Genomic DNA, 115,343 nt, shown 5'->3' with positions numbered 1-115,343 from the left:
TCGTGTTTCCAAAGTTTTTCATCTTGATGGCGAGCAGTCAAATTCATACGACGGACAAACATCAACATGTAAGCCAAAGTTTGTTCGGCAATATTAATCGCATTAGCACCGGAACCATTAGTTAAAATAACACCTTTTTCATCTAATTCTGGTAGTGGCAAAGCGTCAACTCCGGCCCGTACCACTTGGATCCAATTTAGTGTATCACTTTTTAGAACAGCATCTTTTAAAGTATTGGACCAGTCATAAAGCACTTCAACACCTTCTAGATCTTGCGGTGTGACTTGCTTAGGAGAAACAACACTCAAGTCAACATTTGCGATTGACTCAAGCTTATCTCGTTGTTTTTTGGTTAAATTAACTAAACTAAGAACTTTCATCTTTCTACCTCATTTTATTTTTAGATTATATTATTACTATATAGCAAAAACTACTCATTTTTTACCCGATTGTCAAAAAATATTCGGAATGTATGATACAATATTAAACGTTGCTCAATATTTGATTTATTTTACTATTTATGTTAGTGAAAATTGTCCTGATTGTCGGGGCAATTTTTTCATGTAAATTTTCACTCATTAAAGACAAGTTATCTCGAATTTTATATAATTGACCCATTTTTGAGTGAATTGGAATATTCGTGTTTTGCTTAATAGTGATAAATCAAATAACGAGAAAATTTAATTACATTTAGGGGTAGTATTAATTATGCACTATACGTTACTAGTACGTTGCGTCGCTGAATTTATCGGAACAGCCATCATGGTTGCCCTTGGTAATGGTTCTGTTGCCAACGTTGAATTAAAAGGAACAAAGGGATTCCACGGTGGGTGGATCTTGATTGGATTTGGTTATGGTATCGGTGTTATGATTCCAGCCATGATGTTTGGCCCAATTTCAGGTGGTCAAATCAATCCAGCGATGACTTTGGCATTAGCTTTCAATGGTGAATTTCCATGGGCTGAAGTTGGTCCTTATATCATCGCTCAATTCTTAGGTGCAATCTTTGGTCAATTGATGATCGTTGCCGCCTACAAACCTTATTACAACAAGACGGAAAATGTTGAAAGTATTTTAGGAACTTTCTCAACTATTGATGCTGAAAACAGTCGTTTGAATGGTTTTATCAACGAATTTATTGGAACATTTATTTTAGTTTTTGGTGCCGTAGCTTTGACATCAGATCACATCGATCCACGTGCTGATTTTATCGGTCTAGGATTCTTAGTTATGTGTTTGGTTGTTTCATTTGGTGGTCCAACCGGCCCTGCTTTAAATCCAGCTCGTGATTTAGGTCCACGTCTATTGCATGCATTATTACCTTTGAAGCCAAAAGGCTCATCACAATGGAAGTACAGCTGGGTCCCAGTTGCCGCTCCAATTTTAGGTGCAATTTGTGCCGTTAAACTTTATGCCGCATTCTTTTAATAATAAAAAAAAGTTCGATTCTGGAAAATCTATCCAGATCGAACTTTTTTTATTTGGAACTATATGACAATCCCCGTTTAAACCTCTTCCAAAAACTAGAGTCATCGGTTTGTAACATCAGACCTTGATAAATTTTTCCAATATACCAAGCTAATAACACGGTACTTGCCAAAAGAATCACTAATGACAAAGCTAATTCTAAGCCACTGGCCGAATCATTGATCCAGCGTAATGGCATGAAGTATGAGGAGAAAAATGGTACATAAGATAAGATCTTAACAACGATTGAATCGATGTTATTTTGGAATGGGAAGGTCAAGAAGAAGGCCAACATGCTTAACATGATAACTGGTTGTGAAGCTTTGGGAGCATCTTCAACTTTGGAAACGAGTGCCCCACAAAAAGCGGCTAGAATGGTATAAATAACTACTCCCAATAATAAGTAAAGCAGATTGACGCTGAGAATGTTCTTTAAAACCGACGAGATCAACGTATGATATTGTTCCATAAACGACTTAGTTAAACTCGAGTCTTTCAAGAACATGAAGGCTCCCCAACCGCCGACTAAATAAATTAAGACTTGGGTCAAAATAACTAACATCACGCCAAAAATTTTGCCGAGAAAATATTTTGTGGCTGTCGTACTGGAAAAAATAATTTCCATGATCTTGGTCCCTTTTTCTGAAGCAATTTCTTGAGCCGTGATTGAAGTATATGTAATCAAAATCATGTAAACCATCAAGACGATGATCCAAAAGGAAATAGTTTTCGCCAAATTGGCATCTCCAGTTTGCTTTTGAATATCCTCCGTTAATTTTGGTTGGCGTGATAAATCTTGCAATTGTTGCTGAGTCAATTTAGCCTGAGCAAGGTTTAGTTGTTGTTGTGTCTGACTCAAAAAGCTGTTAAATTTGGCCTTTTGAGACGAACCGAGCGAACTCGTCCCATGATAAGTGGCAGAAACTTGTTGATCAGCTACTTTTAAAACGATATAACCGTCCAACTTATCCTTTTTCATTTTCTTTTGAGCGGTTTTTTCACTAATTACCGACTTTTTGACATCATCTTTATTAGCTTTGATAAAACTAGTTCGCAGTTGTTGATTGTCACTGATCACCGCAATGCCATTGTCACTAACACTTGAAGCTCCTAGATATCCGGAACCTACCATAATCGCAAACATGATAAAGGGTCCTAAAATCAAAGTCACAAAACTCCAAGACTTAACTTGACGCAAGAAAGTTTCAAAAGTTACGATCCATAATTTATTCATTGATTTTACCCGCTTTCTGACGGAAGATTTCATTCAAGGTTGGTGGCTGCTGACTGAATTCTTCAATGTACTGCCCATCCGTCACTTCAGCGAATACTTCCTTACCGGCATTTTCGTCATCTAAGAACAACTCAAAGCGTTTTTCTTCGAGTGGTTTAGCGGCGACAACATGAGGCAGTTGCGCTAGTTGCGTGATTTCTTTATCGGTCGTAACGAAAATTCTCGTTTTGCCAAAGGAAGCCCGAACATCACGAACGGTTCCATTTAAGACAACTTGACCGTCGCGTAACATGACTAACTTATCGCAGAGTTCTTCCACGTTTTCCATATCGTGGCTAGAAAAAATTATTGCGGCCCCATTTTTCTTAGTTTCGAGGATAGCTCGCTTCAGTAAATCAGCGTTAACTGGATCTAGTCCACTGAAGGGTTCGTCCAAAATAACCAGCTTTGGTTCATGGATCAAGGTACAGATTAACTGAACTTTTTGTTGATTACCTTTAGAAAGGTCCTTGATTTTATCTTTTTTACTACCTTTGACCGCAAATTTCTTGAGCCAAGTATCAATTTTGGGTTTGATTTCTTTAGCGGGTTTATTTTTCAAGCGTGCTAAATAAGTAATCTGTTGCTCAACGGTCAATTTGGGCATCAAACTACGTTCTTCGGGTAAATAACCAATTTCATCAAAAACACTTTCAGTGATTGGTTGATCGTTCCAAGTAATTTTCCCTTGATAGTGCAGAAAGTTCAAAATGCTGTGAAAAGTAGTCGATTTTCCGGCACCATTTTGACCGATCAAACCTAATATCTCTCCGTCAGAGACATCAAAGGAAACGTGATCGAGTGCTTTTAAATCGCCAAAATTTTTATTAATATCTTCAATTTTAAGCAAATTTCATCCCCCTAGTTAATTTGATTATACAGGATAGGAAATATTCTGGATATAGTCCAAATATAAATTTAGTTATGTTAAAGTATGTGGTGGCAAAAATTCTGAATCAAAATCTACTGAATAGGAGGGAAATATATTATGACTGATAAACAAAAGGGATTCTTTTATGCCATTATGGGACCTGTTTTATGGGGATTTTCTGGTAGCATTGCTCAATATCTATTTACCATCGAAAATATTCCTACGCAATGGATTGTTGGTATTCGTTTGATTTTTGCCGGTTTAATGCTAGTGATTTGGTGTTATTTCATTGATTCCAAAGCTTTATTTGCAATATTAAAAAAGCCACGTTATCTTTTTCAATTGTTTGCATTTGGATTATTGGGGATGCTGCCAGCCCAATACACTTACTTTATGGCAATTAAATACGGTAACGCACCAACTGCCACAGTTTTACAATTTTTAGGGCCATTATTCATTATTATCTACATCTCATTAAGAAAATTACAGATGCCACGCCGAATTGATCTGATCTCAATTGTTTTAGCACTTTTAGGAACTTTCTTATTGGTAACTCATGGACATCTCGGGCAATTGATGTTATCACCAGCCGCTATCTTTTGGGGTGTCTGTGCTGGTTTGAGTCAAGCTTCCTACACTCTGTTACCTCGAGAACTATTAAAGAAATTCGATGCTCGAATCGTAACTGGTTGGTCCATGTTGCTTGGTGGAATCGTCTTCGCACCATTTGCTAATTTAGGACATATCCCCAGTTTGAACTTGGTGGCTATCATTTCAATTATCTTTATCATTACAGGTGGAACGATGTTTTCTTACTTGTTCTACTTACAAAGTTTAAATTTCTTAACACCATCCACAACCGGTATGTTGAGTGCTTTTGAACCTTTGACTGCAACTATTTTAACGGTTGCTTTTCTAAATACCAAAATCAGTGGTGCTGAATTGATTGGTGCTTTGTTGATTTTAGGAATAACTTTCTTACAAGCTTTACCACCTAACTTGTTTAATTTGAAATTCCGTTATAAGAATAAGAATTAAAAAAATGACTACTTAGTATTAAATCAATAATTCTAAGTAGCCATTTTTTTATTTATAGCCGTTGGCCCGATTTTGGTTATAGACAATCTCGTTGATTGCATCTTCATTTTGTTGAAGTGTCTTTTCGATATCGCCACCACGATAGATTTTCTCCATCGCATTTTCTTCGAGTTTACGAATACTTTGCATTCCTTCTAGTAGAATTCCTGAATTGCCGTAATTAGGAACCGTGTTCTGTAACTGTTGACTAGGAATCTTGCCTTCTGGATGTTTTGCGTAAAATTGTTGCAGAATTTTGGTATCTTTCGAATCTTTATTCAAGGCCATATATCCTGTCGACTTTTGCCATTGAGCTTGAACTTCTGGCCGAACAGTATATTTGATGAATTCATAAGCACCTTGTTGAATCTCTTTTGATTTATCATTTGAGATCCAAAGAGCTGCTCCACCAATGGAAACCCCATTAGCTTTCTTACCGTCAGCATGTGGGAAGTAAGTAACTCCCAATTTATTTTTATTCTTCTTATTCAATTGACTCATACTTGCAGATGATTGGACATACATCCCAACTTTATTAGTCAAGAAACCAGAGGTCTGGTTAGTACTTGCCATTGAACCGGCTCCATAATCCATGAAATCACCATTTTTGATGTTTTCACGAATCCATTTGAAGAATTCAATTGCTTCCGGATTATTAATGCTTACTTTAGTAGGATTACCAGTATGTCCATCATTTTGATTAGTAAACATTCCACCATTGTTAGCAATGGCCTCTTCTAACAACCATCCATAGATTTGGACAGTCATTCCCTTAACCTGATGATTCGACTTTTCATAGAGTTCTTTAGCAATCTTGGTAATTTCACTATAGGTCGGAGAAACAGATGGTGGTGTGATACCATATTTTTCCAATAGTGTAGCGTTGTAGTAAAGAACAGGTTGAGAAGTATTAAAAGGCATGGCTTGTTGCTTACCACCCTGTGCATGGAAGGCTCGAGCAACTGGTGAAATTTTACTTAAATCATAGTTGTCGGCATCGACAAACTTTTGAATCGGAGTAGTGAATCCACTGTGTAAAACCTGTGCCGTGGAAACATTAGATGATTGGAATACTGCTGGAGAAGTATTTGTCCCATGAGTTTGAAAAATCTTTTGAATCGCTGTGTCATATGACCCCTGATATTTAGGTATTACTTGATACTTAGTCTGTGATTTGTTGAAATCATTGACTAACTTCAACAAAGTTTTTTCAGCTGGGCCACCCATTTCATGCCAGAAAACTACTGGAATCCGGTTGTTAGCACTAGTTTGAGCTGAAATATTATTTCCAAAGACCCCGAGAAAAATTACCCCAATGACCAAGATCAGTGAAAGAATCATTTTCTTATATTTAGTCATCTTGCCCTCTTAAATCAAATTAATGATAGCCATTAGCTCGGTTAGTTGTTGTCAAATTATCATCGATCTTCTTGTCAGCATCCTTTAAAGCTTTGATAATATCGCCACCGTTATAGATACTTTCCATCGCAAATTGTTCGATTTGACGAGTCTTTTGCATACCTTCCATCAAAATACCAGAATTAAAGTTGTTAGGAACGGCTTCTTGCAATTGTTGACTTGGTACTCGTGCCTCTGGATGCTTCTTATAAAGGTCTTTTAAAATCTTTGTTTGTTGAGAATCTTTGTTCAATGCTAAATAACCTGTATCCTTTTGCCATTGAGCTTGAACTTCTGGTTTTAATGAATACTTGATGAATTCAAAGGCACCTTGTTGAACATCCTTAGGTTTATCATTGGAAATCCAAAGTGCAGCACCACCGATAGCAACACCATTAGCTTTTTGTCCATCGGGATGTGGGAAGTAAGTAATTCCTAACTTGTTTTTGTTCTTCTTATTAAGTTGACTCATACTTGCTGATGACTGCATGTAGATACCCAACTTACCATTTAAGAAACTAGTAGTTTGGTTAGTTCCGGCCATGGCACCTGAACCATAACTAATAAAGTCACCGTTCTTTTGGTTTTCACGGATCCATTCGAAGAATTCTTTTGCTGCTTTGTTGTTAATTGTTGCTTTAGTAGGAATACCAGTGTGTCCATCGTTGTTGTTAGTCAAACTAACTCCAGCATTAGCCATTGCTTGTTCGAGTAACCAACCGTAAATTTGAACTGTCATACCTTTAACTTGATGGTTAGACTTTTCATAAATTTCTTTAGCAACACGAGTGATATCACTGTATGTTGGTGAAACTGGTGGTGGTGTAATGCCATACTTCTCTAATAAACTGGCGTTGTAATAAAGCACCGTTTGTGAAGTATTGAATGGCATAGCTTGTTGCTTACCTTTATCTGAGTAGAAAGATCTAGCAACTGGTGAGATTTTACTTACATCAAAATTATCAGCATCAATGAATTTTTGAACTGGTACGGTAAATTTACTGTGCATCATTTGGGCAGCAGAGATATCAAATGCTTGGAAAACTGCTGGTGATGTACTTGTACCATGTGTTTGAAGAATTTTTTGGATTGCAGCATCGTATGAACCTTGATACTTAGGAACAACTCGATACTTAGTTTGTGATTTATTAAAACCATCAACGACTTTCATCAACGACTTTTCAGCTGGTCCGCCCATTTCGTGCCAGAAAACGACTTCGGTACGATTATCTTTGGCAGCAGCTGTTTTAGTGGAAAAAGCTTTACCAGTAAAAACAACAACTAAAATTGCTAATAAAATAATCAAAGGCAGAGCAAATTTTTTATACTTCGACATTATTTAACCGCCCCTTCATTCAATCCAGATTTAAAGTAATGTTGACCGATGAACAAGACAAGAATTGTTGGGATAACAATAATCGCGGCACTAGCCTGGATCATTCCCCAGTTGTTGAATGTTTCTTCGGATTGCAATTGCTTCAAACCATTTTGAATCACACGTGATTCGTTACTGAAAGTAACTAAGATTGGCCATAGATATGAATTCCAAGCTCCTAAGAAACTGTAAGCTCCTAAAGTGATTAAACTGATACGGTTATAAGGTAAAATAACTTTCCAGAAAATTTGGAAATGATTCAAACCTTCAATATCAGCAGCTTCCTTTAATTCTTTTGGAGTTTGTAAGAAAGCTTGACGCAACATGAAAGTACCAAAAGCTGATGTCAAAGCTGGAACGACCATTGCTGAATAGTGATCCAACAAACCTAATGCTTTAACTGTTTGGAAGTTAGGAATAATAGCAGCTTCCCCAGGTAGCATCATTGTTATCATAAATAGTGCAAAGAAGAATTTCTTATATTTGAAATCTAGGAAAACAAACGCATAAGCACTCATTGAACAGAACAATAAGTGAGCCAACATGATCAAAGTAGAAACGACTACGGTATTGCCTAAATATCTTAAAATTGGCGTCTTAGTAAAAGCATCCAGATAGTTAGTTAGAGAAATGTTAGTGCTGAAATAATTACCTTTTAAAATATCAGCTGTAGGTAGAAAACTTGTCCAAATCCCAATAAAGAAGGGAATTAAAATAACAACAGCTAGTACAATCAAAAGAATATAGCTAAGGAGGTTCTTTAATATCTTGCGTTCATCAATATTAATCATTAGTAGTTAACCTTCTTTTCTAGGAATTTAAATTGTAAGTAAGTAAAGAAGGCAATGATAATTGTTAAAATGATTGCTTCTGCACTTGATTTAGCATAGTTTCCGCCAAAGAAAGCGTCGTTATAAATACGGTAAACTAGCATGTTAGTGGCGTTAGTTGGTCCACCTTTTGTAATAAGATCGATCAAACCAAAACTCTTGAACGAACCAATAATTGTAATCGTAGAAATGAAGAAAAGAGTTGGAGAAATCATTGGTAAAGTGATGTGGAAGAATTGGTAATGCTTAGAAACACCTTCAACGTCGGCTGCTTCGTAAAGTGTTGTTGGAACTGATTCGATAGCACCTAAGAAAACTAAGAAGACAAAACCTAAATGCATCCAAACTGTTGTGATGATGATTGCCCACATGGCCATAGTTGGATTTGATAACCAGTTGACAGTTGGCAAGTGAAGTAATTTTGTTAATAAAGTGAAGAATCCAGCAGATGGATTGAAAATAAATAGCCAAAAAATAGCGGCAACAGAAACTGAAACACCCATAGTAACTGAGTAAAGCGTTCTAAAAATAGCGATTCCTGGTAATTTTTGACTTGCCAAGTTAGCTAGTAACAAGCCCATAGCGATGGTGAAAAAAGTTACCCCAACGACATAAACTAGTGTCACCCACATACTTGAAACAAAATCTGGCGAAGTTACTAATTTTACATAATTTTCTAAACCAACAAAAAGTGTAGTATTTCCGAATGTATTCGTTAAAAACATACTGATATAAAGAGTTCTAAACATTGGATAAAAAGTGAATAATCCTAGTAAGAACAATGATGGACCGGCAAAAATTGAAGCATAATATTTATCGTTAGCAGTTAAACGAAATTTTGTTTTGTTCTTTGCTTCAACTTTCTTTTCAGGTACAACGTTAGTTGTCGAAGTTTTAAGCATTGACTAGTCCTCCCTTATTTTCAGTGATGTTGACGCCATCTTGACTGAACAATAAGACATTTCCTGTAGAAGTGATTTTAACTGTTTCAAACATATCAAACTCAGTATCACTAGGAACAATGGCAGATACCATTACACCGTTGTTAAATTTAGCGTGAACGATTTTTTCATCCCCAAGAAATTCCACATTTTGTACGGTGGCATTTGATTGTAGTTCTTCAGCCTTTTCAACAATCATTTCGTTAGGACGGATGCCAACTTTTAATTCATTTTCTGTAACTGCTTGATCCAAATCTAATTGATAATCATTGTTGACCTTGATTGAGTGAGCACCCACTTTTGAAGCATACATGATGTTGATAGGTGGAACCCCGAAGAAACTAGCAACGAATTCATTAGCTGGATTCTTGTAAATTTCTGTTGGTGTACCGATTTGTTGAACCTTAGAATCATGTAAAACCATGATGTGGTCAGCCATTGTCATCGCCTCAACTTGATCATGGGTAACGTAGATCAAAGTGATACCTAATTTTCTTTGCAGAGCATAAATTTCTTGACGCATCTTGATTCTTAGTTGGGCATCTAAGTTTGAAAGTGGTTCATCCATCAAACAAATCTTAGCGTCACTAGCAACTGCACGAGCTAAAGCCACACGTTGTCTTTGACCACCGGATAATTCACGAGGTTTTCTATCCTTTAAATCTTCCAAGTTAACCATCTTCAAAGCGTTGTTAACACGTTCTGCAACTTCTGCTTGATCATGTTTTCTAGCTTTCAAACCAAAAGCAACATTATCCCAAACACTCAAAAATGGGAAGAGAGCATAACTTTGGAAAACCATTGTTAAATTACGATCCTTAGGTGGCAAGTTATTAACGACTTTGCCGTCAATTGCGATTTCTCCACTAGTGATCTCTGTCAAACCAGCAATCATTCTCAAAAGTGTACTTTTACCGCAACCAGATGGTCCGACGATGACAAAGAATTCACCTGTTTCGATTTCAGCAGAAACGTTGCTTAAAACCGTCTTTCCTTGGTTGTTGTCATATTGCTTACAAACATTTGTTATTAATGTAGACATATTTATCCCTCCGTATAAGTCATGACTACATTATGAGAAATTGTTGTATATATATAATCTATTTAATGTAAATAATGCGTAAAAAAAAGAGACTGTTTTCAGCCTCTTTTTCAATAAAATTTACAAACTTCATCAAAAGTTTACATTTTATAAGTTGTTATATTCTTCGTCAGTAACCTTCTCAAGCCACTCGGAATTTCCTTTAGTGATGGCAATATGGCTAAACCAACTATCTTTAGTTGCTCCGTGCCAATGCTTTACGCCTTCCTTGATAACAACAACATCGCCTTGTTTCAACAATTGAGCGGGTTTGCCCCATTCTTGATACCAGCCTTCGCCACCAGTTACCAAAAGAATTTGGAAACCGTTGTGATGAATGTGCCAATCGTTGCGACAACCTGGTTCAAAAGTTACATTGCTGGCACCAAAATCAATGTTGTCTTCAGGCTTTACCAAGCTCTTCAAATAACTTTGTCCAATAAAATATTGGGCGTAGTCAACATTCTTATCACCGATGGGGAAAACTCCGCCGTTCTTTAATTCTTCATTCTTAGCCATAATTAATCTTCCTTCCAAATTTCTTTAGCACGATTGAATGCGCTCCAGGCCTTAGGCCAACCAGCATAAAATCCTAATTGGGTAATTTCTGCTACAATTTCTTGTTTAGTAATACCGTTTTTCTTACCAATTTTTAAGTGTGCTTCTAATTGTTCTGTATTTCCTGCTGAAATGATGCTTGCAATAGTGATCATTGAACGGTCATGAGCTGAGAGTTCATTTTCTTTGCTCCAAACTTCTCCAAACAATACATCATCATTTAATGCTGCAAATTGGGGAGCAAATTCTCCTAAAGCTTTACGTCCAGCTGTTTGTTTTTCTGCCATAATTAATTCCTCCTTGATTCAAGTTGATAATTATATTAAACAACTTAAAGTTAACTTTAAGTCAAGGGAAGAGTTTGTTTTTTTTAGTTAAGTATGTCGCCCTCCACAAAAAACTCAATTGGGGCTGGAACGATGTGGGCGCGACTTGAAGCTTTTTTCAAAACCGGAAAAAATCTTCAAGCTCGGCCTTATAGTAAGCGCTAAAGCGCTAACTATAATTTCACATCTGAGCCCAATTGAATTTTTTGCTCCGGGCTGAATAGTGATTCTATGTTTTATTTGCTTTCCATTCATTTAGGAATATCATTCCTATTCGTATATAGTGCCTGATATTTTTATAGTTGAATTGCTCCCCACTCAATATAAAAAAGAAGACATTACTAATTTGCTGCTTCAGCCTCATACATCTTTAGTAATGTCTTCTATTATTTTTTACAAAATGTTACTAACTAAAATTCAAATGATCATAACGTATCCAAACTATAAATCAGTTCACCACTTAATCCAAACAGATATAATATCCTACTCAGAATTCACCAAAATACTGCATAGATTTGAACTCCAGAGCTGTTGTGGAGGACGGCATCCGACCTCTATCTATCTTCCAAATAAGCATGATTCAAGTTCTGCAAATACTCTGAAAAGCTTTCGCTATCTTCAATATGTCCGCCCTCTTTGCCCTTGTACCAATCCAATTTATCATTAAGTATCGTCCAGCCATCTTGCAGGCGTTGATACTCAACTTCAAAATTGCGACGAACTTCTTCTAATAACTCGACTCGTTGATTGATTGTGGAATCTCCTTGAGCTCGGAGATGAACGTAACGTTTCAATTGCTCGATCGACATCCCACAGCTCTTGAGATGTAACAAAAAATTGACCCAGCGCACATCTTGATCTGTATAGTAGCGAATTCCACTGTCATTTCGATGTGGCTTAATTAAGCCTTCTTTTTCGTAATAACGCAATGTTGGACTGTTAAGTCCCACCATTTCAGCGAAATCACTGATTCGATATTTATTTTCTGCTATTTCATTTACTGGCATTATTTCACCTTCTGCTTAAAGTTGACTTTAACTATAACATTTTTTACAAATCAACTCCACCGTCAACTCTTAAAATTTGTCCAGTGATAAAATCATTCTCCATCAAGTAAATATAAGCTGAAGCTACTTCTTCAATTGTTGCCACTCGTTTCAAAGGTACATTTTCGGCAAATTTGTTCTCTTGTTTAGTTAACTCTTTAGAATTTAGCTTGCGCCATAACCCGGTTGGTGTCCATGTTGGTGAAACGGCGTTAACACGAAAATCAGGTGCCATCTCAACTGCTAAGCCTTCCACCATCGTGTTGATAGCTTGGTTACCAATAATTGCTCCGGATGCATCGTATGAGTGACCACCAGATCCGGAAGTTAACAGGATCGAACCATTTTTATTCAAATACTTATGAGCGATTTGAACTAACTGCAAATTAGCAAAGAACTTGGCATCAATTGCTTCACGAATTTCCTCGACTGAACTGTCCAAAAAGCCACCACTCATAGCACCACCGAGCATTGAAACTATGTGATCAAAGGAACCATATTTTTCAAAGAATCGTTTCAATTGATGAACATTTTGAGCATCTAATGAACTCCCTTGAATATTTTCTTCATAACGTAATTGATTTACTCGTTCTTGATCACGGCCGATGACGTAAACATCCGCATCTTTGTGTTGGGCCATGATAGCAACTTCTTTTCCAAATCCAGAAGTTCCACCAATGACCAAGACCTTATCATTTTCTAAAGACATAGTAATACCCTCAATCATTCATTAGATTTCAACGCACCAATCATATCGATGTGCTGTAATTTCTTGTGTGTAACTAGCATAACAATTGCTGTGAAAATTATCATCAATAAAGTTGCAACCACATAGCCTGTCAAATGAATCGTCAATGGGAAAATAACTTGTTCTGTCGCGGCTTGATTCAAAATATAGGCCGTCAACAAGTTACCGATTCCATATCCAATAATAATACCGACAATCGTTAAAATTATATTTTCTCGAACCACATACATCGTGACCTCATTGTTGTAAAAACCTAAGACCTTGATCGTCGAAAGTTCTCTGATACGTTCAGAAACATTGATATTTGTCAGGTTATAGAGCACGACAAACGACAAAATTCCTGATAGCAAAATTAGAATCAAGATAATTGGTCGCAACAGTGACGACATCTTGGATACCGTGTTGAAGACATCATGCGTAAAACTCGTCCCCATCACTTGCTTAGAATCGAGCAGTTTGTTAGCTAGTTTCTTTCTTTGAGAACTCGTTTGTTTGTGCAAGCCAAGTAGTAAAGTATTTGATTTGAAATCACCTATCTTGTCTCGATAAACTTGCGGACTCAGATAAAGAAAGTGCCCGATATAATTTTTTGTGATAGCACCAACAGTTAGCGTGACAGTTTTTCCTGAAGTTAAATCAACTTTAATTTTGTCCCCTGCTTGAACGTTTAGAAGTTTAGCAGTTTTCGTTGTCAATACAACTTCTTTAGCTTTTAAATCAGCGGTTAAATGGACATACTTCTTAAAATCATTAATTGATTTTGGTGTGTAAACATTCACGTCATTGACTTGTTTACTACCGGCCTTCAATTTAGCTGTGGCGGAATTAATCCGAGTATTATCCTTGTATGTTTTATCAGCATTTAAAATAGTATCAACTTTTTGATAATTGGCACCGTCGTCCATTTTAACAACAGCTTGATAACTGAAAATATCTTTATATTGATCATTCCCACTAGCTGTAATTGAGTTTTGAATCCCAAAGCCAGTTAAAATCAAGGCTGTACCACCGGCAATCCCGATAATAGTCATAAACATTCGTGACTTGAAGCGGAATAAGTTTCGGTAACTAACTTTACGATTGAAACTCAAATGATTCCAAAGTGGTTTGATTCTTTCCAAAAGAATCTTTTTAGCCGATTTAGGAGCTTTAGGCCGCATCAAAGCAGCTGGTCCTTCGGTCAATTCTTTCCGGACTACGATAATAGCCGCGCCGACTGTTGCCAACAGTGAAAAGATCAACGCAATCACAATCGTTTGCCATCTGGAAGTGATGACCCAATCTAAGGCAATGTATTGTTTGTACATCCCCAAAACGATTCTTGGCAACGTTTCAGTCCCAATAACCGCCCCTAAAATAACACCTAAAACTCCGGCTGAAAGTGCGTAATAGAAGTAATTCTTGGCAATTTCCCACTTCGTATAACCGAGTGCTTTGAAAGTTCCAATTTCACCACGAGCTTCTTCGACCATTCTCGTAATTGTGGTAAAGGTGATCAAAGCAGCAATCAAGAAGAAGAAAACTGGGAAAACATTAGCAATTGCAGCAATTCGATCAGAACTTTCACCATAAGCTGAAAATCCAGTTAAATCTTCTCTCGTCTGCCAAGTATAGGTCGTTTTAGCATTCTTTAAAATTTTCTTCTTGGCAGCATCTAATTGAGCTTGTTTTTGAGCTGCCATTGTTGGATTGACCGCTTTTAATTGGTCAAGTGCCGTTTGTTGCTGATTCAAGGTAGCTAAATAACTACTTGCTACTTCTTGAGTTCGCTTAGTGGCACGACCTTTGAATTCATTTTTGAGTAATTTAACTTTTTTATTAACAGCATTCTTATAAGATTTGCTGAAAGTATTTTTATCTTTTAAAGAATTGAAGTGAATATTCAACATCGAAGCTGTCGACATATTCATTTGTTTTTGAGGAATGTAGGCGAATAAACTGACCTGACCATCAGCAATATTCGTTACTCCACGTGATTGATTGTCAATGTATTGTGGTGAATCGACAAAACCAACGATTTTATAACTACGACTCTTCAAACCAGCACTCTTAGCGAATTTGAAAGTGTCACCAATTTTATAATCATAATTATTACGAGCATTTTTATCCAAAACAATTTCGTGATCATTTTTTGGCAAACGTCCATTACGAATAATCAACTGATTTTGTTTGGCAGCTTTATCGTAACCATACAAAGCGATAGCAACTTTTGATTTGCCACCCAGGACATATTTGAATTTCACCGTTTCTGCCTTTGCCCCAGCGACTTTTTGAGCTAATTTAATATCTTTGTTACTGAATCCCGTTGTCGAAACCACTTGTACATCCGACAGATTTTTATCGGCGACCGTCTTATTCAACGAATCGTTCAGACTAGGACCAGTAGCCTTGACCCCAACGAAAATCAGTACTCCGAGCATGATGATCAAAATAATAGCAATGAAGCGACCCTTAGCTTGATTGATACTACGCATCATATTTTTTGTTAAAGGTTTCATTACCACTCAATATCCTTTACTGGCATTGGTGATTCATTGTCTTCAATCGATTGAACCTTAGCATCATGAATCCGAATCACGCGGTCAGCCATCTTGGCCAAAGCCGAATTGTGGGTAATGACGATAACTGTTTTATCGTCTTTGTGACTGGCATCTTGAAGTAGGGTCAAAACTTGTTTACCAGTCTCATAGTCTAGGGCTCCAGTCGGTTCGTCACATAGCAACAACTTAGGATTCTTAGCCAGTGCCCGAGCAATCGCCACCCGTTGTTGTTCACCACCAGATAATTGCGAAGGAAAATTGTCGATTCGATTTTCCAAACCAACTGCCTTCAAAGTTTCAGTTGCGTCTTTAGCATCCTTAACAATCGCTGAAGCCAACTCAACATTTTCTTTAGTCGTTAAATTAGGAATCAAATTGTAAAATTGAAAAATAAAACCTACGTCATTGCGGCGATAAGTCGTCAATTCCTTCTCAGAGAACGTCGAAATATTGGTACCATCAATAATGACATCCCCCTCAGTCGGCGTGTCCATTCCACCTAAAATATTCAGAACCGTCGATTTTCCAGCCCCACTAGGACCCAGAATGACCGTCAATTTACCTTGTTCAACATCAAAGGTCAGCTTGTCATTAGCGACAATCGTCGTTTCGCCCATTTGATATTTTTTCGATTCATTCCTCACTTCGATATATGCCATTACACTCTCACCTTTCTTAATATTACTATTATAGTGGAAAGCGAATACATCTTGAAAGGTAAAAAACCGAAAAATATTATTTAGAATTTAATTTTTGGATATGTCTGGAAAAATGAAATTGCTTAACTTGCAACAGAGCAATCACGCTACAGATTAAGAAGAAAATGGCCGAAATCAGCAAGAACTCACCGACCCGATCTGGTGTCATGATGTTTTCAGCTGTCGCCATTCCGTGATGGAAAAAAGCCGGCAAATCATAAATCAAATGCATTAAAATTGCTAGTGTTAAATTATGAGTTTTGTAATAAAGAGCTGCATACAACATCCCTGAAGCCGCCGCAATAATCATTTGAGCTACCGTCAACCATTTATTCGAAGCGTTAAACATGTTGGTAATGTGAATCAAGCCAAAACCAACTGAACTGATCAATAAAATCAAAAACGGATTTTTAACAACTCTTTGAATTTGCGCCATCAACAAACCACGATAAACGTATTCTTCAGCCGTTGCGACTAAAATAATTGCAATCACTGTCAGAGCCATGTTCTTAACGACACCTAAATTAGAAAATTTGTTAAAAAATAGCATTAAAATCATTAACGGAATTAAGTTGAGTAATTGCTTAAACGGATGTTTTGTCCTGAACCAATCTACTTTTAGCTTCAGGACTTTTTGATTAAAAATTGTCGCGAAGATAATTACCAGAGTGTCCATAATAATTTGAGCATATTTGGTATCGAAACGAACTGCTTGATAGACTAGACTTTCTAACAGAATCATCAATGGAACGATTAGAATAATTACAAAAATTGATAGGATAGTTTTTTTCTTAGACATGTTTACTTCCCCCTTTTAGGATTAGATTACGATATTTTTTGGAGTTTAACTTTTTTCATCCTGAATGGGGGGATTTTTTGACTTTAAGCAAAAAAAGAAGCTGGTGTTGGTGGGCCAGCTTCTTTTTAATGGATTTGTTTTAATATTTTTTTGAAGGTTGTTTTTGGTTGTTCTGTTTGGGAATAACCTTAGTATTTAGTTTTATGGAGGTTCTTCTTTTTGTTTATAACCATGATTCTATGCAATATAGCTACGCTTCCCAAATCACCCGCAAGTTCGGCGGGTAATTCGTGAAGCTAGGCTATCTGCCCGAGTCCTAAGCGGGCCTGCTCCACGCTCTCACCATATTTCCACTCTCTTATCTTCATCCAACCACATTCCATCTCCTGGTTTAACGTCGAAGGCTTGGAAGAATTCATCTAAGTCTTGTGACATGACGTTTGCTCTCAATGGTTGTGGGGCGTGGACGTCGGTTCTTAGTAGTCTTTCATTGTACTGTGGTGTGGCTTTGAATCGCCATGATTTGGCCCAGGTTATGAAGTAGGCTTTCGGATCATAATCTTTATCCATCTTGGCTGCTTCGATGGCACAACGCATTCCGCCGACGTCGGCTATATTTTCTCCAACGACTAATTTTCCATTTACTTTGCCACCTGCAAATTCGATGCCGTTGAATTGGTCGATCATGTCTTGAGTTAATTTCTCAAATTTTGCGTAATCTTCTTTAGTCCACCAATTATTCAAATTACCGAACTCATCGAATTTCGCACCTGAATTATCAAAGGCATGGGAGATTTCGTGGGCGATGGTTGCACCGATGCCACCGAAGTTTTCACTGCTCGTTTGTTGCAAACTATAAAATGGTGCTTGCAAGATTCCGGCTGGAAAGGTGATGTCGTTTCTGGATGGGTCATAACAGGCGTTGACCATTTCTCCAGGCATCAACCAAACGCTGCGGTCAACTGGTTTCTGGAGCTTTTTCAGTTCAAATTGTCTGACCACTCGATTAAGTTGCGTGACATTTTCATAAAGAGATTTCGTCTCATCAATTTTCAGATGGTGGAATATGTCTTGAACTTTATCCGGATAGCCGACCTTAATGACGATCTTGTTCAGCTTGACAATAGCCTTTTCCTTTGTGGCTTGGCTCAACCAACTGTTGTCAGCTAGACGTTGCTTGTAAATATCGATCATACGCACGACCATCTGGTGAACGTCTTCTTTGGCCTTTTCACCAAAATATTTTTGACCATAATAAATTCCGATAACCTCGTCAAAATTGCTTTCAGCTAATTGATACGAAAATTTCACTCGACTAGGCAACTCTTTGGCACCGCTGAAGGCTAAATCATAATCACCCACTGCCAAACGGAAGTCCTCATCCAAATTGTGGCTATTAGCAACAAGATAACGGACAATCATCCAAGCTTTCATGTTTTCAAAAGTTTCATCATTAACCAAACCATCAAGACTCTTCAGGAATCTTGGTTGAACAATAATTACTTTTTCAGGAGTAGCTTCAACTTGATCGACCACCAAGCTCTTCAAATCAACATTCTTAGCTTTTCCAACAAATTCCGCAAAATCCATTGGATTATACATCTTCGTATATTCAGCCCACTCTTCAGATGTCTTAACCGCTGGAACTAAAGTCTTATCAAAAGCCAATGCTTGTTTAACAGTCTCTTGCGCTTTATCTTGTGAGTAGCCAATCATCTGCAAAAGTTTCTCACTAACTTGAGCATATTTTGCCAATAATTTCTTACCGGATTCATTGTCAGCGTCGTAATAAGAATTGTCCGGTAAAATCAAATCAACCCCATCGACATAAACTACATTGTGCTTGGTGTCTTTCATATCGGCATCGATCCAAATATTAATTGGTAAAGTAAAATCTTCTTTACCTAATTGTGCCAATTTAGCATTAAAATCAGTTAAATTTTGTAGATCCTCTAGTTTCTTTAGATCTTTCAAAATTGGTTTTTCATGAAAGATCTTTAAGAAATCAACATTCTTAGCGAGGCGGTACAATTTAATAGCTTGCAACAATTCCTGATTTGGAACTTGTTGGTCATCTTCAGCTAAGGTTTGAAAATCATTCATTAATTCTTTTTCAATTTTCAAATCCAAGTCCATTGAAGCTCCTGCACTGGATTTATCAGCTGGAACTTCAGCTTTTTCTTGCCATTTTCCGTTAACGGCTAAATATAAGTTATCTTTGTAATCAGCTGGTGCTCCAGAATCAAGGTCACCAACGCCACCTCTAATTTTTTGTATAAACAATACTTTCACCCCGCAAAATTAAGTTACTAAATACTATAGCACTAGTTCTAATAAAGTTAAAATGTTTTTAATGATAATAGTGCTGAGTTCTTTTGTTAGTCGAGAGTAGGATGCCGCCCTCCATAGCAAAGCCGATTTTGGCTGGAACGCTGTCGGCACTATTTTGAGCCTTTGCAAAGTACGCAAAGTCTCAAAACTAGGCCTTTCACTAAGCGCTAAAGCGCTAAGTGAAATTTGACGGCTGAGCCAAATCGGCTTTGCTATTCCGGTCTGAATTTCACTTCTTTTAATTATTTTCTTTCTATTCATTTAGGAAGACTCATTCTACTTATAGATAGTGCTTAATATTTTTACAGTTGAATTGCTTTCCCTAGTAAATTAGAAGTAGAAAAATAGATACCACTATTCACTGCACTAAACTGCAGATATAGTGATATCTTTTTTCTTTCTTATCAAATTATACTAATCAAAATTCACAGGAATAACTGCGGCATCAGAACTACATTAAAAAATTTAAACTTCTACTACCAAATATTTACTCGTTTATCTTCATCCAACCACATGCCATCTTTTTCTGTAACACCAAAAGCATCATAAAACTCGTCCATATTTTGAGCTTGAACATTGGCGCGTAAGATATTTGGTGCGTGAACGTCTAATGATAATAACATTTCGTCCAATTGCTTAGTTGACTTGATTCTCCAAACTCTAGCCCAGTTTAAGAAGAATTGTTTAGCACTGAAGTCGTCTTCTTCTTTGGCAGCTTCTAGAGCACAACGTAATCCACCGACATCGGCGATGTTTTCACTAACGATCAAAGTTCCGTTAACTTTTTTACCGATATATGGAATTCCTTCAAATTCATCAATCATTTTTTGAGTTAACTTCTTAAATGTTGCGTAATCGGCTTCGGTCCACCAATTATTGATATTACCAAATTCGTCGAATTGGGCTCCGTTGTTATCGAAAGCATGGGAAATTTCATGAGCGATAACGGCACCGATTCCACCAAAGTTTTGGGAACTGGTTTGTTCTAAGCTGTAAAATGGTGCTTGCAAAATTGCTGCTGGGAAGGTGATGTCATTTCTCAATGGATCATAACAAGCATTGACCATATTTCCGGGCATTAACCAAACTGTTCGATCAACTGGTTTAGTGATTTTGGCTAATTCATCGGCATATTTGATTTTTTCAATCTCTGCTAAATTGTCATAAAGTGAAACATTAGTATCAATCTTAAATTTCTTATAGATATCACGGGCTTTGTCTGGATAACCAATCTTAAGAACCATTTTCTTGAGCTTTACGACGGCTTTTTTCTTGGTATCCTCGCTCAACCAATCGTTGTGTGACAGGCGTTCTTCATAAACGGAAATCATCTTTTCAACCATTTGACGAACGTCGGCTTTAGCCTTTTGTCCAAAGTATTTTTGGCCATAATACAAGCCAACTACTTCACTGAAATAACTAGAAACTGTGTGATAAGCAAACTTGTCACGATCGAGTAATTCCTTGGTACCACGCAAAGCTAGTTGATACTCACCAGCAGTTTGACGGAATTCCTCATCTAAAGAATCAGCCTTAGCGAAGAGGAATCTGACTAGCATCCAATCTTTAACGTTTTCAAAAGTAGTTTCATTGACCAATTTATCAAAGTTTTCAAGATATCTTGGTTCAGCGTTAATTACCTTTTCCGGTGTCACACTAACTGTATCAACGACAAACTTCTTCAAATCAATTGATTGAGACTTGGTTGCAAATTCCTTAAAGTCCATTGGATTGTAAGTTTTAACGTCATCAGCCCATTCTTCAGGAGTCTTGACGATTGGCACCAAAGTCTTATCGAACGCCAAAGCATTTTTTACAATTGCTTGTGAGTCAGCCAAACTATAGCCCACCATTGCTAGTAAGTGATTGGCCACTTCCGCATATTTCTTCAATAGTGCTTTCCCAGATTCATTACCCTCTGCATAATAAGATTGATTAGGCAAAATCAAATCGGGTCCCTGCAAATAAACGACATTGTGCGCTGTATCTTTCATATCCATGTCAACACTGAGTGGCATTGGTGTGACAAACTGATTTTTTGTCAAGTCAGCCAAGCCATCACTCAACTCTTGTAGGTTTTTGATTTGAGCTAGCTTTCTGAGATCATTGATAATTGGTTTTTGGTGATACTTATGCAATTTTTCCGTATCATTAACTAATTCATAAAGTTTTACAGCTTGCTTTAATAAATCATTATCAATTTTACTTTCATCTTTGACGAATTCATGGAAATCATTGATCAAAGTTTCCTCGACACCTTTATCAAGTTCCGCAAAACCACCAGTTCTAGGACGGTCATCGGGAATCTTAGCAGTCTTTTGCCAGGCTCCATTTACAGCTAAGTATAAGTTTTCTTTAACATCTGTTTCTTCCGGAGCAAGAATACTTCCAGCTCCTCCAACAATTGTTTTGTTCAACAATTCATCCACCTCACCTAATCATTTTGGTAACCACTATACCACTAATTAGAAAACATTAAAATATTTCTAATATACAAAAGGGAGGAAGCTATGTCGCCCTCCACAAAAAACTCAATTGGGACGGCAAAAGAAATAGGATCTCACCAGATTGTTGCAATTCTAGTAAGATCCTTTTCTACTTTTAGCGAATTAAAATATTGAAACATCATAACTATTCAGACTATAAATCAGTCTTGAGTTTAAACTGAATAGAATCGTATTAATTTAAGAATTTACAGAAATAACTGCAAATATCTGAAATCCAGCTGCGTCTACAGCACTTTTTAAAAATAACCATAGTTTCTGGCTGCATAGCTAAAACGCGTTCCGCAGGGGCAACTCCCTCCGAGATAACAAAATTTCCCAAATCACCCGTAAAGTTCAACGGGCAATTCGTGAAATTACGTTATCCTCCGGGAGCTGACCGCCCCTGCTCCACGCTCTACTTTACCAAATATTTACTCGTTTATCTTTGTCTAACCACATGCCATCTTTTTCTGTAACACCAAAGGCATCATAGAATTCGTCCATATTTTGAGCTTGAACATTAGCACGTAATGGAGCTGGAGCGTGAACATCGATTGATAGGAACATTTCAGTCAATTGTTGTGTTGACTTGTTTCTCCAAACTCTGGCCCAGTTGATGAAGAAAGCTTTGACGTCGAAATCTGAATCCGACTTAGCTGCCTCTAAGGCACAACGTAAACCGCCGACATCAGCGACATTTTCACTAACTACTAGCTTTCCATTAACTTTATGACCGGCATATGGAATTCCTTCAAATTCATCGATCATCTTTTGAGTTAAGATCTTGAATTTACTGTAATCTTCTTTAGTCCACCAATTGTTCATATTTCCGTACTCATCAAATTGAGCACCGTTATTATCAAAGGCGTGGGAAATTTCATGAGCGATAACCGCACCAATTCCACCAAAGTTTTGAGAATTTGTTTGTTTCAAACTGTAGAATGGTGCTTGCAAGATAGCTGCTGGGAAGGTGATGTCATTTCTTGATGGGTCATAGCAAGCATTAACCATATGTCCTGGCATCAACCATTTCTTGCGATCAACTGGTTCGTGATATTGATCTAAGTTGTGTTGAGCAATTGTTTTTCTAATTCTTGAAACATTATCGTACAAGGAATCATTTTCATTGATTTCAAACTTGTCATAAAGTGGGTCGATCTTATCTGGATAGCCAACTTTAATAACAATTTTTTCAAGCTTAACAATGGCTTTCTTCTTAGTATCTTCGCTCAACCAAGTATTTTCTGAAAGTCGGTCTTCGTATACGGCAATCATTTTCTTAACCATGTTACGAACGTCTTCTTTAGCTTGTTCGCCAAAGTATTTTTGACCATAGTAAGTACCTACGACTTGACTGAAAATACCAGCTGCAAAGTTGTAAGCATACTTAGTTCTGTTCTTCAATTCTTTGGCACCACTGAGGGCAAGATTGTATTCACCAATAACTTGACGGAATTCTTCATCCAAAATTGAAGCATTACCAGTTAAGAATTTCACCATCATCCAAGCTTTGATATTCTCAAACGTGTCAGCGTTTACCAATTTGTTTAAATTATCCAAATATCTTGGTTCAGTGATAATAACTTTTTCCGGTGTATCATTGATTGAATCAACTACCAAACTCTTCAAATCCAAAACATCGGATTTCTTAACAAATTCATCGAAGTCCATTGGATTGTAAACTTTTGTATAGTCAGCCCATTCTTCAGAGCTCTTAACGATTGGCACAAGTGACTTGTCAAATTCCAACGCCTTTGAGACGATTTCCTTTGCTTCGTCCAACTTGTAACCGATCATTGAAAGCAAGCGACTGGCAACGTCAGCATACTTAGCGAGTAATTGCTTACCTGATTCATTATCTTCTGCATAGTAAGTTTTATCAGGCAAAATCAAACCGGCACCATTGATATAAACAACATTTTTAGCTGTATCTTTCATATCAGCATCAATGCCCAAATCAATTGGCAAACTAAAGCCGTCTTTAGACAAGGCAGCAAGGCTATCACTCAAGTCTTTCAAACTGTTTAAGTCTGTAATACGTTGCATATCTTTCAAAATTGGTTGTTGATGAAATTTACTCAAGTGTTCCACATTGTTAGCCAAACGATACAATTTAACTGCTTGTAAAAATCTCGGATCATCAACTTTTTCTTCCGCATTAGCGAATTCATGGAAATCCTTCATAAGTGTCTTTTCAACACCCTCATCCAAATCCGTGAAACCACCAGTTCTTGATTTGTCAGCTGGAATAACAGCTTTTTCTTGCCAGGCCCCATTGACTGCCAAATACAAATTATCTTTATAATCGGCGGGTTTAGCATTAATTAAATCCCCTGCACCACCGATAACTTTATTCATTAACAAATTCTTCACCGCCTATTAATTTTAAAGAATACTATAACACTAATTACTTTTTATTAGAATATTTTTCATTTTTGTCATTTGTACTTAATTTAAATTACGAAAAAAGACGCCAAAAAATTTTGGCATCTTCAATTTTTTCTATATTATCTAATAACACTGACGGAAACATTGGCATTATTAACAATTTTTGCAGCTTGTGACCCAATTGTATTGCGGTTTCTATTCTTCTTTTCGACACCAACAATAACCAAATCAGGTTGGAACTTAGGGATTACTTGTTCAGCAATTACTGTTCCGGGACCACCTTCTGTAACCATCAAGTGAACATTTTCAACGCCGTATTCTTTAGCTTTTTGTCCGTAGACTTCAAGCAGTTCTTTAATTTCTTCACGACGTTGTGTCAAAACATCTGGATCTAGAGATTGGAAAATATTCAAATCTCCTGTTTCAAGTACTGAAACAATACCCAACTCAGCTTTGTAATGTTTGGCCAAAGAACAAGCATAATTAAAGGCATTTTTTGATGATTCAAAATCATCAGAATCAACACAGATCAAAATCTTAGAATACTCAATTTTCTTAACTTTGTATTCCTTTAATTCGTCCATATAGGTAAACCCCCTCGGTTATTTAAAGTCGCGTCCTTTATTTTCTTGGAAGTATTTATCAAATCTCTTAACATAATTGTGGAACATATATGTTAAAAGCAACCAACGTCTAAAGGAGTTGTCTTTGCTGTAGAAAACAGTTGTACCAACACGGTCTTGCTTGATAAGTTCATCAGCGTACTTAGTTGCATCATTTTTAGCAGCGTACTTGTTAAAGACTTTAACCGGTACACCTAACCAAAGTTTGTGTTGCGCCTTATTCTTATTAGCGTAAACAGTTGGTTCGTTTTCTAAGCTACCTTCAATATAATCTTCAACCACATATTTGGCAAGATTATAGCCATTGAGTGTAACAAAGAAACTACTTCTACCTTGGCGCAAGTTGATTTCAAAGAACTTAAACGTGTTGTCACGCGAGTCAAATTTCATATCAAAGTTTGCATAACCAGTGAATTCGATATCTTCAAGGAATTTTTGAACTTGATCATAAACATCTTGGTTAAATTCAGGGATAATGGCAACGTAATTACCGATTGATTGTGGTGTTGGATCCTCCAAAATTGGGTGACCTAGACACATCATTTTAACGTGATGATCTTGGTCAACGTAAGCGTTCAAAACACGCATGTTGGAGTCATCCCCAGGAATAAAGTCCTGGAGAATCAAATCAGATTTATAACCATTATCATAAATCTTACCAACAATCGTCATATACTCTTCTTGAGAATGAATTATGAAAGCCTTTTTACGTCCTTCAAAATGAATATCCAACCATTCAACACTGTTAGCAGGTTTCAAGGCAACTGGAAATTCAAAAGGAACATCCAAGTCAGATTTTTCTTCATACATATCTTTAGTGATGATTTTTGTCAATGGATGTGGCAAACCATGCTCATCGGCAACGTGATAGAAACTCTCCTTGTTGTTCAATGATTTCAACAAATCATAATCAACATAAGGGCAGACGAATGTCTTTGATAACTCATCTTTATGCTTACTAATAAGTTCAGCATAACCGTCCCCACAACCAATTAAAATAACTGGTTCTTCATGGTTTTGATAAACTTTAGCAATTTCACGCATTTTTTCGATGAAAACAGGGTCTTCAGAAAATCCTGAATAAAGAGTTAAGTCTAATATTTTTGTATATCTAGTTGGTGCTAATTGAATTTCGGCATAGGCCTTTACAGTGCCACCATAAAGTTCATGGAAAGCTCGGGCCATTCCGTATACGTTCATATCACTACCCAAAAGAATGGGCGTGAATTTTTTTCCTGATTCAGTTTCGATAGGGATCAACCTCTTACTATATTAATTCTATATTTTAAAATTACACACATTTCACACAAAATTATACCATACTCAATCTAGCACAACGAGCGTGGCATTAATACTAAAATTTTGAGGTTTATTGTTTTCTTAAATTATTATTTTAATTTGTAGCTTTGCTTTTTTGATAGAAATTGTTCCTTAGTTTGGGTGGTGGGTAATTGCCGTCTTCCGCGACAGTCCTGGGAAACGCTGGAGAATGTGCGCACAACTTGAAGCCAATTCCAGGCCCGGGAATTGTCTCCAAGATTGGCCTTTTTGTAAATGCTAAAGCATTAACAAAAATTTCACGGCTGAGCATTTCCCAGGACTGTCGCTCCAGACTATAGAACAATTCTAATTTCTATTGAGGTAATATCTTGTGGGAGTTGCATATCACGTTCTATTCTGAATCCGGTTTAAATTATTGTTCTTCATAACTTAATTGAGAAATTCTATTCCAATTTCCCAAAAACTGTTTTCCAAAATAGTGTGACACTAACAAAAAATCTAATTCCATAAAAATAAGAACATAGGTTAATCAAATAGAACAGCTATTTCTAGAGGAATGGAAATCAAATATCTTATAGATCCGATATTCAGCGCCGGAGCAACAAAGCTGATGGGCTCAGCCCTGAAATTATTCTTAGCGCTTCAGCGCTTAGAATAAGGCCGAGCTTGAAGATTTTTCCGGGCTTGAAAAAGCTTCAAGTCGTGCCCAGGGCGTTCCAGCCCAATCAGCTTTGTTGCGGAGGGGCGGCATACTACACCCCACCAATCAAAAAAAGCCGATTCAATATATAAATCAGCTTTTTTCATCAAACTCAAAATAAAAAATTAAATTATAATTATCCTACTTTAACTTGTGGATCAACATCTGGCTTCTTGCCTCCGTCGATAAAGAAAACCTTGTACCAAACTAAGAAAGTATAAATTGTCCAAACTTTTCTACGATCGTCGTTTTCACCACGATAACAACCATCCAACATCTTCAAAATGGCATCCTGATCAAAGAATTGACCTGCAAAATCAGCGCTGAATAATTCGCGGAACTTTTCGTAAACTTCCTTAGTCTTGATCCAGTCTCTGATTGGAACTGGGAAGCCCAATTTTTCTCGCTTAGCCCATTCGTCTGGCAAAGCTCTTTCAGCAGCAACTCTTAGTGCATACTTACTATCCTTGCTGTTCAAAAGATACTTAGTTGGAATTCCAGCTGCCACTTTGGCTACCTTTTTATCCAAGAATGGTACACGTAATTCCATTGAATTTGCCATGCTCATACGATCAGCTTTTAATAAAATATCATTTGACATGAATTGGTGTAGGTCAAGGTATTGCATCTTCTTAACTTCATCGTTATAACCACTAACTTTGCTATAACTTCTCATAACGATATCTTTAACTGAACGTGATTTTTCAAACTCTGGTTTAACTAAATCAGCTGCTTCTTTTTCAGTGAAGATCTTGGCTTGACCAATGAAGAACTCTTCAGCTTTAGCAGTTGATTCATACAAGTGCAATCTTCCAGGGAAGTTTGGCATTTTCTTTAAACCATGGGCTAGCTTATACTTCACACCCTTTGGTAAATGTTTCAAATCTTCAGCAACTACTCGAATCACTTTTGAATGTGAATGGAAACCGTAATTTGCGTAGCCAGCGAACAATTCGTCGGCTCCTTCACCTGATAGTATAACGGTGACATCGCGGCTAGCTAACTTAGTCAAAAAGTAAAGTGGTATACATGAAGGATTAGAGTCTGGTTCATCCATATAGTACTGAATCAACGGAATGGATTTGACCGCTTCCTCTTTTGTAACGATACCACGTGTATTTTCTAGTCCTAACTTATCTGCCAACATCTTAGCGGCAGTTCCTTCTTCGTAAGTACTTGTATCAAAATCAATTGAATAAGTATGTTGAGGCTTCAAAATAGCCGTTACATAACTTGAATCGACACCACTTGAAAGTAGTGAGCCGACTGGTACATCACTGATCGAATGTTCATTGACTGATTCACGAATTGATTTGTCGATTCGTTTAACAGTTTCTTCAAACGACAAGTTATTAGCTTTAAATGACATATCCCAATACTTTTTAATACTCAACTTACCATTCTTAAAGGTGAAGTAATGACCTTCAGGAATGCGGAAAACATTTTTAAAGAAAGTTTCATGCAAAGCTGAATATTGGAAAGTCAAATATGGCTTCAAAGCAGCTTTGTTCAATTCTTTTTTGAAATTTGGTTCTTTCAAGAAGGATTTGATCTCTGAACCAAAGATAAAGGTTCCTTCACGGTTGTAATAATAAAGTGGCTTGATACCGAAGAAATCTCTTGCTCCAGTAATGTCACCAGTTTTTAAATCATAAATGACGAAAGCAAACATCCCACGAATTTTCTTCAAAAGATCTTCGATACCCCATTCTTCAAAACCATGTAACAGAACTTCAGTATCTGTATCCGTTGTAAAAATGTGACCGGCTTTCTTTAATTCTTTTCTAACATCTTTAAAGTTGTAAATTTCACCGTTAAAAATCACGGCTTTTGATCTGTCTTCGTTGTAAATAGGTTGCATACCACTACTAATATCGATAATGCTCAAACGACGAAAGCCCAGTGCTGCATCACCATCAACTAGTTCACCAGAACTATTTGGACCACGATGTTTGATTGTTTCCATCATCGCTTCAATTACAGGCTTCTTGTCTGCAATATTCTTATCTACGAATCCGACAATTCCACACATAAAAATTTCTCCCTTATATTTCAAAACTTACATATCTTGTAGCGGCTCCGTAACCGAAAATCTGTAAGCGCAATTTGTTCGGGTCGATATTAATGAAATAGCCTGCTAATTCTGAAATTTCATTATAACGTCTATCCCATTTTTTATTGTAATCAGTTGTTAAACCATGTTTCTTTCCCATTAAGGCCGAACAATTTAATATTATATGATTAATTTCAGAAACTTTGTAGTTTTTTTCATAATGCATATGTCCACAAATATAGGTTGTAACTTTTGAAATGCCTGTAGATGAGAAATCATAGCGTAAATTCACTCCAAAATCTCCCGTCAATTCATTTTTCAATTGTCCTGAGGTCTTATTGTTAAAGCTTACTAGCAGCTGCTGAATCAAGTCACCGTTGAAATTTAAAGCACTACGACCACTGGGGCTAACGATATTAGCATGTCCCATCATAACGACATGCTTATCGACAGTCCGTTCCAAGATTGTAATTAAATCTTCTAGTTGTTGTTCTCTAACTCCACGAACTTTCTTAAAATCGTATTTCTTCGAACCATTGCTTAGTATATAAGGAATATCGCTAGTATCAATAAAAATGACTCGGATGTCACCTTTGTCGAACCAACCGACTTTTGAAACCGGATTAAGGCGATGAATTTGTGGTTGATCAAAGTTATATTGTGTTACTAATGAATCATAATCGTCACGATGAAATGAGGCCGAGCCAAAGAAACGATGCTCATCGTACTTGTCATTTTCATCGTGGTTTCCTTCTAGAAGATAAAATGGTGGCTTACTGTTTTGATAATTTTCCACCGCAAATTGCAACAAACCGCGACTAATCTCAGGTTTGTCACTGCCATCGATCAAATCTCCTAGATGCACATTCAAATCCAAACCAACGGCATTACTGACAGCGTTAGCCTCAATGATGTGTCGTGCACCGTTGATTCCATAATAGGAGGCACTCGCAATCGCCTTAGCATGGGTATCTGTTAAAACGGATAAAGTCAACGTATCGTCAGTGACATTCGGCTTGACGTTTGTGTCATAGACACCTTGTATATAGTCGGTAACAAATGGTCTTGGCTTTAAGCGTTTTAAGAACAGATCCGTCTGTGCTGAAACGAATTCTGCTGGTTTAGGGTTCAACATCTTTCTTGCAATATTTTTGATTTTCAATTTTTTTATCTCCAATATCCAATAACTGGAAACGAATTATAGAATTATAGTAAAAAAACCATCTTAACGATGGTCTCTTGGCTCAATTATATCCCAAAGATTTAAAAAATAATCTTTAGACGCCTTACTTTAAAAGAATTTGGTAGGCTTTTCTAATACCATGATCTTCATCCATCGTTATGGTACCTTTTTCCACGAACCCATTACTAGTAATTACATGTTGCATTACTAAATTATCGGGATGTGTGTCGATTCTAACGTCTTGATAACCTAAGTAATGAGAAATAGTCAATAATTGTTGAATCAAAGCACTAGACAGGTGTTGGCCTTGGTGTCCCGGTTCAACAGCTATACGGTGAATAATGGAATAAGTTACGTCGGAATTACTAGACCACTCACCAGAAGTCATGTCTTGGTAATTTTTATCATAACCTTGTTGTAAAGCAGCAACTCCCACTACCTCACCATCTAGTATTAAAACATAACTTATGTCCTCTTGAATATCTCGTTTCAGGATTTCTTGATCAGGATAACCTGCTTGCCATTGATCAACACCGCGGTCCCTTAGGGTTTTCTTGGCTCCGTCGATGATGTCAATAATCTTTGGCAAATCGTCAACTGTTGCTTGACGCAAATAAATATTGCTCATAAAATTGCCTCCTTACTTCATCAAGACATTAAAACAAAAAATAATACCTCATTGCAATACTTTTTATCAACTTTTCCTATTTCTTTTGTAAATAAAGCTACTAATCAAAAACAAGACCAACGAATAAGCCAAAGTTTGACCGGCAACTGGTAACAAACTCACAATCGAATCAGTACTGTGAAGGTTGGTAATCAATTCTGACAATGGAGGAAAGAGAATTTGCACTGGCTTGAAAATAGAAATCACGCTACCCGATAAAGCTAAGTAAACAAAAACTAAAACTCCTATTTGACCAAAGCTTGAATGATTGTACCACTGAGTTTTAAATAAAGCCGCGATTGAGCCTCCTAAGATTCCTACCGCAATCAAAGTTAGTACTCCTACTAAGTCCAAAATAATATCAGAACTAAAAATTTGGCTGAAAGCAAAGATCAAAATTCCTGAAATTAAATTAGAGATTATTATCGTTAAAAACTGGCTAAAAAATTCTGCCCAGTAGCTATCTACTTTTTGTTTTAAATAATGATTATATTTTTTATCGTAATAATATAAATTCATCGTTGAAAATAATGATAAAAAGAATATCCCTATCAATAATAGGCCATATTTCTCATGAGAATCAATACTCAATAATTTATCAGCCGTTAATCCAAAGACAATAATGGAGAAAAGCAAGGTTAAGTATAAGAAATTTTGAAAAATGAACTGCAAATAGTTCTTCAATAAAATTTTAATGATCCTTCACCTCTTCAAATTGATAATTGAGGGCAATCATTTGACTGACGATTTTATCTTTAAGGTTAGCTGGCACTTGCATTTGCAAAAGGTTATTTTTATTACTCGTTACATACTTGAACAATTCTTTTGTGATTGCAATTGAATTAATGTGAATTCTAAATTGCAAGTTAACTGTCGTCACTTTTTCCGGTGACGTTAAACGTCCATCTTGTAATTGATACTGTGTCGTCAAAATTTTTTCGACGTTGGGATTAAATTGACTGGCCGTAATGATGATTCCTGACCCGTTGTCTTTTAAATCTTGAATCATATCGAGCATGTTAAGAATCGTTGTATCGGTTTGAAAAATGAATGGTTCATCGAGCAACAAGACATTAGGATGACCGACGACGGCCGCTAAAAAACCAATCTTTCTCTGTGTTCCAAGTGACAATTGATTAACATTACGGTCCAAATATGGACTCAAACGTAAATAAGTTATCATCGCGTCCATTTGGTCTTTACGAACGGCCAATTTTTTTGATAATTTACGAATCTGTTCTAAATATTTTCTAGTTGTCTGATAAATTTCTTGTGGATCTTGTTGTGGTAAGTAGCCGATTCTTACCCCTGGAGTGTATCTAATTTCTCCACTATCAATGTTTTCATCGTTTGCAATTGCTTCTAAAAGCTGTGTTTTGCCGCTGCCATTGTCACCACTGATGCCAATGATCTCTTTTTGAGCTAAAGAAAAAGCTACATGCTTAAATGCAAAGTAGCCCTCATTTTGCAATGATAAATCATTGACTGATATTAATTTCATTTTTGCCATTCCTCAACGGCTTTTGCTGCCAAACCAATTGAAAGAATTGCGTCTTTTGAAACTGAATTTCTCACATCAGCGACAATGGTGTTATCGTAAACGGCTCCAATTACAGTAAATGCAAAACTTATCAAATTGATATCGGTCTTTACTTTGTATTCTCCATCAGCATATGGGTCTTCATGGTTGTAAGTAAAGTTGATCTCGTGTCCCATCAATGAGCCATCAACGTGGTTAACTTGAACACGGTCATGTAATTGACTCAACTTGTGGTCGGGATGTTGCAAAGTTAGACGATGATCTGATTCGTTTTGATAATAGTCATCTTCAGTCATTTCAAAATAATCTTTGATCGGTTTTCTCAAAACTTCTAGTGAATCTAAGATATCGTAAACTTTTTGGGCGTCAAATTTTTCAGATTTATCTTCAATTTTTTTTCGATCTTCATAAAGCCCCTCGGCTAATTTGCTAATAGTTTCAGAATTCATAAACATTTATCCTCCGTCTTCAATACCATTATACTAATTTTTACTTGTAATTACAGGAATCTAAATGGTCATTGATCACGCCAACTGCCTGTAAAAACGAATAAATAATCGTCGGTCCCACAAATTTAAAGCCACGTTTTTTTAAATCACGACTGATTTGTTGCGACAATGTTGTTTGTGCTGGAACTTCACTCATATCACTATAATGATTAATTATCGGCTTATTATCAACAAATTTCCAAATATAATCAGAAAATTTTTCACCTTTTTGATGCATTTCCACGATTAACTTGGCATTATTGATCGAAGAATCAATTTTTAAATGATTACGAATGATTCCTGAATCTTTTAACAATTCAGCCCTTTTAGTTTGGTCAAAAGCCGCCACTTTGTCTACTGCAAAATTTTCATACGCTTGTCGATAATTTTTGCGACGCTTGATGATGGTTGCCCATGACAAGCCAGCCTGAGCACCTTCTAAAATCAGCATTTCAAAAAAATAATTTTCATCATGACTGACTTTACCCCATTCATTATCGTGATAAGATTGCATCTCTTTTGAACTATTAGCCCATTCACAACGCATATTTTCCACCTAACAAAAAAGCCGGCAGTCGCCAGCTTTTTAAAATTTTATTTTTTATCAACGATCTTCTTATTATCGATATCAGTTCTAACAATGATAACGTCTGTCCGAGCATTTCTAGTAACGTATTCGGAAACAGAACCAACTAACAATCTTGTTACGGCATTCATACCGGTAGATCCGATCATGATTAGATCGTTTTTATATTCTTCAACGAATTCTTGAGAAATAACGGTCTTTGGCTCACCGAAACGAACGTGAATATCAATATCTTCCTCTTTGAATCCACCCTTAACGGCACCATCTTTCAATTCATTGAGATACTTTTGAGCATCTTCAGAAAGTTGGTAGATGACATCTCCATTTAACATCCCACCATGTAAACCGATAAATTGCTTTGTATCTAGGACTGTTAATACATCGATGTGTCCGCCGTTCATTTGTGCAACTGTTACGGCCTTTTTAAAAGCCATTTCTGCTTCTTTTGATCCATCTACTGGAACCAAAATTTTCTTATAATCTTGTTCCATAACTCAATCCTCCAATGCACTTATTAACTACCTACTATTTTAAGATTAATGCATTCATAATAATTATTCAATATTTTACCAATTATTTGAAAGCCTTTAAAGTCCTCACTAACTGATTGGAAACAGATTCATAATTTTCAAACATTGTCATTTCATCATCGTATTCGGTCATCTGCGTCGAAAAGATTCCTGTGAAAAGCTGCTCATAGCTTTGAAAATCGTCGACAAAGCTATTACACAACGCAAATGTCGGTATCTTCGAAGCTTCCGCAATTCGACTCAAGTGGTACAGCACGTCATCATGCATCGACTCTTTCGAAATTTTATCCGTCGCAGTCACTAAAACATTGGCAGAACGAATCGTTTCATCCATACCAGTAACTTTGACGATCCACTCAAATGACGACCTAAAAATACGTGCATCAATCATTTCAAACGCCCCTGCCAGTGTCTTGATCGAATCCGAATGTGGCATCGGGTGTATATCTAAATTATACTTCTGATTTATTTTTTCAGTAATAAAAACTAAATTATCTTCCAAAAATCCACGTTGCGTCTCATTCAAATAATTAACGGTATCGACTAATTTTTTAGTCGTGGAGTAATTCAACAAAACGGTGATGTGCGTTCGACGTCCTAATAAGTGATAGACATCTTCTAAATCCACCTTATAAGCGCTAATCAGCGGATTTTCTCCTTCTGGAATCAGTTTACCGTTCTCATCATAAATCTTTGCTCCTAAGGCCTGTAGAGCTCCTAAACCCCCATCAGCCACAGCTGTCTTACCCAAACAGATAACAATATTCTTTAAACCATCACTGACTGCATCCATGATGAATTCACCCAAACCATAGCTGGTCGCATGGAACAATTCGTTGCGTGATTTCTCTTTTGCAAGGTCAACCCCAACTACTTGCTCAGAATCCATAATCGCGGTATCTTGATTATCGACTTTGGTAACTAAATATCGTCCTTGACGATTCTGCCAGAAAGCATCAAAAAAGGAGAGTTCTTCCCATTGTCCACCAATCGTATGGGCAATAAGTGCGGGCATCCCGTCTTTACTATCGGTCACAGGCATAGTAACGATCTGCGCTTGCGGCATGGCACGGGAGATTCCGCTATAAATAGCCTGACCAATTTTGGCCGAGCTAACATTATTACTATATTTTCCAGGTGCGATAATGAACTTCATAATAGGATGACTCTTCCTTTTTGATATAATAGTATAATGAAATAAAATTTATAGAGGTACGCTAATGAATAACGATAACAAACGCGTTTTGAACCTTGAAAAGGGTGTTAATTTCCGCGAATTAGGTGGATATAAGACAGTCGACGACAAAACTATCAAATATCACAAGGTTATTAGATCTGCCGGTTTGAGTGATCTGACTGCTAATGATCTCAATTTCTTAAACGATTACGGCTTGAAGTTCGACGTCGACTTCCGTTCTCAAGAAGAAATCGACAACAAACCTGACAAGCTACCAAAAAATGCTGAATACGTTCAAGCTTCTGTCTTTGAGGCCGACGAAACTGAAGCTTCGAAAGTTCAAAGTAAGAGCTTCATCCCCGAAATCGGTGGTGATCCAACTGACGGCTTCGAACATATGAAAGACGTTTACCGTGATATTATCACAGGCCAACAGGCAAAGAGTGCTTATCGAACATTTTTTGATAAATTATTAACAAATGACCAAGATGACAACGTCTTACTTTTCCATTGTAGTGCCGGAAAAGATCGGACTGGTATGGGTGCAGTCTACTTATTGAGTGCTTTAGGTGTGCCAATGGGCGTTATTAAACAAGATTACTTATTGACTAATCAAGCCAACAAACAATTTGTCGATAACTTGATCAAGACACTTCAATCAAAAGGCTATACAGATAAAAACATCCTCAGTTCAGTTCGTGACTTAATGACCGTTCACACTGACTATTTAGCTGCGGCTGAAAAAGAAATCGCCGAATTGTCTGGTAATATAGACAATTATATCAAAGATGAATTAAAGGTAACTCCTTCAGAGATAAGAGATTTACGAGCAATATATTTAGATTAATATATTAAATCAAATTTTAATAATATTAGTGTCACACTTTCTTCACATTTGGTGTCTATCATAATATTTGTAAGTTAAAGGAAAGAACTTTTAGCTTACTTCCCCTTTTTAAAATTATCTTCATATAGAAAACCGAAATAGAAAAATCTCATAATATATAAATCTCGTAATCCACCCTTCCTCCCTGATATGTGGATTACCCCTAAATAATCTAAAGTAACCAATCATTGATCCCCTTCAATGGTTGGTTATTTTTTTGGTTTTTGTTTTGGTTTGATTAATAGTGGTTGTTCCTTAGTTTGGATAGTGGTTAATTGCCGTCTTCCGCAACAGTCCTGGGAAACGCTGGAACGCTGTGGGCACGACTTGAAACTACCGCAAAGTTCACGGCATTTCCAAGCTCGGCCTTCTACGTAAGCGCTAAAGCGCTAAGTAGAATTTCACGGCTGAGCATTTCCCAGGACTGTCGCTCCAGACTATATAAAAATCCTAATTTCTATTGAGGTAATAGCTTATGGGATTCGCATATTGCATTCTATTCTGAATTTGCTTTGGATTTGATTCTTCATACTTTAATTGAGTGTTAAATCAGAAATAGAGATCCTATTCCAATCCTCCAATTTTCAGACCGGTCATCCAGAATAGCGTGACACCAATTAAAAATCCAATTCCATAAAAATAAGAACATAGGTTAAGTACAATAGAACATCTATTTCTAAGAGAATGGAAATCAAATAACCCATAGATTCGTTATTCAGCACCGGAGCAACAAAGCTGATGGGCTCAGCCCTGAAATTATTCTTAGCGCTTCAGCGCTTAGAATAAGGCCGAGCTTGAAGATTTTTCCGGGCTTGAAAAAGCTTCAAGTCGTGCCCAGGGCGTTCCAGCCCAATCAGCTTTGTTGCGGAGGAGCGGCATACTTCACCCCTACCATCAAATAGAACAAACCACCCTCCCCATAGGTACTTTTTAGTATCTACCCCACTTTAAAGTGCGTAATTGTTTATTTCTCCTAACACCATATAATGATACTCATCACTTAGGAGGATTAACTATTATGAATAAAAAAATTTCATCTACTTGGATTCTTTTGTCACTAGCCATCAGTGCTTTTGCAATTGGATCGACTGAATTTATTAGTGTTGGAATCATGCCTTTGCTTACTAAAACTTTTGGCATCAGTCTGGCACAAGGAGGCTTAACTGTTTCTATTTACGCTACCGGTATCATGTTTGGTGCACCAATCTTAGCTTTGGTAACTAATCGTTGGGATCGTAAGAAATTATTAATCGGCATCATGGTCAGTTTTATTATTGGTAACTTACTGGCTGCTTTGGCGCCTAACTTCACCATTCTTTTGGCTGGTCGTGTTATCGCAGCTTTATCCCACGGAATTTTTATGACGATTGCATCCCTAATTGCGGCAGATGTTGTTGCTCCTAACAAAAGAGCTTCAGCCATTGCAGTTATGTTCACTGGTTTAACAGTTGCTACCATTACTGGCGTGCCGATCGGTACTTTTATTGGTCAAACTTTTAACTGGCGAATGTCGTTTCTATTTTTAGTTGCTTTAGGTTTGATCGGCTTGATCACTAACATAATTTTAGTTCCCAACGAATTGCCATTACCTAAACCAACCAGTGCTAAAGGTATTTGGAAAATTCTCAAGCAGCCACAGTTGTTACTAATTCTGTTAGTAACTGCTTTAGGTTATGGAGCAACTTTCCCGGTTTACACATACTTATCCACAATTTTGAACAAAAATATGCATTGGTCCCAAAATGCCATCGTGATTATTTTGATTTTCTACGGTGTGGCAGTCGCAATTGGTAACACACTTGGTGGAAAATGGGCTAACAAATCACCTCTAACCGCCTTATTAAAGATGTTTATTGGCTTAGGATTGGCTTTAGTCGTAATTCGTTTAACTATTAATTTCCACTTTTTAGGATTGCTAGCAGTCCTATTATTGGGTTTATTCGCATTTATGAACGTACCTGGATTGCAACTATACATCGTCCAATTGGCTGAAAAATATACTCCGAACGAAGTGCCTTTAGCTTCGGCTTTGAACATTTCAGCTTTCAACGTTGGTATTACCTTAGGATCAACTATTGGTGGACAAGCAGTTGCTCACAGTCAACTCGTTAACACACCTTGGATTGGGATCGGAATGTTGGTGCTTGGCATCCTTTTGATTGCAATTTTAAAACGAATGGAAAAAAATTCTGAACCAGAATTAGATTTAGAAAATTGCTAAGGCACAGTAGTGATGGTAAGATTACAAAAACGAGAGGATAACCGACATGAAACAAGCAATTTACAATATAGGCGTTGAAAATACGATGAAAATCATTGGTGGCAAGTGGAAACCAATCATCTTGTGTCATTTGAAACACGGTGCAATGCGTACTGGTGAGTTGCGGCGTGCTATCCCTAACATCACTCAAAAAATGTTGACCCAACAGTTGCGTGAACTCGAAGACGACGACATCGTCAACCGTAAAGTCTACAATCAAATTCCGCCAAAAGTAGAATATTCATTAACTGCTTATGGCCAATCACTCAACAAAATTCTCGAGGAACTCTGTGTTTGGGGAGAAAACGATATCGACCGCCGCAAAGCTAATGGCGAAAATATTATTTTACTAAACCGCGAAGACGTTCCAAATGATTCCCTACCCTATGCAGATTAAATTTGAATCAATATAGAATAAACTAAATAAGGAGCTGTGCCGATGATATTTTCATTGGTACAACTCCTTTTTAGTTCTTCATAACAAAATCTTATCTTACTATCGTTACATCGCCAGTTGGAATAAACTCATTAGTTGCAACTCGATAATAAGTTTTACCCTTGATATAGGCTAAACGATCCGCTTGCCATTTAGTATTAGAAGCAAGCTTACGATCAGTTATCTTCTTACCTTGTGAACTAAAAATGCTTTGTTGCAGGTCACTAGTCATGATGACGAGTGATTGCTTTTCATAAGTGTAAACGTCATTTGCTTTGACCCACAGATTATTGCCAACTCGATAATAAATTTCACCGTTTTTCTTCATTTGCTTATCGCTCTTCCAATTAGTTCCAGCAAACAGAGGCCGACTAGTTGATCTGGTTGCGTTATCTTTAAAAAGCAAGGCACTTTTGGCATCTGGATAAGTCGCTAAAAGTTGATTGACGTATTGAATATTTTTTTGGGTCGTCTTAGCTTTAGAATAAGTAACTTTTTCTGGCAAAGTTACAACGTAGCGACCATTTTTGGACTGTAATTCGTCGATATTAACATCAAAAGATACCAAATGTTTGTTAGAATCATAACCATTTTTATCGGGTACTTTGATAGTTAAAGTGGCAATCCCATTGTGAATTGTTCCTTTGACGTTTTTGTCGATAATTGTTTCTTTGAGGTTGTTTGGTATTTCAATGTCAAAGATAGCAACATTTTTAGCGCTGATAACTTCGCCTTGATACTTTTCTTTGAGTAATTGCTTACTCGAAATAATTCGTAGGTCATCATTTTTTTCGTTGATCAACCACTTTTGATTGGCATTATTTCCATTCAAATCTTGACCTAAATCGGTGTGTTTCAATGAAAAATTTGGTCCCAAAGTTAAACGACTCAAATTGGTTCCTAACAGCAAGCCTGTTTTCTTGGCAGTATGATTGTCCCACTGACTAAAATCTAACTCTTTAATATCACTGGCATCACTGAACATTCCAACCATTTTTTGAACATTTGTCACATTCCAATCACTGATATCAAGGTTCTTCAACTTATCAACTTTCATGAACATCGCTGACATATCACGCACACTATTGACGTTCCAGTTAGAAAGCTCGAGTGATTGCAATTTAGAATCGACGTCAGTCGAACTGAACATATTTTTCATAGTGGTAACAGAACTAGTATTCCAATTATTGAGGTTCAAATCAGTCAAACCAGTGTCACTGAACATGTAACTCATATCGGTAACCTGACTGACATCCCAAGTTGACACATCGATGGATTTCAACATGCCCAACCCATCAAACATGTGACTCATATTAGTAACATGACTAGTATCTAACGAATCTGCATTCGCAATTTCCGTCAAACTGGAAACTCCTTGTAAATTATTGCCTAATCCAGTAAATAACCACGATGAATCATTCGGCAAAACAACTAATCCATCGAACGAAATTCCCTTTATATCTTGTTTTACACTATTGAAATTAACATTAGCATATTTATTCTCATCTAATTTTAAAGTATTCCCCAAGGCACCTTTGGCTAAGGTTCCAGACTTGATATGTAAAATATCCGTACTAGAAATATACCACTGACAGGTTCCATCGGTTCCTGAATACTTTTCGCTATTAGTAGGCGTTGTGGTCTCATCTGCTAAATTAGCGACAGTACTGGCCTTAACTACTTGTCCACCCAACAGACTGATTGAAGAAATCAAAATAGCTGTAGCCACGCTAATTTTTTGTCGTACATTCAAGTCAGATCAACCCCCTCTTTTTAGTTAGAATTAATTATAGCACCAACTTTTATTCGTCACATAAACAAATAAGGGCTCTTCTAGATCAATTGGATTTTCCAACTGATTTAGAAGAGCCCTTATTTTCTAAATACTTAAATTACATTGTGTATTTAAAAGTGTGTTTCTTAGAAATATTATTTTCTGAGTAAACAGCGATTATTACTGCAAATAGTGCAGCAAATGGAATGGAGTATCGGCTTTGTAAAACGAAGAGAATCATTAATAAGACAGCCATTACCGCCATTACTGCTACTTTCATGAATTTTACGTTTTTTGTTGTCATAACATCCACCCCTTAAGTGATTTTTATTTAGTTTCCTTTTTGTCCACTGATGAGAATAGCACGCTAAAAAGTGATTTACAAGCCGTCAAATCAGCACTTTCAGCCATTTTGAGAACTGGGAAAATTCCTCTAATAATCAATATTATTATCTTAGAAAAAATTAAATTGAAAACCTTACTGCGACAACAATTTCAGAAAAAATTTAAAGTTTTCTAAGTTTTAATGAAAATCAAATTAAGATAAAACTTATTCAATTATTTTTTATCTTATCTTGCTTCTATCCCTTGGTGTGACTGCATTTGTGGACAGTTGTTAATGATAAATGAACACTTTTTTCAAAGCAGATTGTAAGCACCTGCATTGACATGATATATATGACTTATGATAAGATTTATATATAGGCGAATATTATAGTTATCATAAGCTCTAATTAATTCGTTTACCGAGGGACAAACAATTAGTTAGAGCTATTTTATTGTAAAAAATTGAAAGGACTGATTTTCTGACCAAATTCCATCAACTAACAACTACTGATGTTTTAGATAAGCTATTAGTCGATTCCAATGTTGGCCTTACTAATGAACAAGTCCAAACTAATCGCAAACTCTACGGCACAAATAAACTAGACGAGGATAAATCTGATCCAGCTTGGAAGATTTTTCTCAAAGGTTTTAAAGAACCAATTGTAATTGTTCTAATTGGAGCAATTATTCTTTCATTATTGAGTTCTGGATATGCTTTCCAAATTCAAAACAATGCACAACACGGAAAAGAAGCGCTCTACGAAGCTATCGCTATTTTAATTTTAGTAATCATTAATGCGACGATTGTCTTCTTTCAAGAGATGAGTACTAAAAAGAGTCTCGATGCTCTAAAAGAAATGGATAATCGAACAACCGTTGTTTTACGTGACAATAAGTGGCAAGCCATCCCTACAACGGCCTTAGTTGTCGGTGATATTATCAAAGTTAAAATGGGAGATTTTGTAGAAGCCGACGTCCGCTGGATCAAGAGTAGTGAACTGTCAGTGATTGAATCTCACTTAACCGGCGAACCTGATGCTATTCAAAAAGCTACCCACGCACTAGATGCAGATACTGAACTGGCCGAAAGAACCAATATGGGTTATTCCGGTTCGAGTGTTGCCAATGGTTCAGGCGTCGGTGTAGTCGTCGGCATTGGTGAAAACACCGAATTGGGCAATATTGCTTCCATGCTGCGTAATACTGACAAAAAGACTTCTCCACTCCAAATTACGATCAAAAAATTGACCGCCACTCTAATGAAAGTTTCTGGTGGAATCGTCTTACTGACTTTCATTATCGGAATTATCAAGGCTGGGGAACTTAGTATTAACTCACTAAGTTCAGTACTCTCAACTTCCATCTCCCTAGCTGTGGCTTCAATTCCCGATGCAATGCCAATTGTTTTATCGATTGTCTTAACGATTGGTGCCACCAAAACGGCCATCAATAATGGTCTGATCAAGTCACTCAATAGTGTTGAAACACTGGGCAGTACTTCTTACATTTGTTCCGACAAAACTGGAACTCTGACTCAGAATCAGATGACCGTCACCAAGTTTTATGACGGTCACAGCGAATTCTCAGTGAGTGATGGGGATTTAGACGTAAACACTAACTTACCTTTCTTCTACGGAGCTGTACTTGTTAATGAGTCTAGCGTGACTAGAAACGGTGACGACTTCCAAACCTTTGGAAATCCGACCGATATTGCTCTAAACGTCCTAGGACAAAAAGCTGGCGTGACTAAGCAATCCCTCACTAAAGACAATCAAATCTTACGGACCTTACCTTTCTCCAGCGACCGAAAGATGATGAGTGTTGTCGTCAAAAATACTCAAGGATTTCGCCTATATACCAAAGGGGCGCCGGATGTCTTATTGAATCACAGTCAAAATCTGCTGATTGATGGACAATTGACAAAGGATTCTTCTAAATTTGAAAACATTATTGATGATTTTGCAGAACAAGCGTTACGAACGATTGCTGTAGCTTACCGCGATCTAACCAAACGTCAAGCTGAAACTGCCAGTTTAGAAGAATTAGAGCAGCAATTAACTATTACTGGTGTGGCTGGGATTATTGATCCTCCTCGTCCTGAAGTTAAACAGTCTGTAAAGACCTTAAACGACGCCAAAATTGAGGTTGTAATGATTACTGGTGACCACGCCAAAACGGCCCGTGCCATCGCTTATGACCTTGGTATCGTAAAATCTAAAGATGCTCGAGTCATCGAAGGCTCTGAAATTGAACAAATGAGTGACGATGAACTTTTCAATTCAGTAATTGGAACTAACATCTATGCTCGAGTTACTCCTGAACATAAACAACGTATTATTAAGCAGCTCCAACGTCACAAGCAAGTCGTAGCCATGACCGGTGATGGTGTCAATGACGCTCCGGCCTTGAAAGCCGCTGACATCGGAATTGCGATGGGTATCAATGGAACTGAAGTCACAAAAGATTCAGCTGACTTAATTCTTTTAGACGATAAGTTCACCACAATTGAAAAATCTGTTCGTAGTGGTCGAATGATTTATGCTAATATTAAAAACTTTATGCGTCACGAATTGACTACTAACGTAGCTGAAGTTATGTCTTTACTATTCGGTCTCTTCTTAACTCAATCAGTTGGACAAGTTCCAGCTGGCACCGCAACTTTGAGTGCTCTGATGGTCTTGTGGGTCAATATGATCAGTGACTCGATTCCGTCATTTGCATTAGGTTATGACGTTGCTGAATCAGATATTATGAAAGAAAAACCCCGTGACGTTAATGAATCAATTCTAAAAAATACTTGGTCTAGAGTCTTAGTTCGTGGAACAATCATGGGTGCGATGGTCTATCTTGGCTTTATCTGGGCTGCTCAAATGGGTGCAACAAGCAACCAAGCTCAGACAGTCGCATTCTTGACCTTAGTATTCGGTCAATTATGGCACGTCTTTGATGCAAGAAGTTCCAAATCAATTTTCAGACGTAATCCATTTGAAAATAAACATTTGATCGCTGCTGTCTTGTTTGCTGGTATCTCGTCGATCCTAGTAACCGCTATTCCATTCTTTAATGTTGTAATGGGAACAGCCCAGTTACCTGGAATTGTTTATTGGATCGTAATTTTTGTTCCAGCATTGCCGACATTTATTTTGTCAGGGATTAAAGAATTATTCAGAGCGTGGAATAGGCCCGCTTAGGAGTCAGCAGATAGCCTAGCTTCACGAATTGCCCGCGCACTTTGCGGGCGATTTGGGAAGCGTAGCTATATGTTGACTCCTGGCCTGTGGAACGCGTTTATGCTGCATCCACCACTATTCCACCATAAAAATATTTTCGCTTCCAAAAAAATAAAAATATCATTTTCTCCCAATTTGCATTGTTGATTACTTTATAATTAAGTGGTCTATACAAATTGGGAGGATTTTTTATGTTTGATTTTTTAATATTTCTAACTGACCTGGCGATACTGCTTATCTTCATAGGTTGGATTAATTTCTACACTTATCAAAATTTAACAATCTTTGAAAAGTATGAATTGGAAAACTGTAAAGCATTTCCTATTATTCATTTACTAATTGATATTTTTTCTTATTTTGGTGTGATGTTTTTCTTTATTTCCCTCGTTAGTGAATTTGCAACATATAAAAATATTTACGCTGGAGTTCCACCTATGGAATGGGTTATACTTTGTGGCCAATTTGTCTTTATGGTTTATCTGCTTACTATTTTTATCTCACAATTTACTTTTAATCCTCTAGCTGAATACGAAAAAGAGACTCAGGAATCCTTTTAGGGAATTTCTGAGTCTCTTTACTTTTGATTTTCTTTTGGGTGTGTCTATGTGGTTAATTTTGGATTAGCCACGGTTTTGGTATTCAAAGTGGATTTTATTTATCAATGACGACGGGGGCTGTTGAGAATAACCTTATTTCTTTTTAGAAATAACGGTTGTTCCTGCTTGAATAACCATTGTTCTTGGCAATATAGCTAAAACGCGTTCCGCAGGCCAGGACTTGGACATATAGCTACGCTTCCCAAATCATCCGCAAAGTGCGCGGATAATTCGTGAAGCTAGGCTATCTGCCAAGTCCTAAGCGGGCCTGCTCCACGCTCTAAACTACCATTTCCAATTATTAACCTCAGGCAAGTCATCACCGTATTCACGGATATACTTATTGTGTTTATCAACAATGGCTTCCATTTCATCGGCAAAGTCACTAGCTGCATCGCCTTGTACGGCAACGGCTGCTTCTTCTGCTAGATGGAATCTATCCATTTGGTTAACTACACGCATGTCAAATGGTGTTGTGATATCACCATTTTCACGATATCCATGTACGTATAAGTTGTGATTTGCACGGTCAAAGAAGATTTCCTTGATGATATCTTCGAAACCATGGAAGGCAAACAAGACTGGCTTGTCGACTGTGAAGATTTCGTTGAATTGTTCATCGGTTAAACCACGTGGGTCAACTTTTGGTGATCTCAACTTCAATAGGTCAACGACGTTGACGTATCTAATCTTGATGTCTGGTTTTTCTTTTCTAAGAATGCTGATGGCTGCTAGTGATTCTAGGTTAGGTTCTGTACCAGCTGAGGCAATAACGATGTCTGGATCTCCATTATCGTTTGATGCCCAGTCGATTACTTTAAGTCCCTTGTCAGCTAATTCTTCAGCTTCTTCGATTGAGTAGAATTGTAGTCTTGGTTGTTTTGATGTAACCAACAAATTGATCTTTTCTTGGTCATCCAAAACCTTAGGCATTACAGCAAGCAATGAGTTTGTGTCAGCTGGGAAGTATTCACGAATGTATTCTGGTTTCTTTTCAGCTAAGTGTGTAATGATACCGGGATCTTGGTGAGTATAACCATTGTGATCTTGTTGGAAAGCAGTTGAAGTAGCAATAACATTGAGTGATGGGTATTTATTTCTCCAGCTCAATTCATTTGCCTTTCTTAACCACTTGAAGTGTTGTGTCAACATTGAATCGACAACTCTCAAGAAGGCTTCGTAACTAGCGAAGATACCGTGACGACCGGTCAAAGTATAACCTTCATTAAAGCCTTCAGCTTGGTGTTCTGAAAGTTGTGAGTCGATGATACGGCCAACTGGTGCTTCATATTGGTCATTTGGTTCCTTAACAGGTTCCATCCATTGACGAGGAGAAGCATCAAATGCGCCATATAGACGGTTTGACATTGTTTCATCAGGTCCAAATAGTCTGAATGTCTTTTCGTTGTTCTTGATAACATCGCCTAAGTACTTACCTAGTTCGATCATATCTTGAGCAGTCTTTGTACCTGGTCTGTCAAACTTCAAGGCATAGTTCTTGTAGTCTGGAAGTTTCAATGGCTTAGGATCAACTCCACCGTTTACGATAGGGTTCATAGCCATTCTTGCTTGTCCCTTAGGAAGGATAGCAGCAATGTCACTGTCCAAATCACCATTTTCATCAAATAGTTCTTCTGGTTTGTATGATTTTAGCCATTCAACCAATTTGTCAGCATGTTGCATATCATTTTGGTCAACAGGAATTGGAATTTGGTGAGCTCTAAATGAACCTTCGATTGGTTCGCCATCCCAAGTCTTAGGACCAGTCCAACCCTTAGGTGCACGGAAGATGATTACAGGCCATTTTGGCATCTTAGCTTCTGAAGCTGGATGTTTTCTAGCTTCTTCTTGAATAGCTTTGATCTTTTCAATAGCTTCATCCATAATCTTAGCCATTTTAGGATGCATCTTTTGAGGATCGTCACCTTCAACAAACATTGGATCCCAACCCATACCTTCAAAGTACTTAGTCAAATCTTCATCACTCTTACGTGACAAGATTGTTGGGTTAGAAATCTTGAAACCATTTAGATTTAGAATTGGTAAAACAGCACCATCATTAACTGGGTTAATGAAAGTATTTGAGAACCATGAAGCAGCTAATGGACCTGTTTCAGATTCACCATCACCAATTACAACTGCAGCAATTTCGTCAGGATTATCGAGGATAGCACCAACACCGTGTGATAGAGAATAACCTAATTCTCCACCTTCGTGCATTGATCCAGGAGTTTCAGGAGCAGCATGAGATGCAACACCACCTGGGAATGAGAATTGCTTAAATAATTTTTGCATACCTTTTTCATCTTGGGTAATTTCTGGATAAATTTCAGTGTAACTACCATCAAGGTATGAGTTTGAAACCATAACTTGCCCACCATGACCTGGGCCTTCGATATAGAACATCTTCAAACCGTACTTGTTAATTACACGATTTAAATGGGCATAAATAAAGTTTTGACCAGCGATAGTTCCCCAGTGTCCAATTGGGTGAACCTTAACATCGGAAGGTTTTAATTCACGTTTTAATAAAGGATTATCTTTTAAATATAATTGTCCAACAGAAACATAGTTGGCTGCACGCCAATATCTATCAATCAAGTTTAAATATTCTTTTGATGAGTAATCAGTCATTACCAGCACACTCCTTACGTTTTTACAATGTAATCATAACCATAAAACAATAAAAAGTCAACCACTTTTATAATTGGTTCGACCCAATTTTTGTAAACACTTACTTATTACCTAAATCAACGAATGAATCATACTTAAAGTATTTATAATGTAACTTCATGGTAGAGAATTCAAACGGTGTTCCATCGTCTAAGAAGAAAATACCTTCCATCATTCCAACTGGCTCATTTGGAGATAATTTGAGCAATTCCTTACCTTCATCATCAGATGGTTGCGCTGAAATCGTCAGATAAGTTTTGTTTACTTCTTTTCCTAACTCAGACTCTACATAATTAAAGATAGATTCGGAAGCAATTTGCTCAGACAATTCTGGAGCCAATTTAATAGGAATGTAACCAGTTTCAATCATAAAGGGCACATCGTCCAAAAAGCGTAAACGTTTGAATGAATATACGAATTCACTCGACTTTAGAAACAGATTGTCTTGAAGATCCTTATCGGGATGGACCACGTCGAATTTTAATACCTTTACACCTGGCTTTTGCCCGTTCGCATTAAAACTGTCAGTAATACCTAAGTTCTTACCACTGTAACTAAATGATGAGCCTTGCTTTAAATAAAGTGGGTTAACAAATGTACCTGAACCACGTTTCTTAAAGATGATTCCCTGGTCGGCCATTAAGCCTAAGGCCCGCTTAATCGAACTACGACTGACACTATAACTTTCAGCCAGTGATCGTTCATCCGGCAAGCGCATGTCGGAATATTCACCCTCATCGATTGATTTTTTTAATGATGTAATAATTTTTTGATAAACTAAATCTGCCATAATTTTCCTCATTTCATAAATTGGAACGAACCAATTTTACACATGGTAACTATCTTTCGAAATTAGTATACCTTATAATAGAGAACATTTACATACCAGAAAAATATTGGTTCCTTATTTCAGGTATTTGCCATCTGTTATTAATGAGATATAACATTAATATATAGAAATGAGGTATCTAATATGGGAATAAAAATTGGTATCATTTTAGGAACAACTCGTCACAATTCTCTTGGCGAGAAAATTTTTAAATATTTACAAAACAACGTTCAGTCTAACGCTGATGTGGAATACAATTGGATCAACTTACGTGACTACTCTCTTCCTCTTTATGATCATGAAGAAACGCCGCTTCAAACACATATCCATGATTTAAATAATTCGGAAGCTAAATGGTTGAAAAAACTTGCCCAACAGGACGGTTTTCTAATTCTCACACCAGAATATGATCACGCTATCACTGGTGCTTTGAAGAATGCACTCGATTTGGTTGGTCCCGAAGTTAATCGTAAGCCGGTTCTAACGATTGCTTATTCACACTTTAGTGATGGTGGAATCTTGGCCGCTAACTCAATTGTGCCAATTTTACAAATGCTTAATATGATTGTTTTGCCAACACCAGTTTTGTTGTGGAACGCTGATGATAATTTTGACCAAGATGGTCGCCTACTCGATGTTCAAAACAGTGATCATTTTGCTAAACGTTTGCAAGAGGCAATTATTGAAATTAATTTTTACACTTCAGTTTTGAAAAATAATCCTTATCCTAATAAATAAAAAATTTGGAACACTATATACTCAAAATAAATAGCCCTGTGATAATTGAAATTCAATTACCATAGGGCTATTTGCTTAATTCAATGCTTCAAATTCTTGATCTAAACTGACTGGAAATTCTTTTGGTTCTTTTTGATTCTTAATTAAATCGTCAGTCAACTTAGTAGCATAAACCTTACGATTACCATAAGGGACAAAATACATGATCTTGTTAGTCAAATCCAAAACTGTTTGATATTGAGTATAACTAGCCTCGCCATTTTCCTTAATATTAACGCCACGAGGAATCGTTACACTGTCAAGCATATGCAAAATTGTATTAACAGCTTGCTTATTATCTTTAGGCTTCTCCGTTGCATTGCGAATGAAGGCAGTTCTAACGAATCGGTCAACGGCAGTGTAGCCACCAGGCAATCTGAAAGTACCATTTTGACCTAATGGAATAACTTCTTCATCACCAAATTTCTTGGCACCAAAGTTAGTCGTTTGAGCACCTAAATAGTTCGACAAATTAGTTTTATGCCAGTTGTAATCTGGAGTATTAGTCATCACACCGACTTTATCCTCTTGCAATTTCAAACCGTCACCTTCTGGCTCTAGCACGTAAGTAGCACCAGTTGCGTCACTAAAAATCCAGTGAAGTGGTTGATTTTGTTGCATAACGCCACGATCTGACTCGATCAAATGAACTTGTTTAAGATTTTCTTTCAAATCCTCAATTGACTTGTTGTTTCCTAATGCCCAAAGAATAAATTCTTCAGCAACTAGATTCATTTCACCATCGACAGGTTCTTTATCATAAGTTGCAGCATTAGCGAAGTACAATTCAGCAGCTGATAGACCGTATTCATTGAAACCATCAGCTACCATATAGTTATGACCATATTTAGCTCCAGTTCCCATAATGGCATATTTGGTTGTATAAGATTTCTTATCATATGAAGAAATCCATTCATATTGCTTGGGCAAGAAAGTTGGACGACCATTCAATTCAAAGGCAAAATCCATCGTTCTGGCTAAGAATTTTGATCCGTCTAGGGCTTCTAAACTAAGACTTGTACACATAAATTTTTCTCCCTTTCGTACTTCATATAAAAATTATTATTCTCTAAAATTTTAACATTATCAAGAATTTTATTTTAAGGATTTTAAATACAACGATTTAATTAGTAATATGATAAGCTAACTGTGTAAACAAATATTCCGGAGGTAGATTCCATGACAGTAGACATTAAAAAAGCCCAAGACGTCTATAAAGATGCGGGCGAAAGTGTTATTTTTACAACTTTGATGTTGAATCGTAAAGACTTGGATGAGGAAAAAGATGCTATCGCTGAATTTTCTGACATGTCTAATTCAATCATTAATAGTATGCGAATTCGCGACCCAGAAGCTCAGGCACACGTTGCTTGGGGATTCGGATCAGATGCTTGGGATTATTTATTCCCAAACGCTCCTAAACCTAAAGAATTAGAAAACTTTAAAGAGATCAAAGGACCTAAATACACAGCTGTTTCTACACCTGGTGATATTTTCATTCACGTCCGTGCTACTAAGATGGCTGTTTGTTACGAAATAATGGATCAATTTATGGGCATTTTACGTCCCATTACTAGCGTCGAAGACGAAACTCATGGTTTCAGATATATGGAAGGCCGTGCCATCATTGGCTTTATCGATGGAACTGAAAATCCTGCTGGCGTAGAATCAATGGATTACACTTTAATCGACGATGACCCTGAATTCAACAACGGTTCTTATGCCTTTGCTCAAAAATATATTCATAATATGGATGCTTGGAAGAGTTTAAAGACAGAAGATCAAGAAAAAGCTATTGGTCGTCACAAGTTCTCCGATCGTGAATTAGCCGACGACGAAAAGTTGCCTAACGCTCATAACGTTGCTTCTAAAGATGAAGAAGGCGGCGTTGAACATAAAATCGTCAGAATGAACGTTCCATTTTCTGATCCCGCTAAAGATATTACTGGTACATATTTCATTGGCTATTCAAAAGACTTCGCTATTACTAATCGAATGCTAACTAACATGTTTACCAAGAGTGATCGTTTACTCGATTTCAGTACCCCAATCACAGGTAATTTATTCTTCATCCCTTCTAAGACAACTCTAGAAAAAATTGCTGACGGAGACTATTAATGTTTCCTGTGAAACATTTTATGAAACAAAACAAAAAAGGAATCATTTCCAATTAACTTTGGACATGATTCCTTTTTTGGTCATCTTATTAATTTGTGTATTTCCACAAACGCTTCACAAATAGTAACGACAATAAAATCATCAATAATCCTGAGCAGACCAGTGAAACTCGGCCTAAGATGAATGCAGGATCAACGGTCATTTCAATAACACTTAAAATTATTGAAACTAACACTAAAAGAGATGTTCTCTTTAAGATCATGGGCGTTACCTCCCCTTCTTTGGTACGACTAGATTATATCAGTCTAGTGTCAACTTGGCACCATTATTTTGGGAAGATAACATGTATGCCTGCAAAAAATAAAACTAGCCCAATAATTAGGAGCAAGTAATACACTAATTCTTTCTTAGCTTTAAAGGAAAGTGCCATAACGGCAATCCCAACGATGAATAGTAAAATTGATAAAATTATTTGCATTTTTCTCACTCCTCTTAATTGACATTTAGTATACTTAGAATATGATATATTATGCTATTTATGTAAAATATTTTTTAAGAATTTAACTTTTCACAAATAATTCGTCATTTTTTGCATAATTATCTTTTTTAACGTTACTTTTATCTTTATACTAGATAAGGTACTTCTTTTTTGTAGGGGAAAACTTAAATGGCTGTATTAAAACGTGTATTTTCGGATAAGGTGCTTTGGATAGCTGGGGCAGCAGCAATCCTCACCTCAATCTTCATTAGTCCACCACAAATGATGGACATTAATTGGAAGACACTTGCTTCACTTTTATCTATGATGATTATAATCCAAATCTATGACTATTTGGACTTTCTAAAATATTATGCCGCGTATATGACGCATAAAGCGAAAACTACCCGACAAATGATTTTCATGTTAGCCTCGTTAGCATTCTTTGGAGCTATGTTCTTAACTAATGATGTAACAATTTTAACTTTAGTTCCACTTTTTTACCAACTATCCAAACACATTAAAGTAAATCCAATTTTCCCCGTCATTATAATTGCGATGGCGGCTAACCTTGGAAGTATGTTCACTCCGTTTGGTAACACCCACAACTTATTCCTACTAACACACTTTGACCTTGGTATTAAACAATTCTTTATTATGTCGACACCAATTACGATTGTCACATTCATAGCAGTTTTTCTTGTAACTCGATTTTTTCCAAGTGATCCAATCGAATTGACTGAGCTGCCTGCTGTTGAATTGAATATCCCAAGTTTAACACTAACTGTTATCGTCACTGTGATTATTTTCTTAGGAATTTTTTCTGTAATCCCAATGTGGGGATCGTTGATTGCTGCACTTCTGTTAGTAATCTTCATCAATCCGCATATTTTACAGTCAGTGGATTATTCAATCGTTTTGATCTTTATGTGTTTCTTCATTGCCGTTGGTAACATCAACCGTGAACCAGCAATCGTTAATAATCTACATCAGTTTTTACAAACGAGAACTAGCACATATTTAACTTCAATTATAACTAGTCAATTCATCAGTAACGTTCCAACAACAATCTTAGTTTCAAAATTCTCCAAGTATATCCATGCAATCTTCTTGGGTACTAACCTCGGAGGTTTGGGAACCGTCGTCGGATCACTTGCTAATTTATTGGCCTTCAAACAATATCGATTCTTCTTCAAAAAGAATCCAGGAAAATATTTAATGTATTTTACAATTATTAATTTTACAATGTTAATAATTTTAGGAACCATTGGATATTTCCTAATAGATTTCGGAATGTAAAAGTCATCTACATCAAGATGACTTTTTTATTTTACCCAATTTTAGGAACAATTAGTATCTTTATTGTAAAACGGATACAAAAAAATACGGATAAAATTCACTACCCGTGGTAGCTATCTTTATCCGCACTTAATTATTATGAATTTACAGTCTTTCTATCTCTTAGATTAAAGTTCTTCCACTTTCTCACTTGACGACTGTAATTGTTAAATGGTGAAACTGCATTGATTCTGATCCATTTTGCAACTGGCCACATTGCTTTCGTGGTTGCCCACTTGCGTTCGCCAGGTTTGAATAGTTCATCATGTGACATATTACCGACCCATGAAACTAACTCATCTACGGTACTACTCAATTCCTCTTTTTCATTTTCGATGCCGTTGGATCCATACTTGATATTAAAGTCATGGTAAAGCTGACGCATTTGATCCCATTTGTAACCTGGAGTTGGAGTGGTAATATTCTCCCCACTAGCCTCAGCTTTTTCCCATGACAAAATCATATTAATCCATCCGACTTGATATGAGAGCATTTCACGTGGAGTTTTATCCACTTGCTCAATTCTTTCATCGGCAACATCATCTGTTATACCCTCATATTCATCAATGAATTTATGATAACTCTCTTTGATTTGGTCTATCAATTCTGCTGAATTTTTATATACCTGCATACCTTCGCTACCTTTCATTGATTTATTTTCTCAAACGAAAACATCCCAATTTCTATTATAGGACAGAAAATGTCACTTTGGGGAAAAAATGCTCATGATATAGCATGTTTTTCGTGAGTAAGCGTTTTAATTGTGGTATATTTAAAAGTTATGCAGTTTTTTCTGGAATTTTGGGTAAAAAAATACCGAGTCTGTTATTAGATTCGGTGTTTTTTGATGCTATTTTGTGGGTGTCCTATTTTTTATAACTTTTGTTCTTGGCAATATAGCTAAAACGCGTTACAGCCAACAGGAGTCAACATATAGCTACGCTTCCCAAATCGCCCGCAAAGTGCGCGGGCAATTCGTGAAGCTAGGCTATCTGCTGACTCCTAACCATTGGCTTCCACGCTCTAAAGATTTGGATCCATCAAAAATGTCAACTTCGACATCTCTGCACCTTTCGTAACTAAATCAGCCATATGCTTTTTGGTTGCTTCATTAAAATGCTCAGCAATCAGATGGTTTTGCTTGGTTAAGTAATCTGTCACTGCAGTTTGATCGAGTTTCTTAACTTCTTCATCTACTTCAGCTATTTTCTTGCGTGACCAGGATCTCAATTCTTTTTGGAAATCCAAGTTTGGCTCAACAAATTCTTTATAGTGACTTTCGACTACCATATTTAAGGCTTCATACATCCAATATGCACTCTTCAAATCTAATTTTGCGGGCGCATAACTGTATGATTCGTCAATTGCGTTGGCATTAGTAAAGAATGGTACGTAAGGACTGAAACTTGGAATCCCTAAAGCTTTCCATTCGATGGTTTCACCATTTGGTCTGAGCTGCAAGATATGAGAATTCTCAGTTCGGGATAGCGAAATTGCTCGATAGCGCTTCTTATCCTCATCACTGCCACTGCCTAGTGGATCAAATTTCGTTTCGTTGTAATGCGAAGCAAGGATTCTTTGAATATCCTCGACAGCAATTTTCTTTTCGGGTTTTCTCAAGAATGGTAATTCGGAAGATTCAGGATCTTGCTCAGTACTTGGATTTAGAACTTTTTGACCGTACCAAACTCTTGGTGTGTTGTAATGACGGTCCTTTTTCGTATCCGTTCCAAAAATATGACGGAAATCCCAACGATTGAAATCAGGATTCAACTGATTATTTTCGACGAAATCCTCAATTCCCTTTGACCACATAAAATTATCAGAATCGGTGAAATCAATATCCTCAATACCAATCTGATTAGCAGCCACAACGTAACAGTCGTCAGGAATCTTGATCGCCACCCAGTGATGACCAGTTGCAATTTCCATATACCAAATTTCGTCAGCATCGACAAATTCCACGCCATTACTTTCAGCGGAGCCAAATTTTTCAATCAACTCACCGAGCCTTTCAACACCTCCACGAGCTGAATCGATGTAAGGCAAGACAAGTGTCGTCATGGAATCTTCTGCAACCCCTTCTGGCACCAATGGATCATAGGCTAAAACTGCTTCGTTAGCCATCACGCTTTCAGTAGCGCTCATCCCCACATTTTTCTCGTTAACACCATCTTCTTCATATAATCCTTCACTTGGATCAGCATCAGGTGAAGTTGTGTAACGATATGCTTTTTTAGGCAAATCAACGGTTAATTGATTATAAGGTGAAACATATTTTTTATCTTGATTATCGACGGCTTTTTGAACAAAGAACTTCTTAGGCCAAATAGCGACGAAATTATCTTCATTTCGGGCAATAAAATTAGAGCCATCTTGTGAAGCTTTTTTACCTACCATGATTGATGTGCAAGCTGAATGTGTCTGTCGTTTCATAATTTTCCCCCACTTATAAAAAGAGCCTTTGGAATTCCAAAGGTTCGATAATTACTTTAATTTTAGTATTTCGTACTTATTATTCCAAGGTATTAATTTTAAATTGAAACGTTCTGCAATATTAAATCCTTTTTGACTCGGAGAAGCTACTTCGGAGTTATAGATTAATATGAATTCTGAATTTTTCACATTATATTCCCATCATTTGAATTCATCATTAAAGACAATTTATCCCTTTTATGTCCCTTTCTATTCATGACAGTTTCAAACTTTATTATTAAAATCTTTTCACAATATACAAATTACGTAAAAACACTTCTAGTCACCAAAAATTTCTTTCTTCAATTTCAAAGCAGTTGGTGTCGTTGCTAAACCACCTTCAGCCGTTTCTTTAAAAATTGATGGCATTTGTTGTCCAACTCGATGCATTGCTTCTACTACTTCATCAGTTGGAATAACACTAGTAATACCAGCTAATGCCATATCAGCTGAGATCATTGCTTGTGAAGCTCCTAGGGCATTTCTCTTAACACAAGGAACTTCGACTAATCCGGCAACTGGATCACAAATCAAGCCCATCATATTTTGCAAAGTGATAGAAATCGCTTCAGCCGCTTGTTGAGCTGTTCCACCTTTAGCACAAACTAAAGCAGCGGCGGCCATTGCGGCAGCGGAACCTACTTCGGCTTGGCAACCTCCTTCAGCCCCAGCAATCGATGAGTTATTAGCAATCACTAAGCCAAAAGCTCCAGCGGTAAATAAAAAGTCAACTTGTTGGTCTCTAGTTAAATGCAATCTATCTCGAGTCGCTACTAATACTCCGGCCAAGACTCCAGCACTACCGGCAGTCGGCGTTGCACAGATCAAGCCCATTTTGGCATTGACTTCGTTGACCGCTATAGCGTTGCGAACGGCTTCAAGAATTGGTTCTCCACTTAAAAAATCACCGTTTTCAATGTAGGCATTCATCTTTTTGGCATCCCCACCAGTCAAACCAGTTACTGACTTTACTCCGGCAATACCTTCCTTAATAGAATCTTCCATGACTTGTAAATTGCGTTCCATAGTCGTGCGAATAAACTCTTTACTACGATCGGTATTTTTCATTTCCGTTTGAACCATTAAATCAGCTACGGAATCGTAATCAGCACTTTGTTTAACTAATTCTTTTATCGTATAAAACATCTTTGTACCTCTATTCAAAGTAAGTGGCGTTATCAACATGTGATAAGGCACGTAATTTTTGTAGGATTTCTGCTTTGTCGCGACGTTCATCAACTTCAATTATCATGATAGCTTTCTCACCTTTAGAAGCTCGAGTGACCGTCATAGTACCGATATTGATATTCAATTCCGAAAAAACGTCCGTCACTTTGGCGATCATTCCAGCAACATCTTGGTGAACTGTGATATAAGTTGGGGTGCCCAAACTCAGTGACATCTTGAATCCGTTGATTTCTGAAATTTGAATATTTCCGCCACCAATCGAAACACCTGTCACGCTCAGATCGTGATCACCTTTAACTAGGGTGATTTTAGCCGTATTAGGATGTTCTACTTTGTCGCTCTTAGGAACAAAGGCCACTTTAATTCCTTGCTCATAAGCCATTTTTAAGGAATCTGCGAGTCTTCTATCATCAGGTTCCATCCCTAATAATCCACCAACTAAGGCGACGTCAGTTCCGTGGCCTCGATAGGTTTTGGCAAATGATTCATAGAGATCGATGGTAATTTTTTCTGGTTTCTCGCCGAAAATATCATGGACCACTTTGCCGATTCTGGCTGCCCCGGCGGTATGTGAACTGCTAGGGCCAACCATGACGGGGCCGATGATGTCAAAGACACTTTTGAAACGTAATTCTTTCATAACTTTTTCCTCGAGATATTTTTTCTTTAAAAACAAAAGCAGCGGATACTTTTTGTATTCGCTGTTATTTTACTATGTTTTGGGGTTGGGTTCTATTTGTTTGGATTTTGGTTGTAATTCTATTTGAATAACCATGGTTCTATGCTATATAGCTAAAACGCGTTACGCAGGCCAGGACTCGGCATATAGCTACGCTTCCCAAATCGCCGGCAAAGTGCGGCGGGCAATTCGTGAAGCTAGGCTATCTGTCGAGTCCTAAGCGGGCCTGCTTCACGCTCTACAAATTTGGATCCATCAAGAATGTCAACTTCGACATCTCAGCACCTTTAGTAACTAAATCGGCTAAATGTTCTCTGGTTTTATCATTATAGTGTTTAACTATTTCCTTATTCATCTGTGTTAAATAATCTGTCAATGCTTCTCCTGACATGGTTTCGGCTTTCTTGTCTACTGCAGCAATTTTTGTTCTGGCCCATTGTGACAAGGCTTTTTGATAGTCTAAATTTGGTTCGACGAATTCTTTGTAATGGCTTTCTACTACCATGGCTAGGGTTGTATATAACCAGTAAGCGCTCTTCAAATCTAACTTTTCTGGTGTGTAACTGTATGATTCGTCGATGTCGTTAGCATTGGTGAAAAATGGTACTTGTGGGCAGAAGCTTGGTATACCAAAGCCGGTCCACTCTACACCTGCAGCTCCATTTTTACTGGAATCACGCATTTGTAAAATGTGGGAATTGGCGGTTCTGGAAAGTGAGATTGAACGATAAGTTTTCTTGTCGTGTTCACTGCCGCTACCTAGTGGATCATATTTTGTTTCGTTGTAGTGAGATTTTAAAATATACTGAATGTCTTCAACTGCGATTTTCTTTTCAGCTTTTCTGATGAATGGTAATTCAGCTGATTCAGGATCTTGTTCAATTGATGGATTTAAGTATTTTTGAGCAAACCAAACTCTTGGTGTGTTGTAATGGTGGTCCTTTTCAGTATCCGTTCCAAAAATATGACGGAAGTCCCAACGGTCGAAGTCAGGGTTCAAATTATTTTCGGCAACAAATTCTTGAATACCATCAGCCCACATATAATTTTCTGGGTCGTTGAAGTCGATATCTTGAATTGCCACCTGGTTGGCAGCTACGGCGTAACAGTCGTCAGGAATACGAACCGCTACCCATTGATGACCAGTAACAACTTCCATGTACCAAACTTCATCTTTGTCGTTGAATTGCAAGCCATTTCCTTCAGCTGAACCATATTTAGCGACTAGTTCACCCAAGTATTTAACTCCATCTCGTGCTGAATCAATATAAGGTAACACCAATGTAGCTAGTGAATCTTCAGCCAAACCATTCTCCACATATGGATCACAGGCTAAAACTTTTTCGTTAGCGTAAACACTTTCGGTTGCACTCATGCCAACATTCTTTTCATTGAAACCATCTTCTTCATTAGGACCAGTTGTTTGGTCGACACTAGGCGTTGAAGTGTAGCGATAGCCATTTTCTGGATATGGCATAGTCATTTGGTTGTACGCTGAAACATAAGTTGCGTGACGGTTATTAACACTTGGTTGCACGATCACTTTTTTCGGATAAATTGCGTTCATTCGATCTTCGTTTCTTGAGATATAAGTTGCACCATCCATGGAAGCTTTCTTACCCACCATGATTGATGTACAAGCTGATAATTCGATACGATCTGTCATTTTATTTCCCCCAATTGTATGTTTCTTACAATTATCATCATACTCGTTATAAAAAAAACACTCCACATAATTTGTGAAGTGTTTGTTAAGTAATTAGTATTTCTAACTATTAAGCTGTTTCAACTGTATCTGTCTTAGATTCCTTCATAAGAACTTTATCGTTGATCATTACGAATGGAATGTAAACTAGAACACCTAGAACAAAGGTAATCAATTGAATGACAACAGCACGCCAGTCACCAGCAGTTGCTAAGAAGGCTGAGAATCCGATTGGTGTTGTCCATGGAACTTGAATGACACAAGGACTCATCCAACCTAATGTTGTTGTTACGTAACTAATTACAAGACCCATAACTGGAACTAATACGAATGGGATAGCTAGTGAAATGTTATAAACGATTGGGTAACCGAAGATAACAGGTTCGTTAATGTTGAAAATACCAGGTGCGATTGACAATTTTGAAACGTTCTTTGTTACGGCGCTACGTCCAACTAAGAATGTAGCAACTAGTAAACAAAGTGTTGAACCGGAACCACCCATCAAACCATAAGTTTGAACTTGGGAAACATTGATAATATTAGGAATAGCTTTACCAGCATTATATGCGGCAATGTTTTGTGTAATATTGATGATCAAAAGTGGTTCTAGGATTGAACTGTAAATAACTGATTGGTGAATACCGAACAACCAGAGTAAGTTACCTAGTGAGTAAAGAATGATAACTCCCCAGATACCTGTACCAATGTGACGTAATGGTTCTTGGATGAATGTTGTGATCAAGTTGATCAAGTTCATTCCTGACAAGTTGTAAAGTAGTGCTGAAATAATAGCTGAACATGATAGAACAATGATGATAGGAATCAAAACATCAAATGATTTACCAACAGCTGGTGGAACGTTATCACCTAAGTGAACTTGCAATTTCTTAATTCTTGAAATTCTGACAAAGGCTTCAGTAGCAAGCAAACCAACGATAACACCGGCAAACATTGCTCCTGTACCTAAGTTTGAATATGGTAGAACAGCTGAAACATCAACTGCTTTTTTAGCACCATCTGGAATTAATTTAACTGTATTAGGCATCATAGTAACTAAGGCTGCCATTGATACCAAGGCAGCAGCGATTGGGTTATCAAATTTTCTATTCTTAGCTAAACAATAACCAATCATAGCTGCAATTAAAATACCTGAAATATTTAATGTCGCATTACTCAATAAGGTTCCCCAATATTGAACATGCAATAGAGTCTTACCTTTGAAGATCCAAGTAAAGACTGTGTTATTTAACAAGACCGCTAATCCGGCAAGGATATACAACGGCATGATTGTGGCAAACGCATCACGCAATGAACGTAGATGAATTTGCGCACCCATTTTGGCTGCAAACGTCGCAAATTTGTCAGCCGCTTTTGAATTCTGTAATGACATACTTTCGCCCCCGAAAAAAGTTTATAAAAAATTCAAATCCTAATCCAAATCTGACAAATCACCTCCATTAGTTGCGATAACGTGCTTCAACCACCAGTAACTCTTCTTAGGAACACGTTTCATGTCCTTAAGATCGTGGTTAGTACGGTTAACATAGACAGTTCCATAACGCTTGTCCATGTTACCGCTTGAACTAGGAATGTCGATCAAGCCCCAACCTAGATATCCAATTACTTCAACACCATCTTCAAACATAGCGTCTTTCATAGCTTGGATATGGTCACGATGGTACTTGATACGATAATCATCTTGAATCTCACTGCCATCGAAATCTTCACGAACACCGATACCATTTTCGATTGGGAACATTGGTACTCCATATTCGTTGTAAACTTTTGTCAAAATGTCTCTGAAACCGAGTGGATCGATTTGCCAACCAAATTCTGAAGTTTCCAAATATGGGTTCTTCTTAACACCTTTGTCTAAGTAGTAATTTGGAATTGTGCCTTCAGGAACTTTAGTTGAATCAATCGTATCGCTACGATAGTAACTAAAAGCAATAAAGTCAGATGTCACTTTGATCAAAGTTTCATCATCTTCTGGTTTGTAATCCATATCAATGTTGTGGTTCTTAATGAAGGTAAGAACCTCATTAGAATAACGACCATAGACGAAAACATCTAACAAATCGCGATTGAGAAACTCGTTGATTTGGCGAGCGTATAAAATATCTTTTGGATTTGGTGATGCCGGATAAACTTCACTATATGCAAGCATCCCACCAATTTCGCAATCAGTATTTTCATGAATGTAATTAGTTACTCCAGCGTGAGCTAACATTACGTGATGGCTAATTTGATACAACTCATCATCTGTTTTGTCACCTTTTAAGTAACCGGCAATTCTAAATGCCTCACTCATGTGATAGAGATTTTGTTCATTGAATGTAATCCAATATTTAACACGGTCTCCAAAGCGTTTGACCATTTCTTCACCATAACGAACAAAAGCATCGACGACGTGGCGTGATAGAAATCCGTTGTATTCCTCTGCTAAATGAAGAGGCATATCAAAATGGTATAAACAAATCATCGGTGTGATGTTTTTAGCCAAAAGTGCATCAATCAACTTATTGTAAAATTCGATACCTTCTTCATTGAATTCGCCGTCACCCTTTGGATTTACCCGGCTCCAAGAAATTTGAAAACGATAGAAATTCATCCCTTGTTTAGCCATCAAATCAAAGTCTTCGCCATAACGGTGATATTCATCGATTGCATCATGCCAATCAGAAGCATCCTTTGTAGCCGGTCTCACATCGTAGACGGATTTACCTTTGCCTCCAATATTCCAAGCGCCCTCAGTTTGCATACTGGAAGTTGAATTACCCCAAAAGAAATTCTCTGGTAATTTATCTGTCATACTATTCATCTACCTCACACATTTATTTTTGAATACGTTTACAGTATACATTATTTTTCGTCCTTGTAAACACTTTCAGAGAAAAAAGTATATACTTTTTAAAATATAAGGAAAAACGTTTTCAATCATGATAGAATGAATTCGAATGATTTATTAGGAGATATCAGTAAAATGGCATATAAATATAAGGAAGTTGCTGACGGCATCAGAGAAGATATTAAATCCGGGAAATATGAACCTGGTGAATTAATGCCTGATCAAAATCAAATCGCAAAGAAATTCAATACTACTAGAATTACCGTTCACAAAGCCTTACAACTATTGATTGTTGAAGGGATGGTTTATTCAAAAAGAGGTTCTGGAACCTATGTTAGAAAAGACTATCTTCCAGATGACTCTACCTCCGGTCGTGGACAAGTTTCTCCTATTGATAAGCCATTAGGTGCAACCATGACCAATCAAGGTAAAAAAGTAACGAGTAAAGTTTTAGAGTTATCAGCTCGTATACCTACACAAAAAGAAGCAGACGAATTGATCATCCCTGCTACTCAACCGGTTTATGTCATCCGTCGTGTTCGTTATGTTAATGGGGAAATCTTTGCTTATGAACACACTATTATGCCTACTTCCATTGCCACTTTGACTAAAAAAGTTTTAGAAGGTTCAATTTATGGACATCTATTAAAAGTAGCCAATCTAAGCATCGAAGGATCACATCGAACAGTTCGGGCCGATGCCGCAACAAAAGAAGATCTTGAAACTGGTATTGCCGAGAAAATTGGTGAACCCGTTATGGTAATTGACCAACTGAGTTATTTAGATGACGGTCAACCATTTGAAATTTCCCAATCCCGTTTTCCATACAAGACCAGCTCGATCACAGCAGATATTACATTATAGAGAGTGGAACAGGAGCTGCTCCTGTGTAACTCGTTTCAGTACAAAAAAGGGCGACCCGCCGTGGGGGTCGCCTTTTTTTAATAAGTGCTATCAGTATAGTAAGTCGTATCTAAACCGAAAGTATCATAATCCGTACTATCTTCATCATTAAAGAAGTCTTCATTCTTCGCATTCAATTTAGTCTCGGTATTATTCAAAGTTTGATTACTCAAACCTAAATTATCTCGTAAATTATTTGAAGCTCTTTGCATCGTATCGGTTGGTAAAATTTGATAAGAACTATCATTGATCCAAGCAGTTTTTCCTTGAAGTTGATTGAAGTCCATATTCTTTGAACTTGAATGATACTTCAAAACTATTTCATCGATTTCTTTGGCTGTTAAATCAGTATTGATGTCGTTCTTCAAAGTCTTGATCAAATCTGGAATTTTAACTAAATACTTCGGTGTTTCTAGTTTTTTAGCTACAGCTTTTAAAATTTGTTGCTGTCTAATTTGTCGACCGTAATCTCCACGTGGATCTTGATAACGCATCCGCGCATAAGTAAGAGCTTGCTTACCATTGAGATGATGAGTTCCTTTAGGAATCGTCACACCATCAAAAGAGACTTTTAAGTCACTTGTAACGGTCACCCCGCCGACAAAATCAACGGTCTTCTTTAAAGCGTCCATATTGATTGCCACATGATAATCGACAGGTACGCCTAATAGACTGCCGACAGTTTTCTTAGCCATGGGTGATAGCCCAATATTATAGGCCGCATTAATCTTTTGGACATTCTTTTCTTTGTCACCGACCATTTCAGCCAGAGAATCACGTGGAATTGAATATGCTACAGTTTGCTGCTTTTTAGGATTAAAGGTCAACAGCATCATCGTGTCAGAATTACCACGATCAACTCGACCATCAGCCCCTGTATCAGCCCCCAGTAACAAAACTGAAAATGGCTTGCCTTGTTTAATTTTTTTCGAAACACTATTTTTGTTTGTATTCAAAGAATTCAAGGCATCCTGCGTTCGATAAGCGAAGACTCCCCCGACTGCTAAAACAATCACGAGTAAGATTCCTAAAATTATTGAAAACACTTTTAATTTTTTCATAGTTTCTACCTTAAAATTTATTATCACTTATTATAAATACAAAAGCGATTCCATGACAAATTTTAAAATAAAGACATATCGTAATAACATCGCTTTCATTGGCATCAGCTTAATGTTAATCTCAAGTTGAGGAAATTTTTAAAGGATGTGATTTGATGGCAAAATTGGCAGATACACTTATTGTAATCGACATGCAAAAAGCACTTCGATACAGCTACAACTTCAATGATCTTATTAATCGAATCAATCGGCGTATCACACTTTACCGAGAAGAGAATTTACCAATCATTTTTATTCAACATCACGATAAGAATTTGGTTTTGAATAGTGATTTATGGCAATTGACCAAAAATTTGGACGCAAAAAAAGAAGACCTCAAGTTAAATAAAACTCACTATGACGCCTTCTATCACACTGACCTTCAAAAAAATTTACAAGAGAAAAATATCAAAACCATTGAAATTTGTGGTGCCCAAACTGAATACTGTTGTAACACTACAATTACCGTAGCTCACAATTTAGGGTATAAAATTCAACTGAAGCATGATGCCACAACTACCTTCGACAATAATTATATGACCGCTGAAGATACGATTTCATTTTTTGAAAATATTTGGGATGAAGATTTCGTGACATTTGTATAAAATGCAAATTCCGACCAACTGCCATAATTGGTCGGAATTTTGTTCTATGCGTATGCTACGTACCGGTGAATCAATTCGTAGCCGTTGAGACTGAGCTTACCCAAAACTTTGTTGATAACATCATCTGGGAAAACCGAATCTGATTTTCTGACTAAATAAAACTTTGATAAGTCATCGGAATCAATCCAACGACCTAATTTAGTCAACTCTGAATACTGCTTAGGGTCAAACTCAACAGAGCGATCAAAATCAACTGTAATGACCTCTCCTTCAAACCAACTAATATTCGTAACTGTTTTTGGTACTTCGTCCATTATCCATCATCCCTTTTGAATAAATTCTGAAATCGTTTACCATAAGACAATATAGCACGTTTTAAAGACAATTTGGGGCTAGTTTTCAAAATGTATGAATAAAGAGAGGAAAATTTTATGAAATTATTTATTGGCATAGATTCTGAATCCAAATCATAAATTATTTGCATCTTTTCCTGGTGTCAAACCGGTTTACGCGGCTGGCTTTTTAGGTGAGGTTGGCGAGATTGCACGATTTAATAACGATTCTCAATTATCTTCATATTCCAAAAAAAACAGAACCGCAACTTACTATCTAAAAGAAATAATCAATACACTCGCGCAAACAGATCCAGTCTTCAAAAACGACTTCGAACAAAAACTAACTGCCAAAGCAAATACCACTAAGAATCGAGCTTTGAGTCAGTTACACTCAAAAATGATTCGCATAATTTATTTATTAATAACTACCAACCGTTTATACGTTACCGAGTTTCATCCTAAAAAATAACTAAAAAGTCCAAAACAAAAAGCCGACTAATGATATTTTCACTAGTACGGCTTCTTTATTTTGATTAAATTATGAAATTTTAACATCACTCAAGAAATTATCGACACTTTGCGTCGTCTTATCCTTGTCATAAGTGTAATCACGAGAAATATCTAGGTTAATAACCTTACCATCGATCGTAGTAATCTTAATAGCTAATGGATTTTTCATCATCGACATTTGCGCTGAGAAAATATTGTAAGCATTAGAAACTGGCACCATTGATGGCAATTTCTTTATTTCATTCATGTCTCCCAATACTTTTACCGACTTAATCTCTTCTTTTGATATTGAATCCATTTTGACAAAATGTGGGAATAAAATCATCAAAGCACGCTTCCAAGAATTTGACATATCATAATATTCAACATTCTCACCATCGAATTGCCAATAATTGAAGACTTTTGGTGAATTGATGTAATAATAAATAAAAATTGCTGCAAAGAAACAAAGTCCAACGAATAGACCCATCCAGGCACCAAAAAACGCATAGAAGAAACTGCCAGGGATAAAGGCCACAATCAAACCAATTAATAATGGTCTCAAATTGATCTTCTTTCCAAACCGAATCATTCTAATCGCCTCTCTTTGGTGATTATTATAGCATCAAGAATCTTTTTGAAATAAGACAAAAGTTGGATTTTTAGAAAATTCGGGGAAAATTAAAGTATCAACATATAACGTATCCATTTCAAAATTTACAGGAATAACTGCAAAAATCCAAAATCTAGTCTGGAGTAACAGCTCTGGGAAATGCTCAGCTCTGAAATTCTTGTTAATGCTTTAGCATTTACAAGAAGACCGAGCTTGGAGACTTTTTTCGGTTTTGAAAAAGGCTTCAAGTCGTGTCCAGAGCGTTCCAGTCATTTCCCAGAGCTGTTGCGGAAGACGGCATTAACCACTAACCAAACTTCAGAAATAAGCACAATCTAATTAATTCTATTTAGTCTTTAGCATTAAATCCAATGATTCTTGCAATTCTGCTAATTGTTTTTCGCTGGTACAATTGGAATTTTTACGAATATTCTGAGCAATGACGAGTTTCATTGCTTTGTCGACACTTGATTTAACGGCAGACAATTGCATTAATACTTCGTTACAAGGCTTGCCTTCATCCATCATTCTTAAAACGGCGTCGAGTTGTCCACGTGAACGTTTAAGTCGACTGGTAATTTTTTTGCTGGCTACTTCTTCGGGTGTTTGTGTCATAACTTGCCTCCCAAGTTGAATTCTTTTTACTATTATACCTATGCGGGTACCGGGTCGCAAATTATTGCTTTATTAATTGTGTGATTGCTGAGAAAACAAAATAGTTGATTTAATTTACCCTAGGGGGTATATTATTTTTATAGAAATTGAGAAGGAGCTTGAATGATGGCTAATATTACAGAATTATCAGACAAGACATACAATGACGAAACAAATTCAGGACTCGTAATCACCGACTTTAACGCTGACTGGTGTCCTCCATGTAAAATGATGAACCCTATTTTGGAGAAGTTATCATCAAAAGACGAATTAGGTGACAAGATCAAGTTCACATCCATGAACGTTGACAAGAACCCCGAAACTCCAAATAACTTCGGAATCCAAGGAATCCCTACATTTATCGTTAAAAAAGACGGTAATGTTGTTGGTAGAATGGTTGGTTATCAACCAGAAGAGAAGTTCAGAATGGAACTCGAGAAATATATGTAGAGTGTGGAACAGGCCCGCTTAGGACTTGGCAGATAGCCTAGCTTCACGAATTGTCCGCGCACTTTGCGGATAATTTGGGAAGCGTAGCTATATGTCCAAGTCCTGGCCTGTGGAACGCGTTTTAGAAGTAGAGCATGGAACGCGTTTTGACTATATCGCATAGAACCATGGTTATTCCCAAATAGAATTACACTTTTAAAAAAACAAAACTACACCAAAAACAATAGGCCAAGGCAATCAAAACACGATTACCTTGGCCTATTTTAATGTTAATAATTATCTATTTTACTGCAAAGTATCCTGTAAAGTCCAAGTAACGGTACTTGAATACTTTCCACTTTCAGTCGCTGTATTTTTAGGAACTAATAGCTTCAAATCATTCTTAACATCTTCAGTAAAATCCTTAAACGCTGGATCACTGGCAGTTGGTGGAACTAATTCCCCTACTTTATTTTCATTATTTGAAATACTCTGACCATTCCAAAGCAAACTAGCGTTTAATTGATGGCCTTTATCATTAACAAAATCACTAGCCGAAGCCAAAAGTTGCAAATTACCATTATAATGAGCAGTTCCATCCCCATTACGACCATCAAAAATCGATAATTCACCAGTAACCGTCGGTGAACTCTCGAATCCTTTTTCATAATCTGATGGCTTGTGAGTTCCAAAATCAATCAAACTCGGAACGGTTAATTTTAGATCGTTACCGACAACGAAATACAAAATTGATGAAACTAAAACTTTCCCTCCAGCTTCAAATTTGTGAACTACATCGGCACTAAAGTACCGAGCTTCTAGGAACATTCCATACTTGCCAACTAGTATTTCAACCGGTCGGTAGAGGCTAGAACTATTTTACTAAGGCTTGTTCCATGCCATTATTCAATATGTTTTTACTTGCATTGATATCACGATCATGATGAATACCGCAATTAGGACAATCCCATTCTCTTATACTCAAACCATGTTTACCGTCATCGTAACCACAGTTAGAACAGATTTGACTAGTTTTAAAAGGATTAACAACTAAAAATTGTTTTCCATACCATTCACATTTGTATTCAAGCATTAGTCTTAATGCTCTCCATGATTGATTAGCAATAGCACGTGATAGTTTATGATTACCAAGAAGATTTTTGGTTTTCAAATCCTCAATAACAATCAAATCATTATTTCCAACTAATTCACGAGTTATTTTATGGAGATAGTCTTTTCTTTGATTAGCTATCTTCTCACTATACTTAGCTACCATAAGTTTAGCTTTCATGTAATTTGAGTATTGTTCTAAGGGCTTAGGGTCTACTAGACCGTACTTCTTCTTTCTTTGGATATCCTTTAAAGCTTGAGCACGTCTTCTAGCTAATCGTTTTTCCCAATAATGTTTATTTTTAGCAAGTTTCTTATCAAAACGGATAGTTTTATACTTATCTCCATCTGAACAGATAACTAAGTCTGAGACTCCCATATCAAGACCAACAACATTATTGGTTTTTGGCAATTTAACAGTTTCTTCATCAACTGTTAAAACGGCGTAATACCTGTTAGTAGATGATTTACGAATCGTTACATACTTGATAATACTAGGGATAGCCTTCTTGTTCTTATACTTCATTACTCCAAGTTTAGGCAATTTAATGTAAGAATTATCGATAATTTCAATATTATTATTAACAAATTTACATTGATAACTTTGTTTTGGGAACTTCTTACTTTTGAACCGTGGAAATTTACGCTTCTTACTAAAGAATCCCTTGTAGGCTTCAAATAAGTCTTTATTAGAAACTTGTAAGCTAGTGCTTTCAGCTTTCTTTAACCACCTGTGTTCTTTTTTGAAAGTTGTTAAAATATAATTCAAATCAAATGCTTTCAAAGATTTCAAATCAGGATTATTTTCATGACGTTTGATCATCATGTCTAACATATTATTCCAAACGAAACGATTAGCGCCAAAGTTATATTCAATCAGTTCCTTTTGGTAATCATTTGGATAGATGCGTAATTTAATACCCTTTAAGACCATATGAACCCCCTCCCATGATTTGGTATCGTAATTATATCACATTAGGGGAACATACGTTTGTAGAAACGCCTAAAATCGCATAAATCATTGATTCATCACGGCAATAAATTACCGTGTTTTCTCAATTAACGATTTTTATAAAAAGTACCCGAATCATTATTCGACATTTTTTGTTTCAAATTCACTAATATTTGGCCATTATTGCCGACGACTACATTTTCATTCCCCAATTGTTCCTTCAAACTAGTCAAATCAAGGTTTTTCGAATCCGGTGAATACAAAATCAGCTGATTTCCTTCGCCAGATAACTGAAAGTTAATCTTTGCTTGATAAGAATCATTGGAGACGGTGTAATCGGAAAAATTTGCCGTCGTTACTGTGGCAGCCCTAATTGAATTAATTCTAACTAAGCCCGTAATCATCGTTAGAATAAAAAATAGTTGCACTATCCTCTTTCCCATTTTTCCCCCCTGAAATCTTTTCTACCCCTATTATAGAATTATTCACATTTTAAACAAAAAAATATCGTAAGGAAAAGAAACCCCTACGATATTTTTTATATCATATTTGTTGTTTTTTAAAGCATTAAACCAACTGAATAGTGAATAGCCATGGTAATCAAACCGACAATGATATTTCTAATAATTGCGGTCTTTACTAGACCATCACCTAATTTAGCACTGAGAAAGCCAGTCAAACCGACTGATAAAGTAACTGCTAAAATTGTTCCTGGCCATTTGATAGCAGATGGTAATAAAGTCATGGCAACTAACGGGAAAATCCCACCGGCAGATGCAGATACTAATGATGAAAAAGCTGCATCCCAAGGACTCATATAATGTCCTAGTTGTAAATCATACTTGACTCTAACGACGGTTCCTAAAGCATCCTGGTCCATTAATTCCTTAGCAATCTTATAAGATGTTTCTTTCGTGACACCACGATCAACGTAATAGTCAGCTACGACATCCAATTCAGATTGAAAATCACTTTTGATCAGTTCACGTTCTTTTTCAATCGCAGCTCTTTCAGTATCTTTTTGAGAGCTAACTGAGGCATATTCACCTGAAGCCATTGAAAAAGCACATGCAAGTAAGTCAGACAAGCCGGCAATAAAAATAGTAAAAGTATTTGTTGTAGCAACGGCAACTGAGAACAAAACCCCAACGACAGTTAGAATTCCATCGTTAGATCCTAACACACCAGCCCGAAGGGTATTCGAACGTTCAGCCATCGTCTTTTTTTGTTTCTTTGGTTTAGACATTGTCATAGTTTTCATAATCTTTCCCTCCCACTAATGTGCGAATAATGATCCAATCAGATAAGTTACAAACATTGTCAATAATCCTGAGACAACATTTCTAATCACAGCTTTACCACGATTAGCACCGCCCAAAGTAGCAGCTGCATAACCAGTAATCGTCAAGGCGATAATGACCGCAATCACAGTCGCAATCATTTTGATACTTTGAGGGAACATAGTGATTGAAACTAATGGCAAAATTGATCCAGTTGGGAACGAAATCATTGAAGCCATGGCCGCCGCGATGGCACTTGTTTGTTCCTTAGGATTAAAACCATATCTTTCACGAACAGCAACATTTATTGGATCATCTTGTAACATTTCAGTAGTAGCTTGTGTTGCTAATTCTTTCGAAATACCGGTTGCATGATACTTATCACGAATGAAACTAAATTCATCGTCATAATGACCATCTAATTTAGCTGATTCTTTTTCAATTGCACGCTTTTCAGTATCACGTTGGGTACTTACAGAAACCCATTCACCCATAGCCATTGAAACCGTTCCGGCTAACATCCCAGCAATACCTGATAAAAATATCGCATGATTGTTACTCTGGGCACTGGCAACACCAATAACGATACCGGCGATAGAAATGATTCCATCATTGGCACCCATAACACTGGCACGCATAACATTGATTTTTTCCGCTAAACTTTGTTTTTTCTTTGCTTTAGGCATGGTACTCACTCCTTAATTGTATGTATCACATTGGAATGGTTCTTACTTATTAACGAATACATAGTAATCCTTATTTTCAGAAAAGTAAACCTTCAGCCCTCAATAAAACGGTTCCAACTTTTTAAATAGCTTTTATTGTAAATACTTGACCTTTAGTAATATAATTACATTGTAATGATTCCTAAGTAGAAAGGAAGAACACTCATGGCTAGTAATGCAGTAATGGAAGAAACATTGCAAATCTTAAAAGATCATAAACTACGAGTTACACCACAACGCCACATTATTTTGGCCTATCTAGTTAGCCATCATAACCACCCAACTGTGGAAATAATTCGTGACGCTCTAGGCAAAGAGCTTCCAAATATGGGAGCATCTACGATTTATAATACCCTTAATACTTTCGTTGACCATCATTTAGTCGTGGAGTTACAAAATGGTGACGGAAGTACCCACTACGATTATTTTGGAACACCCCACTATCACGCCATTTGTACGAACTGTGGTCGGATAGTAGACGTTACGTATCCTGGTTTTAGCGACACTGAAAAAAATCTCGAACAAAAAACGGCTGAAATTTCTGGCTACATGATTTCCGGTAATCACATGGAAGTTTATGGATTATGTCCAGAATGCCAAATTAAATTAGGAATAAAAAACAATGAGTAATTATAGTATTTATTTTCTATGTTCTGGAAACTCCTGTCGGAGTCAAATCGCTGAAGGGTATGCTAAAAAGTATTTACCTAACTGGAATATTCAAAGTGCCGGTATCAGAGCTGATGGCGTTAATCCTTACGCTGTAAAGATCATGGCTGAAGATGGCATTGACATTTCCAACCAGACTTCCAAAGTAATTAATGACGAGTTCATGCAAAATGCAACAGTTGTAGTTACTTTATGCGGTGAGGCTCGTGATAAGTGCATCATTCCTCAAAACAGTCGCTGGTTGCACTGGCCAATTCAAGATCCCGCTCTCAGCACTGGCAGTGAAGAAGAAATAATGGATGATTTTCGTGAGGCTCGTGATGAAATTAAAATGCATATTGAAGCATTAGCTAAATATGTTCAAAATAACCAATAACGATAATTTCCTATAAGAACTGCATTCTTGCAATGCAGTTTTTTTATATTTATAATCAAATAGTAAATTTTATCATTTACATTTTTGGATAGTTACTTTATGATTGAATAGTATTATTTATCATTAAGGGAGATTATTATGTTTTCAAAAAAAGCACGTTTCATTACAATTCTGCTACTCTTTGTCGTCTTTTTAACTGGTTGTTCCGCTCATACCAAAAAGTCCTCTAAGTTACAGATCGTTACGACTACTGATTTTTACGGTGAAGTTGCTAAAGCCGTCGTTGGCAATAAAGGGACTGTTTCTTCTATCATCGACAATCCTAACGTCGATCCACATGACTATGAACCAACTACCAATATTGCTAAAAAAGTCAGTACAGCTGATATCACCGTTGCCAACGGATTAGGTTATGATTCTTGGATGAATAAATTAAATCAAGATGATAACAGTACTTTCATTAAAATTGGTGAAAATGTCATGCACAAAAAAATGGGTGACAATCCTCACATTTGGTACGAACCTCAAACCATGCCTAAATATGCTAAGTATCTCGCTAAACAATTAGCTAAGAAACAACCTAAAAATAAGGCCTACTTTGAAAAGAATGCTCAAAAATATATTGATACTCTTAAACCGGTCCAAAAACAATTAAGCAAGTTAAAAGAAACTGCCAAGCGTGATAACAATTCCGTCTATGTCAGCGAACCCGTTTTCGACTATTCATTAAACGCTATCGGTTATAAAGTCGCTAACAAGAGTTTTGAAAAGGCGATTGAAAATGGTACCGACCCTACTCCACAAGTAATTCAGAAGATGAACAATGGTCTCAAGAACAAGAAGGTAGCCTTCTTCGTCCTCAATTCACAAACTGACAACAAAGTTATCAATAACCTCGTTCAAAAAGCTGAGAAAAACGACATCCCTGTTCTCAAAGTTACTGAAACATTGCCAAAAGGTAAGACTTACAAGCAATGGATGCTCTCTCAATACCAAGATTTAGAAAAAATTTTACAAGGTGAATAACATGATTCAAGCGCAACAATTAAGCAAATCATTTGGCGACCAACTAGTCTTCTCAAATTTAAATTTCGAGATTTCCGATGGCGAATTCGTCAGTCTGATCGGTCCCAACGGATCTGGCAAGACGACTTTAGTTAAGATCATGATGGGTTTGGAAAAGCCGACTTCAGGAAACTTGCAAATGTCCCATCACGCCATCGGATACGTTCCACAATTTCGAAATATTGACAACGACTATCCATTAAGCATCGAACAATTTATCCGTTTAAATAATAAATTCACTCTGAACTTTTCTAAGCGCCAAGAACAGAATCAAAAAATTCAAACTATCCTCCAAAAAACCGGTTTAACTGCTTTAAAAGACCGGCCATTAGGCTTAGCTTCTGGTGGTGAAAAGCAAAAAGCCTATCTAGCTCAAGCACTTTTGAATGATCCAAAAATTTTGATATTGGACGAATCAACTGCCAGTCTTGACGTGGAAGTAAAGTTACAGTTAATGGATCTAGTCGCTGATCTTAATCAAAGAGAACACTTAACAGTAATTTTCATCACTCATGATTATGATTTAACTAAGAAATATACCAAAAAAGCCCTACTCTTTGAGAATAAGACTTTAAAAGAAATCAACGTCACTGACGTTTCTAAAAATATGTTTAACATGGAGGCTTAAAATGCTTCAATTTGAATTCATGCGCCAGGCCTTCATCGCCAGTACTTTTATCGCAATCACCGCTGGTTTAGTCGGCGTTTTCGTAGTTTCAAGAAATATGTCATTTTTATCGCACACTTTATCAGAAATAGGCTTTGCCGGAGCTTCTTTCGGAATTTTCATTGGCATCTCCCCCTTAGCGGGAATGATTTTATTTACTATCGTCAGTTCCATTGCCGTAGGTAGTCTCAGCAATGAATCGTCTCGAAGAGAAGCTTCGATCAGTGCCATGTCATCATTATTTATTGGATTAGGAATTCTCTTTTTATCCCTTTCTTCTAAATCAAGTAGCTACGCTACCAATATTTTATTCGGAAGCATTGTTGGTATCAGTAGCAAGGAAGTTCAACAATTACTGATTTTGGCAATCTTTGTCATTGTTATCTTTATCATCTTTTACAAACCGCTAGCTTTTGATTCGTTTGACCATATTGGTGCCTTAGCCAGCGGACTAAAGACTCGTTTATTGTCAGTGATCTTCTTAGTAACTCTAGCACTCAGTGTCAGCATCGGCGCCCAAATCGTCGGTTCCTTGTTAGTCTTTGTTTTACTAACTTTACCGGCAGCCACTGCTAAGTATTTGGTTCATTCAGTTCCTAAGATGATTCTGGTTTCAGTTGGTTTAGCGTTAAGTGGCGTTTGGCTAGGTTTATACTTAGCTTTCATCACTAACTGGCCAGTAACATTTTTCATCGCAACTTACGAAGTGATTGCTTACTTTATTGGGTTGGGATACAAGAATTATAAATTGAATCACTAAATTTGGGATGGTGTTGTTCTATAGTTTGAGTGGTGGTTTGATGCCGTCTTCCGCAACAAAATAAAGAAGCAGTTCATAATGATATTTCTCATTAATACTGCTTCTTTATTTTTGTTATTCAATTCTGTTAGAAAACATCACTTTGAATAGAACTTACTATCCTTAACTAAAAGGAAAGCAAATATTCAATAGATCCGTTATTTTAGCCCGGAACAAAAAACTGCCAACTATAAGTCAGCAGTTTCTTTTTTCAACTTCTTAGCACAATTAGCACACAAACCATAAACCTCGATTGCATGTCCCTCAATTGTGTATCCTGGTAATTGATCTGAGAAGAACTCCATTGGACAAGCTTTTAGTTCTGTTACTCGGCCGCAATTCTTACAGACAAAATGATGGTGGTGACGGTGGGCAAAATCACATTGATACTTGACCAGCGTTTTATTTTTTTCCTGATACTCGACTAAACCGATATCAGCGAACTCTTTTAAATTCCGATAAATCGTGTTGTTGCTCATTCCTGGATACAATGAGCGCATATAATTGGCAATGTCACTGATTGCTACATAGTGAATCGTAAAGTTTTTTAGGTAACCAATCAGGTCTGTCCTTTGTTTAGTTACCTTATAATTATTTTTTTTGAGAATTTCAATTGCTTTTTCCATTTGAGTCATCCTTCTTTAGTACATTCAGTAGTGTAACACAATTAGTAATTATTACGCATTAGAAAGTTTTTAGTTAGAATTAAGGAAGATTTGCTACTATAATTGTATAAAACGCTTTTTTGGGAGATTTGTAGTATGAAAAACACAATTTTAATTGTTGAAGATGAACGTAGTCTTTCAAGTTATGTCGGTAAAGAGCTTCAGTTTGAGGATTTTGATGTCGTTATTGCTAATGACGGGGTTGAAGCTTTAGATATGTATGAAAAATACCAAAACGAGTTACTCCTGATCTTGCTCGACTGGATGTTGCCTAAACTCGATGGTATGGAAGTTTTAAGAAGAATTCGTAAGCATGATCAAGTTCCTGTTATTGTTATGACTGCTCGTGACTATGTTGGTGATAAAGTTGCCGGTCTTGATAATGGAGCTGACGATTACATTACTAAACCTTTTGAAATTGAGGAATTATTGGCTAGAGTTCGAGTTATTCAAAGAAGAATGGAACATATGACTGAGCCAGAACAAACGTACAAAATTGCTGATTTAACTTTGAATACTAAATCTCACCAAGTCTTTCGAAAGGATGAAAATATCCAGTTAACTCGACGTGAATACGATCTCTTGTTGTTTTTTTTACAACATGTCGGGCAAGTCTTTACACGTGATGAGTTATTAGACAACGTTTGGGGAGAAGATTTTCTCGGGCAACAAAACGTCGTCGATGTTTATGTCGGCTACTTACGTAGTAAAATTGACGGCAAAGAAAATAAACCGCTGATTCAAACTATTCGAGGGGTCGGTTACTCACTTGAGGATGTGACGGAATAATGGCTAAAAAACCACTTTCGTATCAAGAATTAATTAACCAAGGTATTAAAAAATTAGTTATTATCATTACTTTATCAATCAGTGCTTTGATCTTGATTATCGTTGGTATTCAACAAACGCTCATGACAACTCGTGAAGCTGAAGGTCAGATGATGAGTTTGAATCGAGCTAATATCGACGATATCCCTAGTTTCATTCACTGGAGTAGTCAAAATAATCGTCATTCCAAGCAAGATACTGTCATTCGGGTAAAATCGAGTAGTTCTTCTATTACAGCTACTTCCGGTCGTGGTGGACAAGTCATCATGACTTCCAGTGCCTCGAAAAAATTTATTGCTCAAAAAAAATTCAGCCTCTTCGATCACGTAGTTTACGTTAATGGCTATGGATTTTTCTTGTTTTATTCACAGAAAGACGAAGATACGACTTATCAAATCTGGGTCAGTATGAACCGTCTGATCAATAGTTTAATTTTGTTATTAATAATCATCAGCATTGTCGTCTTCGTGACACTAGGCTTTGGTACCTGGTGGGCTCAACGTTTGGCCGAGAAAATGAGTGCGCCAACGATTCAATTAGTTAAGGAAACGCGCAATACGATCAAAGATTCCGAGGTCGACCAGCCTACCTTGAAGGTTCCCGACAGCCCACAAGAAATCAACGAATTAGGAATTGCCTTCAATGACTTGTTGACGACTCAAAATGAACGTCTGCAGCGTGAAAAAGATTTCGTTTCCAATGCTTCACATGAATTGCGGACCCCAATTGCAGCCGTTCGAGGCAATATCAATTTAATTAAGCGTCACGGTAAGAAGCATCCTGAGGTCATCCCTGAATCGCTAGATTTCATCGATGAAGAATCATTACGGATGCAGAACTTGATTGAGAATCTGTTGCATTTATCTCGAGCCGATCGGGCCAAATTAGTTTTAGCGGATGTGAACTTATCAGCCATCACGCAATCTATTGGTGAGCATTATCAGAGTTCTTTGCCTCACCAAGTCAATTTAGAAATTGAGCCAGATATCCATGTTTTAGGCGATAGTGATACTTTGAAGCAGATTTTAGTGGCTCTTTTGGACAACGCTAATAAATATTCTGATGATAAATCGCCAATTACCCTTAGTTTACAGCGAGTGAATGATAAAATTCATTTGTGCGTTAAGGACTTGGGATTTGGCATTGCTGATGATCAGAAGAAATTGGTCTTTCAAAGATTTTATCGGGTCGACACTTCTCATTCTAGTGAGATCCAAGGTAGCGGTTTAGGATTGTCGATTGTTTCGCAATTGGTCAAATTGAATAATGCTGAGATTGCGATTTTGGATAATCAGCCGCATGGTTGTGTGTTTAGGGTTTGTTTTGATGGGATTGATTGATACGTTTAATAATAAATAATGGAGCTGTACTAATGATGTTTTCGTTGGTGCGGCTTCTTTTTTTGTAGGGTGATTTGAGAAAGTATCTTCTTTTTTCTCGATATCTTATAGTTAGGATTTTTTTGTTACTTATTTCCGTTCTTTCTTTTATAACGGTTTTTGGGTTGGTGCTCCCTTTTTCTATGTCCTAAACTTGCAGCATAAACGCGTGGAGCAGGCCAGGACTCAACATATAGCTACGCTTCCCAAATCATCCGCAAAGTACGCGGATAATTCGTGAAGCTAGGCTATCTGCCCGATTCCTAAGCGGGCCTGCTCCACGCTCTTTCTAAGAAAATCTTATCTAAACCTTACCAAACCTCAGTAGTTCCATTCCCTTCTTGCTTGTAAACTAGATTTATTCAATCAAACAAGTGAAAGGTCTTGGTGATATGTCAGAACTTACAGATAGATTAAAACAACAACTACTTAACGGCGCAAATCGTTCTCTTATGCAGGATGCTAAACAGCATTGGTACACCGGCAGTGAACTTAACTTAGAAGAAACTGTTTGGAAAAATTACTGGGAAAACAAGGGTATTGGTCACAATGATGTGGTTTTAGTGGCTCTTACTAACTCGGTTACTTATTCCTTAGTTACTCAAAGTCTTTGGGAAATCGGAGCTATCGTTCACCCGATCAATCCTGCTACTACGGAAATTCAAATTAGTGAATTGGAAGATCAATATCATTATGCCGCAATTGTTTTAAACGCTGAGGTTCAAGAGTTGACTGTGCTTGGTGATACTTTTACCAATCAACCGAGACTGACAACTTTGCACGAACCTGAAGTTCAAATCTTCATTCGTAACAAACATATTGCCCATCTTCCTGAAAAACCAATCGATTCACAACTGGCCGTTATCATGCATACTTCTGGAACAACTGGTAAACCAAAACGGGTCGGTTTAACTCATAAGCAACTGTTGGCTGGAGCTTTCCACGTAGTTGAGAGTCAGAATTTAACTAGTGACGATTCCACCTTCATCCTGATGCCAATGTTCCACATCAACGCCATGGTCATCTCCAACTTGGCTACTCGCGTTTCTCATGGACAATTGCTCTTCAGGCCAAAATTTAGTGCTCACCTCTTTTGGAAAGAAGTCAGTAGTGAAATGGTAAGTTGGGTGTCACTCACCCCAGCTATTATCGCAATTTTATTACAACGTGATGAACAACCAGCAACCGACAATAATTTACGTTTCCTACGAACAGCATCCGCTCCACTTTTGCCTAGCACCCATGAAGAATTTAACCGCCGCTTCAGCGTACCCTTAATCGAAAGTTACGGTATGACCGAAGCTGCTAGTCAAATTGCTCAAAATCCGCTTGATAAACCAATTCAAAATACTGTCGGCAAACCAGTTGGAACTGAAATGAAAATTCTTGATAGTGAACATCACGAAGTTGCTTTAAATACCATTGGTGAGATTGCTATCAAAGGTGATAGCGTAATTACTCACTATCTTGATCCTCAACCAGAGGCTTTCTATGACGGTTATCTTCTAACTGGTGACCTCGGTTCAATCGACGAAAATGGTTATCTAACAATTTCTGGTCGTAGTAAGGAAATGATCATCCGTGGTGGTGAGAATGTCAATCCACTAGCCGTCGAATATTGCTTGAACGTTTTAAAATTTGTCCGTGAAATGGCCGTTGTCGGGATTCCCGATAAAATTTATGGTGAAACTGTCACCGCTGTGATCGTCCCTAACGAAATCAGCCGTGATCATCGACACCAACTTGCATTGTTGAATGAACTAGCAAATGAGCAATTATTACCTGTTGAACGTCCAACTAAATACATTTTTAGCGATCAATTACCTAAGAATGCGACTGGAAAAATTCAACGTACACTTCTAGCTCAAGAAGTGACTCAACAATTAAAGGAGGCCTAGCCGATGCAAAATTCTGTAACTTTACCTGAGAAAAAGGCGTTACGTCTGCCTGTAACGAAGCTTTTGCCGTTCTTAATACCGATTATCCTAGTGTTGTTTTGGCAAGTTGCTAGCTCTCTTGGTTGGTTATCCAGTTCCGTTTTGCCATCACCTTTAGCAGTTCTGCAAGACGGAATTAAGTTGACCCAGTCAGGCGAATTACCTAAAAATCTCAGTATTAGTCTTTACCGGGCAACTTTAGGACTTTTGATCGGTGGTGGAATCGGTTTTATCCTCGGTTTCATCAACGGAATGTCCAAAACTTGTCGACTATTATTCGATTCATCGATTCAAATGTTCCGTAATATCCCTCATTTAGCCCTTATTCCCTTAATTATTTTATGGTTAGGTATCAATGAGTCTGCCAAGATTTCTTTGGTAGCTATCGGAACAATGTTCCCCGTTTATATCAACACTTTCCACGGTATCAGTTCCGTCGACCCTGACTTGATTGAAATGGGTGAATCCTATGAATTATCTAAACGCCAAATGTTTTTCAAAATAATTTTTCCAGCCGCACTTCCTCAAATCCTCGTCGGTATTCGTTACGCTTTAGGTGTGATGTGGACTACTTTGATCGTTGCTGAAACAATCTCTGCTAGTTCTGGTATCGGTTATATGGCTAATAACGCCGAAGATTTCATGGATATGGAAACTGTGATTTTATGTATCGTTGTCTATGCTGTGCTCGGTAAAATTTCTGATCTCGTCGCCAAGAGTTTTGAAAGTCTCTTACTCGAATGGCAAACAACTGGAAGGAGTAATGCTTAATGTCAGAAGAAATGATCCAAATTAAAAATGTCAATAAAATGTATCAAGATTTAACTGCTCTACAAAACGTCTCACTCGATATTAACAAGGGTGAATTCATCGCCTTAGTCGGAATGAGTGGTGGCGGTAAAAGTACCCTACTACGATTAATCGCTGGTCTCGAAAAACCAACCACTGGTTCAATTAAAGTCAATGGTGACAATTCGAAATCAATTATGCGAATGATGTTCCAAGAAGATAGATTACTTCCCTGGATGAACGTTTTAGACAATTTATCCTTTGGTTCCAAAGATAAAAATACTAAAGCGCATGCTCAAGAACTCTTGGAATTAGTTGAATTAGGCGATTATGCCGACCACTTCCCTAATCAATTATCCGGTGGTCAAAAACAAAGAGTCGCCTTAGCTCGAGCCTTGATGACCAATCCGGAAGTTTTACTTCTGGATGAACCACTAGGTGCCTTGGATGCTTTAACAAGAAGAAAGATGCAAGATTTAATCCTTTCAGTCTGTGAAAAGCAAAATCTAACAACTATTTTAGTAACCCATGATGTAGAAGAAGCCGCTAGAATGGCTGATCGTATCGTCGTTATGAAACATTCAACTAACTATTATGAAGAAACTTGTCCTAAGAATCGTAACGCTGGTCAAATCGGAATCGTAGCCGACCGTGTTCTCGGTGAGATCTTAGGAGAAAAAGAAACTCAAATGCAAACAGCTTAAATTTACTTAAAAAAAGCCGCACTAATGAAAACAATTAGTACGGCTTTTTAAGTTTCTCTTGATTTAACTAAATCGTATTTAGACTCGTGATAATTAGCGTGTCTTTTGTTTCCGAGAGTGCTAATATTAGAAAAAATGACTGGAGAAAAATCATGAATACAACAAATAAGTATTTGCAATTTGATGATCCCACTATTCTAACGTTTGAATTCAACGTCAATGAACAATTTGATTTTGACAGCGACTTTGACGACGTTGACATCAGCACCTTAGTCGAAATGCCCGACGAGTTAGAAATCAATTGGCAAGAGCCAGTTCCAGTCTATTTGAGCGTTTTTATTAATCCTGATGACTCTGATGCACCTTATAAAATCAACATGAAAATCCTAGCTTTCTTCAAAGTTGACCGCGCTGTCCCAGAAAGCGAAGCCTATCAGATCCTACAAACAGAAGCTGCTAGCATCCTACTATCCTATCTACGCCCGATGGCTTCCATGATGGTAACAGCCAGTGGTTTCCCACCAATGACGATACCGATGTTAGACTTTTCGGATGATGACGATGATTAGAGGGTGAAACAGGGACGGTCAGCTCCCGTAGGATAACGTAATTTCACGAATTGTCTGCCACACTTGCGGGCGATTTGGGAAATTTTGTTATCTCGGAGGGGGTTGCCCCTGTGCAACCCGTTTACGATCAAACTAAGGAAGTTTGGTTATTAAAATAAGAACACAACCATAAAAAGAGCTACTAACCCCATCTGGCAAGTAGCTCTTTTTAAATACCCAAACCAGCTTCACGCATCCCTTCAACAATATCTGGCACTTCATGCAAAACATAAGGGACAACCACCGAAGACACTAAAATTACCCCAGTCAAAGTCAGCCAGTCTTCCACTTCGAGATTGATTGACGGGAAATATTCAATTTCTTAGCCAAGTCTTCCTGTGACATATCATGTAATTTACGTTGTTATAGTTTCATCGTTATAAGGATACTTCACAGGCAACAAAAAAAGGACGAAGTACTCGTCCTTTATAAAATCTACTTATAATCACCAGAATCATTAATGGTTACTTTATTTTCAATCAATCCTTCTTCATAGAAGAGATCAGCAATTTTTTGTTCTTCTTTAGCATATTTTTCGTTCATCGCATAAATGCCAAAGCTACGACGGTTGACCAACTTCTTAACGACACTCTTTGAAACTTTCAGAGATTTACTCATCATCGTTATGAGCTCGCTATGATTGTTGTTAGCCCATTCCATATCTTCTTGTAAGTACTTAATTAGATACTTCGACACTTCAGTATTTTCTTTAGCAAAACTTTGCGTTGAAAGGATATAATCGCGATTATTCGTAATTCCTGAACCATCAACTAACAATTTAGCATTTTGATTAATTTCAGCTTGAGCGGTATATGGATCCCAAGTTGCCCAGGCATCAACCTTTCCTTTAGAGAAAGCTACACTAGCACTGGATTGGTCCATATTGACCCAAGTTACATCATCAGCGCTTAAACCAGCCTTCTTCAAAGCTGCTAAGAGCATGTATTGTGAACTAGTTCCTTTAGTATAAGCAATCTTCTTACCTTTCAAATCTTTAATTGAAGAAATACTTGAAGATTTACTTACCAAAATTCCTGAACCTTTGGCCTTTGAAGCTCCAGCAGCAACATAAGTTAGTTTAGTACCTGTTGACAAGGCAGATACAGGAGGTGTATCACCCGTTCTAGCATAATCGACACTACCGGCTTTCAATGCTTGCATTAAGGAATTCCCATCTTGGAATTCTTTAAAGACTACATTATAACCTTTAGCCTTCATCTTCTTAACAAATTCACCACGTTGCTTAGCAATATCAAACGGATCACCCTTTTGATACCCAATCGTGACCGTTTCTAAACTTGATGATGAACTACCCGCATCAGTTTGCTTAAATCCGTATAGCGCTACAACGGCCCAGAAAAATAGGACCACACTGATTAAGAGCTTTTTGAATCTTCTTTTCCGTTTATTCATGCGAAATTCTCCACTAAGTTTGACATAACTTGCTCACGTAATTTTAAGCGAATTACCTTTCCAGTTGCGTTACGTGGATAATCTTTAACGAAGACGATCCGAGTTGGCTGTTCGTAACCAGCTAAAGTGGCCTTGGCGTGAGCAATGATTTTTTGACGTTCTAATTCTTTTGGTTGTTGACCACGAGTGATTACTACTGCTGTCACTGCTTCTCCATATAATTTATCAGGAGTTCCGATAACCGAAACCTCTTTGACAAAATTCAATTGGCTGATAGCATTTTCAACTTGTGCCGGTGCAACTTTTTCACCACCGTGATTGATAATATCCTTTTTACGACCTTTAACGAATAAATAACCGTCTTCATCGATATATCCAAGATCACCAGTCAAAAACCAACCGTCTTTAAAAGATTCAGGATGTGGATCTAAGTAATCGCTGATAACGTGATCACCAGAAACGACGATCTCACCTAACTGATTAGGCTTTTTGACGATTTGTCCATCATTCATAATGGCAACATTGGTCTTAAAAGCTTTTCCAGCCGAACCAACTTTTTGAGCCCCAAAAGGATTGATCGTACATTGACTAGCGGTTTCCGTCATCCCGTACCCTTCAAGGATTTGGGTATGAAATTTAGTTTGAAATTCAGTTAATTTATCAAGCGGTAAAGCAAATGATGAGCATCTGACAAAGCGTAATTGGATATCCGTATCATAAGCTTGTAAAGCTTTTTGATTAATTAGTAAGATATTGACGATAGTCGGTACCACAGAAACCCAAGTAACGCCGTTTTCTCGAATTTGATTCCAGAATTTAGAAGCACTGAATTTTTCAGCAACAACAATCTTGCCACCTGACATACGAGTTGCTAACAAAACAATTGCTTGAGCATTGATATGAAACATTGGCATAACGACCAAAGTAGTATCTTTTGAAGTCAGCTTGTGACTTTCAATATCATGTTCAACTGCATTCTTCAAGATCCTATGTGTTAATCCAACTCGTTTTGGTTTACCCGTTGTCCCAGAAGTATTCATAATCAAAGCCAAATCATCTTCTGCTGGCGTAGCGGCGTTATGTCCCATCAAATTTCGATCACGAATAATATGGAGAATTGAATAAGTTTCTAAATGTAGCGCCGTTACGATTGCCATGTAGTCATCCAAAACAGCATTGACTAAATCTTCTCCAACAATTGAAGCCGCATAGTCGTGTTCAGAAAGTTCTTGTTGCAATTCCTTTTCCGGCGTTGTAGCGGCGATTGGATGCATAACCGCACCTACTTCCCAAAGTGCTTGCGTTAAAACTGGGTAAACTGCAGAATTTTTTAAACAAACCAACACGACATCACCCAAACCGACGTGAAGATCGATTAAAGTATCCTTCAAAACCCTGACATCATCGCTTATTTGACTACCGGTGAACCACTGATTGAGTGCTTCATCCTTAATGATTTTTTCATTTAAATTATTCTTTAACTGTTTGTTTAATTGTTGAGTTATTTCTGACATATTTTTTTGCTCCTTTTGTTAGGTGCCATTGCGGACGTCCAATCAAAACTCCAAATGGAGGAACTTTGTAGCAGAACCATGAGATAAGGAAGGCTCCACCGAGGACAAAGGCATATCCAAGTGGCAACATTAGTAGCATCACGTATGATGGCACGTTGATGATGCTCAAAATTCCATACAAGATTGCAATCGGAATCGTTTGAACCAAGTAAATCCCAAAGGATACTTTAGCCAAGTTATGAATCATTTGATCTAACCAAGCCGGTAAGTTCTTTTGTCTAGCATGTGCATATTGTCGACCGATCCAGAAAACAAAAGTAATCATGAACGTATCATAGATAAAAATGAATGGTTGATGAATTGATTGAGTAGCACTGATACTTAATTTCAAAATATATTGATTTCCAAAGAATACCAATACCGTTCCGATAGCTAAAACTAGTGTTGACCAGCCAATTACTCGATGATTTTTCTCAATAAACTTGTCGACTTGATCATAATGAATGGCGACAAAAGCTCCAGCAATAAAATAAAATTGATAAACTAAAACATTCATTCCATAAGCTCTAAAGAGATACCACCAACCACTACGATCGACACCTGGTAACCAATATTTGATACCAATAACTAGTAATAGTTGAATCAAAGCACTCGCTACCAAAATAGCAACGTGGTGATTTGGCAATTTCTTAAACATATAAACTATTAGTGGGAAAAGTAGATACAACTGGAACGTTACCAGAATGTAGTACATGTAATATTTATTCCCATGAATTATGGCATCATATAAATTTTGAAAATAATTAGGCCAACTGATGGCGACACCAGCCGTAATGGTTGAGAACCATAATAGAATCGCATTCCAGCCTATATAAGGAATTCCAACGCTAATGTAACGTTTCTTCCAAAAACCTAACCAATGATTGTCACGATTGTAGTAATTTAAAACTAAAACGAGTCCCGTCATAAACATGAAACCCATTCTTGTGAAGTGAAGCATCAAGTGAGTCGCTTCGATAAATAGTTGACTACCAGTACCATCGCCAACATTATTTTTAAAAGCAGTCGTTGTATGATTCAACAACACGCCACCAATAAAGAGAACTCGCATTAAATCCACTTCATATAAATATTTTTTCTTTTTCTTAGTTGTAGTTGCCAAGAGTTCACCTCTATTGCACTTTTTTCTTCCTGCTTAAAAGCATAGTTAAGTTATAGCATCGCAACAGCACTGGGGTCTTGATGATTGGTTAAGGTTAAAATAAGAAATTCTTAGATACAAAAAAATTCAAGGAATTATTACATCCCTTGAATTTTTTAATTACTCATTAAAATTTATTGTTTATTAATATAATCACGTGCGTTCATAACAGCATGACGTCCTGAATTAACACTGTGCGCACATGCTGATCCACCTAGTGTAATCGTATAAACATTCCTATATTGCATTGTTGAATCTGCTCCAACTGCATATAAACCTTTGATGGCATCAAAATCATCATCAATAACTTCGAACTTATTATTTTCGCCAATTCCGCCTAGTCCGACTAAATTAGAATTATCCAGTCTACCAATATAATAAGGTCCTTCATTAATTGGCACTAAGTTCATCTTTTCCTTATTAAATTCTTTATCAAGTCCATTTTGACAATATTCATTATACTTCTTAACTGTTTCGATTAAGGTTTCCTCTGGAATATCGACATCTTTTGCTAAATCAGCAATGTTATCAGCCTTAAACAAAGAATTACCACGATTACTTTTCACCGCATTTTCCAAGATCTCATCGGGGTCTGGATTCTTCAATAAAGCAATCTCAGCACATTTATCCCAAATCTTCTTGTTAAAGATCACATATGTTGCTTCAGTAGCTTTGATTGGCATGTGTTGATAAAGCATGTTGTAACTAGAAATGTTTTCGTTAGCAATTCTTCGACCATCCTGATTGACCCAAATAACTGGACCACCACCAGCAATCATCGTCTCAGGAGCCATCTTCGTCAAACGATTTGTTGGTAAAGCTTGAATGTAATTATCCATAAATTCTGATGATTCATCCAGCATATCCTGAGCTTTAACTGACATTGCCATTTGATAGCCATCACCAGTATTTGAAGGCATCGATAAGAATTTCAAATTATCCGTCTTCCAACCTTGTTTAGCAATTAATTTAGCATTGTGACCAACACCGCCAGTGGCAAAAATAGTTGCTTTTGCATTGATTTTTAACATGCCGTTTCTACTCTTAGCATAGATTCCTTTAACTACACCATTATCAGAAATAACACTGTAAGCTGGTGTGTCTAACAAGAATTTAACGCCGTACTCATCAGCTTTTTTCTTCATATATGGCACATATCCTGAGGAAGCCACGCCATCTTTGAACCAATGGAAAGTTGGGAATTGGCAAATACCAGAATAATCATCAACCTTCGTCAATTGAACACCATTTTTAACCAGCCAATCGATATTTTCAGAAGAATTATTAACTAAATCGACCCAAAATGACCCGTCGACTCGGTACTGTGCTAATTCCATTTCCTTAGCAATTATTTTTTCCGGTTCGCTAGTTATTCCGGCAGCCTTTTGCATTTTAGTATTAATACCAAAAATCCCTTCAACACCGCCACCATTTCCGGCAATGAAGCTATTTTTCTCAACCACTAAAGTTTTAAGTCCCAATTCTCCAGCTTCAACTGCGGCTGCCAATCCAGAAATACCTGAACCAACAATCACCAAGTCAGTTTGAATTTCTTTAGCAATTTTCTTAGGAACTTCCCGCCAGTTAGAATAATCTTCGACGTTAGTCCGCTCAGTAGCATCATATTTTTTAGCTCCGTTAGTTTGAATCTCATTTTCACTAATTTCACCACCGGCAGCCTTGACAGCCTCTTTAACTGCATCAATTATTCCTCTTGAAGAATGACTAGCACCAGAAACCGCATCGATTCCCAAACTCTGAGTACGACTGATTTCATGAGACAAAATATCAATTACCGACTTATTTAAATTCGTGTCACCTAATTTATCTTTGCTTTGAATGTGATTAATTTTCCCATTAACGACCTCAACGATTAGAGGAAGTTTCTCACCTTGATAAACATCCGCCACAACTTCATATCTGCCATCTTTTAAAGCCATATTTATCCTCCTTTATTTTACAAATTCACTGACGCTTTCACCGGCAATTCTTCCCGAATTCCAAGCAAAGGCGTTGCTCAAGCCCTCAATAGTTGGATAAGACGAATCGAACATCCCAGAAGCATCATTACCAACCACATAAATACCAGGAATTACTTTTCTTTCAGCGGTTAAAGCTTCAAATTTTTCATTAACTAAGCCACCACCAACGGTACCCAATGTAGTTGAATTAGCTTTCACAGCATAAAATGGAGCCTTTTTCGGGGCAAATTTCATAAATTTATCTGCTTTATAAAAATCAACATCTTTGCCTTGATTCGACAACTTGCCGTAACGTTCGATGCTCTCTTTTAATGAATCTGAATCAACATCTATATCTTTAGCTAAAGCTTGTAAATTATCTTCGATCCAAACTGGTCCACCATTAAATTTATCCAATTCCGTTTGTAGTTCAGGCATTGGTCCAATCTTATGAGTCATTGGTTTATGAGCTAATAAAGCACCAGTTCTCTCAAACGAACCCGTCCAATCAAGTTGTTGTTTCTTTAAATAATCAACTAATTTTTGATCGAAAACAAAGTAATAATGCCCGCCAACGGTATAAGTTACGTCCCCCCAAAGTGCAAAGTCATAAACAATATCCTCATTAGTGAAGCGTTTCCCCTCTTGATCGATCCACAATAAAGGCACGGTTGCCAAAGTCATCAAAGAACCGTTATTCCAAGGATTCTTTTCACCTGTCACAACTGATGCTGCATGATTTTCCAAAATCCGCTTATAATTATTAACCCCACCAGCATCTTTTAACATTCTCAAACCATCACCCGTGGCTTTTCTTTCACCCATGGAATATAAATCGTTAGGATCAATGGCCAAACTCTTGGCTAATTCTTCTTTATTTCCAGCAAATCCTCCGTCGGCTAAAATAACTGCTTTAGTTTTAATCACACTAGATTTACCTTGTTGATTTATTTGTATACCTGTCACACGACCATCTTTTTGAATAATTTTCTCACCCGTAGTTTCAGTTAATAAAGTACCACCAGCTTTTTTAAAATTATCCATTACTCTTTGAAAACCGTTGAACTTATCGATAAATTGATGATAAGTCCGGGGATGCTCTTGATGAACTTCTTGGGTGTTAGTTACTAGTTCAGTTTCCAGACCATTTTCTTTCATCCAATCAATCGTGGAGGCTGATTTTTCAAGAATTGCTTTCGTCAATCGAGCATTTGAAGAGTGGTGTGTGTAATTTATCACTTCTTCATAAGCATCTTTTAAGGAATACTTTACTCCCGCATCTTTTTGAAGTTTGCTTTCAACAGCAAATAATCCTTGAGCACCAAACATCCCGGCACCACCAAATTTATCACCCTTTTCAAGCATTACTACTTTGGCTCCATTTTGTGCTGCTGTCAATCCAGCACTGATTCCTGAAGCCCCAGCACCAACAATTGCTACATCAAATTCTTCCATAAAATATCCTCCTCAACTCGACTTTGTTAATAATTTCATTATATATCAGTGCTTGGTAAGCGGTTTCCACGTATGTTAACATGTTGTTAAGTTAAGACTTAACACCGAGGTATAAAAAATGTATAACCATAATTTAGATACTTTTATAATTGCTGCCCAAACTGGTAGTTTCTCCAATGCAGCTCAACATCTATACATCTCTCGATCGGCCGTTGTTCAACAAATCAATTTGCTTGAGAAAAAACTAAATTTGAGACTATTTATTAGAACTACTCATGGGATTTCTTTAACCGACGCTGGACAAGAATTTCTGATTCAGGCGCAAAAAATACGTAACCTGTGCCATCAAGTCGAGTCACATATGAAAAAATATCAGCCCATGATTACCGTTGGTACTAGCTACTTAAGTCTTTCTAATATTTTTGACAAATATTGGTCCAATTTTAAAACGGAAAATCCAGAATCCAAGGTTATCTTTAAAGAAATAAATGATTATAAAAATGTTCCCGAAGACATCGACATAATCGACAGTGTTTTTGCAGAGGAGCCACTCTTAAATCAAGGATTCGATTTCATTCCTTGTGGAAACACTCCACTTGTTTTAGCTGTCCCTCCAACTGACAGCTTGGCTAAAAAAAATATTCTTCACGACAAGGATTTAGAAAATAAGAATATTCTATTAATCAATCCTAAAGTATCTACGATTTCTAATAAAGTTGAAAACTATCTTCATAAGCATGTTAAAAACATTAATATTTTCACTTATCCAATCTATAACAAATCAGCCATTAGCAATGCTTTATTGAATCACTACTTAATTGTTGTTCCCAAAACTCTTGCCAATATATGTTCTCCTTACATCATCAAAAAGATAGCTTGGAACTTCACTGCTCAAGTTGGCTTCTTTTATCGCAAAAATCCTAACGAACTGTGTAAGAATTTCATTGATAATATTTCTAAACAAAAAAACTCATAAGTTTCAGATTCAAAATCTGAACTTATGAGTTTTTATTTTAAAAGGATTTATTTAGCTTCAGCAGCTTCCTCTTCTTTTTCTTGCTTGTACAAGATCATATCTTGTTTGTGCACGAATGGATAATAAACGAAGAATGATAATGCAATGATAATTGCTTGCCAAATCATGACTTTCCAACCACCAACTAAGAATCCAGAAACAATAGGTGGAGTCGTCCATGGTACTTGAACACCATTTAGATATGGCAATATTCCAATTTTAATTAAGAAATACGTTGATAACATTGAAAATGTTGGCATGAACATGAATGGTAATACCATAATTGGGTTCAAAACAACTGGCATACCAAACAAAATAGGTTCATTAATATTGAATATTGCAGGGATAAATGCTAACTTACCAATTCCCTTCAATTGAGCTGATCTAGCAAAGAACATGATGTAAACTGCCAAACCAAAGGTCATACCGGCACCAGTAACAGTACCAAATTGGTCCATTAATGATTGAGTAAAAATGTGACCACCTAAGGCTTGAGTTACAACCCCATGAGCTTTGAAAATCGTAGCATTTTGCAATGCGTTAGCTTGTAGTAAGGGACTCATGATACCACCAATAATTGTAGAACCATGAACACCAAAGAACCATAAGAATGGAACTAAGATACCCACTAAGAACACACCACCAGCAGAGTCTGTAATACCTTGTAATGGTGTTTGAATCGTTGTATAGATCCATTGAGTAACTGTTTGATGAGCTACTAAATCAAAGAAAATGTAAATAAGTAGAAATCCACAGACGATTACGAAAGCTGGAATCAAAGCAACGAACGATTCAGCAACTGCAGGTGGAACAGATTCTGGTAATTTGATTGTGATGTGATGTCTCAAGAACCACGAGTAAACCCATCCAGTAATCAATCCAACTAGAATAGCCGCAATCATACCTTGACCACCAAGCCAAGTACGATCGATGAATCCGCCAAGCATAGTTGGTGCTTGACTAGCTGAAACAACAGTTTTAGTACCATTCATAACCGCTGTTGTAGGACGCATGATTAGAAAGAAACTGACCAAAGCAGTCATCCCAGCTGGCAATGGCTCAAATCCGGCATCTTTAGCCCAATTGTAAGCAATACCTACAACTGCAAAGATTGCCATAACCCCGAATGAAGCATTGTAAGCTTGATTCCAATATGGAGTTAAACCAGTCTTGTCCATCCAATTAGCAACTTCTGGAACAGGAAACGATGCTAACAATAAGAAAACAGAACCAATCATAATGAATGGCAAGGAAACTAACATACCATTTTTAATGGCCGTTATCCCCCTGGTATTGACGAATTTCATCATACCTGGCATGATTTTTTCATTAAACCACGTTTTCATATTTTCACCCCTCAATGTTTGACATTGAAAAAATTTAAATAATATTTCATGAAAAATATAAATAATTTTGGAACACTATTTTGCAATCACTCTTCACAATCTACGAAATTTGCAGATTATGACGAAATGACCAAACCATAGGCACCGCCACCTTTCAAGAGGTACACGTCTTATAACGCTTACATTACCATATTTCTACTGAAAGCTATTCTATTTATAATTTTTTTGGGTGTTACATGTTTCTTATAATAAATCAAATTTTAAGCATGAATCAATTGATAAACCGCACCAATCATTCCAGCGTCATTCTTGAGTTTTGCTGCTTTAACTTCTGGTAAATCAATATCCTTAATACTGTTATGGACAGCTTGTATTTCCTTAATTGTCTTATTCAAATTATCCATAAATTCAGTATTATTACTGATTCCGCCACCAATGATCACAACGGCTGGATCAAAGGCAACTTCTAAGTTGATAATTCCTTTAGCCAAACTACGGTAATAACTCTTCAAAACGCTTTGAGCTAAGACTTCGCCATCATCTGCACGTTGGAAAATTTTTCTTGCGTCATCAACTTTGTCTTCACTAAATTGATTATAACGCCTAATTAAGCCAATAACCGTTGCACCACGGAAATTCAAAGTTCCCATTTCAACATCAACGTCGTCATCTTCAACAATCATCCAGCCAAATTCTCCTGAACGAGCATGGGCTCCACGATAGATTTGGTCGTTAATGATCATGGCTCCACCGACACCAGTACCTAAAACTAATCCAATATAATCATGGATTCCTTGCGCTGAGCCAATCCATTTTTCGGCAATGGCGGCCGCGTTAGCGTCATTTTCAATTTTTGCCGGAAGATTCGTTTTTTCTTCAAGTAGTTGGGCTAAGTTGATTTCTGTGAAGCATTTAACTGCCCCAGAAGTAGTCAAGAAACCGTCCGCTTGCACTACTCCAGGCATAGAAACGCCAATACCTTCAACTGGTTCAATTGCTTGAATCTTTTTTACTGCGGCTACTAGATCACTCAATAATTTGTCTTTATCGTCGACATTGGTTACAAAGTGATCCTTATTTGTGACCACACCATTCTCGTCCACTAAACCGTATTTAACTGAGGTTCCACCTATATCTAAACCAACATATTTTTTCATCATTTGATCTCCGCACCATTAGTTTTGATAACGTTTTGGAACCAATAGAATGAATCTTTCTTATAACGATCCAGTGAACCAGTCCCATCATCGTTCTTATCTACATAAATCATACCGTAACGTTTAGACATTTGACCAGTGCTGGCCGCAACTAAATCAATACAGCCCCAAGGTGTATACCCCATCAAATCGATGCCATCTTCTAAGACAGCCTTTTTCATTTCACGAATGTGATCCGTCAAGTACTCGATGCGATAATCGTCGTGAACCTTTTTATCATCAGTCAATTTATCTACTGCACCTAGACCATTTTCGACAATAAACAGTGGCAAATGATAACGGTCATTGAACCAATTCATGGCATAACGTAAGCCGGTTGGATCAACTTGCCAACCCCATTCACTAGCCTTGACATAAGGATTTGCAACTCGGTCATGACTCTCATTATATTCAAGCTTTCCGGTATCTTGAACGGCAAAGGACATGTAATAACTGAAACCAATGTAGTCAACCGTCCCCTTCTTTAGAGTAGCCAAATCTTCATCGGTCATATCCAAGTTAAAGTTACGCTCCTTGAAATGATTCAACAACCATTGTGGATAAACGCCATTAGCATGGACATCCCCGAACCAAAAACGTGTCTGCATTGCCCTTTGTGCAAATAAAATATCAGCTGGTTTAGAAGTTAATGGATAAATTGGTGTCATCGCAATCATGCAACCAATTTGAAAATCAGGATTGATTTTATGCCCAATTTCAACAACTTTAGCACTAGCGACCAACTCATAGTGAGCGGCTTGATACATCAATTTTTCATTATCTTCATCGGTTCTCGGAATGATTCCCGAATCAGTAAAGAGCGCGTGCGTTGATTCAAATTCAGTTTGATTATTAATTTCGTTGAACGTCATCCAGTATTTAACCTTATTTTGATAACGCTTGAAGACAACGGTCGCAAATTTCACAAAATAATCAATCACCTTGCGACTACGCCAACCGCCATACTTCTTTACTAGATGATAAGGCATCTCGAAGTGGGACAAAGTGATGACTGGTTCGATATTATATTTGTGCAACTCATCAAACATGTCGTCATAAAATTGCAAACCATCCTCGTTTGGTTGTTCGTCGTCCCCATTTGGGAAAATGCGACTCCAGGCAATTGAGGTTCTAAAACACTTAAAGCCCATTTCTGCAAATAATTTAATATCTTCTGGATAACGGTGATAAAAATCAATCGCATTGTGATTAGGATAAAACTCATTAGGATCAATTCCGTCAGTTATTTTTCTAGCGACACCATTGGCTCCTATTGTCATTACATCGGCAGTACTAAGACCTTTTCCACCTTGGTCAAAGCCACCTTCTAATTGATGAGCAGCGACTGCGCCACCCCATAAAAATCCGTCCGGAAATGTTTTTCCTTCTAAAGTCATACAAAAATCCTCCTCAAATGCGTTACGTGTTCGTTATAACGATGTTATGCTTCCACAGCACCATCGACTTCCTCAGTATCTTTATCTTTTTCTGTAGTTTCTTTTTCAGAGTCTTCTCCATCAGCAACAGCCATCTTGTTAGCGGCTAAGACAAATGGGAAGTACATAGCAACAGAAATACCTAAACATACGAATCCAATTACTAATCCAAGTAAGTTACCACCGGTACCTAAGAACGGCATCAGTGGTCCCGGAGTGGTCCAAGTCATACCAAACGCTGGCGTCGGTATCCAATTGAAGACAACCGTAACCGCATATCCAACTAAAATATTAACAACTGGTGTTAGAACAAATGGAATAGCCATAATTGGATTCAAAACAATAGGCAAACCAAACATTAATGGTTCGTTGATATTGAACAATCCAGGAACAAAAGCTAGTTTGGCAATAGCACGATAGTCTTTACGCTTTGAAACTAAGAAAATAGCGATGATAAGTCCTAGTGTCATACCAGAACCACCCATATTAGCGAAAACATCGTTTAGGACACTCCATGTAGCACGGTTTGGAACACCCCAAGCTGTACCATGAGCATTGATGAATGTTTGATTGGTTAAATCTGCTTCTGTAAAGATGATTGATCTCAAAGCGTTCAAAGTATTTGGTCCGTGAATACCAACTAACCAAAGTAGGTTTTGAACAATAGCGATGATAATGACACCGTAAAGATTTACACCAATATGTGTTAGTGGTGTTTGAATCGACTTGTAAATAACATCGTTAATACCACCTGGTGCAACCAAACCGATAAAGTAGTTAACGATTGAAGCAATCATAATAACAAAGACGATTGGAATCAAACCATTAAAAGAACGAGCAACGGCTGGTGGAACCATATCGGGCATCTTAATTTGTAATTTCTTGATTTTAGTAAGTCTTGGTAAGAATTCTCCAACTAAACCACCACAGATCATGGCAACGAATAAACCTTGAGCACCGAGGTAAGTTGTTGGTAGATAAGTTACACCGTCTTTAACGATTGATGGTGTGTACATGATCATGAAAACTGCGATACCAGTCATACCAACTAGCATATCGTCGGCTTTGAAATACTTAGCCAAGTTTCTAGCAACTAGATATGCAACAAATATTGAAAGAATATTCATTGTCCCGTTAGTTACTGATGTAAGAAGTTTTTGAGCTTCCTCTAAGTGTGGGAAAAATTTCGGTAAGAATAAGATTTGTGCAATAAATCCTTGCTTTGAAAAGACAAGGTTGTTGATCAAAATGACAATTGAAGCTGCCATTGTGATTGGAAATGTATACATGAAAGCATCACGAATCGCTGCAATATGACGTTGTTCATTTAACTTAGTTGCGAACGGTACGATGTGTTTTTCCATGAATGCATTGAAACTATTCATCATAATGTGAATCCTCCTTATTTGATTACAATTACTAGTATAAAAAAGCGCTTACAAAATTTGAATACTTTGTAAGCGCTTTGAATTTATGTACCTATGATTTGCTTATTTTTCCACAGTTGGAACACTGTGTTCCTTAAATTAATTCATTTGTCGTTCTACATCCTGATTATGCAATTCCATTAAGAGTCCATCGACAATGTATACACAAGGGACCTGACTGGTTAAGTCATAATATTTATGAATCCTAGTTTCTGGAACACTATAGGTCAAAGCATATCGTCCTATGCGAGCAATCGGACTTTCAATATTTCCCGTGATACTAGCCATGATCGTATCAGCACTGTTGACAAAATTATTCAACGTTTCAACAATTTCGTTTGTCTTGCCGGAAACCGATAGAGTAATCAAAACATTGTTAGAAGTATTTCGTAATTGCTGAATCAAAGGATAGAATGGATCTTTGACTGCAAAAGAATTAAATCCTAATGAAGCAGCTTGTCTTGAAGCATATTCCGCAATCGCACCCGAGCCACCCATTCCAAAGAAGATGATGTTGTCAGCATCTAACATCAAGTGAGCCACTAACTTAATTGTCTTCTCAATATCATTGGGGAAAGCATCCCGAGTAATAATCTTCAAAACATCTGACTTAGAGCGCATCAGATCCTGACTCTCGTTTTTAAAAGAAACTTTAAATTCAGGAAAACTACTGTAACCAATTTTATGAATGAAACGCATGACCGATGAATTTGAAACGTGGGCTCCTTTAGCAACATCCCGCACTCTCATAAAAGGAACTTGTTCATCATGATCGACGATGAAACGATAAATTGCCATATCGACTTCTGACAACTTATCAATATCTTTAAATCCAAAAAAGGCCATTCTATCACCTCTACTTCATCAATTTGTTCAAAGCAAAACGATATGTATTTGGCATTGCCCGTGCGACGAAGACCATCCCATGATCGATAATTGAATGATAATAACGACGCTTTGGCTTAACATCTGTCGCTGCTTTAAAGAATACTTTTGCCAAATCTTCGGCACTTGCTTCACTAAAAGTGATTTTATCGAACAATTCTTCAGTCTTAGTTAAGACATTCGTATAAGGTGAATCACTCACTAGATTTTTTTCAGCATTGTCAAAAGCAATCTTGCTCCATTCTGACTTAGTTAACCCAGGTTGAACGATTACCGAGCGTACACCGAATGGTTTAACCTCAGAATCTAACACATCACTCCACATATTCAAACTAGCTTTAGTCGTGTAATACCAGCCACCCAAGGGACTATAAATATTAGCTCCAACTGAAGAAATATTCACGATTCTGCCAAAGCCTTGCTGACGCATCTTAGGTAAAACAAATTTTGTGATTTGAGCTGCTCCAAATACATTCACATCGAACTGTTTCTTCGCATTTTCAATCGGAACTTCCTCAATTGGCCCAAACTCACCATAACCAGCATTATTGATCAGAACATCAATCTGACCTTGTTCAGCAATTGCTCGATCAACGAGTTTACGAACAGAAATTTGGTCAGTCACATCTAATGCTTGAGTGTGAATGCCTAATTCCTTTAAATCAGTCAATTTTCCTACTCGACGAGCTCCACCATAAACCTCAAAACCTTGTTGTTTGAAATATAACGCCGCTGCACGCCCCATTCCTGAAGAGATACCAGTAATCAAAACTACTTTTGTCATAAAATTTCCTCCTACCCTGATATATTCTATTATAGATACAATTATGATAACGGTATTTAACCAATTAGACAGCAAAAAACACAATTTTCATCATATAAACAAAAATTGTGTCTCTAAATTAATCATTAACTTCAACTTGAACCTCAATTGGTAGCTCCAGTTTAGAATTAGCAGCGATTCGATAAATTTTTCCATGGTTAATAAATTCAATCCCGTTACCCATGACTTCGATCTTCAAACTTTCATGATCGACATAAACCTTAACTAAGCTCTTATGCCAATTGATCTGATATTGCAAACTGTCCCAAACATCCGGCAAATTTGGTTCAATTCTTAACTTGCCATCAACAATTCTGACACCACCGAAACCTTCGACAACCATCTTCCAAATTCCACCGATAGCAGCCATATGCAGACCTTGTGTTGTTTTACCGATATTAGTTCCTAAATCAACTTCACAACCTTGTTCAAAATATTGATAGGCTTTAGCTTGAAGATGCAAATCACTCGCTAGAATTGCGTGAGTCGACAATGATAGTGACGAATCATGAGTTGTTTTTGGTTCATAATAGTCCCAATTACTTTGTTCAGTATCTTGACTAAAGTATCCTTCAAAAAGATTGATCAATAACAAAACATCCGCCTGTTTAGTCACTTGGAGATCATCAACTTGTTTCAAATTATATTTCTTAAATATTTTGGCGTGACCACCATCCGACAAGTATGGCGCAATATCAATTTTTTTCTTGGTCAAATACGTGTCATCTTGAGGAATGACACCTTGTTCATTAGGTTGTGGTAAATAAATTAGGTCAACTTTTGTTAACCAATCTTGATACACACCGTCCAAATCCAATTTAAAATTCAATTCGTCATATGTTTCAGGATCGGAATTTCGCAATAACTTAACGATCTCAATAGCTTTTTGGATACACCAATGAGCCGTGTAATTAGTAAAGGCATTGTTATTAGCGTGTTCTTTGTATTCGTCAGGGCCAATTACGTTGTCGATTTCAAAGCGTTTTTGATTTAAATTCCATTCCAAACGACTTGCCCAGAATTTAGCCGCGTCCAAAATCATTTCGTAACCCATTTCCTTGGCAAAACGCTGATCTCCACTGGCATACAAGTATTCCATCACCGCTATAACGATGTCACTGGTAATATGTTGCTCCAAAAAGCCTGATAAAACTTTCATCGGCTCACCGGTAACGATATCGGCTGAGCCCCACGGTGGAGTCGTTTCACCATCAGTCGGCCAGGCCGCTTCCCAAGGAAATTGAGCACCAAGATAGCCGTTAGACTTAGCCTTTTTTCTAGCACCACCTAAGCCTAAATACCGGTACCGCAAAAGATTTCGAGCAATTTCTGGCATGGTAAAAATAAAATATGGCAACATGAATATTTCAGTATCCCAAAATGTATGTCCTTTGTAACCTTCACCAGTTAGACCTTTGGATGCAATATTCATTCGTGAATCTGGTGGGGTATTGGCTGCCAATTGGTATCTAGCAAAATTTATCACAACTTGAGGCGTGATATCTGCCGCTGCAATCTTTACCAGACTTCTTTGCCAAACATTAAGGTCCCAAGCTCTGGCTGATTTATTCAGTAACTCAGAGTAAGTTTCCAAACTGTGTTGTTTGATATCGCTTATCGAAGTATCGCAAATGTCGTCTTCTTCTACATCGCTATCAATACCAGTGAAAACATTGGCATACTTAACGAAGGTCAACTTCTGTCCTTGCAATAATTCGACTTGGTAATCACCAGCAATTTTTCGACGTTCCATTTGAATGTGAGGCTTTGAATTCAACAGTACTTCATCGACATAAATCTTGTGTAAAACGTTGAAAATTAGTTCAATATTAGAACATTGTGTCCGTTCACGCAACTGAATAATCTTGCCATCATAGAGTCGCCTATCGCCTTCAACGAGGTGTTGTGTCCCACTATTGGAAACCTGTCCATCAATTCCTGAGGTAATTTTAACTTCAACATCATTGTCAGATTCAACTTCAACTTTAGAGACAAATAAGTGAACATCACTCATCGAAACGAAACGGGAAAACTTAAAGTGAATTTGTTTTTGGTCGATCATCCAATCAAATTGTCGAATTAATTCACCATTCTTTAAATTCAAATACTTGTGATAATTTTTAATGACTCCGTTACTCAAAGAAAAAATCTTCTGATCGATTTCAAATTTTATATTTAAAAGATCTGGTAGATTCGGTAACTCAGTCACTTCATCATCGAAAGAGTCAAAAGTCCCTGCCACGAACATGTCTCTTTTTTCTTGGAGATTCTTTTCTTCAGCACAAGCTCTAATACCAAGATAACCATTACCTTGATACATGATAGTCTCGCTTTTATCAATTTTTAGTGGATCAAATTTTCTCGTACCAAGATACCAACTATTCTTAGGGTCCGTCTCAATACAAAATTTCATTTTCACATCATCCGTTCATCAAAGATATTTCCTCAATGCCAGTAATTCCACTTTCAAAAATGTCCTCCCTCTCATTATTAAACAAAGTTTCATCGATGTGAAATAATTCACTTTTTACTACTATTATATTAGCGTCCTAATTGAGTAGAGATAAAGCAAAAGATAGCAATATACAAAATGCCTACTTATGGACGAAGTTATCCACAAGTAGGCATCATTAGGTTGATATTTATAACATTATTATTCATTATTTATTTTTTTATATAAGAAGCTAGTCTAAGACAAATAACATTAATGGAGTTTTTTTATTATTCAAGCTCAGTTTGTAAATTTCTGATAATTAATCTTTGCAATTCTTCTAATTTAATTCCATAAAGATCTGATAATACAAAGAGTAATTCTCCATCAATAATTTTATTTTTATCTGTTTCAATTGCACTCAAAACAGAGGTCGAAGTAGAGCAATTGTAGACAGAGCGTGTTTGATCGACTACTTGCTGCAAAGTTAGTTTTTTTAATAATCTCTTTGTTCTTAAGTACTTTCCTATCGTTATCATATGTCAAATACAACCTATTCCTTTCATATATGATATTTTAAACTAAAATATGAATTTTTCAAAAAAGATATTGAAAAAAAATTGGTTCTAGTTTACGATATTGTTGTCCTTAATTAAGGAAATAGCTTAAAAAAAGGAATTTATTATGTATAACAATCAATATTTGAAAGCATATTTTACATTAAAAAATATCAAGCAAAATGATATTGCTAAACTACTTGATAAGTCTACTTCTACAATTCGTCGAAAAAATGATGATCTAGGTTTCACTCAAAAAGAAATTCTACTTATTCATAATAAATACAATATTCCTATCGAAGCATTTTTCTACGATAAGGATGCCGACGATAAAAGTGACACCACATTCTTAGAAAAAGACTAAACATATTAGATAATAAACATATTAATAATGCAGCGCAATACTATTAAAAAGGAGCAGTCCTCTTGGTCTGCTCCTTTTTATTGTCCAATCGTCTTTTGTAATTGATTTAAAGCACCATCATTGGACAACTTCTGGTACTGTTGATAAGCTTGATACCAATTTCCATCACTAATAGCATTTCTCAAGCCATCGTATTCTGAATTAGAAAAAATTTCTTGGGCAGCTTTTTTTGATTGCGTTTCAGTCAAAGACGAAGAATCAGCAATTAAATTAGCTGTCTTATCTTCACTCTTGGACGCAGCGATAATCTCCGACATCTTCTTTTTACCTAAAAACGAAGCTGCACGATCAATTTTTTTGTCGGTTTTAGAATCTCCCGTCTTTTTCGATTTAACTTTTTTAACTAATTCTGATTTAACGACCTTGTCGCTCGGTGTATCATTTCCAGTTGCACTCCGCAAGAAGTTATTCAATGGGAAAAAGAAAATGATTCCTAATACTATTAAAGCAACGACTACTAGTGAAATAGTTAAAATTAGACGTTTCTTATTTTTACGATTCCGCATTTTTCTCACACTTCTTCTACTATTCATCCTAACATCACTTTCAATTATTTTTCTTAATTTGGCTTGTGTTTACATAGTTTGCCACGTCCACAGACTCCTTTCAACCTTTTCTAAGAATTGAATTTTCATGAAATTTATATAAAGATTTTTAAAAAGAGTTTCAAAAATTAATTTTTGAGAAACTCTTTTTTGCTTTCTAAAAAAATCAATTCAATCCCTTGTCGTTATAACGATAATAAATTAATTTTCTGTCTATACCATGTTATTTATGTAATTACTTTTATACCAATCATTAGACTCAGGACACAAAAATATACGTTTCGTCATTTCTAAGTTAACTTTTTTTTAATCTTTCTAATTTGATTGTATAGTCTTGTCATAAATATAAAACTCCTTTAATAAAGCGTTTATGAATATTTTGTGAAGATTTTTAATATTTTTTTAATAATAAGGGTTGTAAATTAGAAACTAATTAACTATAATCGAACTCAATTATTAAAAAAGTTCTTTGCAGCACTGGTACATAACCGCCGATGCGTCTTAGGGTTTAAATAAGAGAATTATTAGAATCAGGAGGGGATCATTTGGAAACTACATCAGATTTTCTAAATATAAAAGACGTTAATACCGCTTTTAAGATTAACGGCAAATACTACGATGCAATTTCTCATATTAATCTCAAAGTTCATCACGACGAGATTCTTGCCATTGTTGGTGAGTCTGGATGTGGAAAAAGTACTTTGGCCACAACCATTATGGGATTGCATGATCCATCAGAGACAAAAATCTCCGGTGAAATCGATTTTGAAGGTACCAACTTACTCAAACTTGATGAAGCTGGTTACAACAAGTTTCGTGGAGCCAAGATTGGCATGATTTTCCAAGATCCACTATCTGCTTTGAATCCATTGAAACGGATTGAAGATCAAATTAGCGAAGTAATGACTTACCATACTAATTTCACTGCTGAGCAAAAGCATAAGCGAGTTTTGGAATTGCTTGATGAAGTTGGAATCGTTAATCCTAAGAGAACTGCTCGTCAGTTCCCTCATCAACTATCAGGTGGTATGAGACAACGTGTTATCATCGCCATCGCCATCGCTTGCAAGCCTGACTTGATCATCGCTGACGAACCAACAACAGCGCTTGATGTTACAATTCAAGCTCAAATCCTAGATGTTCTAAGAAAAATTCAACAAGAAAATCATGCCGGAATCATTTTGATCACCCACGATTTAGGAGTTGTGGCTGAAACAGCCGACCGAGTAGCAGTTATGTATGCTGGTCAAATCGTTGAAGAAGGAACTGCTGATCAAATCTTCAACAAACCAGAACATCCCTACACTCGTTCATTGTTAAAATCAATGCCACAACGTGATAACGAAAATGATGACTTATATGTCATTCAAGGAAATGTTCCATCACTACAAAAGATGCCTACAACCGGCGATCGCTTCGCACCAAGAATTCCTTGGATCGATGCTTCAGCTCATGAAGCTAATCCTTCGATGCACGAAGTCGAACCAGGACATGAAGTTCGTTGTACTTGTTACAAGAGCTTCGCATTTCCAGAACAAACGGGGAGCGTGAAAGCATGAGTTTAATTGAAATTAAAAATTTAAAAGTTCACTACCCTATCCGTTCAGGTTTCTGGAATCGTGTTACCGACTCTGTGAAAGCCGTTGACGGAATCAGTTTCAACATTGAAGCTGGTGAAACTTACGGATTAGTTGGTGAATCTGGATCAGGTAAATCAACAACTGGTAAATCAGTCGTCGGTTTAGAAAAAGTTACAAGTGGTTCCATCATGTATCAAGGTAAGGACATCACTAAAAAGAGAAATCGCAAAGAACTCGATTATAACCACGATGTTCAGATGATTTTCCAAGATTCACTTTCCAGTTTAAATCCTAGAAAAAGAATCGAAGATATTATCGCTGAACCATTAAGAAACTTTGAAAATTTATCCAAAGATGAAGAAAAACTTAGAGTTTTACAACTACTAGATATCGTTGGTTTGGATCCTGATTCACTTTACAAGTATCCTCACCAATTCTCTGGTGGTCAAAGACAACGTATTGGTGTAGCACGTGCTGTTGCAACCAATCCTAAGTTGATTATCGCCGACGAACCAGTATCTGCCTTGGACCTTTCCGTTCAAGCTCAGGTTTTGAACTTTATGAAGAAAATTCAACGCGAATTTGGAATCTCATACTTGTTCATCTCTCATGATTTAGGTGTTGTCAGACATATGTGTAACAATATTGCCATTATGAACCGTGGCCGCTTAGTTGAAATTGGAACTCGTGATGATATTTATAATCATCCTATCCACATTTATACAAAACGTTTACTAGCCGCTATTCCTGAAACAAACGTTAACGATCGTCTTCAACATCGTAAAGATCGTCTAGCCGTTGAAGAAATCTATCGTGAACAACAGGATAAGTATTATGACAAAGATGGCAAAGCTTTTCCTTTAGTACCAGTCAGTCCAACTCATTCAGTTGCTCTACCTCAAGATGTCGCTAACGAAATCATTAAACAGGAAGGAGAGGTGAAAGCATAATGTGGAAAACAGTTCTTCGTCGTGTTCTAATCATGATTCCTGAAGTTATTATTTTAAGTCTTTTAGTTTTCTTACTTGCTAAGGCCATGCCTGGTGATCCATTCACCGGTTCCATTAACCCCAAAGCCGATCCCGCACAACTCCATCACTTGATGGAAATGAACGGTTTGTATGATCCTTGGTATCAACAATATTGGAATTGGGTAGTTCACTTGTTCCAAGGAAATCTTGGTAACAGTTATCAATATCAAGAACCAGTCACACGACTTATTGGTAGCCGTGCCATCAATACAGTTTGGTTAGCTTTACTTACAACAATCCTAACTTATTGTTTCGCTTTACCAATGGGTATGTTCGCCGCAAAACACGAAGGAAAATTACCTGATACAATCATCAGATTCTACACATACATCACTTACAGTATTCCTTTCTTCGTTGTTTTAGTTATCGGTATCTGGATTTTCGGTTACGTTTTAGGTTGGTTCCCAACTACAGGTTCAGTTTCCGCAACTGCCGCTGCTGGTCTTCCAACTTACGGTTCTCACTTGTATCACATCATTTTACCTAGTGTCTTGGGTGCATTGTTTGGAACTGTCAACGTTGTTCAATATCTTCGTTCTGAAGTTATTGACGCCAAACGTTCTGATTACGTCAGAACTGCTCGTTCAAAGGGTGTTCCCGAAAAAGAAATTTACAGACATCATATTTTTAGAAATTCATTATTACCAATTGCCGCTTTTGCCGGCTATTCAATCACCGGTTTGTTAAATGGTTCTATCTTTACTGAAACAGTCTTCTCTTACCCAGGTATGGGATTACTATTTATCAACTCTATTAACTATCGTGATTACACTGTTATTACTGCTTTAGTTTTAATTTACGGAATTTTGAACCTTCTAGGTACCTTACTTTCAGATATCATCCTAAGTATTGTTGATCCTAGAATCAGAATTGAATAAGGGGGCCGTCAATTTATGGAAGAGAATTTAGATAAACATTCAAATATTTCAGCGGCCGACTTAGACCGCTTAACTAAAGAAGCTAATGAAGAAGCAACTCCTTCTTCAGCTAAAATCATCTGGAACGAATTTAGAGCTGATAAACCAGCTTTAATTGCTTTAATTATTGTCGTAGCTTTTATCGCTTTTGTAATGATTGCTTCACTATTCATCAATACACCAAAAATGATGGAAACAAACATTATGAATTACAACATCAGTCCTGGAACCAATGGCTATCTCTTGGGTGCTGATGCAGGTGGTAGATCAATTGCTCAACAACTAATTGTTGGTTCACGTAATTCAATCGGTATCGCCATCGGCTTGACAATTATTTCTTCAACTTTTGGTATTTGTTGGGGATTAATTTCAGGTTACTTCAGTGGCTACATCGACTGGGGTATGCAACGTGTGTATGACTTTATGATGATGCTTCCTATGACCATGATGATCATCGTTTTAGTTACTGTTATCAAAAGTTATAACGCTGTTTCTTTAACATTAATCTTTTCAATTTTCTATTGGGAAGGTACTTCACGTTTGATTCGTTCACGTACCCTTTCAGAATCAGAAAAAGATTATGTTGCCGCTTCTAAAACTTCCGGTACTGGTAGTTTTAAGATTATTTTCAAAGAAATCATGCCTAACATTTCATCATTGATTATCGTTGATACAACTTTATCATTTGCTGAAAACATTGGTGTTGAAACAGGTCTTTCCTACTTGGGATTTGGTCTTCCAATCCAAACACCTTCACTTGGTACTTTGATTGCTAATGCTAATGATCCTAACAACATCACTGAATACTGGTGGACTTGGTTGCCTGCAGCTGCTTTGATTATCATTCTTTGTTTATCTATCAGTTATATCGGACAAGTTCTACGTCGTTCTGCTGATGCTTCACAACGTCAAGGTGCTGCTGATTAGTATATTTATTGAAATTGTTTTATTGAAACGAGCTGCACAGGGATAACCTCTTCCGGTTTACAAAATATTGAATCTCGCCCACTTCGTGGTCAAGCTCCAATATTCCGTAAATCCTCAGAGGCTGACCATCCCTGCTCCGCTCTCTAACGAAAACGAGCTACAGACAACAATCTCTTCCGGTTTACAAAATAATGCATCTCGTCCACTACGTGGCCAAGCTACATTATTCCGTAAATCCTCGGAGATTCCCCGTTGTCCTCCGCTCTCTAACTTTAAGGGGATGGTGCCTACCAAATATTAAGCATAGTCTTTTTGTCACCACAATCACCGACTCAACCAATCGGAAAAAATATAGGGTTACTCATTTAAGGGGGAAACATAATGGTTAAAACTAAGAATAAAGTTGTTCTTTCAGCTGTTACACTTTTGGCAGCTGTCACTCTAGCTGGTTGTTCCAGCAATAGTAGTAATAATTCTTCATCTGGCACTACTGCACAAATTAAATTAAAGCCTTCATTCAAGAATTCTGCTAAAACAGATAAGAATGCTACTAAAAACGGTACTTTGAAATTAGCTGAAGTTGCTGACTCTCCATTCCAAGGTATCTCTGATCCAATTCTTGCATCTAACGCTGCTGATTCCCACGTATTCTCACCTGGTGGTGGAAATAACTTGTTCAACGTTGACAAGAATTACAAGATCATCGATGGCGGTCTTGCTAATCAAAAACTAGATCGTAAAGCAAAGACTGCTACTATTACAATTCGTAGCAACGCTAAGTGGTCAAATGGGGACCCTGTAACTGCTAAAGACGTTGAATACGCCTATGAAGTTTTAGGTAACAAGGAATCTACATCAAGTCAATACTCATCTGACTTTGAAAACATCAAAGGTATGGCCGCATACCACAAGGGTACTTCTGATACTATCTCCGGTATCGAAATGCCTGATGGTGAAAAAGGCAAGACTGTTGTTATCCACTTCGATCACATGTCACCAAGTATGAAGTTCTCTGGTAACTCATACATTTGGGGAACTGTTGAACCTTACGAATACATCAAAGATGTTCCAATTGCAAAACTAGCTGCTTCAGAACAAATCCGTAAGAATCCTATCTTCACTGGTCCTTATAAGCTAGATAAAATTGTTACTGGTGAATCTACTAGTTGGGTTCCAAACAAGTACTACTGGGGTAAGAAAGCCCAAATCGGACACATTACTATCAATGTTGTTTCATCAAATAATATTGTTAAAGCTCTTCAATCTAAGAAGTATGACTCCGTAGTTCCTACAGCTTCTGGTGAAGTTGGTGGTACTTCATACAAGAAATTGAAGAACCTTAAAGGTTATACAAAAGTTGGTCAACCTGCTCTATCATACAGTTACTTCGCCTTTAACTTAGGTCATTACGATACTAAGACTGGCAAGAACGTTGCTGATCCTAATAAGAAGATGGCCAATAAGAGTTTGCGTCAAGCTATGATGTACGCTCTAAATATTGATGACATTGCTAAGAAATTTGGTAATGGTGTTGCATGGCGTGGTAATACATTGATTCCACCTGTATTTGAAAAGTACTATGACAAGTCAGCTAAAGGTTACCCACTAAACATGAAGAAAGCTAAGAAACTTCTTCAAGACGCTGGATATAAGAAGCGTAATGGTAGCAAATGGCGTTCAGATCCAAAGGGTAAGAAACTTGTTATCTACTTCGGTGGTATGAGTGGTAATTCTATTACAGAAGCTACATACCAAGATTACCTACAACAATGGCATAAACTTGGCTTGAACGTTAAGATGTACACTGGTAAACCAGTTGAAATGAACAGCTTCTACGATACACTACAAAAGCCATCACAAAATAAGATGGATCTCTGGTTAGGTGCATGGTCACTTTCATCAGAACCATCACAATCACAACTTTACGGTGATACAGCTCCATTCAACATGGGTCACTTCGTAACTAAGAAGAATACTGAATTGATCAACAAGATGAATGATTCATCTGCTTGGAACGATGAGACACGTACTAAGACATTCAAAGAATGGCAAGCATATATGAACGAACAAGCTGCTGTCGTACCAGAAGAATTCAACTACGTATGGCAACCAGTTAATAATCGTGTTAAAGGCTTCGACTTCAGTCCTGCCAATAACGAACTTTACAGTGATCTAACATTGACTTCTTCTAAATTGAAGTAGTCAATGCAACTCAGTTGATTAGCTATTCTCCCACATTACACACATAATCAGTTAGTCAATTGAAGAATCCCGACAAAAAGACCATCAAGGAAAATTCCTTGGTGGTCTTTTATTTGTGTCTATTCATCAACTTTTTGCAGAAACTCTTGTAGTTGTTCATTGCTATCACGATACCGAAAATTGTCGGTTACTTCACTTGTAGCAAAGACCTTCTTAACTGAAGAAAGCGACTCACTAGCGGTTGACCCTCCGGTAGTCGTAAATGGAATAATTTTCTTACCAGAAAAATCATATTTTTTAGCTAGTGAATGGAAAATCATTGGCAATTGACCACTCCAAGTTGGATAACCGAGAAAAATAGTTTCGTACTGATCAAAATCATCAATATTTGTCGAAATTTCGGGTAAAATCCCCTTTTCCAGCTCGTTCATCCCAACCTTCGAATAATTACTATATCCAGCTGGATAAGGCGTCTTAGGCTCAATTCTGACGATGTCAGCACCAGTAATTTTTTGAACCGCTAGAGCTGCTCTCTTGGTGTTATTAGATAGAGAAAAGTAAATAATTAATTTTGACATTTGATCACCTCAAAGACATCTTAATACCTCAAGCTGACTTTAGGGCAAGAAAAAATGTGACATTTCTGCCACACCAAATTATTTACGACAAATTGCCAAATTTTTCTTAGAATCAAGATTCTTATCGATCACCAATTTAGTGACACAGTCCACTACACTATTAATCGAAACAGCATCACTAGTCAAATCTCCATTAACTAAATCGTAATTGAGGTCGCGACCTTGATCAAACTCAGCCGGACGAATGATCGTATAGTTAAAATTAGAATTTTCAATCATATTAACTGCAGTCTGATAAGGTTGCAACAAAGCATTTTGGGTCAAATTACCAGAAGCTCCATCAGTAACCGGAATCTCGTTGTAAAGACCCATTGATGTGACGAAGATCAAGCGATTCATATTTCTCTTCTTCATCGCATCAATAATTCTTTGAACTGATAAACCTAAATTACTATCCGCTGTAACTAAGACAACTTCATTACCATCAAGCGCTTCATCCAATGGCTTGTCATCCAAGACATCCCCGTGAACTAGACGTCCTCTCTTATCATCAATTGATAGCATATTAGTATTACGAGCCATCAAAGTTAAATAATCATCAGTATTTTGTAAAAGACTCTCTGTTACTCTTTGACCAACCAAACTAGTTGCACCAATTATTAAAACATTTGTCATATCCATTACCTCCGATTTTTATTCCACTTCTATTCTAAATCTTTTTGTCAAAACTGGAAATTCTGCCGTTTGTAAAGTTTCAAATGAACACAATTTAAAATCGCTTACATTCTTGATTTTTCAGTAATTATGTTATGCTTAATATACACTTATATTTATGAGGAGATATGAAAGAAAATGGAAATTGATCAAGACCCTGCGTATCAGCAGATGATAAATGGAGAACTTTACCTAGAATCTAACCTTTTGGCCAGGTTGCGTGACGACATTAGAACTAAATTAATGACTTATAACTTAATTACAGACAATGACGAACGTAATGAAAAAATCAAACACCTGTTGAAAAAAGTTGGAAACAGATTTTTCGTAGAGCCAACCTTCTACTTCAGTTACGGTGAAAATATCACGATTGGTGATCACTTTTATGCCAATCACGACGTAACACTTTGCGACGAGGGTCAAATCACCATAGGAAATAATGTCAAATTTGGCCCTAAAGTTGGTCTATACACACCAAAACATCCAATGGACCCATCAGTTCGCCGAACAGAAGCTGAAAGAACTGCTCCTATTACGATTGGAAACGACGTTTGGATCGGTGGTAGTGCCAGTATCCTACCAGGCGTCACACTAGGTAATAACGTTATCGTCGGAGCTGGGTCAGTCGTTACCCATTCATTTCCTGACAATGTAATCGTTGTTGGAAATCCCGCTAGAATTTTAAGAGAAAACAAACTAACAAAATAACTGAAAAATAGGAGAGCGGGACATAACATGGTCAGCTTTCGAGCATTAAGGCAAATAGCACCGGGTAATCGTTCTTTGATTACCCGGTGCTATTTGTTTTAAGAAGAAATTGCTATGTTATGTTCCGCGTTTATGCTGCAAGTTTAGGAGTAAAAAATAGTTATGTCCCAAACTCCTATTTGATTTAATAAACAATTGCCCTCATTTGAGGAACGACCGCTTCTTCTGAATAAATAACTCGGCAATTGATTTTCTTAAGAATCGATTCAGTCATTAACTTATTGTGTTCAACTGAATACGATAACCCATCATTACAAGAAATTAACTCCCGCACATCACGATTAGCTAAGGCAAAATTGATTGTATCTAAATCGTGAATCAACCGTTCTTGATTGTCAGCACGATGTAAGTCATGTTTGATTTTTTCAGTCATGGCTAAACTTTCAAAATTCTTATATTCACTAATTTTTTCCATTAATTCTTGATGACTAAGATTCAACAACGATGCATGAATCACTCCATCCACATATTTTCGATACCCCATACTTAAGTAAACGTCTAACACTTCTGGTAAGCCAGTCAAAATAAAACTGTATCCCTTTTTAGAATGCAAAGCACTCAAGGCTCTGTCCAAATATTGATAATAGATCATTTGATCCTTCTGCTGTTCTTCTGGTTTAGAACGATGCCCATGGAAATTAGGATTCTTGCCGCCGTATGAGCCCGAGTTAACATTTGATTCCGCATCAAAGTCTGGATAATAGTCAGCAAAGTGAGCATGAATCCCCTCTAATTCAACTTCTTTGAGACTATCAATATCAAAAACGTTAATTCGATCACGACTAATGTTCAGTAAATAATCCGGTTTAGTCAAATTTTCCTCTGGCAACAATAAGTCTTGCACTAAAAACGTCGTTCCCACATGAGCTTTTTGCATAACTTTATGTTGCAACTCACAAACTTCTATCTGTTCATTATTAGTAAAAATTAAGAGTGAATTCTTTGCTGTACTGAATAATTGGCGATCCAACAACAAACTATTCAGATTCTTGGCTGCCATATCCCACAAACGTCTCGGGTAGTTTAATTCTAAATCCTTCAAAACGTCCTTCAATAAGTTTTTATAATTCAAAATGTTTTCTTCAATCTGTGGAGTTTCCGGTTCGATTGGCAAAATAATACTGATCTTAGGTTCAACTTTCGAAGATAGTAATTTAAATAATCTGTCATCTTTAATACGCATAATTCCACCTCATTATCTTAAAACTTATCGTTTTTATTAGTATATTTTTATATTAGCATGATATATGTTTTATTGTCTAATTTAATATAGAATGAATTTATAAAATAAATGAGGCGATATCATGAAAGGTCTATTGTTAGTTAATCTAGGTTCACCTAAATCACCCAAGACTGAAGATGTAAAAAAATATCTCTTAGAATTTTTAAGTGATCAAAATGTTATTGAAATGCCCAAGGCAATCTGGCAACCACTTTTAAGAGGCGTGATTCTACCAATGCGTTCATGGCGTTCTGCTACTTTTTACCAAGATTCTTGGACTAAAGACGGTTCTCCTTTAATCGTTAATACACAAAAGATAACTGATAGAGTTCAAAAATTACTTCCTGACTGGAATGTCAAAATGGCAATGACGTATGGTCAACCAGACATTGTTCAAACTTTGAAACAGATGCAACGTGACGGCTGCCAAAAAGTGACCTTGATACCATTATTTCCGCAATACACCCAAAGTAGTTCTAAATCAATCATCGACCAAGCTAAAAAATCCGATGTTCCATTAGAAATAATCGACCGCTTTTATAATGAAACAACCTATCAAGAGATTCTTGCTCACCAAATTCAAATTGCTTGGAATCAAGGAAAATATGATGAACTATTTTTTAGCTACCACAGTATTCCCACTGCCATGGTAAAACACGGAGATCCTTATCAACGTGAATGCGAAGAAACAACTACTAAAGTATCTAATCTGCTAAGTATCCCCAAAGAAAATATTAAAACTGTTTATCAATCAAAATTTGGGCCTATGCCTTGGCTAAAACCATATCTAAAAAATGCTCTCATGCAAGCCGTGGAATTAGGACAACGAAATATTTTAATAGCTACACCTTCATTCGTGGCCGACTGCCTAGAAACTATTGAGGAAGATTACGTTCAAAATTATCAAACCTTTAAAGCTAGTGGTGGTGACACCTTCGAATTAGTCTCACCAATGAATGACGATCCTAAATTCTGCCAATTTTTAGCCGATTTAGCTGTTAGAACTGAGGCCAACCATGCCCAATAAAAAAAGTTTAGATGAAATAAATGAAAGTGTCACTGTACCAAGTGTTTATGAAACATCCTTTCTCCAAAAATTCTTGGCTTACAGTGGCCCTGGTGCATTAGTAGCCATTGGTTATATGGATCCTGGTAACTGGCTAACTTCTCTTTCTAGTGGTAGTCAGTTTCGATACCAATTACTATCCGTTCTACTCATATCGATTCTAATCGCGATGTTTATGCAGTTTTTATCAATAAAGCTAGGAGTGGTTGCCAGACTGGATTTAGCTCAGGCCATTGCTCAAAAAGTTCCCCAACCAATTCGTTATATTCTTTGGATTCTTAACGAGATTGCCATGATGGCAACTGATTTAACCGGGGTAGTTGGAACAGCCATTGCCTTAAAATTACTCTTTGGATTACCACTTCTTTTCGGAATTTTGTTAACAATTTTTGATGTTTTGATTGTGTTATTATTTTTAAGATTTGGAATTAGAAGAATTGAGTTCATAGTTTTGGCAGCTATTCTAACCGTTGGAATCATTTTTGGAATTGAAGTTTTTCGAACCTCTCCCAAATTTTCAGCTATTACTACTGGTCTTATCCCAACGACTAGCCTATTTACCAATCACACTAAGTTAATCCTCGGATTAGGTATAATCGGTGCTACAATTATGCCTCATAACATTTATTTACATTCTTCGCTGGCTCAAAGCCGTAGATATGATCACAACAATCCTAAACAAGTCAATGAAGCCTTACGTTTTGCTAACTGGGATTCCAATGTCCATTTAGTGGCCGCCTTTATTATCAATGCACTACTATTAATTCTTGGTGGTACTCTATTTTTTCATAAAGCTAATTTGGGTGACCTCCAAGACGTCTTCAATGGACTCAAGAATACTGCTATTGTGGGCAATTTAGCTAGTCCTTTAATGAGTACTCTTTTTGCTTTTGCCTTATTGATAACTGGCTTAATTTCTTCAATCACAAGTACCCTTTCTGGACAAATAGTTATGGAAGGATATTTAAATATTCGTCTGCCTCTTTGGAAAAGGCGACTCTTAACTCGCCTAGTAACTCTGATTCCTATTTTGATAATCGGATTTATAGTTGGCTTCAATGACCATGACTTTGAAAATTTGATCATCTATGCTCAAGTTATTCTCAGTGTTGCTTTACCGTTTACTTTATTCCCATTAATATTTTTAACAAGCAATAAAAAACTCATGGGAAAACACGTTAATACTAAATTAACTACAGCGCTTGGATTGATATTAGCAATATTAATTACTTTTTTGAATTTACAACTCCTTACTATATAAAAAACAGGCCAAGATAATCAAAAGTAGGTTCTTTCTTAAGTTTGGTTGGTATAAGATGCCGTCTTCCGCACAAGCCCTGTGATGAGCTGGAACGCTGCCGACGCTATTTTGAGCTTTTGCACAGTTCACAAAATCTCAAAACTAGGTCTTCTTGTAAGTGCTGAAGCACTAACAAGAATTTGGCGGCTGAGTCATCACAGGGCTTGTGCTCCAGACTAAATAGAAGGTTTTATTATTTATTCTATATAACTCTAAAACTAAATAAAGAAGCTGAATTAGTGCTACATGCATTAATTCAGCTTCTTTTATTTTTACAACCAAACTTGAAAAAGAACCTAAAGTACGATTATCTTGGCCTGTTTGTCTTAATATTCAATTATCCTTGAGTAGAATTATGTGAATGTGATGGAGCTGTATCAGGCATTGCATTCAATGTTTTCATATCTTCCTCACTAATTTCAAAATCTAATTTAGCATTATCTTCAATGTGTGCCTTGTGAACAGCTTTTGGCAATGGCAAAACACCATTTTGAACTACAAATTGAATTGCCAATTGAGCCACACTGACATCATACTTTTCAGCAATCTTTAGAACATCTTGATTATGAATCAAACCGCCTGTAGCAAGTGGTGAGTATGCCTCAACTAAAATATTGTTCTTCTGAGCAAATGTTGTGATCTTAGGTTCCGTGAAACCAATATAATATTGAATCTGATCAACCATTGGTTTGATTGTTGCTGTCTTTAATACATTTTCCAAATCATGAACATTAAAATTCGAAACACCAATAGCCTTTACACGGCCAGACTTATAAATTTCTTCCATGGCACGCCAAACATCTTGGTTCTCTTTGTCATAATTTGAACCTACTTCACTCCATGGCCATGGAGCATGGATCAAATAAAGATCAAGATAATCCAATCCTAAATTATTCATGGTCGTATCAAAATCTTTAAGAGCACCGTCATAACTCTTAGTTTGAGCTGGTAATTTAGATGTCACAAAGATATCCTCACGTTTGACACCTGATTCTTTAATAGCTTCACCAACTTCTTTTTCATTGGCATATGCTAAAGCAGTATCAATATGTCTATAGCCAATCTCAATAGCATCGTGAACCGCTTGTTTTGCATCCTTGGCAGCAATTTGCCATGTACCAAAAGCTACCTTAGGAATCTTAACACCGTTACTAATTTCAAATGTATCCGTTAACTTAGTCATAAAAAAACTCCTTCCATATTAACAAGTTTATATTACTACCTAAAGTTAACTTTATGGCAAATATTTACTCCAATTTTTTCCAAGGAATAATTGGTTTCATATCATTTTCTTTTCTATTCAAAGTTTTTTGTAGCCAAGTGATATCCAACCACCGATTAAATTTAAATCCTGTCTTTGGAAAAACACCAACTACCTTATAGCCAAGCTTTTCGTGAAATTTAATACTGTTGAGATTCTCTTCCGTCACACAAGCCATCAAATTAACGACTCCTTGTTTAGTTAAGATCTCTTCTAACTTTTTATACAGCATTGTTCCTAGTCCATGACCCTCAAAATTGTGATCCAAGTAAATACTAGCCTCAACTGTCCACGCAAATGCTGCTCGGGGTCCGTATAAATGTGCATAGGCATATCCTAGAATTTTGTCATCGTCATCCACAGCAACAATATAAGGAAAGTTTTGTGAAATATCGTGAATTCTTTGACGAAAATTATCTAGTGTTGGAATATCCTTTTCAAAAGTTATCGTGGTATTTGTAATATAAGGTGTATAAATATTCAACAATGCACTAGCATCATTTTCCGTGGCTGGTCTAATCTTTACCATATTCTTACCTTCTCTTTTCATTGAATCAGTTAATAATTAATTATTATAAACTTTTTAAAGAATCGATTAACAATTATTGAATAAAAAAGCACGACATCCATTAGGATGAAGTGCTTTCTACCTTTTTTAGACACAAAAAAAAGAACCTACCAAGTAGATCCCTTAGGTTGCGTAGCGACTATCTATCCTCGCGGGTAGTTTCCCACCAACTACTTTCGACGTGAAGAAGCTTAACTTCTGTGTTCGGCATGGGAACAGGT

107 protein-coding genes, 1 rRNA gene and 1 pseudogene (1 of these 109 running past the window's edge) are annotated in these 115,343 nt (G+C 37.0%); 35 read left to right on the top strand and 74 right to left on the bottom strand.

Going from position 1 to position 115,343, the window contains the following annotated elements; translation table 11 throughout:
• Positions 1–380, bottom strand: partial view of a D-2-hydroxyacid dehydrogenase gene (locus U8521_RS04660; protein ID WP_334352002.1) — the start only. It extends 565 nt beyond the left edge of the window; the window shows 380 of its 945 coding nt (coding positions 1–380); the start codon lies at positions 378–380; its stop codon lies beyond the left edge, outside the window.
• A 328-nt stretch (positions 381–708) separates the two neighbouring features.
• Here U8521_RS04660 and U8521_RS04655 point away from each other — a divergent pair, with 328 nt between their 5' ends.
• Complete coding sequence (locus U8521_RS04655) at positions 709–1,428, top strand: MIP/aquaporin family protein (protein ID WP_334332059.1); 720 nt, start codon at positions 709–711, stop codon at positions 1,426–1,428.
• A gap of 49 nt (positions 1,429–1,477) precedes the next feature.
• Here U8521_RS04655 and U8521_RS04650 read toward each other — a convergent pair whose 3' ends face one another.
• Positions 1,478–2,701 carry an ABC transporter permease gene (locus tag U8521_RS04650; protein ID WP_334352001.1) on the bottom strand — a complete coding sequence of 408 codons (1,224 nt, stop codon included), beginning with the start codon at positions 2,699–2,701 and terminating at the stop codon, positions 1,478–1,480.
• Positions 2,694–3,590, bottom strand: coding sequence for an ABC transporter ATP-binding protein (locus U8521_RS04645; RefSeq protein ID WP_334332057.1), 897 nt, complete (start codon positions 3,588–3,590; stop codon positions 2,694–2,696). The genes U8521_RS04650 and U8521_RS04645 overlap by 8 nt, the downstream gene beginning before the upstream one ends.
• Positions 3,591–3,728: 138 nt before the next feature.
• Here U8521_RS04645 and U8521_RS04640 point away from each other — a divergent pair, with 138 nt between their 5' ends.
• Complete coding sequence (locus U8521_RS04640) at positions 3,729–4,649, top strand: DMT family transporter (protein WP_334352000.1); 921 nt, start codon at positions 3,729–3,731, stop codon at positions 4,647–4,649.
• A 48-nt stretch (positions 4,650–4,697) separates the two neighbouring features.
• Here the strand turns inward: U8521_RS04640 and U8521_RS04635 are convergent, their stop codons facing one another.
• The 26 genes from U8521_RS04635 to U8521_RS04510 form a co-directional block, all read right to left on the bottom strand.
• On the bottom strand, positions 4,698–6,047 hold the full coding sequence (locus tag U8521_RS04635) for an ABC transporter substrate-binding protein (RefSeq protein ID WP_334351999.1): 1,350 nt from the start codon (positions 6,045–6,047) through the stop codon (positions 4,698–4,700).
• A 19-nt stretch (positions 6,048–6,066) separates the two neighbouring features.
• On the bottom strand, positions 6,067–7,422 hold the full coding sequence (locus U8521_RS04630; RefSeq protein ID WP_334332054.1) for an ABC transporter substrate-binding protein: 1,356 nt from the start codon (positions 7,420–7,422) through the stop codon (positions 6,067–6,069).
• A complete protein-coding gene (locus tag U8521_RS04625; RefSeq protein ID WP_334332053.1) occupies positions 7,422–8,252 on the bottom strand; it encodes a carbohydrate ABC transporter permease in 831 nt (276 codons plus the stop codon). Before U8521_RS04625 ends, U8521_RS04630 begins: the two co-directional genes overlap by 1 nt.
• Positions 8,252–9,193 (bottom strand): carbohydrate ABC transporter permease, encoded by a 942-nt coding sequence (locus U8521_RS04620; protein ID WP_135374395.1) that lies wholly within the window; start codon positions 9,191–9,193, stop codon positions 8,252–8,254. The genes U8521_RS04625 and U8521_RS04620 overlap by 1 nt, the downstream gene beginning before the upstream one ends.
• Positions 9,186–10,274, bottom strand: coding sequence for an ABC transporter ATP-binding protein (locus U8521_RS04615; RefSeq protein ID WP_334332052.1), 1,089 nt, complete (start codon positions 10,272–10,274; stop codon positions 9,186–9,188). Before U8521_RS04615 ends, U8521_RS04620 begins: the two co-directional genes overlap by 8 nt.
• A 147-nt stretch (positions 10,275–10,421) precedes the next feature.
• The gene (locus tag U8521_RS04610; protein ID WP_334332051.1) at positions 10,422–10,832 is read right to left on the bottom strand and encodes a cupin domain-containing protein; all 411 of its coding nucleotides are present in this window, start codon (positions 10,830–10,832) and stop codon (positions 10,422–10,424) included.
• 2 nt (positions 10,833–10,834) lie between these two features.
• Positions 10,835–11,158 carry a carboxymuconolactone decarboxylase family protein gene (locus tag U8521_RS04605; RefSeq protein ID WP_135374389.1) on the bottom strand — a complete coding sequence of 108 codons (324 nt, stop codon included), beginning with the start codon at positions 11,156–11,158 and terminating at the stop codon, positions 10,835–10,837.
• Between the two features lie 593 nt (positions 11,159–11,751).
• Positions 11,752–12,204: a MerR family transcriptional regulator gene (locus U8521_RS04600; RefSeq protein WP_334332050.1), complete on the bottom strand. Its 453-nt coding sequence runs from the start codon at positions 12,202–12,204 to the stop codon at positions 11,752–11,754.
• 43 nt (positions 12,205–12,247) lie between these two features.
• Positions 12,248–12,958, bottom strand: a complete 711-nt coding sequence (locus U8521_RS04595; protein WP_334332390.1) for an SDR family oxidoreductase — start codon at positions 12,956–12,958, stop codon at positions 12,248–12,250.
• An 8-nt stretch (positions 12,959–12,966) separates the two neighbouring features.
• Positions 12,967–15,489, bottom strand: coding sequence for an ABC transporter permease (locus tag U8521_RS04590; protein ID WP_334351998.1), 2,523 nt, complete (start codon positions 15,487–15,489; stop codon positions 12,967–12,969).
• Positions 15,489–16,190, bottom strand: a complete 702-nt coding sequence (locus U8521_RS04585) for an ABC transporter ATP-binding protein (RefSeq protein ID WP_334332048.1) — start codon at positions 16,188–16,190, stop codon at positions 15,489–15,491. The genes U8521_RS04590 and U8521_RS04585 overlap by 1 nt, the downstream gene beginning before the upstream one ends.
• Before the next feature lie 76 nt (positions 16,191–16,266).
• Positions 16,267–17,028: a CPBP family intramembrane glutamic endopeptidase gene (locus U8521_RS04580; protein WP_334351997.1), complete on the bottom strand. Its 762-nt coding sequence runs from the start codon at positions 17,026–17,028 to the stop codon at positions 16,267–16,269.
• A gap of 339 nt (positions 17,029–17,367) precedes the next feature.
• Positions 17,368–19,320: a M13 family metallopeptidase gene (locus U8521_RS04575; RefSeq protein ID WP_334351996.1), complete on the bottom strand. Its 1,953-nt coding sequence runs from the start codon at positions 19,318–19,320 to the stop codon at positions 17,368–17,370.
• A 515-nt stretch (positions 19,321–19,835) separates the two neighbouring features.
• On the bottom strand, positions 19,836–21,776 hold the full coding sequence (locus U8521_RS04570; RefSeq protein WP_334351995.1) for a M13 family metallopeptidase: 1,941 nt from the start codon (positions 21,774–21,776) through the stop codon (positions 19,836–19,838).
• 489 nt (positions 21,777–22,265) lie between these two features.
• Entirely contained in the window at positions 22,266–24,203 is a 1,938-nt protein-coding gene (locus tag U8521_RS04565) for a M13 family metallopeptidase (protein ID WP_334351994.1), read from the bottom strand.
• A 149-nt stretch (positions 24,204–24,352) separates the two neighbouring features.
• Complete coding sequence (locus U8521_RS04560) at positions 24,353–24,817, bottom strand: universal stress protein (protein ID WP_334332043.1); 465 nt, start codon at positions 24,815–24,817, stop codon at positions 24,353–24,355.
• Positions 24,818–24,835: 18 nt separating this feature from the next.
• Complete coding sequence (locus tag U8521_RS04555; protein ID WP_334332042.1) at positions 24,836–26,056, bottom strand: carboxylate--amine ligase; 1,221 nt, start codon at positions 26,054–26,056, stop codon at positions 24,836–24,838.
• A gap of 917 nt (positions 26,057–26,973) precedes the next feature.
• On the bottom strand, positions 26,974–28,869 hold the full coding sequence (gene asnB, locus U8521_RS04550; protein WP_334332041.1) for an asparagine synthase (glutamine-hydrolyzing): 1,896 nt from the start codon (positions 28,867–28,869) through the stop codon (positions 26,974–26,976).
• A 13-nt stretch (positions 28,870–28,882) separates the two neighbouring features.
• On the bottom strand, positions 28,883–30,052 hold the full coding sequence (locus U8521_RS04545) for a metallophosphoesterase family protein (protein WP_334332040.1): 1,170 nt from the start codon (positions 30,050–30,052) through the stop codon (positions 28,883–28,885).
• A 124-nt stretch (positions 30,053–30,176) separates the two neighbouring features.
• Positions 30,177–30,701 (bottom strand): GNAT family N-acetyltransferase, encoded by a 525-nt coding sequence (locus U8521_RS04540; RefSeq protein WP_334351993.1) that lies wholly within the window; start codon positions 30,699–30,701, stop codon positions 30,177–30,179.
• Positions 30,702–30,767: 66 nt separating this feature from the next.
• On the bottom strand, positions 30,768–31,412 hold the full coding sequence (locus U8521_RS04535) for a hypothetical protein (RefSeq protein WP_334332038.1): 645 nt from the start codon (positions 31,410–31,412) through the stop codon (positions 30,768–30,770).
• 19 nt (positions 31,413–31,431) lie between these two features.
• Positions 31,432–32,241, bottom strand: a complete 810-nt coding sequence (locus U8521_RS04530; protein WP_334332037.1) for an ATP-binding cassette domain-containing protein — start codon at positions 32,239–32,241, stop codon at positions 31,432–31,434.
• Positions 32,238–32,729, bottom strand: a complete 492-nt coding sequence (locus tag U8521_RS04525) for a hypothetical protein (RefSeq protein ID WP_334332036.1) — start codon at positions 32,727–32,729, stop codon at positions 32,238–32,240. The genes U8521_RS04530 and U8521_RS04525 overlap by 4 nt, the downstream gene beginning before the upstream one ends.
• Positions 32,730–32,769: 40 nt before the next feature.
• The gene (locus tag U8521_RS04520; RefSeq protein WP_334351992.1) at positions 32,770–33,315 is read right to left on the bottom strand and encodes a DNA-3-methyladenine glycosylase I; all 546 of its coding nucleotides are present in this window, start codon (positions 33,313–33,315) and stop codon (positions 32,770–32,772) included.
• A gap of 47 nt (positions 33,316–33,362) precedes the next feature.
• Entirely contained in the window at positions 33,363–33,845 is a 483-nt protein-coding gene (locus tag U8521_RS04515; protein ID WP_334332034.1) for a universal stress protein, read from the bottom strand.
• Between the two features lie 82 nt (positions 33,846–33,927).
• On the bottom strand, positions 33,928–35,040 hold the full coding sequence (locus tag U8521_RS04510; RefSeq protein WP_334351991.1) for a glycerate kinase: 1,113 nt from the start codon (positions 35,038–35,040) through the stop codon (positions 33,928–33,930).
• Positions 35,041–35,104: 64 nt separating this feature from the next.
• On the opposite strand from U8521_RS04510, the gene U8521_RS04505 reads away from it, so the two are divergent.
• The 3 genes from U8521_RS04505 to U8521_RS04495 all read left to right on the top strand — a co-directional run bounded on the left by U8521_RS04505 (position 35,105) and on the right by U8521_RS04495 (position 38,604).
• Complete coding sequence (locus U8521_RS04505) at positions 35,105–35,908, top strand: tyrosine-protein phosphatase (RefSeq protein WP_334351990.1); 804 nt, start codon at positions 35,105–35,107, stop codon at positions 35,906–35,908.
• Between the two features lie 1,057 nt (positions 35,909–36,965).
• Positions 36,966–38,168, top strand: a complete 1,203-nt coding sequence (locus tag U8521_RS04500) for an MFS transporter (RefSeq protein ID WP_334351989.1) — start codon at positions 36,966–36,968, stop codon at positions 38,166–38,168.
• Between the two features lie 46 nt (positions 38,169–38,214).
• Positions 38,215–38,604 carry a winged helix-turn-helix transcriptional regulator gene (locus U8521_RS04495; RefSeq protein WP_334332030.1) on the top strand — a complete coding sequence of 130 codons (390 nt, stop codon included), beginning with the start codon at positions 38,215–38,217 and terminating at the stop codon, positions 38,602–38,604.
• A 91-nt stretch (positions 38,605–38,695) separates the two neighbouring features.
• On the opposite strand, the gene U8521_RS04490 is transcribed toward U8521_RS04495, so the two are convergent.
• Both U8521_RS04490 and U8521_RS04485 read right to left on the bottom strand, forming a co-directional pair.
• Positions 38,696–40,396, bottom strand: a complete 1,701-nt coding sequence (locus U8521_RS04490; protein ID WP_334351988.1) for a BspA family leucine-rich repeat surface protein — start codon at positions 40,394–40,396, stop codon at positions 38,696–38,698.
• A gap of 139 nt (positions 40,397–40,535) precedes the next feature.
• On the bottom strand, positions 40,536–40,721 hold the full coding sequence (locus U8521_RS04485) for a hypothetical protein (protein WP_334332028.1): 186 nt from the start codon (positions 40,719–40,721) through the stop codon (positions 40,536–40,538).
• 502 nt (positions 40,722–41,223) lie between these two features.
• Here U8521_RS04485 and U8521_RS04480 point away from each other — a divergent pair.
• Positions 41,224–43,935, top strand: coding sequence for a cation-translocating P-type ATPase (locus tag U8521_RS04480; protein WP_334352069.1), 2,712 nt, complete (start codon positions 41,224–41,226; stop codon positions 43,933–43,935).
• A gap of 230 nt (positions 43,936–44,165) precedes the next feature.
• Positions 44,166–44,531: a hypothetical protein gene (locus tag U8521_RS04475; protein WP_334332027.1), complete on the top strand. Its 366-nt coding sequence runs from the start codon at positions 44,166–44,168 to the stop codon at positions 44,529–44,531.
• Between the two features lie 324 nt (positions 44,532–44,855).
• On the opposite strand, the gene U8521_RS04470 is transcribed toward U8521_RS04475, so the two are convergent.
• Positions 44,856–47,204 carry a phosphoketolase family protein gene (locus tag U8521_RS04470; RefSeq protein WP_334351987.1) on the bottom strand — a complete coding sequence of 783 codons (2,349 nt, stop codon included), beginning with the start codon at positions 47,202–47,204 and terminating at the stop codon, positions 44,856–44,858.
• Between the two features lie 100 nt (positions 47,205–47,304).
• Positions 47,305–48,033, bottom strand: coding sequence for a GntR family transcriptional regulator (locus U8521_RS04465; RefSeq protein WP_334332025.1), 729 nt, complete (start codon positions 48,031–48,033; stop codon positions 47,305–47,307).
• 183 nt (positions 48,034–48,216) lie between these two features.
• Here U8521_RS04465 and U8521_RS04460 point away from each other — a divergent pair, with 183 nt between their 5' ends.
• A complete protein-coding gene (locus tag U8521_RS04460; RefSeq protein ID WP_334351986.1) occupies positions 48,217–48,810 on the top strand; it encodes an NADPH-dependent FMN reductase in 594 nt (197 codons plus the stop codon).
• Positions 48,811–48,885: 75 nt separating this feature from the next.
• Here U8521_RS04460 and U8521_RS04455 read toward each other — a convergent pair whose 3' ends face one another.
• Entirely contained in the window at positions 48,886–49,875 is a 990-nt protein-coding gene (locus U8521_RS04455) for a choloylglycine hydrolase family protein (RefSeq protein WP_334351985.1), read from the bottom strand.
• A gap of 153 nt (positions 49,876–50,028) precedes the next feature.
• Here U8521_RS04455 and U8521_RS04450 point away from each other — a divergent pair, with 153 nt between their 5' ends.
• Entirely contained in the window at positions 50,029–50,967 is a 939-nt protein-coding gene (locus U8521_RS04450; protein WP_334332022.1) for a Dyp-type peroxidase, read from the top strand.
• Positions 50,968–51,055: 88 nt separating this feature from the next.
• Here the strand turns inward: U8521_RS04450 and U8521_RS04445 are convergent, their stop codons facing one another.
• Both U8521_RS04445 and U8521_RS04440 read right to left on the bottom strand, forming a co-directional pair.
• Entirely contained in the window at positions 51,056–51,229 is a 174-nt protein-coding gene (locus U8521_RS04445) for a hypothetical protein (protein ID WP_334332021.1), read from the bottom strand.
• Between the two features lie 63 nt (positions 51,230–51,292).
• Positions 51,293–51,454 carry a DUF6095 family protein gene (locus U8521_RS04440; RefSeq protein WP_334332020.1) on the bottom strand — a complete coding sequence of 54 codons (162 nt, stop codon included), beginning with the start codon at positions 51,452–51,454 and terminating at the stop codon, positions 51,293–51,295.
• A gap of 180 nt (positions 51,455–51,634) precedes the next feature.
• On the opposite strand from U8521_RS04440, the gene U8521_RS04435 reads away from it, so the two are divergent.
• Entirely contained in the window at positions 51,635–52,744 is a 1,110-nt protein-coding gene (locus U8521_RS04435) for an SLC13 family permease (protein ID WP_334332019.1), read from the top strand.
• 136 nt (positions 52,745–52,880) lie between these two features.
• On the opposite strand, the gene U8521_RS04430 is transcribed toward U8521_RS04435, so the two are convergent.
• The 7 genes from U8521_RS04430 to U8521_RS04400 all read right to left on the bottom strand — a co-directional run bounded on the left by U8521_RS04430 (position 52,881) and on the right by U8521_RS04400 (position 61,642).
• A complete protein-coding gene (locus U8521_RS04430; RefSeq protein WP_334351984.1) occupies positions 52,881–53,414 on the bottom strand; it encodes a ClbS/DfsB family four-helix bundle protein in 534 nt (177 codons plus the stop codon).
• A gap of 392 nt (positions 53,415–53,806) precedes the next feature.
• Positions 53,807–55,219 carry a C69 family dipeptidase gene (locus U8521_RS04425; RefSeq protein ID WP_334351983.1) on the bottom strand — a complete coding sequence of 471 codons (1,413 nt, stop codon included), beginning with the start codon at positions 55,217–55,219 and terminating at the stop codon, positions 53,807–53,809.
• 318 nt (positions 55,220–55,537) lie between these two features.
• On the bottom strand, positions 55,538–56,404 hold the full coding sequence (gene sdaAA, locus U8521_RS04420; protein WP_334332016.1) for an L-serine ammonia-lyase, iron-sulfur-dependent, subunit alpha: 867 nt from the start codon (positions 56,402–56,404) through the stop codon (positions 55,538–55,540).
• Positions 56,405–56,414: 10 nt separating this feature from the next.
• On the bottom strand, positions 56,415–57,086 hold the full coding sequence (gene sdaAB, locus U8521_RS04415) for an L-serine ammonia-lyase, iron-sulfur-dependent subunit beta (RefSeq protein WP_135371906.1): 672 nt from the start codon (positions 57,084–57,086) through the stop codon (positions 56,415–56,417).
• A gap of 277 nt (positions 57,087–57,363) precedes the next feature.
• Positions 57,364–58,791, bottom strand: coding sequence for a C69 family dipeptidase (locus U8521_RS04410; protein WP_334351982.1), 1,428 nt, complete (start codon positions 58,789–58,791; stop codon positions 57,364–57,366).
• A gap of 109 nt (positions 58,792–58,900) precedes the next feature.
• A complete protein-coding gene (locus tag U8521_RS04405; protein WP_334332014.1) occupies positions 58,901–60,220 on the bottom strand; it encodes a PTS sugar transporter subunit IIC in 1,320 nt (439 codons plus the stop codon).
• A 39-nt stretch (positions 60,221–60,259) separates the two neighbouring features.
• Complete coding sequence (locus U8521_RS04400) at positions 60,260–61,642, bottom strand: glycoside hydrolase family 1 protein (protein ID WP_334351981.1); 1,383 nt, start codon at positions 61,640–61,642, stop codon at positions 60,260–60,262.
• 171 nt (positions 61,643–61,813) lie between these two features.
• On the opposite strand from U8521_RS04400, the gene U8521_RS04395 reads away from it, so the two are divergent.
• Positions 61,814–62,542 (top strand): GntR family transcriptional regulator, encoded by a 729-nt coding sequence (locus tag U8521_RS04395; RefSeq protein ID WP_334332012.1) that lies wholly within the window; start codon positions 61,814–61,816, stop codon positions 62,540–62,542.
• Positions 62,543–62,619: 77 nt separating this feature from the next.
• Here U8521_RS04395 and U8521_RS04390 read toward each other — a convergent pair whose 3' ends face one another.
• Complete coding sequence (locus U8521_RS04390) at positions 62,620–63,642, bottom strand: LCP family protein (RefSeq protein ID WP_334332011.1); 1,023 nt, start codon at positions 63,640–63,642, stop codon at positions 62,620–62,622.
• 155 nt (positions 63,643–63,797) lie between these two features.
• Here U8521_RS04390 and U8521_RS04385 point away from each other — a divergent pair, with 155 nt between their 5' ends.
• Entirely contained in the window at positions 63,798–64,286 is a 489-nt protein-coding gene (locus tag U8521_RS04385; RefSeq protein WP_334332010.1) for a cysteine hydrolase family protein, read from the top strand.
• A gap of 44 nt (positions 64,287–64,330) precedes the next feature.
• On the opposite strand, the gene U8521_RS04380 is transcribed toward U8521_RS04385, so the two are convergent.
• The gene (locus tag U8521_RS04380) at positions 64,331–64,600 is read right to left on the bottom strand and encodes a hypothetical protein (protein WP_334332009.1); all 270 of its coding nucleotides are present in this window, start codon (positions 64,598–64,600) and stop codon (positions 64,331–64,333) included.
• 139 nt (positions 64,601–64,739) lie between these two features.
• On the opposite strand from U8521_RS04380, the gene U8521_RS12750 reads away from it, so the two are divergent.
• Entirely contained in the window at positions 64,740–65,090 is a 351-nt protein-coding gene (locus tag U8521_RS12750; RefSeq protein ID WP_442886121.1) for a transposase, read from the top strand.
• A gap of 69 nt (positions 65,091–65,159) precedes the next feature.
• On the opposite strand, the gene U8521_RS04375 is transcribed toward U8521_RS12750, so the two are convergent.
• Positions 65,160–65,702 (bottom strand): TVP38/TMEM64 family protein, encoded by a 543-nt coding sequence (locus U8521_RS04375; protein ID WP_334351980.1) that lies wholly within the window; start codon positions 65,700–65,702, stop codon positions 65,160–65,162.
• Positions 65,703–66,068: 366 nt separating this feature from the next.
• A complete protein-coding gene (locus U8521_RS04370) occupies positions 66,069–66,338 on the bottom strand; it encodes a metal-sensing transcriptional repressor (RefSeq protein ID WP_334332007.1) in 270 nt (89 codons plus the stop codon).
• A gap of 162 nt (positions 66,339–66,500) precedes the next feature.
• On the opposite strand from U8521_RS04370, the gene U8521_RS04365 reads away from it, so the two are divergent.
• Positions 66,501–66,827, top strand: coding sequence for a thioredoxin family protein (locus tag U8521_RS04365; protein ID WP_334332006.1), 327 nt, complete (start codon positions 66,501–66,503; stop codon positions 66,825–66,827).
• Positions 66,828–67,112: 285 nt separating this feature from the next.
• Here U8521_RS04365 and U8521_RS04360 read toward each other — a convergent pair whose 3' ends face one another.
• The 5 genes from U8521_RS04360 to U8521_RS04340 form a co-directional block, all read right to left on the bottom strand.
• Positions 67,113–67,634, bottom strand: a complete 522-nt coding sequence (locus U8521_RS04360) for a WxL domain-containing protein (RefSeq protein WP_334332005.1) — start codon at positions 67,632–67,634, stop codon at positions 67,113–67,115.
• 46 nt (positions 67,635–67,680) lie between these two features.
• Positions 67,681–68,850: an RNA-guided endonuclease TnpB family protein gene (locus U8521_RS04355; RefSeq protein ID WP_334351979.1), complete on the bottom strand. Its 1,170-nt coding sequence runs from the start codon at positions 68,848–68,850 to the stop codon at positions 67,681–67,683.
• Between the two features lie 125 nt (positions 68,851–68,975).
• Positions 68,976–69,311: a hypothetical protein gene (locus U8521_RS04350; protein WP_334351978.1), complete on the bottom strand. Its 336-nt coding sequence runs from the start codon at positions 69,309–69,311 to the stop codon at positions 68,976–68,978.
• Between the two features lie 116 nt (positions 69,312–69,427).
• Positions 69,428–70,129: a VIT1/CCC1 transporter family protein gene (locus U8521_RS04345; RefSeq protein WP_334333650.1), complete on the bottom strand. Its 702-nt coding sequence runs from the start codon at positions 70,127–70,129 to the stop codon at positions 69,428–69,430.
• A gap of 15 nt (positions 70,130–70,144) precedes the next feature.
• Positions 70,145–70,834 (bottom strand): VIT1/CCC1 transporter family protein, encoded by a 690-nt coding sequence (locus tag U8521_RS04340; RefSeq protein WP_334333651.1) that lies wholly within the window; start codon positions 70,832–70,834, stop codon positions 70,145–70,147.
• Positions 70,835–71,038: 204 nt separating this feature from the next.
• Here U8521_RS04340 and U8521_RS04335 point away from each other — a divergent pair, with 204 nt between their 5' ends.
• The 5 genes from U8521_RS04335 (at position 71,039) to U8521_RS04315 (ending at position 74,410) form a co-directional block, all read left to right on the top strand.
• Positions 71,039–71,503 carry a Fur family transcriptional regulator gene (locus U8521_RS04335; protein WP_135371932.1) on the top strand — a complete coding sequence of 155 codons (465 nt, stop codon included), beginning with the start codon at positions 71,039–71,041 and terminating at the stop codon, positions 71,501–71,503.
• Positions 71,496–71,918, top strand: coding sequence for an arsenate reductase (thioredoxin) (gene arsC, locus U8521_RS04330; protein ID WP_334333652.1), 423 nt, complete (start codon positions 71,496–71,498; stop codon positions 71,916–71,918). The genes U8521_RS04335 and arsC overlap by 8 nt, the downstream gene beginning before the upstream one ends.
• Before the next feature lie 138 nt (positions 71,919–72,056).
• Complete coding sequence (locus U8521_RS04325; protein ID WP_334351977.1) at positions 72,057–72,944, top strand: metal ABC transporter solute-binding protein; 888 nt, start codon at positions 72,057–72,059, stop codon at positions 72,942–72,944.
• Between the two features lies 1 nt (position 72,945).
• A complete protein-coding gene (locus tag U8521_RS04320; protein ID WP_334351976.1) occupies positions 72,946–73,611 on the top strand; it encodes an ATP-binding cassette domain-containing protein in 666 nt (221 codons plus the stop codon).
• Between the two features lies 1 nt (position 73,612).
• Entirely contained in the window at positions 73,613–74,410 is a 798-nt protein-coding gene (locus U8521_RS04315) for a metal ABC transporter permease (protein ID WP_334351975.1), read from the top strand.
• 227 nt (positions 74,411–74,637) lie between these two features.
• Here the strand turns inward: U8521_RS04315 and U8521_RS04310 are convergent, their stop codons facing one another.
• Positions 74,638–75,075, bottom strand: coding sequence for a Fur family transcriptional regulator (locus tag U8521_RS04310; protein ID WP_135371942.1), 438 nt, complete (start codon positions 75,073–75,075; stop codon positions 74,638–74,640).
• Between the two features lie 135 nt (positions 75,076–75,210).
• On the opposite strand from U8521_RS04310, the gene U8521_RS04305 reads away from it, so the two are divergent.
• From U8521_RS04305 to U8521_RS04280, 6 genes are all read left to right on the top strand, one after another.
• Positions 75,211–75,903, top strand: a complete 693-nt coding sequence (locus U8521_RS04305) for a response regulator transcription factor (protein ID WP_334351974.1) — start codon at positions 75,211–75,213, stop codon at positions 75,901–75,903.
• Positions 75,903–77,282: an ATP-binding protein gene (locus U8521_RS04300; protein WP_334351973.1), complete on the top strand. Its 1,380-nt coding sequence runs from the start codon at positions 75,903–75,905 to the stop codon at positions 77,280–77,282. The genes U8521_RS04305 and U8521_RS04300 overlap by 1 nt, the downstream gene beginning before the upstream one ends.
• Before the next feature lie 431 nt (positions 77,283–77,713).
• Entirely contained in the window at positions 77,714–79,219 is a 1,506-nt protein-coding gene (locus U8521_RS04295) for an AMP-binding protein (RefSeq protein WP_334351972.1), read from the top strand.
• A gap of 3 nt (positions 79,220–79,222) precedes the next feature.
• A complete protein-coding gene (locus U8521_RS04290) occupies positions 79,223–80,029 on the top strand; it encodes an ABC transporter permease subunit (RefSeq protein ID WP_334351971.1) in 807 nt (268 codons plus the stop codon).
• Complete coding sequence (locus tag U8521_RS04285) at positions 80,029–80,751, top strand: ABC transporter ATP-binding protein (RefSeq protein WP_334333660.1); 723 nt, start codon at positions 80,029–80,031, stop codon at positions 80,749–80,751. The genes U8521_RS04290 and U8521_RS04285 overlap by 1 nt, the downstream gene beginning before the upstream one ends.
• Positions 80,752–80,903: 152 nt before the next feature.
• Complete coding sequence (locus tag U8521_RS04280) at positions 80,904–81,320, top strand: protein-export chaperone SecB (RefSeq protein ID WP_334333661.1); 417 nt, start codon at positions 80,904–80,906, stop codon at positions 81,318–81,320.
• 312 nt (positions 81,321–81,632) lie between these two features.
• On the opposite strand, the pseudogene U8521_RS04275 reads toward U8521_RS04280, so the two are convergent.
• From U8521_RS04275 to U8521_RS04250, 6 genes and pseudogenes are all read right to left on the bottom strand, one after another.
• A pseudogene (locus U8521_RS04275) lies at positions 81,633–81,707 on the bottom strand (helix-turn-helix domain-containing protein); the annotation flags it as partial.
• 87 nt (positions 81,708–81,794) lie between these two features.
• The gene (locus U8521_RS04270) at positions 81,795–82,772 is read right to left on the bottom strand and encodes an aliphatic sulfonate ABC transporter substrate-binding protein (RefSeq protein WP_334351970.1); all 978 of its coding nucleotides are present in this window, start codon (positions 82,770–82,772) and stop codon (positions 81,795–81,797) included.
• Positions 82,769–84,286, bottom strand: a complete 1,518-nt coding sequence (locus tag U8521_RS04265; RefSeq protein WP_334351969.1) for an AMP-binding protein — start codon at positions 84,284–84,286, stop codon at positions 82,769–82,771. The genes U8521_RS04270 and U8521_RS04265 overlap by 4 nt, the downstream gene beginning before the upstream one ends.
• Complete coding sequence (locus U8521_RS04260; protein WP_334351968.1) at positions 84,243–85,448, bottom strand: acyltransferase; 1,206 nt, start codon at positions 85,446–85,448, stop codon at positions 84,243–84,245. The genes U8521_RS04265 and U8521_RS04260 overlap by 44 nt, the downstream gene beginning before the upstream one ends.
• Positions 85,449–85,621: 173 nt before the next feature.
• Positions 85,622–87,427 (bottom strand): FAD-dependent oxidoreductase, encoded by a 1,806-nt coding sequence (locus tag U8521_RS04255; RefSeq protein ID WP_334351967.1) that lies wholly within the window; start codon positions 87,425–87,427, stop codon positions 85,622–85,624.
• Between the two features lie 12 nt (positions 87,428–87,439).
• Complete coding sequence (locus U8521_RS04250) at positions 87,440–88,903, bottom strand: FAD-dependent oxidoreductase (protein ID WP_334351966.1); 1,464 nt, start codon at positions 88,901–88,903, stop codon at positions 87,440–87,442.
• 118 nt (positions 88,904–89,021) lie between these two features.
• Here U8521_RS04250 and U8521_RS04245 point away from each other — a divergent pair, with 118 nt between their 5' ends.
• Positions 89,022–89,879: a LysR family transcriptional regulator gene (locus tag U8521_RS04245; protein WP_334351965.1), complete on the top strand. Its 858-nt coding sequence runs from the start codon at positions 89,022–89,024 to the stop codon at positions 89,877–89,879.
• 47 nt (positions 89,880–89,926) lie between these two features.
• On the opposite strand, the gene U8521_RS04240 is transcribed toward U8521_RS04245, so the two are convergent.
• From U8521_RS04240 to U8521_RS04205, 8 genes are all read right to left on the bottom strand, one after another.
• Entirely contained in the window at positions 89,927–91,264 is a 1,338-nt protein-coding gene (locus tag U8521_RS04240; protein WP_334333669.1) for a PTS sugar transporter subunit IIC, read from the bottom strand.
• Between the two features lie 260 nt (positions 91,265–91,524).
• Positions 91,525–92,424 carry an ROK family protein gene (locus U8521_RS04235; protein WP_334351964.1) on the bottom strand — a complete coding sequence of 300 codons (900 nt, stop codon included), beginning with the start codon at positions 92,422–92,424 and terminating at the stop codon, positions 91,525–91,527.
• Positions 92,421–93,857 (bottom strand): 6-phospho-beta-glucosidase, encoded by a 1,437-nt coding sequence (locus tag U8521_RS04230; protein WP_334351963.1) that lies wholly within the window; start codon positions 93,855–93,857, stop codon positions 92,421–92,423. The genes U8521_RS04235 and U8521_RS04230 overlap by 4 nt, the downstream gene beginning before the upstream one ends.
• Before the next feature lie 44 nt (positions 93,858–93,901).
• A complete protein-coding gene (locus tag U8521_RS04225) occupies positions 93,902–95,281 on the bottom strand; it encodes a PTS sugar transporter subunit IIC (protein WP_334352068.1) in 1,380 nt (459 codons plus the stop codon).
• Positions 95,282–95,422: 141 nt separating this feature from the next.
• The gene (locus tag U8521_RS04220) at positions 95,423–96,169 is read right to left on the bottom strand and encodes a MurR/RpiR family transcriptional regulator (RefSeq protein ID WP_334351962.1); all 747 of its coding nucleotides are present in this window, start codon (positions 96,167–96,169) and stop codon (positions 95,423–95,425) included.
• A 10-nt stretch (positions 96,170–96,179) separates the two neighbouring features.
• On the bottom strand, positions 96,180–96,992 hold the full coding sequence (locus U8521_RS04215; protein ID WP_334351961.1) for an SDR family NAD(P)-dependent oxidoreductase: 813 nt from the start codon (positions 96,990–96,992) through the stop codon (positions 96,180–96,182).
• A 118-nt stretch (positions 96,993–97,110) separates the two neighbouring features.
• Positions 97,111–99,444, bottom strand: coding sequence for a glycoside hydrolase family 65 protein (locus U8521_RS04210; RefSeq protein ID WP_334351960.1), 2,334 nt, complete (start codon positions 99,442–99,444; stop codon positions 97,111–97,113).
• Between the two features lie 308 nt (positions 99,445–99,752).
• Positions 99,753–100,001, bottom strand: a complete 249-nt coding sequence (locus U8521_RS04205) for a helix-turn-helix domain-containing protein (protein ID WP_334333675.1) — start codon at positions 99,999–100,001, stop codon at positions 99,753–99,755.
• Positions 100,002–100,146: 145 nt separating this feature from the next.
• Here U8521_RS04205 and U8521_RS04200 point away from each other — a divergent pair, with 145 nt between their 5' ends.
• Positions 100,147–100,383, top strand: coding sequence for a helix-turn-helix domain-containing protein (locus U8521_RS04200; protein WP_334333676.1), 237 nt, complete (start codon positions 100,147–100,149; stop codon positions 100,381–100,383).
• Positions 100,384–100,460: 77 nt separating this feature from the next.
• On the opposite strand, the gene U8521_RS04195 is transcribed toward U8521_RS04200, so the two are convergent.
• Positions 100,461–100,949, bottom strand: a complete 489-nt coding sequence (locus tag U8521_RS04195) for a hypothetical protein (protein WP_334333677.1) — start codon at positions 100,947–100,949, stop codon at positions 100,461–100,463.
• A 584-nt stretch (positions 100,950–101,533) separates the two neighbouring features.
• Here U8521_RS04195 and U8521_RS04190 point away from each other — a divergent pair.
• The 5 genes from U8521_RS04190 (at position 101,534) to U8521_RS04170 (ending at position 107,645) form a co-directional block, all read left to right on the top strand.
• On the top strand, positions 101,534–102,547 hold the full coding sequence (locus U8521_RS04190) for an ABC transporter ATP-binding protein (protein WP_334351959.1): 1,014 nt from the start codon (positions 101,534–101,536) through the stop codon (positions 102,545–102,547).
• A complete protein-coding gene (locus U8521_RS04185; RefSeq protein WP_334333679.1) occupies positions 102,544–103,518 on the top strand; it encodes an ABC transporter ATP-binding protein in 975 nt (324 codons plus the stop codon). The genes U8521_RS04190 and U8521_RS04185 overlap by 4 nt, the downstream gene beginning before the upstream one ends.
• Complete coding sequence (locus U8521_RS04180) at positions 103,518–104,477, top strand: ABC transporter permease (RefSeq protein ID WP_334351958.1); 960 nt, start codon at positions 103,518–103,520, stop codon at positions 104,475–104,477. Before U8521_RS04185 ends, U8521_RS04180 begins: the two co-directional genes overlap by 1 nt.
• Positions 104,478–104,492: 15 nt before the next feature.
• Positions 104,493–105,443: an ABC transporter permease gene (locus U8521_RS04175; protein ID WP_334351957.1), complete on the top strand. Its 951-nt coding sequence runs from the start codon at positions 104,493–104,495 to the stop codon at positions 105,441–105,443.
• 381 nt (positions 105,444–105,824) lie between these two features.
• A complete protein-coding gene (locus U8521_RS04170) occupies positions 105,825–107,645 on the top strand; it encodes an oligopeptide ABC transporter substrate-binding protein (RefSeq protein ID WP_334351956.1) in 1,821 nt (606 codons plus the stop codon).
• Positions 107,646–107,764: 119 nt separating this feature from the next.
• Here U8521_RS04170 and U8521_RS04165 read toward each other — a convergent pair whose 3' ends face one another.
• Positions 107,765–108,223, bottom strand: a complete 459-nt coding sequence (locus U8521_RS04165) for a flavodoxin (RefSeq protein ID WP_334351955.1) — start codon at positions 108,221–108,223, stop codon at positions 107,765–107,767.
• 78 nt (positions 108,224–108,301) lie between these two features.
• Positions 108,302–108,898: an NAD(P)H-binding protein gene (locus U8521_RS04160; RefSeq protein WP_334333684.1), complete on the bottom strand. Its 597-nt coding sequence runs from the start codon at positions 108,896–108,898 to the stop codon at positions 108,302–108,304.
• Between the two features lie 177 nt (positions 108,899–109,075).
• Here U8521_RS04160 and U8521_RS04155 point away from each other — a divergent pair, with 177 nt between their 5' ends.
• A complete protein-coding gene (locus U8521_RS04155; protein ID WP_334351954.1) occupies positions 109,076–109,645 on the top strand; it encodes a sugar O-acetyltransferase in 570 nt (189 codons plus the stop codon).
• A 184-nt stretch (positions 109,646–109,829) separates the two neighbouring features.
• Here the strand turns inward: U8521_RS04155 and U8521_RS04150 are convergent, their stop codons facing one another.
• On the bottom strand, positions 109,830–110,888 hold the full coding sequence (locus U8521_RS04150; protein ID WP_334351953.1) for a baeRF8 domain-containing protein: 1,059 nt from the start codon (positions 110,886–110,888) through the stop codon (positions 109,830–109,832).
• A 118-nt stretch (positions 110,889–111,006) separates the two neighbouring features.
• Between U8521_RS04150 and hemH the strand changes: the two genes are divergently transcribed.
• Both hemH and U8521_RS04140 read left to right on the top strand, forming a co-directional pair.
• Positions 111,007–111,954: a ferrochelatase gene (gene hemH, locus U8521_RS04145; protein WP_334352067.1), complete on the top strand. Its 948-nt coding sequence runs from the start codon at positions 111,007–111,009 to the stop codon at positions 111,952–111,954.
• Positions 111,944–113,254, top strand: coding sequence for an Nramp family divalent metal transporter (locus U8521_RS04140; protein WP_334351952.1), 1,311 nt, complete (start codon positions 111,944–111,946; stop codon positions 113,252–113,254). The genes hemH and U8521_RS04140 overlap by 11 nt, the downstream gene beginning before the upstream one ends.
• Before the next feature lie 376 nt (positions 113,255–113,630).
• On the opposite strand, the gene U8521_RS04135 is transcribed toward U8521_RS04140, so the two are convergent.
• The 3 genes from U8521_RS04135 to rrf all read right to left on the bottom strand — a co-directional run.
• The gene (locus U8521_RS04135) at positions 113,631–114,476 is read right to left on the bottom strand and encodes an aldo/keto reductase (protein ID WP_334351951.1); all 846 of its coding nucleotides are present in this window, start codon (positions 114,474–114,476) and stop codon (positions 113,631–113,633) included.
• Positions 114,477–114,540: 64 nt separating this feature from the next.
• Complete coding sequence (locus U8521_RS04130; protein WP_334351950.1) at positions 114,541–115,083, bottom strand: GNAT family N-acetyltransferase; 543 nt, start codon at positions 115,081–115,083, stop codon at positions 114,541–114,543.
• Positions 115,084–115,252: 169 nt separating this feature from the next.
• Positions 115,253–115,343, bottom strand: a 5S ribosomal RNA gene (gene rrf / locus U8521_RS04125); the annotation flags it as partial.

Origin of the sequence: Companilactobacillus miaonis, assembly GCF_036913615.1 — a bacterium.
In the GTDB taxonomy this organism is placed as follows: Bacteria; Bacillota; Bacilli; order Lactobacillales; family Lactobacillaceae; genus Companilactobacillus.
The sequence above is the reverse complement of the archived record's forward strand: the minus strand, read 5'-3'. Positions and strand labels throughout refer to the sequence as shown.

What these genes read in the sequence shown, in the direction of transcription:
- U8521_RS04605 (WP_135374389.1), bottom strand. Translation starts at nt 11,158, where the DNA reads ATGGCAGAAAAACAAACAGCTGGACGTAAAGCTTTAGGAGAATTTGCT.
- U8521_RS04355 (WP_334351979.1), bottom strand. Translation starts at nt 68,850, where the DNA reads ATGGTCTTAAAGGGTATTAAATTACGCATCTATCCAAATGATTACCAA.
- U8521_RS04525 (WP_334332036.1), bottom strand. Translation starts at nt 32,729, where the DNA reads ATGAATTCTGAAACTATTAGCAAATTAGCCGAGGGGCTTTATGAAGAT.
- U8521_RS04410 (WP_334351982.1), bottom strand. Translation starts at nt 58,791, where the DNA reads ATGACAGATCGTATCGAATTATCAGCTTGTACATCAATCATGGTGGGT.
- U8521_RS04615 (WP_334332052.1), bottom strand. Translation starts at nt 10,274, where the DNA reads ATGTCTACATTAATAACAAATGTTTGTAAGCAATATGACAACAACCAA.
- U8521_RS04175 (WP_334351957.1), top strand. Translation starts at nt 104,493, where the DNA reads ATGGAAGAGAATTTAGATAAACATTCAAATATTTCAGCGGCCGACTTA.
- U8521_RS04360 (WP_334332005.1), bottom strand. Translation starts at nt 67,634, where the DNA reads ATGTTCCTAGAAGCTCGGTACTTTAGTGCCGATGTAGTTCACAAATTT.
- U8521_RS04445 (WP_334332021.1), bottom strand. Translation starts at nt 51,229, where the DNA reads ATGATCTTAAAGAGAACATCTCTTTTAGTGTTAGTTTCAATAATTTTA.
- sdaAA (WP_334332016.1), bottom strand. Translation starts at nt 56,404, where the DNA reads ATGTTTTATACGATAAAAGAATTAGTTAAACAAAGTGCTGATTACGAT.
- U8521_RS04655 (WP_334332059.1), top strand. Translation starts at nt 709, where the DNA reads ATGCACTATACGTTACTAGTACGTTGCGTCGCTGAATTTATCGGAACA.
- U8521_RS04510 (WP_334351991.1), bottom strand. Translation starts at nt 35,040, where the DNA reads ATGAAGTTCATTATCGCACCTGGAAAATATAGTAATAATGTTAGCTCG.
- U8521_RS04585 (WP_334332048.1), bottom strand. Translation starts at nt 16,190, where the DNA reads ATGGCATATATCGAAGTGAGGAATGAATCGAAAAAATATCAAATGGGC.
- U8521_RS04465 (WP_334332025.1), bottom strand. Translation starts at nt 48,033, where the DNA reads ATGGCAGATTTAGTTTATCAAAAAATTATTACATCATTAAAAAAATCA.
- U8521_RS04460 (WP_334351986.1), top strand. Translation starts at nt 48,217, where the DNA reads ATGGGAATAAAAATTGGTATCATTTTAGGAACAACTCGTCACAATTCT.
- U8521_RS04205 (WP_334333675.1), bottom strand. Translation starts at nt 100,001, where the DNA reads ATGATAACGATAGGAAAGTACTTAAGAACAAAGAGATTATTAAAAAAA.
- U8521_RS04475 (WP_334332027.1), top strand. Translation starts at nt 44,166, where the DNA reads ATGTTTGATTTTTTAATATTTCTAACTGACCTGGCGATACTGCTTATC.
- U8521_RS04200 (WP_334333676.1), top strand. Translation starts at nt 100,147, where the DNA reads ATGTATAACAATCAATATTTGAAAGCATATTTTACATTAAAAAATATC.
- U8521_RS04470 (WP_334351987.1), bottom strand. Translation starts at nt 47,204, where the DNA reads ATGACTGATTACTCATCAAAAGAATATTTAAACTTGATTGATAGATAT.
- U8521_RS04210 (WP_334351960.1), bottom strand. Translation starts at nt 99,444, where the DNA reads ATGAAATTTTGTATTGAGACGGACCCTAAGAATAGTTGGTATCTTGGT.
- U8521_RS04235 (WP_334351964.1), bottom strand. Translation starts at nt 92,424, where the DNA reads ATGATGAAAAAATATGTTGGTTTAGATATAGGTGGAACCTCAGTTAAA.
- U8521_RS04400 (WP_334351981.1), bottom strand. Translation starts at nt 61,642, where the DNA reads ATGACAGATAAATTACCAGAGAATTTCTTTTGGGGTAATTCAACTTCC.
- U8521_RS04135 (WP_334351951.1), bottom strand. Translation starts at nt 114,476, where the DNA reads ATGACTAAGTTAACGGATACATTTGAAATTAGTAACGGTGTTAAGATT.
- U8521_RS04130 (WP_334351950.1), bottom strand. Translation starts at nt 115,083, where the DNA reads ATGGTAAAGATTAGACCAGCCACGGAAAATGATGCTAGTGCATTGTTG.
- U8521_RS04315 (WP_334351975.1), top strand. Translation starts at nt 73,613, where the DNA reads ATGCTTCAATTTGAATTCATGCGCCAGGCCTTCATCGCCAGTACTTTT.
- U8521_RS04565 (WP_334351994.1), bottom strand. Translation starts at nt 24,203, where the DNA reads ATGAATAAAGTTATCGGTGGTGCAGGGGATTTAATTAATGCTAAACCC.
- U8521_RS04195 (WP_334333677.1), bottom strand. Translation starts at nt 100,949, where the DNA reads ATGCGGAATCGTAAAAATAAGAAACGTCTAATTTTAACTATTTCACTA.
- U8521_RS04295 (WP_334351972.1), top strand. Translation starts at nt 77,714, where the DNA reads ATGTCAGAACTTACAGATAGATTAAAACAACAACTACTTAACGGCGCA.
- U8521_RS04630 (WP_334332054.1), bottom strand. Translation starts at nt 7,422, where the DNA reads ATGTCGAAGTATAAAAAATTTGCTCTGCCTTTGATTATTTTATTAGCA.
- U8521_RS04345 (WP_334333650.1), bottom strand. Translation starts at nt 70,129, where the DNA reads ATGAAAACTATGACAATGTCTAAACCAAAGAAACAAAAAAAGACGATG.
- U8521_RS04160 (WP_334333684.1), bottom strand. Translation starts at nt 108,898, where the DNA reads ATGACAAATGTTTTAATAATTGGTGCAACTAGTTTGGTTGGTCAAAGA.
- U8521_RS04390 (WP_334332011.1), bottom strand. Translation starts at nt 63,642, where the DNA reads ATGAAAAAATTAAAAGTGTTTTCAATAATTTTAGGAATCTTACTCGTG.
- U8521_RS04155 (WP_334351954.1), top strand. Translation starts at nt 109,076, where the DNA reads ATGGAAATTGATCAAGACCCTGCGTATCAGCAGATGATAAATGGAGAA.
- U8521_RS04280 (WP_334333661.1), top strand. Translation starts at nt 80,904, where the DNA reads ATGAATACAACAAATAAGTATTTGCAATTTGATGATCCCACTATTCTA.
- U8521_RS04170 (WP_334351956.1), top strand. Translation starts at nt 105,825, where the DNA reads ATGGTTAAAACTAAGAATAAAGTTGTTCTTTCAGCTGTTACACTTTTG.
- U8521_RS04290 (WP_334351971.1), top strand. Translation starts at nt 79,223, where the DNA reads ATGCAAAATTCTGTAACTTTACCTGAGAAAAAGGCGTTACGTCTGCCT.
- U8521_RS04625 (WP_334332053.1), bottom strand. Translation starts at nt 8,252, where the DNA reads ATGATTAATATTGATGAACGCAAGATATTAAAGAACCTCCTTAGCTAT.
- U8521_RS04590 (WP_334351998.1), bottom strand. Translation starts at nt 15,489, where the DNA reads ATGAAACCTTTAACAAAAAATATGATGCGTAGTATCAATCAAGCTAAG.
- U8521_RS04285 (WP_334333660.1), top strand. Translation starts at nt 80,029, where the DNA reads ATGTCAGAAGAAATGATCCAAATTAAAAATGTCAATAAAATGTATCAA.
- U8521_RS04310 (WP_135371942.1), bottom strand. Translation starts at nt 75,075, where the DNA reads ATGGAAAAAGCAATTGAAATTCTCAAAAAAAATAATTATAAGGTAACT.
- U8521_RS04540 (WP_334351993.1), bottom strand. Translation starts at nt 30,701, where the DNA reads ATGAGCAATATTTATTTGCGTCAAGCAACAGTTGACGATTTGCCAAAG.
- U8521_RS04305 (WP_334351974.1), top strand. Translation starts at nt 75,211, where the DNA reads ATGAAAAACACAATTTTAATTGTTGAAGATGAACGTAGTCTTTCAAGT.
- asnB (WP_334332041.1), bottom strand. Translation starts at nt 28,869, where the DNA reads ATGTGTGGAATTGTCGGATTCGTAGATAAGAATATTGCAGACAAGAAG.
- U8521_RS04225 (WP_334352068.1), bottom strand. Translation starts at nt 95,281, where the DNA reads ATGAATAGTTTCAATGCATTCATGGAAAAACACATCGTACCGTTCGCA.
- U8521_RS04435 (WP_334332019.1), top strand. Translation starts at nt 51,635, where the DNA reads ATGGCTGTATTAAAACGTGTATTTTCGGATAAGGTGCTTTGGATAGCT.
- U8521_RS04335 (WP_135371932.1), top strand. Translation starts at nt 71,039, where the DNA reads ATGGCTAGTAATGCAGTAATGGAAGAAACATTGCAAATCTTAAAAGAT.
- U8521_RS04180 (WP_334351958.1), top strand. Translation starts at nt 103,518, where the DNA reads ATGTGGAAAACAGTTCTTCGTCGTGTTCTAATCATGATTCCTGAAGTT.
- U8521_RS04325 (WP_334351977.1), top strand. Translation starts at nt 72,057, where the DNA reads ATGTTTTCAAAAAAAGCACGTTTCATTACAATTCTGCTACTCTTTGTC.
- U8521_RS04140 (WP_334351952.1), top strand. Translation starts at nt 111,944, where the DNA reads ATGCCCAATAAAAAAAGTTTAGATGAAATAAATGAAAGTGTCACTGTA.
- U8521_RS04375 (WP_334351980.1), bottom strand. Translation starts at nt 65,702, where the DNA reads ATGATTCGGTTTGGAAAGAAGATCAATTTGAGACCATTATTAATTGGT.
- U8521_RS04250 (WP_334351966.1), bottom strand. Translation starts at nt 88,903, where the DNA reads ATGGAAGAATTTGATGTAGCAATTGTTGGTGCTGGGGCTTCAGGAATC.
- sdaAB (WP_135371906.1), bottom strand. Translation starts at nt 57,086, where the DNA reads ATGAAAGAATTACGTTTCAAAAGTGTCTTTGACATCATCGGCCCCGTC.
- U8521_RS04620 (WP_135374395.1), bottom strand. Translation starts at nt 9,193, where the DNA reads ATGCTTAAAACTTCGACAACTAACGTTGTACCTGAAAAGAAAGTTGAA.
- U8521_RS04395 (WP_334332012.1), top strand. Translation starts at nt 61,814, where the DNA reads ATGGCATATAAATATAAGGAAGTTGCTGACGGCATCAGAGAAGATATT.
- U8521_RS04640 (WP_334352000.1), top strand. Translation starts at nt 3,729, where the DNA reads ATGACTGATAAACAAAAGGGATTCTTTTATGCCATTATGGGACCTGTT.
- U8521_RS04385 (WP_334332010.1), top strand. Translation starts at nt 63,798, where the DNA reads ATGGCAAAATTGGCAGATACACTTATTGTAATCGACATGCAAAAAGCA.
- U8521_RS04370 (WP_334332007.1), bottom strand. Translation starts at nt 66,338, where the DNA reads ATGACACAAACACCCGAAGAAGTAGCCAGCAAAAAAATTACCAGTCGA.
- U8521_RS04450 (WP_334332022.1), top strand. Translation starts at nt 50,029, where the DNA reads ATGACAGTAGACATTAAAAAAGCCCAAGACGTCTATAAAGATGCGGGC.
- U8521_RS04600 (WP_334332050.1), bottom strand. Translation starts at nt 12,204, where the DNA reads ATGCCAGTAAATGAAATAGCAGAAAATAAATATCGAATCAGTGATTTC.
- U8521_RS04530 (WP_334332037.1), bottom strand. Translation starts at nt 32,241, where the DNA reads ATGAAATTAATATCAGTCAATGATTTATCATTGCAAAATGAGGGCTAC.
- U8521_RS04255 (WP_334351967.1), bottom strand. Translation starts at nt 87,427, where the DNA reads ATGGCTTTAAAAGATGGCAGATATGAAGTTGTGGCGGATGTTTATCAA.
- U8521_RS04650 (WP_334352001.1), bottom strand. Translation starts at nt 2,701, where the DNA reads ATGAATAAATTATGGATCGTAACTTTTGAAACTTTCTTGCGTCAAGTT.
- U8521_RS04215 (WP_334351961.1), bottom strand. Translation starts at nt 96,992, where the DNA reads ATGACAAAAGTAGTTTTGATTACTGGTATCTCTTCAGGAATGGGGCGT.
- U8521_RS04610 (WP_334332051.1), bottom strand. Translation starts at nt 10,832, where the DNA reads ATGGCTAAGAATGAAGAATTAAAGAACGGCGGAGTTTTCCCCATCGGT.
- U8521_RS04555 (WP_334332042.1), bottom strand. Translation starts at nt 26,056, where the DNA reads ATGAACGTATACGGAATGGCCCGAGCTTTCCATGAACTTTATGGTGGC.
- U8521_RS04520 (WP_334351992.1), bottom strand. Translation starts at nt 33,315, where the DNA reads ATGCGTTGTGAATGGGCTAATAGTTCAAAAGAGATGCAATCTTATCAC.
- U8521_RS04635 (WP_334351999.1), bottom strand. Translation starts at nt 6,047, where the DNA reads ATGACTAAATATAAGAAAATGATTCTTTCACTGATCTTGGTCATTGGG.
- U8521_RS04425 (WP_334351983.1), bottom strand. Translation starts at nt 55,219, where the DNA reads ATGAAACGACAGACACATTCAGCTTGCACATCAATCATGGTAGGTAAA.
- U8521_RS04340 (WP_334333651.1), bottom strand. Translation starts at nt 70,834, where the DNA reads ATGCCTAAAGCAAAGAAAAAACAAAGTTTAGCGGAAAAAATCAATGTT.
- U8521_RS04505 (WP_334351990.1), top strand. Translation starts at nt 35,105, where the DNA reads ATGAATAACGATAACAAACGCGTTTTGAACCTTGAAAAGGGTGTTAAT.
- U8521_RS04405 (WP_334332014.1), bottom strand. Translation starts at nt 60,220, where the DNA reads ATGTCATTACAGAATTCAAAAGCGGCTGACAAATTTGCGACGTTTGCA.
- U8521_RS04265 (WP_334351969.1), bottom strand. Translation starts at nt 84,286, where the DNA reads ATGTCAGAAATAACTCAACAATTAAACAAACAGTTAAAGAATAATTTA.
- U8521_RS04580 (WP_334351997.1), bottom strand. Translation starts at nt 17,028, where the DNA reads ATGTCTAAGAAAAAAACTATCCTATCAATTTTTGTAATTATTCTAATC.
- U8521_RS04455 (WP_334351985.1), bottom strand. Translation starts at nt 49,875, where the DNA reads ATGTGTACAAGTCTTAGTTTAGAAGCCCTAGACGGATCAAAATTCTTA.
- U8521_RS04560 (WP_334332043.1), bottom strand. Translation starts at nt 24,817, where the DNA reads ATGGACGAATTAAAGGAATACAAAGTTAAGAAAATTGAGTATTCTAAG.
- U8521_RS04485 (WP_334332028.1), bottom strand. Translation starts at nt 40,721, where the DNA reads ATGACAACAAAAAACGTAAAATTCATGAAAGTAGCAGTAATGGCGGTA.
- U8521_RS04350 (WP_334351978.1), bottom strand. Translation starts at nt 69,311, where the DNA reads ATGGGAAAGAGGATAGTGCAACTATTTTTTATTCTAACGATGATTACG.
- U8521_RS04300 (WP_334351973.1), top strand. Translation starts at nt 75,903, where the DNA reads ATGGCTAAAAAACCACTTTCGTATCAAGAATTAATTAACCAAGGTATT.
- U8521_RS04165 (WP_334351955.1), bottom strand. Translation starts at nt 108,223, where the DNA reads ATGTCAAAATTAATTATTTACTTTTCTCTATCTAATAACACCAAGAGA.
- U8521_RS04515 (WP_334332034.1), bottom strand. Translation starts at nt 33,845, where the DNA reads ATGGAACAAGATTATAAGAAAATTTTGGTTCCAGTAGATGGATCAAAA.
- U8521_RS04240 (WP_334333669.1), bottom strand. Translation starts at nt 91,264, where the DNA reads ATGAAAACGTGGTTTAATGAAAAAATCATGCCAGGTATGATGAAATTC.
- U8521_RS04500 (WP_334351989.1), top strand. Translation starts at nt 36,966, where the DNA reads ATGAATAAAAAAATTTCATCTACTTGGATTCTTTTGTCACTAGCCATC.
- U8521_RS04270 (WP_334351970.1), bottom strand. Translation starts at nt 82,772, where the DNA reads ATGAATAAACGGAAAAGAAGATTCAAAAAGCTCTTAATCAGTGTGGTC.
- U8521_RS04220 (WP_334351962.1), bottom strand. Translation starts at nt 96,169, where the DNA reads ATGGCCTTTTTTGGATTTAAAGATATTGATAAGTTGTCAGAAGTCGAT.
- U8521_RS04495 (WP_334332030.1), top strand. Translation starts at nt 38,215, where the DNA reads ATGAAACAAGCAATTTACAATATAGGCGTTGAAAATACGATGAAAATC.
- U8521_RS04230 (WP_334351963.1), bottom strand. Translation starts at nt 93,857, where the DNA reads ATGACTTTAGAAGGAAAAACATTTCCGGACGGATTTTTATGGGGTGGC.
- U8521_RS04430 (WP_334351984.1), bottom strand. Translation starts at nt 53,414, where the DNA reads ATGCAGGTATATAAAAATTCAGCAGAATTGATAGACCAAATCAAAGAG.
- U8521_RS04320 (WP_334351976.1), top strand. Translation starts at nt 72,946, where the DNA reads ATGATTCAAGCGCAACAATTAAGCAAATCATTTGGCGACCAACTAGTC.
- U8521_RS04185 (WP_334333679.1), top strand. Translation starts at nt 102,544, where the DNA reads ATGAGTTTAATTGAAATTAAAAATTTAAAAGTTCACTACCCTATCCGT.
- U8521_RS04380 (WP_334332009.1), bottom strand. Translation starts at nt 64,600, where the DNA reads ATGGACGAAGTACCAAAAACAGTTACGAATATTAGTTGGTTTGAAGGA.
- U8521_RS04245 (WP_334351965.1), top strand. Translation starts at nt 89,022, where the DNA reads ATGTATAACCATAATTTAGATACTTTTATAATTGCTGCCCAAACTGGT.
- U8521_RS04150 (WP_334351953.1), bottom strand. Translation starts at nt 110,888, where the DNA reads ATGCGTATTAAAGATGACAGATTATTTAAATTACTATCTTCGAAAGTT.
- U8521_RS04365 (WP_334332006.1), top strand. Translation starts at nt 66,501, where the DNA reads ATGATGGCTAATATTACAGAATTATCAGACAAGACATACAATGACGAA.
- arsC (WP_334333652.1), top strand. Translation starts at nt 71,496, where the DNA reads ATGAGTAATTATAGTATTTATTTTCTATGTTCTGGAAACTCCTGTCGG.